This window comes from Longilinea arvoryzae (assembly GCF_001050235.1).
Lineage (GTDB): Bacteria > Chloroflexota > Anaerolineae > Anaerolineales > Anaerolineaceae > Longilinea > Longilinea arvoryzae.
In genome coordinates, this window is sequence record NZ_DF967972.1 from 3,835,695 (window position 1) to 3,951,037 (window position 115,343).

Here is a 115,343-nt window from a genome sequence, read left to right on the forward strand (position 1 = left end):
GCGAGCGGGATCTTTTCGCGCGCCCGGCTTTATGTTAAGTAAGTTAACTTAACCACTGAATTCCAACCGCGGGCGCGACAATGCCCGCGGTTTTTTTAATTAATCGACAGGAATGGATGCCATGAAAGTGAACTTCAAATTCAAGGGGATGAAGAAATTCTCCTGCATCTGGGCCAGCCAGTTTCTTTCCGTGTTTGGCAGCGGGCTCACCCGTTTTGGCGTCATCATCTGGGCCTACCAGCAAACCGGTTCGGCCACCTCCCTTTCGCTGCTCAGCTTCTTTGCCACCCTGCCCTATGTGCTCATCAGCCCACTGGCCGGCGCGTTGGTCGATCGCTGGGACCGGCGCCGGGTGTTGATTTTCTCCGACCTGGCCGCAGGCGCCGTCACGCTGGGCCTGCTGCTCCTGTTTTTGGGCGGGCATCTGCAAATCTGGCATCTGTATCTCTCCGAAGCCCTGCTCAGCCTGTTCGGCGCCTTTCAGGATCCGGCTTTCGAATCTTCGGTCACTCTTCTGGTGCCCACCGACCAGCTCACCCGCGCCAACGGCATGCTCTCGGTCGCCACCAACGGCTCGCGCATTTTCGCGCCGGTCATGGGCGGACTGCTCGTCAACTGGATCGGTCTGGGCGGTATCATGGGCATCGATCTGGCCACCTGCCTGGCCGCAACACTGGTGCTGGCTTTCCTGAGCATTCCACGCCCGGTCACGGCCCAATCAAACACGCCTGACAACAGGCAGCTCTGGCAAAACATGGCCTTCGGGTTTCGCTACATCCACCAACATTCCGGATTGCAGGGCATCCTGCTGATCTTCTGCGGCGTCAACCTGTTCGCCGCCCTGACCTATTTTGGGGTCATGCCGGCCATGATCCTTGCCCGCAGCGGCGGGAACGAACTGGCGCTCAGCACGGTGCAGGCCGTGCTGGGTGCGGGCGGCGTCGTTGGCGGCGTTCTCATCAGCCTGCACGGCGGCCCGAAGAACCGCGTCAACGGCTTCCTGTTCACGAATGGCATTTCGTTTCTGATGGGCGATTTTCTCTTCGCGGTCAGCCGCAGTATACCGGTGTGGGTGCTGGCTGCACTGGTCTCTTCGCTGTTCATCCCCTACATCGTAAGCTGCTATCAGGCTTTGTGGCAGTCGCTCGTGCCCGCCGACGTGCAGGGGCGGGTCTTTGCCGCCAAGAACATGGTCCAGGTGGGCAGCATGCCGCTGGCGTACCTGGTTGCCGGGCCGCTCGCCGATAATGTCTTCGAGCCGGCCATGCAGCCGGGGGGCAGCCTGGCCGGCATCTTTGGTCCATTGGTCGGCAGCGGGCCGGGCGCCGGCATGGGCCTGATGTTCCTGGGCACTTGCGTGATGGGCGTGACGATCAGCATTATCGGCTATCTGAGCCCGTCCATCCGCAACCTGGAGAAATCGGTCTAGCGATCTTGGGGCTTCGCGCGGCGGATAAGCTTCGGGGCAGCCCGCCGCCCATCCAGCAGGTGCCGAACGGTCAGGACGGGGTGGCGCAGCAGCATGCGCGGCCCGGCGTAGCGCATGACTTCGCGCACCTTCGCGCGCATATCGGCCCTGTAGCAGTGCACCGGGCAATTGGCACAGGTGGGCTTCTCAGCGCCAAAGACGCATTTTTCCAGGCGCTGATGGGTGTATTCCTGCAGGCTGACACAATCCGGGCACAGCCCATCCGGTGAGGCGTGTTGTTCGCGGCAGTAGAGTGCAATCATCTGATCGATCGTCACACGTTCGCGGCGCAGACGGTCGGGAAATTCTGACATGGCGACTCCAATGGTTCTACTTTTATTTGTCCTCATTCTACAGATTGATCAGCCCGCTTCTTTGCGATGGCGCAATGTATAATCAAAATCATCGTTGTGATTTTTGGAGGTATTTCATGCAGCTATCCCATCTTTTCGGCCAGACCCTGCGGGCTGCCCCCGCCGATACCGAAGTCGCCAGCCACCAGCTCCTGCTGCGGGCGGGTTTCATTCGCCAGCAGGCAACCGGCATCTTCAGCACGCTGCCGCTGGCGCGGCGCAGCCTGGCGCGCATCGAGGCCATCCTGCGCGAGGAAATCAACGCCATCGGCGGGCAGGAAATGAGCATGCCGGTGACGCAGTCCGCGGATATCTGGAAGGAAAGCGGGCGCTGGTATCAGATCGGTTCCGAAATGGGGCGCTTCAAGGACCGCAACGATCGCGACATGGTCCTGGCCATGACGCACGAGGAAGTGGTCGGCCAGTTGGTGCGCAGTGAGATCAAATCGTACCGCCAGTTGCCCGCGCTGGTCTATCACATCCAGACCAAGTTTCGGGACGATCCGCGCCCGCGCGCCGGATTGATCCGCGTGCGCGAATTCACCATGCTGGACAGCTATTCGCTCGACTCGTCCTGGGATGGGTTGGAACACCAATACCAGGCCCATTATACGGCTTACTTCAACATTTTCCGGCGCTGCGGTCTGCCCGTGGTGGCGGTCAAATCCGACACCGGCATGATGGGCGGCAAGGTGGCCCATGAATATATGTACCTGACCCCCATCGGCGAGGATACCCTGCTGTTTTGTGATTCGTGCGGCTATTCGGCCAACCGCCAGGTGGCGCGCTTCGCCCGCCCAACCGTTGCGTCCGAGGAACCCCTGGCGTTGGAAAAAGTGGCCACGCCCGGCGCCAGCAGCATCGAGGAATTGTGCGCTTATTTGAATATTCCTGCCAGCCGGACCGCCAAGGCCGTATTCTATACGGCTGAAATGAACGCGCCCGACGGCGGACCGGCCAGCCAGTTCGTGTTCGCGCTGGTGCGTGGGGATATGGAAGTGAACGAGACCAAGCTGGCCAACCTGATCGGCGCGCGCGACCTGCGGCCGGCGACCATCGATGAAATCAAGGTGACCGGCGCCGAAGCCGGTTATGCCTCGCCGGTCGGGCTGCGCGGCATCCTGGTGGTGGCGGACGAAATCATCCCGCGCTCCCCCAATCTGGTGGCCGGCGCCAATCAACCCGGCTATCACCTGCGCAACGTCAACTACGGGCGCGACTTCACCGCCAGCCGGGTGGGCGACATCGCGGCGGCCGGCGAGGGTTCGGCCTGCCCGGAATGCGGCGCCCCCATGCGTTCATCGCGCGGCGTGGAAGTGGGCAACATCTTCCAGCTCGGCACGCGCTATTCGGATGCCCTGGGCTGCAAGTTCGTGGCCGAGGACGGCAGCGAACAGTCCGTCATCATGGGCTCTTACGGCATCGGCGTCGGCCGTCTGCTGGCCTGCATCGCCGAGGAGCACCACGACGACAAGGGTCTGATCTGGCCCGCCAGCGTTGCGCCTTACCCGGTCCACCTGGTGGCGCTGGCCGGAAAGAACGCGGACATCGCCGAAAAAGCCGCCCACCTGGCCCGCGAACTGGCCGCGGCCGGGCTCGAACCGCTCTTCGACGACCGCAGCGAGAGCGCTGGGGTCAAATTCAACGACGCCGATCTGATCGGGCTGCCGCTGCGCCTGACGTTCGGCGAGCGCTCACTCAAAGCCGGCGGCGTGGAATTCAAACTGCGTTCCGGCGGCGAATCCTGGTTTGTACCGCTTGACCGGGTTGTCGCCGAGGTGGGCCGGGTCACCGCGGAGCAGCTCGAACCCTATCGGTTCGAAAGTCATCAAACGCAGTAATGGGTATAAAAGACGTCCAGCGGCGCTTCCAACCACAGCACGGAAAGCGGAAAACACCCCAACGCTTCGGATGGGGTGTTTTTCTGCTCGAAACAGCGCCGGAAACGGGCCGCAGAATCCAGGCGCAGGCTGCCGTCTCGATGCAGGAATTGGCCCCACAACGTCAGGTAGCGAGTCTCCAAATCGGGGCTGGGCCGGGCGCTGGCGAGGAACGCCGGCGGGAACAGGCGCCGGTAGGCCTCGAGATGATAAAGCCATGAACCGCCCACCACACTCTGGGCCTGCGGGAGGTTCGCCCGCACGTCTGCGAACAGCGCCTTGAGTTCGGCCTTGCGGACAGGCGCGCGTGCGCGTGACAGGGGTAGAAATTGGGGCTGCTCGGCGTCTCGAAAATGAAGCCGGATGCGGCCGCCGTCCCAGGGGTCGTAACTGAAACAGCCGAAAGCATGCTGCAGCGGCGTTTTGGGCCGGTAATGGTTCAGGTAGAAGCGGTACGTAAATCCAGCCCGATCCTGGGCCGCCGCCAACCCGCCCAGGAAATCCTGCCAGAGCGGGTGATCGCGGTAAAACTCGCGTCCCAGGCCGAAGGCCAGATAGCAATGAGTCCATTCGAAGAGCGCGTCTGGCAGCGGTTGCCCGACCAGCGCGGCCATTTTCTCGGCAAAAGCCAGGTTGAGCTCGAAGAACTCCTGCGACAGCATTGAAATCATTATAAATCGGATGAAGCAAACGCGATTACCTAAATGCGTTTCGGTAATCGCGTACCCATTGACTTGCGGTAAAATCAACCCATGAGCAAAAGCATTCCCCCTATCGTCCCCATGTCTTCTCCCGACCTGACGGATGCTGACCGCCAGGCGGTGATGGCCGTACTCGAAACCCCCAACCTGAGCATCGGCCCGAAAATTCAGGAATTCGAAGCCGCCTTCTGCCGCCTGATGGGCGCCAGACACGCCATGGGCGTCAATTCGGGCACCGCCGGGCTGCACCTGTGCGTGCGGGCTGCCAGCATCGGCGCGGGCGACCTGGTGCTGACCACGCCCTTCTCCTTCGTCGCCTCCACCAACGTACTGCTTTTCGAAAACGCCACACCCGTGTTCGTGGACGTCGATCCGCGCACCGGCAACCTGGACGTTCAGCAGGTCGCGGCGGCCCTGCACGACCTGTCGGCCGGCGGAGAGAGTGCCAGGCGCCGGCTGCCCCGCAAGGGCGCGCCCGACCGTGGCCGCTTGAACGGCATTTTGGGCGTGGACGTGTTCGGACAGCCCGCCGATTGGGATGTATTGCGCCGGCTGGCGACGGAATATCACCTGCCGCTGATCGAAGATTCGTGCGAAGCCCTCGGCGCGCAGTATAAGGGCCGCACCGCCGGCATGCTCGGCGATTATGGCGTCTTCGGCTTCTATCCCAACAAGCAGATCACCACTGGCGAGGGCGGCATGATCGTCACCAACGACGATGCCGCCGCCGCGCAAATGCGCGCCCTGCGTAACCAGGGCCGCGCCCCCGGCGACACCTGGTTGTCGCACACTTTCCTGGGTTACAACTACCGCATGGACGAACTCAGCGCCGCGCTGGGGATTTCGCAATTGCAACGCCTGGAAGAGTTGATGCACAAGCGCCAGCAGGTGGCGGATTGGTATGCCCGGGATTTGAAAGGCATTCCCGGCATCGAAGCGCCGCAGTACGCGTCCAGCACCACCCGGGCCAGTTGGTTCGTCTACGTCATTCGGGTCGCCTCCGGCGTCGATCGCCAGGCGCTGGCCGGGCGGCTGGCAGAACGCGGCATTCCCGTGCGGCCGTACTTCCTGCCCATTCACCTGCAGCCCTACATGGTCGAACGCTTCGGCTACCAGACCGGTGACTTCCCGGTCACCGAGGACCTGGGTGCACGCGGTCTGGCGCTGCCTTTCTCAGGCGTCATGACCGAAGAACAGGTCGGCCTGGTCTGCCAGGCGCTGCGGGCCTCGCTCTAGGTTCCTCATGAACAGCAGCCGGCCGGTCTCCACCGGTTCGATCTTTCCGCCGCCGCGCAAACGCGGTCTGATCACGCTATCCAGCGTGATCGTGGTGTGCGGGCTGGCCGGCACGGCCTGTCTGTTGTTTTCCATGCAGCAGCAGGTCGGCGCCCTGTTCGTCATCTTCCTGCTGCTGACGATTTTATTCTACGTCCCCATCCCGCTGGCCGCTTACCGCGCCTATGCGTTGACCAATGCCAGTTACACCCTCGAACGGGATGGCCTGCGCCTGCGCTGGGGCCTGCGCGCCGAGGATATTCCCCTGCCCGAGATCGAGTGGGTGCGACCGGCCGCCGAACTCGGCTTTCGCCTGCCGCTGCCCCTTCTGGCCTTTGCCGGAGGGCTGTTGGGTGCGCGCATCCTGCCCGAACTGGGCCTGGTGGAATTCGTGGCCTCCGAGGAAAAAAATCTATTGCTGGTCGCCACGCCGCGCAAGGTCTACGCCATCTCGCCGGCCGACCCGGGCGCCTTCGTGCATGCCTTCCAGCGCGCCATCGAACTGGGCAGTCTGGCGCCGCTGCCGGCCTATTCCTCTCAACCCGAGGCATTTCTGGCGCGCGTCTGGCGGGATGCCCCGGCCCGTCTGCTGCTTTTGACCGGCCTGGGGCTGACGCTGGGGCTGTTGGTGCTGGCCAGTCTGCTCATCCCCGGCCGCGCCCAAATCTCGCTCGGCTTCAACCCAGCCGGCCTGCCTCTGGAAGCCGGACCGGCCGCGCGCCTGCTGCTGCTGCCGGTGCTGGCCGCCTTTTGTTACGTCGCCGACCTGATTCTCGGCCTTTTCTTCTACCGCAACGATCCGCAGCGCCCGGTGGCTTACCTGCTTTGGGTCGCCGGCGTGCTCACGCCGCTGCTGCTGATCTTCGCCGTGATCGGCCTGGTGTAAAGATCTTTCCGGTAATTTTTCTTCCTCTGCCCGTAAAAACTGTACAATACAAATATGCCATTCTTCGCCACCTCTCTCCTGCAACTCGCACTCGGCGCTATTCTGGCCATCATCATCGCCTACCTGGCATATCGTTTTCACACCCTTAATCGCAGCGGTGGAATCGCGGCGGCCGTGCTCGGCGCAGTCGTCTTTGGACTGGGCGGGCTGGGCTGGGCGCTGCTCCTGCTGGGCTTTTTCATATCCTCCAGCGCTCTCACGCGCCTGTTTCGCAAACGCAAGCGCGCGCTGGATGAGAAGTTCAGCAAGGGCGGGCAGCGCGACGCCGGGCAGGTGCTGGCCAACGGCGGCGTCGCCGGCGCTTTCGTCCTGCTCCACGCCGTCTTCCCGCAGGCGGCCTGGCCGTGGGCGGCTTTCGCTGGCGCGATGGCGGCCGTCAACGCGGATACCTGGGCCACCGAACTGGGCGTCCTCAGCCGGGAAATCCCGGTGTTGATCACCACCCGCCGGCCGGTCGAACGCGGCACGTCCGGCGGCATCACCCGCGGGGGCACCCTGGCCGCCTTCGGCGGGGCATTCCTCATCGGGCTGCTGGCGGCGCTGGTCTGGCCGGGCGGCATGGACGGCGTGATTCCGTTTTTCACCCGCGCCGGATGGATCGGTCTGTTCGGCCTGCTCGGCAGCCTGGTCGATTCGATGCTGGGCGCCACCTACCAGGCCATCTACCACTGCCCGACCTGCAACAAGGAAACCGAACGCCACCCGCTGCACACGTGCGGTACGCCCACCACGCTCAAGCGCGGCCTGCCCTGGTTGAATAACGACTGGGTCAACACGGCCTGCGCTCTCAGCGGCGCGGTTCTGGGGCTGGTCGTGGCCCTGCTGCCGGGCAGTCCATTATTATTGGCTCAATCGACCTCAATGGGAGGTGATGTCATGCAAACGATTACGTTCTCCACGCCGGCTTTTGCCAACGGCCAGCCGATTCCGCAGGTCTACACCTGCGACGGGAAAAACATTTCCCCCGCGCTGCAGTGGAGCGGCGTTCCGGCAGAAGCGAAAAGTCTGGCGCTGATCGTCGAAGATCCGGATGCTCCGGTGGGAATTTTCACCCACTGGGTGCTCTATAACCTGGCGCCCAACCTGACCGGTCTCAACGAAGGCGTGCCGCGCCTGGCCACATTGACCAACCTGGGCAAGCAGGGCGTCAATGACTTCCGCAAGACGGCTTACGATGGTCCCTGTCCGCCGGCCGGCAAAGCCCATCGTTATTACTTTAGACTATACGCATTGGATTTGCAGCCCAATCTGGCGGACGGCCTGACCCGCCAGAAGCTGCTCGATCAACTGAAAGGGCACATCCTGGCCCAGGGCGAGTGGATGGGAACGTATCAGCGTTGATCCCCGTGCATCGCCGCCCGCGCTGGCCCGCTGAACGCGTTTACCTGCTCTACAGCGCCGCCACCGCGCTGTTGTTTGGCCTGATCTTCACCGCCAGCGCCATCTACCAGGTCACCCTGGCCCACCTGGATGCCCTGCAATTGGTGCTGGTGGGCACCGTGCTGGAATTTTCGATCTTCCTGTTCGAAATTCCCACCGGGGTGGTGGCGGACGTCAAATCGCGCCGTCTTTCGGTCATCATCGGCACCGTCCTGGTCGGCTGCGGATTCCTGCTGGAAGGTTCCTGGCCCAGCTTTCTGCCGATTCTCCTGGCCCAGGTGGTGTGGGGGTTGGGCGTCACCTTCACCAGCGGGGCGCTGCAGGCCTGGATCAGCGACGAGATCGGTGAGGAAAAAGCCGGCGCGGCCTTTCTGCGCGGTGCGCAGTTCGAACAAATCGGCGAATTGATCGGCATTTTTCCGGCGATTGCGCTCTCATTCTGGCGGGTCAACGTGCCCATTCTGGTCGGGGGCGGGCTGTTCATCCTCCTGGCTCTCCTGCTGGTGCGGGTCATGCCGGAGGAGGGCTTCCGTCCCACCCCACCCGATCAACGCACCACCTGGCAGCACATGGCATCGACCTTACGGGATGGCCTGAGCATGCTGCGCAGACGCCCGGTGCTGGTCACCATTCTGGGAATCGGCCTGTTCTACGGCCTGTATTCCGAAGGCTTCGACCGCCTGTGGACGCCGCTGTTGCTGGAACGCTTTACCTTCCCGGCCCAGGGCACCATCCCCGTGTTGGTCTGGTTTGGCCTGATCAACGCCGGTGCGCTGTTGATTTCCATGCTGGCCAACGCCTGGGCACAGCGGCGCATCGATCTGGCGCGATCCTCGCAACTGGTGCGAACCTTTGCCGCCAGCAGCGCCGCGCTGGTGGCCGGCCTGGCGATTTTCGCCGTCAGCCGCAACCTGGCCCTGACGATCGGCATGTTCTGGTCGGTGTCCATGCTGCGCCGTTTGAACTACCCGCTTTATACCGCCTGGGTCAACCAACGCCTCGAGCCGCAGGTGCGCGCCACGGTGATTTCGCTCAGCAGCCTGGTGGATGCCCTCGGTCAAATCGTCGCCGGGCCGCTGGTCGGCCTGCTGGCCCGCGAAACCAGCCTGCAGAACGGCATCCTCGCCTCAGCCGCATTGCTCTCCCCGGTGCTCCTGCTCTTCTTCCGTGCCAGAAAAGAAGAAAAACCACAGGATAGACAGGATATCCAGGATGGGAAATCGATCAATTGACTTGAAATTTCTTATATTATTTCCACAGTACAGAAGACTTACACCCATTGATCTATCAAGAAAATTCACAGGATAGACAGGACATTCAGGATGGTAAATTGATTCTATGAATTGAGATTATTTATATAATTTCCACATGAGACAAAACCTACATCCGCAACTTTATACGGAAGTTACCAGCAAAATCCTCGAAGCATGTTTCGAAGTTATCAATGAACTCGGGGCTGGTTTTTTAGAATCCGTATATGAGAAAGCATTGCTAATCGCCTTATCCCAAAAAGGATTGGATGCAAGATCTCAAGTGCCCATCATAGTCAATTTTCGCGGTCAAAATGTTGGCCAATTTTACGCAGATATCCTGGTTGAAGGGAAAATCATTGTCGAACTCAAGGCCATAAGTGCAATTACACCTGAACATAAGGCACAGGTGATCAATTACTTAAAATCTACTCAAATCGAGGTCGGATTACTTGTAAATTTTGGGAATCCAAAACTGGAATTTTATAGATTGCACCGTTGAGTATTTTTCGATTGCTTTCTTTATCCTGGATATCCTGTATATCCGGTTTTCTTCATTCTTCCAACGTCACCAGCCCCCGCCGAAGGGCATAACGCACCAGGTCGGTCTGGGTATGTAAATCCAGCTTATGCATCATATTGGCGCGGTGAATCTCGGCTGTGCGTGGGCTGATGGTCAGGCGGTTGGCGATTTCGGGATTGGAAAGCCCGTTGGCTGCCAGCACCAGCACCTCGCGCTCGCGCGCGGTCAGCGTCTCGTACGGATCCAGCGGCCCGGTGCGGCTGCGCCGCAGATAGGCCTCGATGCCGTGTTCCGAAAACGGCGCACTGAGGAAGCGCTGCCCGTTTACGACCGTGCGAATGGCCTGGGCCAGTTCGCCCGCAGTCGCGTCTTTGAGAACATATCCATAGGCTCCGCTGCGCAGCGCCTCGACCACATAGGCTTCGTTGCTGTGCATCGACAAAATGATGACGTGGGTTTGATCGTGCACGCGCCGCACCACCTCCATCCCGCTCATGCCCGGCATGACCAGATCCAGCACCAATACCCCGGGATGCAGCGCTTCAACCTGCTTTACAGCTTCCAGGCCATCCTTGGCTTCGCCGATCACTTCGAAATCCGGCTGCGCCTCCAAAAGAGACCGCAGCCCCTGCCGCACGACGATATGGTCATCCGCCAGTAAAATGGTGATGCTCATTTTCCACGCTCCTCCGCCAGTGGGAAGACAATGCTCAGGCTGGTGCCCTGCCCGGGCGCCGTTTCGATGTTCAGGCTACCGCCGAGCAACCCCACCCGTTCGCGCATGCCGATCAAACCGCTCGAATGCTGTTCATCGAGCACCTTTTCAAGCTCAAAACCCTGACCCTGGTCCTCGATTTTGATTTCCAACGCTTCCGCGCTGCGCCACAGCGTCACTTCGGCCTCATTCGTCTGTGCATGGCGGGCGATATTCGTCAAAGCCTCCTGGATGGTTCGGAAAGCCGCCGTCTCCACCTCAGGGTCATAGCGCTCGCCTTCCGGCAGCCGGTTCTGGAAGAGCACCTGTACGCGCGTCTGGCTCTCATAACGTTCGAACAACCACAACAGCGCCGGAACCAATCCAAAATCATCCAGCATTGCGGGACGCAAATCGAGCGAGAGTTCGCGCACCCGGCCGATCAACTCGTTGACCAGCCTACCCGCCTGCTGCAGGCGTTGAGTCCGGGCCGGTTCCGCCAACGTATCGCTGCCTTCCAGCAGCAATTTCAAGCCGGTCAGGTACTGGCCGATTTCATCGTGCAGTTCCAGCGCGATCTGGCGCCGTTCGGTCTCCTGGATGGCAACCAACTGGCGCGAGAGGACCTGCAGTTCAGCATTATTTTTCTCGAAAGCGGCCAGCATCTGATTGATGGTCATCGTCAGCTGAGAAAGCTCATCCCGCCGGGCCACGGTGACCCGTTTCGAGAGATCGCCGCTATCCGCGATGGTGGTGATCTCGTTCCCCAGTCGCTTCACGCGGTAGAGCACCAGACGGTCGAGCGAAAAGAAGAACGTTACGCCCAGCACGAAAGCCGCAAGGATCATGGCAATCATCAAGTAATTGGCCACGAACTCGCCCTCGCGGTGGGTCGTGCGGGGCAGTTCGATCTTAAGCAGGTAAACCGGCAGATCATTGGCGTCTTCCAACAGGGTATAGCCGGCGATCGTTTCGCTGTCGATCGGGCGGGAGTAAAAATCCGCGCCGTTTTGCAGATTCTGCAGCGCGGCTTGATCCGCATCCGGCAGCGGGGTTCGGATGGGCAGAAACTGGATGTTCAATTGCAGCACCTGGTTCAGGCGGTAAATCTGGTTTTCATTGAGCAGCTTGCCGATCACCACCACGCCGTTCACGGCGCGCCCGGAATCGTTTCCGACCACTCCGGCGGAAGCCAGCAGCAACGGACCCTGGCTGGTGGCGATCAGGCCCTGCCGGCCGGCGCGTGAATTGAGCACGCCCACCAATGGATCGCCCGGCGTCAGGCGGTTGACCAGCTCGATTGGAAATTCGATTTCCTTATCCAGGTCAGCATCGTATCCGCGGCTGAACAGGACCTGGCCTTTTTCGTCCACCAATCCCAGAATATTGAAGTCCTGCTCGGAAAAAGCCTGATTCCCCAGGCTGGCCACGCCATACCTGGCGGAACGCGTCTCGATGAACTGGTAAATCTCTTCGTTATGCGCCCAGGTGCGCGCCATGGCAACCAGCGAATCTTGTTCATTTTCGACCATCAGGAGCGCCCGCCTTACGGATTCGTTTGTTCCGCCAATTTCAACCGTATTAAAATGATTCATGAGGGTCGTCTGCATGGTCGCCAACAGGATGGCAAGCAACCCCAGAAAAGCCAATGCGATCATCACCAATGTAGTTCTACTCAGCGACACGTCACAATCCTTCAACAAGAAATCATCACCGGCGAATCGCCCCCATCTTTCCTTTTATTCTATACCCTGCGGGTGTTCACCGGTGGGTTGAATGGACGGTGGAAAACTTAAATAAGTACAATCCCGAATTGTAACCAGCGTGGAATGGCGCTATGCTCATCCTGAACTAGTGGAGGGAAACTCATGAGCCTGCAATTATTTCAGAAAATCCATCAATCACGGCGCGGGAAAGGCCAGGCAATGGTCGAATTTGCGCTGGTCTTCCCCATTTTCCTGTTGCTTGTTCTGGGCGTCATCGAACTGGGGCATTTGATCTTCATCTACAGTTCGGTGTACGTTTCAAGCCGTGAGGCGGCCCGTTACGGAGCCGCCGCCGGTTTTAGCGGCGCGGGGATGCCGTACTATCAGGATTGCACCGGCATGCGCGACGCAGCTCAGCGCGTCGGCGCTTACGGCGGGGTCACCAACGTCTCCCTGGCGCCGGGCAACATCGACGCCCCCAACACCACGGGGGTCGCCATCCAGATGATTAAGAATGGTTCAAACACCCCGGTCGATTACACGACCTGCCCGGACCTGGATGTCAAGGTGGGCGACCGCATCCGGGTGACCACCCAGGTGTATTACCAGCCCATCGTTCCCCTGGTCCCGTTCCCTTCGTTTGCCGTGAGTCACACCTCCACACGCACCATCCTGAAGAACGTCGACCTGGAAAAAGTCGACCCGGGTTCGCCACCCGTCGCGGATACGTACGGGGTCGATCTCAGCGTGGCGGATAATTCGCTGCTCGGGGCGCAGGGCACGCAGGTCACTTACGATCTGTCGATTCGGAACACCGGTTCCATCTTCGACACTTACACGCTGACCCTCTCCGGCAACTCCTGGACCACCACGCTCGATTCCCCCGTGTCTGTGGCTCCCGGTGCGACGCTCGTTCGCCAGGTGGTTGTCACCGTTCCGCCCAATGCTCCGCACGGCGCTTCCGACATGGTCCTCATCACCGCCACATCGATCGGTGATCCTGGCCTGCCGCCCGCATCCGATAATCAGGCCCTCATCACCTCCGCACCAACCTACGGCGTCAACCTGGCTACCCCAGATGATTCCAAGGGCGGGGTGGCCAATACCACCGTGACCTACGATTTGACCATCACCAATACCGGCAATATCGATGATACCTACACCCTGACGGCTTCCGGCAACCTGTGGCCCACCGCCGTGCCCAATTCCATCGCCGTTTCGGCGGGCGCCACGGTTTCGTTCACGGCCGTTGTATCGGTCCCTGGGGACTACGCCGGTGTCACCTCCGACACTGTCACGATTACGGCGGTATCGGACGGCGATCCCATCTCACCCGCGGTCTCCGATACGCAAACACTCACGACCCGCGCCCCGTATTATGGCGTGCAAGTCTCCACGTGGAACAGCAAGCTTTCCGGAAGGCCGGGCGATACGGTCACTTATACCATTCACGTTTATAATACCGGCAACGTCCCCGACACCTACGATATCACGCTTTCCGGAAGCACCTGGCCGACCAAGACGGACCTGTCTGTGGATGTGGCCGACGGGTCATCCAAAGATGTTCTGGTAACGGTCGGGATTCCATCCACCGCCACCCACGGTTCCACCGATACCGTTACCTTCACGGTCGTCTCGCGGGGCGCCCCCGATAAATCGACGGCCACGGCCAGCCTGACCCTGACCACGAAGGCGTTGGCCTTTAGCGTTAGCCTCTCAGCTGCGCCCGGCACCTACCAAATGGGTGCTCCGGGAACGACGGTGACCTATAACCTCTCGGTCAAGAACACCGGCACAGCGAATGACACCTATACGCTGATACTGAGTGGCAATGTCTGGCCCACCACGCTGAATGGCTCGGTATCCGTGGCTGCTGGCGCCACGGTCGTTCTGCCCGTCGTCGTCAGCATTCCGGCTACGGTCGCCAACGGCGCACGGGACCGGGTCACCGTGACTGCCATCTCCACGAATGATCCGCTTACCCCACCGGCTTCCGCCAGCATCACGCTGACCACGTCTGTCCCGCGCTACGGCGTTCGCCTGACGTTGACAGTTCCGGATGATTCACTCTCCGGCGCCCCGGGGGATCCGATCACCTACTACCTCACGATTCAAAATACCGGCAACGTCAAGGACACCTTCAACATCACCTTGTCCGGCAATAATTGGCCGACCTCCGTCGTTCCCACCTCGGTTACGCTGAACCCGAATGAAAGCATGACCAATATTGTGGTCACGGTCAACATTCCAGGCACTGCGCTGCACAACGAAACCGATGTCGTCACGGTAACCGCTTACTCCGGCGACGCCTTGGCGCCGCACGCCACAGCCAGCCTGACCCTCAGCACAACCGCCACGCGCATCTGCCCGTACGCCGGATCGCTGGGCCTGGGCAACAAGAGCATCAACCTGCTGCTGTATAACAACGGAACCGGCGCCGAGGACGTCTCCATCGAACAAATCATCGTCAACTGGTACATGAACACCGATACGCAGAGTCTCGACTACATCTCCTACCTCGGCCGGAAAATCATGGACACCGACGTCCCCGGTTCATTGCTCGATCCAACTTATCCATACATCACCAGCACCTTCCCGGCGCAAGGCGCCTGGATTGGCGACGCCACGACTCGCAATTTACCACAGGGCGCTTCCAACTACGGCTTGAACATTTATTTTGGGGTCAATATCGATACCACCAAGACCCATTCCATCGAGATTCGCTTCAGCAACGGTTGCTACATCAGCCGCTAATCCTCAGGACCTTAACATGCCTTATCGTCGTAAAACCATTGCATTCATTTTATTGACACTCCTGCTGGTCCTGACCGGACCAGCAGGCAATCTGCCGAACGTCGTCCAGGCCGCACCGCTGGCCAGCCTGCCCAGTGGCGATTCTTTCGGTTATGTGCCTTCCCCGGCCTCACCCGTCACCTTGCCGGAGGATGTCTGCTCCACGGGGACGGTCATTTTCGAGGGTGTCGACAGCGAATCTTTTTCCAGTTTCCTCGATCCAACCGGATTTAGCTTTCCCTTTTACGAAACGACCGCAACGAACCTGCGCGTCAGCGTCAATGGCCTGATCACCGTCACCGACCCCAACACAGACGTTCCGGAGCATTCACGGCTGCCGTCTGACGTCCTGCCCAATGGTCTGATCGCGCCTTATTGGACGAATTTGAACCTGGCTACCGGAAAAGTCTGCTACCGCTCTTTCCCTGAATACCTGGCGGTCGAATGGAACAACGTCGAGACCACCAATGGGATTCCACTGACCTTCCAGGCGCTGCTCTACCCCAACGGAAATATCATGTTCCAGTATTCCGATCCTTTACCCAGTGCTACCGATACGTCCATCGGCATCGAGGATGCCGATGGCATTTTCGGCATGCAGTTGCACTCCGACGAGACCGGATCGCTTCCCGACCAGGCTATCCTGATCAGCTACCCGACGGATAGCCACGCCGGGGCGCGCTTCATCCCTCCCTATTCGAGTGGCTTTCTGATTCAGCACGTGGCCACCCTTCAGATCACCCTCCAGAATATCATGGCGGTGGATTCAGCTTTTCGCCTGGACGTAAACGATTCGACCCCGGAGACTTGTAGTTGGGCGCTGCCTGCCGAATGGACGATGACCATCTACGATGGCGACGCCCCACTCTCGATCAACAACGGTTGCCCCGAAACGGCGATCCTCGCCTCCGGGGAGAAAAAGGTCCTGACGGCGCGCATCACCTCACCCGAGGCGCTGGACGTGGGCGATTACGAGCAGTTCAGCCTGACCGCGTTTCCGGCCGATCCCGCCGTTCTTCCATCCGGGTTCACGCCCCTGCTGGTGTCCATGAACCTCCAGGTGGCCGTCCCGGCCAACTTTGCCCAGGCCTACAAGGATCCCAGCCAGGCCATCAACCTGAACCGGACCTGGAAGGATCAGACCGCCACGACACAGGCCGGCAATTTGCTCTACTACGGCGCCAATCTTGCCATGGTGCGGACGACCGGCGGAAATTACTTCATCGTCTGGGAATATAAGACCGGCTATTCAAGGTTGAAGGGATCCTTCCTGGGACCCAATGGGCAGAATCTGGTCAGTGATTTCTTGATTACCACGCAGACGACCATGAATGACGAATATCCATCCTTGGTCGCATTGCCGGACGGTTCCACATCGGTCGTCTGGATTCGCGGGACCACGAAGCTGTACCTGCGCAGCTATTCGTCCAACGGCGCTGCCAGGATCAATGAAACGCCGTTAAAGGTCTCGACCTGCCCGCGGCTATCTTCTCCACAGGTTACGGCGCTTTCCAGTTCGAAATTGCTCGTGGTCTGGGAATGTGACCGGGCCAGCACGGATATCTACCTCAACATCGTCAGCATTGCCAACGATCAAGTCAGCGACCAGGTCGTGCAGCTCACCCAGAGCGGCACCGCTTACGAATATTACAATCCGCAGATTCTCGCGCTGGATAACGGAACCGCCATGGTCTCCTACATTCGCAAACAGAAGACCACCGGAAAGATCGATCCTTTCGTTTACCAGGTCGTCAATGACAGCGGCGCCACGATACAGGCCGAACCGACCCCACCTGCCTCGGCGGCCATCCCGGCCCAGAAAATCGAAAGGGATCTGGATCTCTTACGCCCCGGCACCGTACTGGCCGGTTGGACCAACGGAACCACCGGCACGGTTCAATACACGACCCTGCGCGGTTCCTATAACAATTGGGCGCAAGATCCCGTGGCAAATCTCCCGATCGATTTCCAGATCGGCGCTGAAAAACTCTCGATCACACATGACTCGGATGGGAATGGCATCCTGACCTGGCTGGAGGCCAAAAAGAACTCCACATTGAATTATGCGCTCGTCGGTCCGGACGATGCGGGGGTCTGTCAATTATTGACCCCGGCGATGATCTTCTTCAACGGACCAAATTCTGTTACACTGGATACGAGTGCAACCGGTCAGGGAAACACCTCATACGATCCCTTTTCTTCCATCTATATTCCTCTTGTCATGCGGTAATCGAACTGCCGTAAGGAGGCCGAATGCGAAAGCTCTTCTCGAACCACAACTCTCAAAAAGGTCAATCCCTGACGGAACTGGCCGTTAGCGTGGTAATTCTGCTGATCCTGGTTGCCGGCATGTTCGATGTGGGCCGCGCAATCTTCACGTATTTGAGCATGCGCGACGCCGCGCAGGAAGGGGCTTCTTATGCGGCTATCATCTTCCTGAAGGACAAGGATGATACCCGCACCGATGCCCAATTTCGTAGCGACGGCTGCACTGCGGTGCATGACCGGACGATGCTCAACGTGGAGGACTCGAATACTTCGGTTGTGACCTTGATCAACGGCATCGACTGCGCTTCCGCTTCGCTTCTGCATGATGCCTGCGCCGGACATGAGGCGCGGGTCACCGTTCAACTTCGTTTACCTGTGACCACACCGTTCATCGGCGCGTTCATTGGACAAGATATCACTCTGAGGGCCACTGCCACCGACACCATACTCCGCCCTTATTGTAAATAATTCGTTTGGGTGCACCACTAGGAGGGAAATATGAAAAGCACTCTAGAGTATCAACGAGGGCAGGTGATCATCCTGTTCGTCCTGGCGTTGGTCGGCCTGTTGGCCTTTGCCGGGCTGGCCGTCGATGGAGCCATGTTGTATTCCGACCGTCGGGCTTCGCAGAGCGCAGCCGACAGCGCTGCATTGGCCGGCGCAGGCGCGGGCGGAAACACCATGCAATTGCGGGAAATCTACTCAAAACCTGATTTTAACTGCAATAACCTGAATTACGCCGGAACAAAGATGAATCTCGTCGAGGATGATATCATCGATGCCGCGATTTCACGCGCCAGCGTCAACGGCTATATTATCGATAATGATATATCCGATAATATGGGCGTCAAAGTAACCTGTTCCGATACCAACACAGACAAGTACCTGGATGTAGAGGTCAGGATTACAGCGCAGATCCAGTCCAGCTTTCTGCACCTGGTCTTCAATCGGCCATTGATGAACACCGTCACTGCTATTGCGCGGATTCGCCCAATTGCACCGAAGGGCGGCGGCAATGGCATCATTGCACTCAATGAGACCCAGTGCAAACAGGGCGGCCAATATGTGGGCGGTATTTACCTGGACGGAACCACCATCGAAGTGGTTTCCGACGGGGGCGGCATGTCATCGAACACCTGCATCATCCGGAACGGCAATTCTGAAATTGTCGTTCTAAACAGCGATCCACCTGCCTATGCCCGAACCAGTTCAGATTGGACCAATGATGGTGTGTTTGTCGATGGAAATGGCGACCCGCTGACGATGGAGCAATCTTCCACCTATAATCTGCAGGTTACGATCGATCCACCCAAATGCACCGGCCTTCCCATCAATCCCGCAAAAATTGGCGGCATTTACCAGCCGGGTATTTATACGAATGGCATCAAACAGGATGGAACGCTGGCGCCAGGCCTATATTGCGTCGATCAACCCAGTAATGGAAAACTTGCTAACCTGCAGGGTAATGGCGTTACGATGTACTTCCGCACCGGGAACGTTGAATGGAACGGGGGATTCTCACACCTCACAGCTCCCGCAGAAGGTAGCGTCGCGCCAGCTGTGCCCGGATTGCTTTTCTACTTCGGCGACGGCGGTTTCACCATGTTAGGCAATGCCACGGCTGAATTGAGCGGAACGATTTATGCTCCTTACGGAACAATTGACCTGGGCGGTGCAGAAACCACCTACACATGGGAGACTGTCTTGATCGGCAACAATGTCAAGATCCACGGCAATCCGTTCGTGGCCGTGAAAGTGGATTATAAGAAAGTCCTGACCGATCCTTCTTATTTGGACCTCTTGAAATAATATTTCAATCGATCCAAAAAGGAATTTAGTTTTCCAAACACAACGCAGCCGGTTGCCCGGCTGCGTTGTGTTTCCCTGCCCAGGTGTTGAGAATTTCATTTTCGCCCTCCCCTTAATAATTCTTAAGGAAAATGGCCGTTAGCTTGCAAACCGATTGTAAAGTGTATTGCCTTTCAGAATGGTTAGAATCTATCGTGAGCAGGTTGTATTAAGCTTTCAATTTTAAAACTGTCATTTTCCCATCCTTTTTTAGATCGCATTCATCAGGCGAATCATTCCGCTCACCGGAAGTTTGTGATCTTTGCTCAGCATCGAGGAGGGCTTATCATGAAGGTCACGGCAAATTCCCAAAGGGGACAAATAATCATTCTCTTCGCCCTGGTGGCAGTCGGGCTGCTCGCTTTTGGCGGTCTGGCAATCGACAGCGCCATGGTCTATTCCGATCGCCGCTTCGATCAGAGTACGGCCGATGCCGCCGCGTTGGCCGGCGCCGGCGCAGCCGGAAACGTGATGCAGACGCGCGATATCTATTCCTTCAAGGATTTCGACTGCTCCGACTTCGACGTTGCCGGCGCGAAGATGAACGCGGTGAAACACGAAGCCATCGACGCAGCCATTAACCGCGCCGCTCAAAACTCGATCACGATCGACAACAACCTTTCGGACCAACATGGCGTGGAAGTGTACTGTCGCGATCTCGGCGAGGAATTCTACGAGAAGTACATTGAAGTGAAGGTCCAGGTGACCACGAATACCCAGACCAGTTTCTCGCAACTGGTCTCCAGCGCGCCGTTGGTTAATACGGTCACCAGCGTGGCGCGCGTTTACCCGCCCACGACCACCGGTTTTGGCAACGCCATCGTCTCATTGGATGACACGCCCTGCGCCTCTTATTCCGGCGGCGGCATCGATTTTCAAGGTAGTATCGACGTCACCATTGACGGCGGCGGCGTTTTCTCGAGTTCGTGCATTTCCGGCGGCGGTCACGTCAATGTCGGCGTGGACGATCCGGGCTTCACCTACATGGATACCTTCGACATCGCGGGCGGCGGCGTCATGAACCCGCTCCCGGCCACCAAATCCCAGGAAGAACTGCCGGCGATTAATATCGCCGATCCGGCGGATAAATGCGGATCGGGACCGTACGTATCGCAGACCGGCAGCGGGACGATCGGGCCGGGCAATTACAGCCGCATCAAGGTCGGAAATAGTGAGAGCCTGATTTTGCAGCCCGGGCTGTACTGCATGAAAGGCGATTTCGAGATCAGCGGTTCGGCGAACATCACCGGCCACAACGTGACCATTTACCTGCAGAAATACGGCTCCAATAGATATTCGAACTTCTCCGTCACCGGCACCGGCACGGTCATTCTGGAAGCGCCGCCAGACTTCGAAGATTATACGGTCGTGGCCAACGAAATTCAAGGTGTCTTGATCCGCTCGGCGGATAACAATACCGCAGGGGTCATCACCCTCGAAGGCGGCGGCGCCGGTCTGTTCGAAGGCACCATATACGGCCCGAACAACCTGATCAAGGTCGGCGGTACCAGTTCCACGAATACGATCCAGTACAACACGGAATTGATCGGCAAGAAGGTCTCCGTCTCGGGCAATACCACCATCAACCTCAACTATGACGATTATGATTTTTCCATTCGAGAATCCTGGCTGACGCTCGTTCGGTAAACATCTTCCTGGAATGTCGAAACAGCGCGGAGAAACAATCTCCGCGCTGTTTTTTTTATTGATCCATTTCCCTGTTTTTCAGGTCAGAATCATTAAAGAATCCTGACTTTTCATTATTTTCCTTTCGAATTGGATATTTGTCGGTTATTTGTCAATCGCATCCTGTATAGTTGGCAGGATTATGTGATGCATTCTGAAAAAGTTATAAAGCCAAAATTATTGAAAGAACTATTCATTCTCAGCCATCGATCTGAGTCATTGGGTCTTCAGGAGAACAAAAAGATGACATCATCGAACACGCAACGCGGTCAAATCATCGTTCTATTCGCCCTGGTTTTGGTTGGGCTGCTGGCCTTCGCCGGCCTGGCCATTGACGGCGCCATGGTCTACTCCGACCGGCGTGCGAACCAGAGTGCGGCGGACAGCGCTTCAATGGCCGGCGGCGGCGCTGGCGCCACGTATATGCAACTGCACGATATGAACGCCAGCCATGATTTCAATTGCTCGGATCTGAATATCATCGGCAAGAAGATGAATCTTGTCAAACACGAAATCATCGATGCCGTCATTTTCCGTGCAAGTACCAACGGTTTCACGATCGACACGGACATCACCGACGATAATGGCGTCAAAGTAACCTGCACATCCACGGATTTCGACAAATACCTGGATATCGAAGTGCGGATTACCTCGCAAACCAACACCAATTTTCTACACCTGGTGAGCAACCAGCCCTTGATGAATACGGTCACCGCAACAACCCGCATTCGCCCCACCCGGCCTTCAGGCGGCGGCTTTGCCATTGCCGCCACGGACCGGACGGACTGCGGGCAGAACAGCGGCGGGGTCTACTTTGACGGCAAAATCGATACCCACCTGGACGGCGGCGGGATTTATTCCGGCACCTGTATCACGATCAACGGCAAGGGCAGCGTGGCTGTCAGTAACAGCGAACCGGGTGTCTTTCGCACCGGCGGCACGCCCAATTTCATCGGAGACGACCCGATTAAGGATCCAAGCATGCAGCTCGATATCGACATTCCCGAACCGGACTGCGCTGCGCTGACCGATACGCACTCGCAGAAGAAACAAAGCGGCACCATTTCCCCGGGAGTTTACTCGAACGGGATCGATTCGCAGGGTGATCTCACCCTGAAACCCGGGCTTTACTGCATCGATGGCGCTCTGAAAATCAACGGGCAGAATAAACTCACCGGCTATGGCGTTTCCATTGTCATGCTCGGGTCCAACACGGTCACCATCAATGGCGGTGGAGAGGTCAACCTGTACGCTCCTTCGGCGGCCTATCCGGCCGCATCACCTGCTGTTTCCGGCGTGTTGTTTTACGCCGAGCAAGGCGACATCAAACTGGTCGGCAATGGCGTGGGCGCTTTTGCCGGCACCATTTACGCCCCCAAGGGTGAAATCGAAGTCGGTGGCACGGGCGATGTCAACCCCACCTATCACACCGAGATGATTGCCGATCATGTGAAGATCCACGGCAACGCGGCCGTGAATATCAATTATGACGGAAACAACGTCTATCTCCACAATCCGACTCTGGATTTGCTGCGGTAGGCCTTTCCCTCGTCTCATCGGGCTGCGGAGCAAGATTTGCTTCGCAGCTTTTTTATACTGTTAATCATTGGATTAATCGTTTCAATTCAGGATGAAAATCAGTGAAAAACATGCTTTTTTCTTCCAGCCACGGCTTGTGAACATGATTACAATTGATGATGCGGGTAGTTTCCTTTTTTTCTGGAATGGCGCCCGCAACTTGCTGCATTTATCTTCTCGAAAAGAGGACTGTTATGCCCGAAGAAGATCCCCGCATTGTTGAATTGCGCTCTATGCGCGAAAAGTCCCGCCAGGGCGGCGGCGCTGAACGCATCGCCAAGCAGCACGCCAAGCATAAGCTGACCGCTCGTGAACGTATCGATCTGCTGCTGGATCCCGGCACCTTCCACGAGACGGAGCCTTTCGTCACCATGCGCGATGACGAGACCAATCCTTCCGAGAAAACGCCCGGGGATGGTGTGGTGACCGGCTTTGGCAACGTGGAAGGCCGGTTGGTCTACGCCTACGCCCAGGACTTCACAGTCCAGGGCGGCGCTTTGGGTGAAATGCAAAGCCACAAGATCTGCCGGGTGATGGATCTGGCGGTCCAGTCCGGCGCTCCGATCATCGGAATGATCGACTCGGGCGGCGCGCGCATTCAGGAAGGCGTGCTCAGTCTGGGCGGCTACGCTGAAATCTTCAAGCGCAATGCCCAGTATTCCGGCATCGTCCCGCAAATCAGCCTGATTCTCGGCCCGTGCGCCGGCGGCGCAGCCTATTCACCTGCCCTGACCGACATGATCATCATGGTCGAGAAGCAGTCTTACATGTTCCTCACCGGCCCCGAAGTGATCAAATCCGTCACCGGCGAGATTGTGGATTTCGAGACGCTCGGCGGCGCCGAAACGCACCTTTCCATCAGCGGCCTGGCCACGTTGACTGCCGACAGTGAGAAAAACGCCATCGCCCTCACCCGGCGCGTTCTTTCCTACCTGCCCGCCAACAACGTCGACAATCCGCCTGCGGTCGCCAGCGACGACAGTCCCACCCGCATGGATGAGGAGCTCAACCATCTGGTGCCCATCGATCCCTATATGCCCTACAGTATGCACGAGGCCATCGAACATATCGTCGACAAGGGTTCTTTCCTCGAGCTGCAATCCACTTTTGCGCGCAACGCCATCGTTGGCCTGGCCCGCATGGGCGGCATGAGCGTGGGGATCATTTCGCAGGAACCCAGTGTGATGGCCGGCTCGATCGACCTGGATGCCGCCGATAAGATCACCCGGTTCGTGCGCTTCTGTGATTCGTTCAACATACCGCTGGTCACGTTTGTGGATTCACCCGGCTTCCTGCCCGGCGTGGATCAGGAACACCGCGGTATCATCCGCCACGGCGCCAAGGTCCTGTACGCGTATTCCGAAGCCAGCGTCCCCAAGATCAGCATTGTCACGCGCAAGGCCTACGGCGGCGCCTACGTGGTCATGAGCAGCAAATACCTTGGCACAGACATCAATTATGCCTGGCCCAGCGCTGAAATCGCCGTCATGGGTCCTGAAGGCGCGGCCAATATTCTTTACCGCAAGCAGATCGAAGCCGCTGCCGACCCGGCCGCGGAGCGCGCCCGTCTGACCGCGGAATACCGCGAGAAATTCCTCAATCCATACGCCTCCGCCTCCAAGGGTTACGTCGATGATGTGATCGAGCCGCGTGAAACGCGCGCCCGCGTGATTGCCGCCCTGTTGGCTCTGCGCGACAAGAGCGTTTCAGCGCTGGCACGTAAACACGGCAATATGCCGGTATAACCCACTCGGAAGAAGGCTGTATCTATGTCGAACATTGTAGCTGGTTTATTGATCACCCTGATCGGCATGGGATTGGTTTTCCTTTCTCTTGCCCTGCTTTGGGGTCTCATGATTTTGATGGTGAAGGTTGCCAACCGTTTCTTCCCGGATAAGGAAGAAGAAGGCGCCGGCGAAGATATCGATACCGGCGAAGAACCGCTGGAAGTCAGTGTGGACGAAGAACTGCGCGCCCAGGCTGCCGCGGCGGCAGTGGCCGTACGGCTTTCAATGGGACCGCACATCAACACCGGCGGTACTGCGGCCATGACCTTTTCACTCACTTCACAGGATAGCGCCCTCAATGCCCTGATTGCCGGCGCGCAAACACTCACCACAAGCTCCTGGCAGGCTATTCACCGCGCAAACCGCTTGAACCAGCGGTTGAATCTCTTTAGCCGGAAAGCAGGAAGGAATTAATCTCATGATTGTTCGCGTCAAAGTACAGAATAAGGAATACGAGGTCGAGATTTCCGACCTGAATGCTCGCCCGGTGCTCGCCACGGTCGAAGGTCAGACCTTCGAAGTCTGGCCGGAAGAGGCCGTTGCGGCCAGCACGCCTGCCCCGGCTGCCGCGCCCGTCGCTGCCCGCCCTGAGGTCGAAAAGCCCGCCCGCCCGGCCGCCGCGCCCGCCAATGGCGGTTCAAGCTCGGCCAATGCCGTGACGGCTCCCATCCCGGGCGTCATTGTGGCCATCGCCGTCAAGGAAGGCCAGAGTGTTGCTCAAGGTGAAGAACTGCTCACGCTGGAAGCGATGAAAATGAAAAACGCCATCCGCGCTGAACGCGCCGGTAAAATTGGCGCCATCAAAGTCTCCGTTGGCGACCACGTCCGCCACGGCCAGGTGCTGGTGGAATACAGCGCGTAACAGGGAGCCGCAATGGATTTTACCCAGGTTATTCAATTCCTTACGAAAGGGTTCACCGATTTCACCTGGGCGGATGGCGTGATGATCATCATCGGTTGTCTGTTGATCTATCTGGCCATCGCCAAGGAAATCGAACCTGTACTGTTGCTCCCCATCGGGATTGGTTGTGTATTTGCCAATCTGGGGATGTCCGCCTATCAGGAAGGGGGCTGGCTCAAGGTAATCTATGACGCCGGCATCAAGACTGAACTGTTCCCGCTGCTCATCTTCGTCGGCGTGGGCGCCATGATCGACTTCCGGCCGCTGCTGGCCATGCCCAAAATGGCCTTGTTGGGCGCAGCCGGTCAGTTCGGCATCTATGGCACGCTCCTGCTGGCCATCCTGCTCGGCTTCACCATCCCCCAGGCGGCTTCCATTGGCGTCATCGGCGCCATCGACGGCCCGACTGCCATTTTCGTTACCACCAAACTGGCCCCGGATATGCTCGGGCCCGTAGCTGTGGCCGCCTACTCTTACATGAGCCTGATCCCGATCATCCAGCCGCCGATCATGAGGCTGCTCACCACCAAGCGTGAACGGCAGATCAAAATGGAATATGCGCCCATCCCGGTCTCTAAGATGGCCGTCGTCCTCTTCCCGATTGTGGTGACCGTGGTGATCAGCCTGATCGCCCCGGATGCCGCTCCCCTGATCGCGTCCCTGATGCTGGGCAACCTGATCAAGGAAAGCGGTGTGATCGACCGCCTGAGCAAGTCGGTGCAGAACGAAATCATCAACGTTTCCACGCTGTTCCTCGGTCTGGCCATCGGCGCCACCATGACCTCCGAGAAATTCCTCTTCAACGCCGCAGCACCCGCGGGGCAGCAGATTCAATATCAGACCTTGATGATCCTGGGCCTTGGCCTGCTGGCCTTCGTCATCGATACGATTGCCGGACTGCTCTTCGGCAAATTGATGTGCGTGATGAGCGGCCACAAGATCAACCCGCTCATCGGCGCGTGCGGCATCAGCGCCTTCCCGATGGCCGGCCGTCTGGCCGCCAAAATGGCGCAGGATGAAGATTACACCAACTTCATCCTCATGCATGCCATGGGCTCGAATACGGCCGGTCAGCTCGGCAGCGTCATCGCTGGCGGCTTGCTGCTGGCCCTGGTAAGGGGTCTCGGCTTCGGCTAAACCACCCCCTGTCGAACCTTCAACAGACGGCGCTTCATACGGAGCGCCGTCTGTTTCGTTAATCGGTCAACGGGTTCAGCGACGCGGATGCGAAAAATGATTGTTAAAAAACGCAGTGTTCCGGTTTGCGCTACCGGAACACTGCGTAATTTATTAACATTTGTCTTACAATAATTTCTTACTGTTCAACGGCGGAATGGGCCGGGTCTTCTCAGGCTCATCCACATCCAATCGATAACCCACCCCACGCACGGTTTTGATATAACGCGGATGACGCGGGTCATCCTCCACGGCCTGACGCAGCCAGGAAACGTGAACGTCCAGGGTTCGCGTGTCTCCGGTGTAATTCGTATCCCACACCATGCTGAACAACCGCTCGCGTTCGATGACCACCCCGCGCTGCTCCATCAGAATTTTCAACAGCGTCACCAGACGCGGTGTGAGGCTGGACTGGCGTCCACCGCAGCGCACCCAGCGCTGGTCGACATCCAGGCTGATCGGCCCGGCGCGCATCACCGCCTTTTGCTCCGTTGGCAGGAGCGGCTTGATCCGGTTCAACAATTTTTGCAGCGTAAATGGCAAATTCAGAACTACATTGGCGTCGATCTTATCGATTGGCTCTGAATTTTGTTCCAAAATCAGCACAATCGGAACGCTCGGCGCTTCCTGGCGCAGCGACATGCAGATGCGTTTGCCGCTGGTGCGCATGGTTGCCGCATTGACGACCACCAGGTCGGGGCGGCTCTCCTGCAGGCGCGTCAGTGCGGCGCTTCCGCTGGCCACTGTTTCCACCTGAAAGCCTTTTTTGGTCAGCCCGGCGACAAAGGAGGGACCGTCGTTGCGTTTTCCTTCGATGAGTAGAATTTTAGCTGTCATGAACATCACCACCGGTTTTGCGCATTTTTGTAACTCCTGGTCACGGGACCCTGGAAAGTATAAACCAAAACTACCGGAAAAAGGGTTCGTTCCGGCGTGTCAGTTCTGAAAAATGCAATCAACAAAAACTGCTCCCTAAAGGAGTGACACCGCCGCCGATGTTAGGTCCCCTATTTATGCGTGGCAGAAGGCTGCGGAGTCAATAAGTAACCTGGTACCCGAGTTCCAGTATTATACCTTATAACTTAAGAAAAGATTTAGCGTTTATTCTCTTAATATTTGTTAATTATTAAATACGGGTTTCAGGCGCCGGCTTCCCGCGCGTGCGCGAGGGTTATTTCGGTTGCATCCCATTTCCCGCCGTGTTAGAATATTGATACGATTTACCTGTAGCCCGTCAAGGGAGGTTTTTTTCTATGCCTAGGATGGTTGAAGTAGTCATCGACTCCGTGCGCGTCAGTCTTACCAACCAACAGCGCATTGTCGTGCTGCGTGAACTGAATACCGACCGCTACCTGCCGATCTGGATCGGGCCGTATGAAGCTGAGGCGATCACGATCGCTTTACAGGAGATCGAGGTTGCCCGCCCGCAAACCCATGATTTATTGAAAAACATCCTGACAAATCTGGATGCCCAACTCGTTCGCGTCGAGGTGCTTTCCCTGCGCGAGGACGTATTCTACGGAAATTTAGTGGTCGAGGTGAACGGCCAGACCGTGAACATCGACTCACGGCCATCGGACGCGCTGGCTCTGGCCGTCCGCGCCCATGTGCCCATCCTGATTGCCCGCGAGGTGATGGACGCGGCCGGCGTCATTCCCGAGCAGGACATCGAACCCACCGAATCCAAACCCGCGCCGTCCGCACCGGCTGAGCCCGAATCCGAAGGGGAAGGCGAAGACCGCCTGTCGATTTTCGAAGATTTCCTCTCCAACATCAACATGGATGATCTTACCCAACCCTCCGATGATGAGGACGACGAGGAAAAACCGGACGAGGGGGGGCCTGAACCTGAAAAATAAGCTCACCTCCGCCGGGGCTCCACGCAAAGCCCCGGTGGTTTTTCAATCATCCAGGCCCTTTTTCTTCGAGTGATCGCAATAACGGAAACAACTCATGACTGATTTCCCTCCGCCCATGGACGAAGCCCCCTCCACCGATTACCAGGCGCAACCCCACAACCGCGAAGCCGAAGAGGCCGTCCTGGGTGCCGTTTTGATCAATTCGGAAGTCTATTACGACGTCGCCCAGCAGCTCCAGGCGGATGATTTTTACATTGTGCGCAACCGCTGGATCTGGGAGGCCTTTTCGCACCTGCACGACCAGCGCCTGCCCATCGATTATCTGACCGTCTGTAATGAGCTGGAAGAACGCACCCAGCTCGCCGAGGCCGGCGGACCGGCCTACATCACGACCCTGCTTAACCAGACCCCGACATCCCTGCACGCCGAGGCGTACGCGAAGATCGTCGCCGAGCAGGCGGTGCGCCGCCGCATGCTGGCCGCCGCCAATGAACTGGCCCGTCAGGCTTACAATCAGGAGCAAACCGTCGATACCATCATCGACGAAGCCGAAAAATCGATCTTCGGGTTGAGCGAACGCCGCGCCCGACGCGATGTCCAGCCCATCCAGCAGGTGCTCAGCGAGTACTACGACCGCGTCGACCAGCTTTCGCAGCGCGATGAAGAGATCTTCGGCGTGCCGACCGGCCTGGCGGATCTGGACAAGTTGCTCGGCGGTCTGCAAAAGTCGGACCTGCTGATCATCGCCGGACGCCCAGGCATGGGTAAAACCGGTTTCATGCTTTCGGTGGCCAAGAACGCCGCCCAGAAGCACAAGAAGCACGTGGCCATGTTCTCGCTCGAAATGTCCGCCGAACAGCTTGTTCAGCGCCTCATCGCACAGGAGACCGGCCTGGACACCCAAAAATTGCGCACCGGCAAGTTGAGCGACAACGAATGGCCGGTTTTCATTCACGCCATCGAAGTGCTTTCCGATACGAACATCTGGCTGGACGATACGCCTGGCCTGACCCCCATGCAGCTGCGCACCAAATGCCGGCGCCTGCACCTCGAGTACAACCTCGACCTGGTCATCGTGGACTACCTGCAATTGATGTCAGGCGATACGCGTAACGATAACCGCGTGCAGGAAGTTTCCTACATTTCACGCAACCTCAAGACATTGGCGCGCGAATTGAACGTCCCCGTGCTGGCGGCGGCGCAGCTCTCGCGCGCGGTCGAGCAGCGCGCCGACAAACGCCCCGTGCTTTCCGACCTGCGCGAATCCGGTTCGTTGGAACAGGACGCCGACATCGTCATGTTCATTCACCGGCCGGATGCGCTGGAAAAGGACAGCCCGCGCGCCAACATGGCCGAGATTATCGTGGCCAAACACCGCAATGGCCCCACGCACCCCGGCATCGAGCTGTTCTTCCGCTCGAACCTGGCGCGCTTCGAAAACGCCGCCACTGTGCCCGGCCCCAATGGCCCACCCCACCGCTAGAAGGGCTGAAGCATGCCATTCAACGGTTTCCCAGACGGCAAGACTCACCTGACGCGCATCCCGGCGGCCTTCTTCAGCGAGCTGCTGCCGCAGATCGATCACCTCGGCGAGCTGAAAGTGACCCTGTATATTTTCTGGCTGCTCGATCGGCAGGAAAGCAGCCCGCGCTACGCGAGTGTGGCCGAGATGCTCGCCGACGAGCGCTTCATGGCTTCATTGGGCGCCACGCCGGAAGAGGCCCAAAACGCCCTGCTGGACGCGCTGGAACAGGCCGTGCAGCGCGGAACCCTGTTGTGCGTGGAAATGGAGGGCGGTAAACCGGAAGAACGCCTGTACTTCCTCAATACACCGCGCGGCCGGGCTGCAGTTCGGGCGCTGCGTGCCGGACAATGGGCGCCGCCCTCGGGCGCGCGCCCACTGGCGGTCTTGGCGGATGAACGCCCCAACATTTTCCGCCTGTATGAAGAGAACCTCGGCCCGCTGACTCCGCTGATTGCGGAGGAACTCCAGGCCGCCGAAAAGGAATTCCGCGCAGATTGGATCGAAGATGCCATTCGGATCGCAGTGAAGCGCAACGCGCGCAACTGGCGTTACGTCGAAGCCATTTTGCGATCCTGGCAGGAGAAGGGACGCGATGAAGAAGATCGGAGAGAATCTGAAAAAGATAGCCGCCGCTACATCGAAGGAGAGTTCGGTGACTTCATCAAGCATTGAAGAAATCCTGCGCCAGAGCCAGCCCGGCGACCCCAATTGCAAAATCTGCGGGGGCCTGGGTTATGTGCGCAGAGACTTGCCCATCACCGATCCCGATTTCGGCAAGATGCAAATCTGCGTTTGCCGCCAGAAGAACGTCGAACTGGCCGCGCGTGAACGCCTCTTCCGTCTGAGCAACCTGGAAGCCTTCGACCGCATGACCTTCGACACCTTCAAGCCGCAGGGCCGCATGGGTCTGGCCGACCAGCATATCCGCTCGCTCGAATACGCGCTCAATCAATCCGCCAGCTTTGCCAAAACCCTCTCCGGCTGGCTTTTTTTGGCCGGGGGCTACGGCTGCGGCAAAACCCACCTGGCCGCTGCCATTGCCAACTATGTCGTCAGCCTGGGCGTGCCAACCCTGTTCCTCACCGTGCCTGACCTGCTGGATTGGCTGCGTTTCTCCTATGATTCGCCCGATGCCAATTTCGAGGAACGCTTCGAGGAGATACGCAACATTCGCCTGCTGGTGCTGGACGACCTGGGTACGCAGAATACGACCGCCTGGGCGCAGGAAAAGCTCTACCAGATCATCAACTACCGCTATGTCAACAAACTGCCGCTGGTCGTCACCACCAACCAGAACATGGATGAAATCGACGGCCGCATTCGTTCGCGCCTGCTGGATGCCGACATGGTCACGACTGTGCGCATCTACGCCCCTGATTATCGCACCGCCCTGCAGGATTCCTCCGAACCCCAGGTCTCGTCCCTGCCCCTGTTGAGCGACCGTACCTTTGGCAATTTCAGCCTGCGCGAATACGAGCGCCATGACCCCGAAAGTCAGCGCAGCCTCGAAAACGCCTTCCATGCCGCCCAACAGTTCGCCGAAAACCCGCGCGGCTGGCTGGTGCTGATGGGCGACTACGGCTGCGGCAAGACCCACCTGGCCGCCGCCATCGGCAATTACCGCAAGGCGTTGGGCGAAGAACCCATCTTCGTGGTCGTTCCCGACCTGCTCGATCACCTGCGGGCGGCATTCAGCCCTTCCAGCACAGTATCCTACGACCGGCGCTTCGAAGAGGTCAAGAACGCGCAATTGCTCATCCTGGATGACCTGGGAACCCAGAGCGCCAGTCCCTGGGCGCGCGAGAAACTCTACCAGTTGTTCAATTACCGCTACATGGCCCGCCTGCCAACCGTCATTACCACCTCATCCAAAATGGAAGACCTCGATCCGCGCATTCGCAGCCGCATGCTCGACAGCCGCCTGTGTGATATTTACGCCATTCTGCTGCCGGCTTACCGGACCAGTCCGGTCGAGAAACCGCGCCGCGCTGCTCGCCGCACGACGACCCATTAAACCGCCTGCGCGGCCCAATGTTTTGACAAGCCTGCCGATTTATGTTAAAATTTATCGCGTAAGGTGAATAATTACCGGGAGACCGGTCGCAGGTTGAAGTCGTACAGATTCACACGGGCTCGAAAGCCTTTGGATTGTCCTAAAACCCCGGCTGGTTTCTACAGCAGGGGTTTTTTGTTTGCAAACCTTACCAAAATGAGAACCGTTTCACAGCCTGGCTGTGCTGTATTTTGAACTTTAGAAATTGTATAAGGTAGAAGAACGAATTATGAAACAACGCACATTACGCGTGATTCCCCTGGGGGGCTTAGGGGAAGTTGGCCGCAATATGATGGCCTACGAATATGACGACGAAATCCTCGTCGTGGACACCGGAATCATGTTTCCCGAGAATGACATGCTCGGCATCGATTACATCATTCCGGATATGACCTATCTCAAACAAAACCGCGCCAAAGTGGTGGGCATCGCCATCACCCACGGCCATGAAGACCACATTGGCGCCATCCACCACGTCCTGGAGGAAATCCAGGCACCCATTTACGCCACACCGCTGACCATCGGCCTGTTGGAAGCCAAATTGGCCCGCCACGGCATGGCTTCCAAGGCTGACCTGCACACGGTGCGGGCCGGCGAAAGCGTGCAAATCGGCCCCTTCAAGGTCGAATTCTTTCACGTCTGTCATTCCATCCCGGATGGGGTTGGTTTTGGCATCGAAACGCCCGCCGGCCTGATCGTGCACTCCGGAGACTATAAATTCGATCATACGCCGGTGGATAACTGGCCGAGCGATTACGCCAAACTGGCCGATTTCAGCCAACGCGGCGTCCTGGCCTTGTTCGCCGACTCGACCAATGCCGACCGCCCGGGGTGGACGCCTTCCGAACGGGTCATCGACGGCGCCTTCGACCAGGTTTTCAGCCAGGCCACGGGGCGCATCATCATCGCCAGCTTCGCTTCGCTGGTATCGCGCATGCAGCAGGTGGCCAACGCCGCCCAACGCTACAACCGCAAGGTGGCCTTCGTGGGCACCAGCATGTTGGATAACATGCGCATCAGCCGCAAGCTGGGTTACCTCGATATTCCCGATGATTTGATGGTCAGCATCGAGCAGGCGCGCAGCCTACCCGCCCGGGATGTGGTGATCATGTGCACCGGGTCGCAGGGCGAGCCCTCCTCGATCCTGGGCCGGCTTTCCACCGGCACCAACCGCCTCTTCGATATCGTAACCGGCGATACCGTCGTGCTTTCATCGCGCCCGATTCCAGGCAACGAAGAGAATGTCTACCGCACCATCAACCGGCTCTTCCAACGCGGCGCCAACGTGATCTATGAGAATATTGCCCCGGTGCATGTCTCCGGGCACGCCAGCCAGGAAGAGATGAAACTGCTCATGCACCTGGTCCGCCCGAAATACTTCGTGCCCATCCACGGTGAAATCCGTCACCTCAAGCAGCACGCCATCCTCGCGGAAACGGTCGGCATCCCGGCTGAGAACATCGCAATTCTCGAAAACGGCCAGGTGCTCGAATTTGTGGACGGCGAGATGCACATGGGCGAACGCGTACCCACCTCCTACGTCTTCGTGGATGGCACCGGCGTCGGAGATGTCAGCGCCGAAGTGATGCGCGAACGCGAAGCGCTTTCACGGGACGGCATCGTGCTGGTCAACCTGCGCCTGGCGCGCGACAACAACCGCCTGCTCAGCGAGCCTGAGATCTTGAGCAAAGGTTTTGTCATCGCCCAGGATTCGGATGAGATTTTCAACTCCGCGCGCCGCAAGGTGACCGAAACCGTGTCCCGCGCCAACGGCAACCTGCAAAAGGATGTGGAAGAATCGGTTGGCGACTACCTCTACAGTGAAACCCACCGCCGCCCGATGATCTTCGTCACTGTCTCGCGTTTCTAGCTCAAGCTTTTCGAAACGGAAAGGAGTTGCTCCATAAATTGGAACAACTCCTTTTTTGTGTATTTCCATGGAAAAGTAGAAATCTCGATCGTGGCGATTTCACTTTTCTTAACTTGTTTTAACCGGCGCGCGAAAGACTTATAATCATTCTAAACGGACCATCCCGGCCGTGGTCAATTTCGATAGGGATAATTCATGAATTACCCCTACAGAAATTGTCTTTGATCTTACCTTTTTGAAGCCGTCTTCTCCACGATGAAAAAGATATCTTCTGGCCTGATTTTCTGCCTGCTCGCCGCGCTCCTCACCGGCTGCGCCTCGCCCACACCTGATCTGGCCGCGACGGTGCAAAAAGCCGTCATCGAGACTTATGTGGCCCTCACGTTTGCACCGACCGCCACGGTTCTGGCCACGCCGACGCCCTTCGCCACCCCAGGCTCAACGATCACCCCGACCGAGACGGCTACGGATACGGGCGTCCCCACCGAAACCCTGTTCCCTACCGAGACCCTCATTCCGATTGATACTCTGACGCCTCAACCCGGTGCGACCCGCACGCTTGGACCTCTGGACGGCACCGTCTGGCAGATCGACCTGCACATGCACACCACCTGCTCGGATGGCGATAACACCTACGAAGAGATGGTGCAGGGAGCGTTGGATTTGGGACTGGATTTGATTGCCATCACCGATCATATCGTCTGCCCGGATGTCACTCAGGCCTGCCTGAATGAAACCCGATTGGTCTGCATCCCCGGCCAGGAAGTCTCTTCGGATCAGCACATCGTCGGCCTGGGCGTAACCCAGTATATTTCCCCCGGCCAACCCTATGCCGATATCGTGACCGCCATCCACAATCAGGGCGGGCTGGCCATAGCCGCCCATCCGTATACGCGCCCCTGGGTGTTCGATGAAGCCACGCTGTACGGCATTGGATTCGACGCGATGGAGTGTTGGATGTCGAATGCCGAAGATAACCAGCATCAGATCGAACTCGGCGCGCAAAATAACATCGCCTGCACCTACGACAGCGACGCGCACGAAGTCCTGGATTTGGGCACCCGCTACATGGACTGTTCCGTCCCAATTTACAATCTGAGCGACCTGAACTCCGCCCTGCACAGCAATCTGTGCGCACCGCGCCAGCAATGAAGCCACCCGAGTACGGATTTATTCCCGTTTGATCACGATCGTGGTGAAGTCATCCTGATGCGGTTTCTCGCCGCTGTGCGCCTGGACCGCATTCCACAGGCGCTCGCAAATCACATTCCCTCTTTCGCGCCGGCTGGAGATCAGGCTTTGCTTTACCGCGGCCAGGCCGAATTCCTGACCGTCTGGATTCAAAGCCTCGGTCAGGCCGTCGCTATACAGCAGGGCCAGACCGCCCTCCGGAAGTTGAACCATCTGCTGGTCGATCTGGATTTCCTCGAAGATGCCTAAAGATTGCCCGTTTTGAACCGGCAACGCGATGAATTCGCCCCCGGGATCCAGGACGATCGGCGGGAAATGCCCGGCGCGGGAATATTCCAAAAGGCCGCTTTGAAAATTGAGGACGCAGTACAGCAGAGTCACGAACATGCCGCCCGCGTTCATGTTTCGCAGGTAGCGGTTGACGTTCCGCAGAATGGCATGTTGGTTTTGGTTCTTTCCCGTCTCGGCGCGCACCAGGCTGAAGGTCAGCGCCATAAAGAGCGCCGCCGGCAGCCCCTTATCCGACACATCCCCGATGACGACGCACAGACGGTGATTGTCCAGGGGAATGAAATCATAGAAGTCCCCGCAAACCGTGCGTGCCGGAATCATCAGGGCGCCGAAATCATAACCGGGCGCGGACGGCAGCCTGGCCGGCAGGATGCTTTGCTGCGTCTGACGCGCGATTTCGACCTCATCTTCCAGTAATTTCAGCAAGCGTTGGGTTTCATTGAACAGACGCGCGTTTTCCAGCGAAATACTCATGCTGTTGGTCAACGCGGTCAACAGGTCGATATCCGACTGGCTGAAGGCGTTTTCGATATCCAGATTTTGCAGGCTGACGATCCCGCGCACCTCTTCGCTGACCAGCATGGGTACTCCGAGCCAGGTTTTCGGCATTTCGGTGCCGGGAACGACGTGCATTTTTCCGGCATCGACCAGCGCCTGCAAATCGCCGTAATTGAGGATCAGCGGCTTATGGGTGCGCGCGATGGCTGAACGTGAGCTGTCGATGGGCTGCCAGCCCGGGATTTCGAGGTGTTGTCCGCGTTCGATGGCATAGTGGTGATGAATGCGACCGGTTTGAGCGTCGTACTGCGAAATCATCACCACCTGGGCGTTGAAAGTGTCCCGCAGGATGTCACCCACCATGTTGTAGATGCTTTCCATGTCGCACTGGCAGGACAGGCCTTCCTGGACGCTGTTGATCAACGCCAGTTCGGCCGAGCGGCGTTTGACCACCTGGGCGTACATGCGCACGGCCAGCTTCCAATCATCCAGGCTTTCTGCTTCCATGAATTGATGAATGGTATCCTGGATTGGCGCGCGATCGGTGTGGATCTTCGATGGGTCTGGCGAGGTTGTTTTCTTGCGAGGCATGGCGTTTCTCCTCTCGATCACAACCGTAATCTTTCAGGGTCAGTTCCCGAAGGTCACTTCAGCGGTCATTCCCCAGCGAATTCCAGCCGGCGGAGCATCGATGCGGATGCGCACTTTGTACTGCACATCCCCTGATTTCTCATAATACACCCTTCCGACCGAAATTACTTCACCCGTTAATGGCACATCCGGCAGGGCATCCAATCGAATGTCGGCCGCCTGACCCTCTTTGATCTCCACCACCTTCAACTCCGTCAGGTCCGTCGTTTCGATTTCCCAGGCGCTGGTATCGGCCAGATAGGCCACCGGCTGCCCGGCTGAGAGCCACACGCCCGGGAGCATGCCGTCCGCCCAATCCATCAGCGTGCCCGCGAACGGGGCCGTCAGATCCATGTTCGCCAGCGCCTTTTGGGCGGCATCGACTTGAGCCTGAGCGGCGGCGAGACGTTTTTCAGCCTGCGCGAGCAGATCCGGGTCCGGTTGGCCATCCTTGACGTTCTCCAGAGTCCGTTGCGCTTTTGCCAGCGTTTCCTGGGCCAGGGTCAGGCCGCTTTCGGCGGCTTTTTGCCGGTTCAACAACCCGTCGCGCTCATAGAGCGCCTTCTGGTAGTCCTCTTTGGCGTTGTCATAGGTCGTCTGGGCGGACTTGCGGGTCGAGTTTTCGACATCCAGGTCCTTGTACTTGTCCAGATCTTTTTGAGCCTCATCGAGATCCGTTTTCGCCTGCTGGTAGGACTCTTCTTTATCATCCAACTGGTTACGGTAATCGCGGGTGTGGGTATCGTCGTATGCCTTTTGCGCTTCCGTCAAATGGCTCTGCGCGTCAGCCGCGCCCTGTTCGGCCTGCGCCTGCGCCAGGCCGGCGTCTTGATCCAGGTTGTCCTTTTGCTGCCGGGCAACTTCGAGTTCCAGTTCGGCGTTCTTCAAGGCGGCATCCGCCTGTTCGCGGTCGGTCAGGCTCGCCAGCACGGTCCCGGCATCGACTTTCGCGCCTGCCTCGACCGGTTGATCGCCCAGCCTGCCGCCAACGGGAAACGCCAGCGTGGCGGATTGATGGGGCACCACCCGCCCCTCCGCGATCAGGCCGGCGCCGACGGTCACGGTTGGCACCGGCGTGGCTTCAGCTCCCGCCGCGTTGAATGAAATTCCGGAGCAGGCGGTCAGGCACGCCACCCCAATCATAGAAAGAAGCAGTGCCATGATTTTGATCATCCGAAGTGCTTTCATCGTTCACCTACCTGGATGCGTTATTCATACGCCAAGATTTGCCGGATCGTCAACCGCGAGGCCGTCCGCGCCGGCATCAAAGAAGCAAGGATGGTGAAGATCACCATCAGTCCCAACCATAGGCTGATGCCCGTAAGGGTGTAGGTAACCGGAATTGGGCTGCCAAAAATCGCCTCACCGATCGCGCTCGCCAGGCCGTTGCTGACCGGGATTGCCGCCGCAAGGCTGGCCACCCAACTGAGCAAGCCCACCAGCATGCCTTCCACAATGACCATGCGTTGAATTTCGAAATCAGAGGCGCCGATGGCCCGCATGACCCCAATTTCGCGCGTGCGTTCCATGACATTCAGGCTCATCGTTCCCGAAAGGCCGATCGTCCCAACCACTGCCATCAGAATGGCCAGAAAGAGCAAGAAACCGGTCAGGGCGTTCAAGCCGGTGGCCGAATTCTTCAGAATGGATTTTCCGGCCCTCGCCTCGGATACCTGGTAGCCTCGATCGGTAAAAGCGGTTTCCAGTTTTGCCGCCAGGTCGTTCTGCTCATCCAGCGTCAGGCCGCTCCTTCGAGCCACGATCCGAAAATCCGTCGACTGGTTCCAGGTATGGGTGGCCTTTGCCAGCGGGCTGTAATTGGTAAAAGCGACCAGGCCTGTATTTTTTCCGGCAAACTGGAAAAAGCCCACCACCTGCCAGCGTATCTCCTGGCCGCCAATTTTGATCTTGATCGTGTCGCCGACCTGAACGTCCGGATACAGGTCCATGAACACCTCGTTGAGCACGATGGCATTCGCATCCTGTGGATTCAACCAGCGCCCGCGGACCAGAATCGGTTCCAACAATGCAGAGTCTTCCGGCGGGCCTTGCATCAGAATGGTCTCGCCGGGCTGATCGTCCGCTGTGACCATTTGCCCGATTGACGCCGCCCAGCCTTCGATGGATGCCACATCCGGAGATTCGCGGGCAATCTGTTCGATCTCGGTCAGGTCATACGGCTGGCTGAACGAAAGGTTTACATCGGCCATGAAGTAATGCCCAAGGCGTTCGATGTAATTCTCGATGCTGGCCCGCATATTGAAAGTCGCCACGAACATGGCGCCGCCCAACGCCAGGGTGATCAGCGTCAGGATCAGGCGCAGGCGCTTGCGGAAAACATTGCGCAGCGAGATCGAAATCGGCCGCGAGAGATGCAGGCGCTTCACCCACGCCGGTCGCCGGACCGGATTTTTGACCTCATCGCTTTCACTGCCGCTGAGCGCCTGTTGAACGGTGAGGTTCGAACCGTGCAGAATGGGGATCAGGGCCGCCGCCTGGGGGACGATCAGGGCGATCAGCGCCTGGCCCAGCACGGCCTGCGGCACCCAGCGAAAGCCGCGCGAGATGTAATTCAACTGCGGCGCCAGCCCGTCCAGTTCGCGGAAAGCCACGGCATTGGTCAGCGGGATGGCGATGAGGAAGCCAAAGGCGCTGAACAGCAGCACCAGGCCCAGGTACATGAAGATGATTTGCCCGCGCGTCGCTCCGTAACTCTTGAAAATTCCAATCTGTTCGATTTGCTGGTTGAGCAGCGCCGATAGCGTGTTGATGATCAGGAAAGCGCTCAGGAAAATAACCAGCAAACCCAACAGGAACAGGATGGCGGTCATGGCATTGACGTACAGCAGGTTGGGATGCTCCGTGGACAGGCGCACCGCTTTACTGATGGTCGGAACCCCGTTTCGACGGCAATCTTCCAGAACCGTGTTAGCCGCCACCTCGATGGCTTTCAGGTCCGATCCGTCCACGGTCGTCAACTGCAGGGTGGTCAACTGCTCGGGCAGTCTAAACAACGGAAGCGTATCCAGGGTGACATATCCCTGAATGGGCGCCAGAAAAAAGCCTGCTCCGCCGCGGTCGGCGCCCAGCGTCTGATCCTGCACGATGCCCACCAGCTTTGCCTCACGTATATCCCCGCTCGAGAGCTGAATCCGCACCTCGTCGCCGATTTTATAGGGGGTTTCATCCGCGCGGTTGACCTCGAGGACAATTTCCCGTTCCTTCGGCGGCCAGGTCCCTTCCACCAGTTTGACCTGATTGATGCTTCTTTTGGAAAAATCCCTGGCAGCCAGGATTTTGATCGGCTTCGATTGATTCGAACCGGTTTGGATGCGCAGGGTTTTGATGGCCACCCCTTCGGCCTGGCGAATTTGGGGCAGCCGCCCGAGATGGTCGATGAAATCCGGATCGAAACTCACACCCTCGATTTGAATATTCGCCGGGTTGACCGCCGCGTAGCCTTCCTTCATATCGTCGGGCATGGCCACCATAAGGACCAAGATCATGCCGACCGCAATCAGGCCGACCGCAATGGATGCCACCACCATGATCGATCGGGCGCGGTTGCCTGCGAAATCGCTCAGGATTTTCCGGGTTCGCGGTCTCACGGCTGAGTCGTCTCCTCGCCCGGGTTCGGCAAAATCTCACCATCCGACATGTGGATGATCCGGTCCATATGCTGCGCCAGGTCAGCATCGTGCGTGACCATGAGGATCGTCTTGCCCTGCGCGATCAACTCCTCGAAAAGCTGAATGATATCCTCGGCGGAACGCGAATCCAGGTTGCCGGTGGGTTCGTCCGCCACCAGAATCGGCGCATCGTTGGCCAATGCGCGCGCCACGGCCGCGCTCTGCTGCTGCCCATTCGATACCATGCCCGGGAATTTTTCCGCCTCCTTCTCCAGGCCGACCCGCGCCAATAATCCCAACGCACGGTCTTCCCGTTCGGAGGGTGTGTACAGGTGACAGAAATCCATCGGCAGCATCACATTTTCCAGCAGCGTCAGGGTGGGGAGCAACTGGAAGAATTGGAAGACGATCCCCAACATCCGCCCGCGCCATTCGGCCAGTTTGCCCTCGGCCAGCGCGTTCAACGCCTGCCCGGCCACCCACACTTCCCCGCTCGAGGGACGGTCGATGCCCGTGATCATATTCACCAGGGTCGATTTTCCGCATCCCGAGCGCCCCACCACCCCGATGAACTTGCCCTTTTCGAGTTCCAGGTTCACCTGTTTGAGCGCGTGCACCTCTCCGGAAGCCATTTTGAACACCTTGTTCAGGTCGCGCACCTCAATCAACGGGCGCCGATCGTCCCAGGTGAACTCCTGCTGGCGGAATGGGAATTTAGTCTCCATCCGTCAACGCTCCATCTCGAAGCCGGACCACGCGGTCGGCCACATGCGCGATGCCCCGGTCGTGGGTCACCATCACAATCGTCTTGCCCTGGCGGATCAACTGCTGAAATATGTCAAAAATGACCTGCGCCGTGACCGAATCCAGCCTTCCGGTGGGCTCATCCGCCACAATCAACGCCGGATCGTTGGCCAGTGCGCGCGCGATGGCGACCCGCTGTTGCTGCCCGCCGGAAATCTGGGACGGCAGCTTATTGGCATGGTCCTGCAGCTCCACCGCGCGCAGCAGATCGGCCGCGCGTTGCTGGCTCAGCCGCGGCCGGTACAGGCCGCACAGGTCCATGGGCAGCATCACGTTCTCGAGCAGCGAAAGCTTGGGAAGCAGATGAAAGGATTGGTAGATCACGCCGATGTTCTTTCCGCGCCAGCGCGAACGCTGATCTTCCGGGATCGTATGCACGCAAACGCCATCCACCCAGACCTCGCCGGATGTCAGGTGATCGGTGCCGGTAATCATGTTGACCAGCGTGGTTTTGCCCGCGCCGGATTTCCCGGTGATGGCCAGGAATTCCCCGAGCTTCACCTGTAACGAAACCTGGCTCAGGGCGCGAAAAGGCCCGGCTGGCGTTGGATAATCCTTGCACACGTTCGTGAGCTGGATCAATGCGGATGACGGTGGAGTTGTGGACATGTGAAACCAGATGCGCGTAGAAATTCGATGAAAACAAAAGACCCCGTTATGCATTAAAAATTCTACAACAAGAGTGTAAGAAATAGATCATCATTCCAAAACTTCATACCTGAAGATATTGACGTGGGAGAATATCTTCCTTATAGTGTAGAAATCAACGAGTCAAAACCGATCGAGGTATGCATGGCTTTCGAAGAAGTCAATTCCACCCTCCTCACCTCACAATTGCTGATGAATGATAGCGACGAGCGCTTTTTCGAGCAATTCAAACTGGGAACCACCCGGTATTACACGCTGCTTCACCTGGAACAGTCTCCCGGCCTGACCCTGAGCGAACTCAGCCAGCGCCTGATCTGCACCAAGGGCAACATGACGCGCATTCTCAAAAGCATGCAGGCGGACGGCCTGCTGGAACGCTATAACGATCCCAGGGACGGACGCGCCATTCGCCATACCCTCACACCGCGCGGGATGGCGCTGCTGGTCAGAGTCAGGGCCGCCTATCGGAACTTCCTGGACCAGCGCTACGCGGGCCTGGAACTCTACGAAATCGACTCGCTTCAGCGCATCCTCTCGCGCTTCAACCGGCGTTTGGAAGCATCTCTGCGCCCAACGGAATGAGATTCAAGCGTCTGGCTGTGGGAGAGGAAGAATATTAATTGATGTATAAACTAATTTATTGTTTAGTCTGTTGAATATAATATACACATCAACCAATTTGCTCGAAATCATCTTAATCCGGCGCGGAGAGGATTCTTTACGGCAGCCGCGGCTTCCATGATTTGAACGCCCAGCCGGAGGCCCAGCACATGTCCGATCAATTCTTCGACTATCCTTATTTGAACGCCGAGGATGTTTTCTCTCCGCCGGCCTGGGCCAAGGATACGGTGGGATATCAGATCTTTCCGGAGCGGTATGCCCGCGGCGGCAGCCCAGGCTGGTAAAACGGCGAGGACGGCGGCATCGATAGGTTTGCCGGCGCGCCCAGCATTTATTACGGTTCCGAATTGGGTCTGACCGGCGATGACGACCACAACCGGGCCCCCTATCCCTGGAGTGACTCTCAAAACCGGGTTCTGCACGACCTGGTTAGCCGGTTGATTCACCTCCGATCCAGGGATTCCGTAATGAGATCCGCAGACCTGATCTGGCCGCTGGTCGATCCCGCGATCAATACACTGGTCTTCCGTAAAGTGTCAACCGGCAAACGGCTTTAGGTGTTCATAAATGTGAATGCCCAGGCTCAGGCCGTGCCGTTTCCGGCAGAGATCCGGCATCACCGCCTGATCGATTTATTGCGGGAGGACGAAATCGTTATCCGATTCCATCCTCCTGCTGCCATACGGGTGCGCCATGCTGTCGAGACAACCGTCCTGAGAGATCAGAAAAGGCCGGCCATCAACAGCGCGTCATAAGTAAAGCCCAGGGCGATCCCGCCCAACCAGAGGACGCCAACGACCAGGGCTACCACCCGCCAGCGGGCAATGGTCAGAGCGCCGGCGATGGCGCCCAGGGACGTCCCCGAACCGCACAGCAGGAAAGCCAGCGCAGCGCCCTGACTCATGCCGCCCTGGATCAACCCCTGCACCAATGGCAGCGAAGCTTCGCTGTTGATGTACAGCGGCAGGCCCAACGTTGCGGCTAGCGGGACGCTGTATACCTTACCGGCCCCGAATACCAACCCGATCCATTCCGAAGGCACCAGGCCGTTCAAGAAAAAACCGATGAAGGCAAAGCCGAAAAACATTGGCAGCAGCCTGCGGGCCGTGAGCGCGGATTCTTTGCATAATGCGCTGATTTGAAACCGCTGACCGAAGGATTGGATCCGCTCGGCCAGGCCAAGAGGATTACTGCTACTACCTCCCGAACATTCGCAGCCCACCTGCGGCGTGGTTCGAAAGGCAGCCTCATGCGCGCCGCAATCGCAAGTTCCCGCCAGGACCGGGACCGCCGCTGGTACAGCCAGAGCCGGCTCACCGCAGCAGGCCGGTGCTGCGCGAAGCGAGAGAACCGGTTTGACCGTGCGGCCGCAGCCGCAAGTATCCGCCGGCAGGGAGGGCTCGGTTTTGGGCGGATCGTTTTTCACCAGCCCGGCCAGGCGCGACTGGCCGTGGAACCAACCCCGGTTTTCCAATCCAGCGGCGATGCCCCCGGCCACCAACCCCAACAGGATCGAGGCAACGAAATAGGTCACTGCGAAAGGCCAGCCGAACAACCCCGCGCTGTAGATCAATTCTCCCGGCGAGCTCAGCGGTGAAGCCACCATGAACGCCACGATCGGAGCCCACGGCATCATCCCGGCCATCATGCCCAGGAGGATGGCCGTGGTGCCGCACGAACACAGCGGCGTACCGACTGCGGCTGCGGTGGCAGCCACCACCCCCGCCTGCCGGTAGCGCAATAGAAATGCGGAAACTTTTTCGGGTTTCAAATAGGCTTTGAACGCCGCCGCCAGAAAGATACTGGCGAGTAGAAAGGGCCAGTTGTGCAGGAAGCTCAGGCCCACCTGCGAGATTGATTTTAAGAAAGCCTGAAGAATAATTTGCATCCGAATTCTCCTGATGTTGTGTGATTACACAAGATAGACGGAGCGGACGCAAAAAGGACGCAAGAACGGTCTTAGAAATCGAGCTCTTCTCCGTCGCAGCAGCAGCAATGCGAACGGTAGCAGCACAGCACCCCGCGCACATCGAACTCGAAGTGGCAGCAGCTTAGCAAGGCATCCAATACCATCTGGCGAGCGCGCTGGACGCGCGATTTGGCGCCCGAGAAGGAAATACCGAGCCGCTCGGCCGCCTGCTTCTGGCTCAGGCCTTCATATTCGGTCAGAATCAGAGCCTGGCGGTACAGTTCGGGCAAACCTTCGACCAGCTCGCGCAGCGCAGGCGCCAGTTCGGCGGCGGCGTCGGGTTCTTCGGGTTCATCCGCGATCAGTTCGTTTTCGATCCCTGAGCCTTCGAGTGGCACCACCCGGCGCCGGGCGCGATAATAATCGGTGATGCTGTTGCGGGCGATCTGGAAGATCCAGCTCTCCAGACGGTCCATATCACGGACGCCATCCAGATGGGTATGAATACGCAAGAAGACTTCCTGCAGGATGTCATCGGCAACCGTTTCATCCGGCACCCGGCTGAGGATGAAACGGTGCAGCCGGTCATGCATTTGTGTCCAGAGAGATTCCAGGTTCGAACTTTGCATGATTCCCGATTCCTGATCCCAGAATTGATGACGAACCCAAAGGAAGGCTCTGCTTATGCAGGGACGTTAACAATCTTATCATTTTTCTTGCTACAATCGTATCAAACGACAAGTGGAGCTGAAAGCATGATCCCAATCCGCGATCAAACCCCGACCCGCAATTTTCCTCTGATCAATTATGCTTTGATCCTGCTTAATGTCATTGTCTTTTTATTCTTCCTGATGGCCGGCGTAAACCAAAACGCGTTGGTGGAAAAGTATGCCCTGATCCCGGCTAATTTTACGGCTCATACCAGCCTGGCCAGTTTCAGAAATATTTTCACCAGCATGTTCATGCACGCCGGTTGGGCGCACATTATCGGCAATATGCTTTACCTGTGGATCTTCGGCGATAACGTCGAGGATCGCATGGGCCATTTCAAGTATCTGGTCTTCTATCTGCTGGGCGGCCTGGTGGCGTCGCTGGCTCACGTCTATACCAATCCAATCTCCCAGATCCCTACGGTTGGCGCCAGCGGCGCCATTGCGGCCGTGCTGGGCGCCTACCTGGTGCTCTACCCGCGCAGCCGGATCCTGACCTTCATTCCACTGGGTTTCTTCTTACAATTGAGGCCGGTGCCGGCCAGTATCGTGCTGGGATTCTGGTTCGTCCTTCAGCTCTTCGAAGGCTTCCTCAGCCTGGGTGGGCCCGACGTGGGCGGTGTGGCCGTGTGGGCGCACGTCGGCGGATTTATTTTTGGCGTGGTAATTGCCTTCCTCTTCGCCAGACGCCACGAACCCAGCAGCCCCGTCGCCTGGTAAGCGCAGCTCGCTGATCGAATCGGCCGCCGGACCTATTCGACGGCAATGCGCCATAAATACAGCGAGGCCACGGACCCATAAGGAGAATAGCGCCGCCGGTAGCCATCGAATTGCGCCCGATCGAGCGAATCCTGCCCGTACAGAATTCGCATGCCGCGCCGGATGCCCAGATCACCCCAACTGACCACGTCCGGGCGCTGCATGGAAAAGATCATCAACATTTCTGCGGTCCAGACCCCGATGCCAGGCAGGGAAGATAAACGCTGGATCACTTGCCCATCCTCCAAAGCCGGCAGCGCGCTCAGATCCACCTCGCCCTGCTCGATCGTGCGGGCGGACTCCCGAATATATCCGGCTTTGCGCATCGACATGCCGCAGCCTTGAATTTCTTCGACCGGTAAGGTCGCCAGGTGCCCCGGCGTGATCGGCGCGCAGCGCTCTGCCACCCTGCCCCACACCGTGGCGGCTGCTTTGGCTGAAATCTGCTGGGCGACAATGGCGCTCACCAGCGCTTCGAACAGATCCGGGATGACGCCGCGCTCGATCCTGCCGATTCGATCGATGGCCCGCCCCAGTTCGGAATCCCGCGCCTTCAGATAATCGATCGCCTCGCCGTTGTAGCGGAAATAATCCATCTCAGGTCTGTTGCTCCCGCCAGGCCCGGATTGCCGCGGCGTGAATCGGATAGTGGCTGTAGGTGTCCAGGCGTAAACGCCGCCGGAAGCGCGTGTCGCTGGCAAACGGCTCTTCCGGGACGCCGTTCAAATACACCACCAGGCGCTGGTGAGTGTCCAATGCCTGGCGGCGCACCTCTGCCAGGGTCAGTTTCTGCTTCAGCTCTGTCATCCGGGCGTTGAAGGCATCGATGCCGCCGTACACGACCGAATAACGCGGCGGACGGATGCCCTGCAGGATCTGCGGGAGATGCTGCAACGATTCCTCCTCCCACCAGGCCACATGCGCGATGAGATCCCTCACCGACCAATGCTCCATCACGCCCGGCTGCAGCATTTGATCGTCGCTCAAACCGGTGTAAGAGTCGTTGAAGGCTGCCCAGGCGGCTTCCAGTTTTGCCAGCACCTGTTGTCTTTTCATGTATCCCTCCTTTCCCGAACCTTTACTCGACATCGACCCATAAAAGCTCGTGTCTGACGGGCCCCGGCTCGACAGGCTCATTATACAAAATAGTCCTTGAAAGAACAAAGTGCTGCCCATAACCGGGCAGCACTTTGTAGATTGTGAAAGGGTATTTTTTATTCGGCCAGGGCCTGTTTGACGACGGAACCGTCGACCGTTTCGGTCTTCAGCAACTGGCGGGTCAACCATTCCAGCGCCGAATGGTGTTCCTGCAGCAGATTCTGCGCGCGTTCGTACTGCTGGGTGATGATGCGCTGGACTTCCTCGTCGATCATCTTCAACGTTTCGGGACTGGCGGTGGCGGTGGTATCTTCGCTCGCCAGGAACTGGTACTGCTGCGTGGCGTAGCGGACCGCGCCCAGCTTATCGCTCATGCCGAATTCGGTCACCATGCGCCGTGCCAGCTCGGAGGCGCGTTTGATGTCGTCGCTGGCGCCGGTGCTGATCATGTTGAACACCACCTGTTCGGCCGCGCGCCCGCCCAGCATGACCGCGATTCGATCTTCCAGTTCAGCGCGGGTCATCAGGTAGCGGTCCTCGGTCGGCATCTGCATGGTGTAGCCCAGCGCGCCGCGGCCGCGCGGGACAATGCTCACTTTGGCCACCGGATCGCCGTGCGGCACCAGTTCGGCCACCAGTGCGTGTCCGCTCTCGTGATAGGCGACGGTGGTGCGTTCCTGTTCGTTCATCACGCGCGATTTCTTTTCCAGACCGGCCACCACACGTTCGATGGAGGCTTCGAAGTCGGCCATGGTCACACCGTCCGCGTTCCGGCGAGCTGCCAGCAGGGCTGCTTCGTTCATGACATTGGCCAGATCGGCGCCGGTGAATCCGGGAGTGATCCGCGCCGCCCGTTCGAGATCGAACTCCGGAGCCAGCTGGATATCCTCACTGTGGATGCGCAGAATCTGCAGCCGTCCTGTCAGGTCAGGGGCCGAGACGGTTACCTGGCGGTCGAAACGCCCGGCGCGCAGCAGCGCGGGATCGAGAATTTCGGGCCGGTTGGTGGCAGCCATGATGATGACCGGTTTACCTTCTTCCGAACGAAAACCGTCGATCTCGGAAAGCAACTGGTTGAGGGTTTGTTCGCGTTCGTCGTTGCCGCCAAAGCGCGCGGCGCCGCCGCGGGATTGACCGATGGCGTCGATTTCATCGATGAAGATGATCGAAGGCGCCGCCTTGCGAGCCTGTTCGAACAGGTCGCGGACACGGGCCGCGCCAACGCCCACAAACATCTCGACGAATTCAGAACCGCTGGTTTCGAAGAAGGGCACCTGCGCCTCGCCCGCGGTAGCCTTGGCCAGCAGCGTCTTTCCCGTTCCGGGAGGGCCAATCAGCAGCACACCCTTCGGGATGCGCCCGCCCAACCTGGCGAACGACTCAGGCTGCTTGAGGAACTGGATGATCTCTTTCAGTTCCTCGATGGCTTCATCAGCGCCGCCCACATCCTTGTAAGTCACGCCGATCTCTTCGGGCTTGACCTCGGTTGCCTTGCTCTTGCCGACGCCCATCACGCCACCCATGCCGCCCATGCCAAAGCCGCTTTTCGAGAGGCGGCGGTAACCAAAATACCAGATTCCGCCGATCAAAACCAGCGGCAGAACATAAGCGATCAGGAAATTACCAACCGGGCTGGCCGGCTCGGCGACACTGTATTTCACTCCGGCCTGATCCAGGTCCTGGATCAGGGCTGGATCCCCGGTGGGGATGGCGGTCGTGGTGAAATTTACCGGTTTGGCCTGCGCTGAGGTGTCGTTTGGATTCTTCATCGTTCCCACGATCCGGTCCGTGCCCAGCGTCAACTCAATAACGTCGCCGGCTTTGATCTTCGCCTTGAGTTCGCTATATGGAATCTCGATTTCGCGGATCATCAACGGCGTGAGGATAAACTGCTGGAATAACCACATGCCGATCAAGGCAACGAAAAGGTAACTCAGGCCAAAATTTAATTGGCGCTTTCGAATTTCGTTATTGGAATCTGAATCCTTATCGGATTTGCCTTTATCGGGTTCAGGAATTTGTTTTTTCATCTTTCACACCTTTTAATCATCAATGAGTGTAGAATACACCTCATTTTTCAGAAGCGGATCTGGCAGTTTCGCCTTCGGCCTCGTGAATTTGGTCGATCAGGCGGGTCATTTCAGCGACAGCCATTGCGCTCATCCGTTTTACCGCCAGCAGCCGCTGGCGATCCTGCGGGCTTTCATCTTCCAATTGATTCAATCCCTGTATGGACAGGTCATATAAACGTTCAAATTCCGCCTGCCGGGCCAACAACATGCTTTCTGTGGCGTTAGGATGGATCCGGTAGAAGTCGCCGCGCGCGCCAATTTGTGCGACTTTTTCGATCAGGCCCATCTGCCTCAATTGGCGGGCGATGGTGCTGACGCTGCCCTTGCTCATTTGGAGCGTTTCACCGATCTCTTTGGCCGATTGAACAGGCGGAACGCAAATCAACAACCAGCCCAGCAGTCTGCCGGCCATCCGGGGTAGATGCTGGGTTTCGAAAAAGGTTTCGGCCTTTTCAACGAATTCTCTTTTCGGGTTGTCATCATTCAATTCGGTATGCTCCTTTCTGTTTTCACCAGAGGTTGCATTCGTTTGTTTATTTCTATATGTTTCGTACGTACTGAACTAATTTTAACGAGGAACCATTAATCCCTTAATAGAGTCTTGTTAATTTTTTATTTGAAAACCCGCAATGGGACGATTTATATACAAATTTAAGATATTCATGCTATTGTTTAGTATATTCGTAGCGATATAGACGTAAAGGAGAAAAAATGGAAATCGATCCCGTCTGTGGTATGCAAGTCGACCCCAAAACGGCCGCTGGCAAGTCCGAATACCAGGGCAAAACCTATTACTTCTGCTCACCCGGCTGCAAGAAGTCCTTTGACAAGGAACCTGAAAAGTACCTGGCCAAACCGGGCAGCGGGCACAGGATGCACTGAGTACGCGCCTGCGCCAGGGAGAGTTCCACCCTGGTTGGAACCAGCGTATATTAACGAAAGGCCAGTGGGGGAACCATTCCCTCCTGGCCTTTTTGGCACAAGTCGCAAAAGAGATGAGCGATCGTATGGATTGACCTGGCAGGTCGAAAGGTGGGAAGATGAACGATCATCATCAGCATCCTTCAGCACACGCTGAGCCTGAAAAAACCGAAAGGGTCGACGCGCATCACGGCATGCCCGAAAGGCCAGAACCACAGCCCGCGGCGTATGAGCAGGAACACGTCGGCATGGATCACAGCCAGCACAACAGGCACCCGGATATCGAAGCCGGAAATGCCGGGCATGCCATTCCCCTTGCGGCCGGTCAAAACATCGGGCACGCCGACCATGGCGAGGCGCACGCCGATCACACGGGTCACGAGCAGATGTTCCGGCGCCGCTTCTGGGTTTCGCTGGTCCTCTCGCTCCCGGTCATCCTGTACAGCAGCGGCCTGCAGATGATGCTGGGTTTATCGCTGCCGGCATTTCCCGGCAGCCGCTGGTTGGCGCCTGTCTTCGGCCTGATTGTATTCATTTATGGCGGCCTGCCTTTCCTGCAATTGGCTGTGCCGGAAATCAAAAATCGCCAACCCGGCATGATGACGCTGATCTCGCTGGCCATCTCGGTCGCCTTCCTGTACAGCGCCGCCACGCTCTTCCTGCCCGGCCAGATGGACTTCTTCTGGGAACTGGTCACATTGATCGATATTATGCTGCTCGGGCACTGGATCGAGATGCGCAGCGTACGCCAGGCCTCTGGCGCATTGAATGCGCTGGCCAAATTGATGCCGGATACCGCCGAACTCATTCGAGCAGACGGCAGCACCGAAACCGTGGCGGCCAGCCAGCTCCGCAACGGCGAGCGAATTCTGATCCGGCCTGGCGCGGGCATCCCGGCGGATGGTGAAGTGCTCGAGGGTGAGTCATCCGTCAACGAAGCCATGATCACCGGTGAATCCAGACCCATCAACAAAGCACCCGGTGCCCGAGTCATTGGCGGCGCCATCAATGGCGAGGGCAGCCTGCGCGTGCAGGTCACCGCCACCGGCAACCAGACCGCGCTGGCTGGCATTATGCGTCTGGTGGAGCAAGCCCAACAATCCAGGAGTCGCACACAAATACTGGCCGACAAGGCTGCCGGCTGGTTATTCTATATCGCCATCGGCGTGGCAGTCCTGACTGCGATTGCCTGGACGATCGCGACCGGTTTCAACATTACTGTGATCGAACGCGTAGCCACGGTGCTGGTCATCGCATGCCCGCATGCACTCGGGCTGGCCATTCCGCTGGTGGTCGCCATCACCACCAGCATCGGCGCCGCCAACGGCATCCTGGTGCGCGACCGTCTGGCGCTCGAAAAGATGCGTTTGGTGGATACCGTATTGTTCGATAAAACCGGCACGCTAACCGAAGGTCGCTTTGGTGTGGTCGCCATTGCGGTGACCGGCAACTTGAATGAGGAGGAAGCCCTGGCGCTGGCCGCTGCGGTGGAAGGCGATTCGGAGCACACCATCGCGCGCGCCATTCGTGAGAGCGCCGTTGCACGCAACCTCACGCTGCCGACCGTGAACATGTTCGAAGCCATCCCCGGTCGCGGCGCCATGGCGCACAGCGAAAGCGGACGGCTGTACGTCGGCGGGCCGCGCCTGTTGGAAATGCTGCAACTGCGCCTGCCCGAACGCCTGGAACCATTCGAGTTGCAGGCCAGCGGGAAAGGCCACAGCGTGGTGCATCTGCTGCGTTCCGCTCATGACGGCAGCCATCCGGAGGCAGTCGCCTCGTTTGCCATGGCGGATGTGGTTCGCCCGGAGAGCCGCGCGGCGGTAAGGAAGCTGCATGAAATGGGGGTGCATGTCGCCATGCTTACCGGCGACAGCGCGGCAGTCGCCAAAGCCGTGGCTGAAGAATTGGGCATCGACACCTACTTCGCCGAAGTACTCCCCCAAAATAAAGACGCCAAGGTGAATGAACTGCAGAGCCAGGGGAAAACCGTGGCCATGGTCGGCGACGGCGTGAACGATGCGCCAGCACTCACCCGCGCGGACGTGGGCATCGCCATTGGCAGCGGCACCGATGTGGCCGTAGAATCGGCCGGTATCATCCTGGTGCGCAGCAATCCGCTGGATATCGTGAAAATCATTACCCTCAGCCGGGCCAGTTATCGAAAGATGATCCAGAACCTGGTCTGGGCGGCCGGTTACAACGTCGTGGCATTGCCGCTGGCAGCGGGTGTACTGGCACCCGTCGGGATACTGCTTTCACCGGCGATCGGCGCCATTTTGATGTCGGTGAGCACCGTGATTGTTGCCATCAACGCCCAACTGCTGCGGAAAGCAAATTTAACCTAGCTCTGGTATTCGGCCCGGCAGAGAGTCTGTCAGGGGCTGCAGGCGCCGGTCCGCTGAAATGGACGGCTTCGGCGGATTGCAGAGTCTCAACCACCGCTTGCAATGCTGAAAGTCAGGGTCATGGTCGTGCCCTGGTCTTTTCCGGCCGATTCGGCAGAGATCGTCCCGCCCTGGGCAGTCACCAGCGCCTTGCAGATGGCCAAACCAAGGCCCATCTTGCCGGAACTGCCGCCGCGGGATTTGTCAGCGCGGTAGAAGCGGTCGAAGACATACGGCAGATCTTCCGCATCGATCCCGGCGCCGCTGTCGCGAACGCTGATCTGAATGTGATCGGCCTGCAATTCAGCCCCCAGACGGATCTCGCCGCCCTGAGGGGTGTATCGCAGGGCATTTTCGACCAGATTTTTTAGCACCTGAAGCATCCGGCCTTCATCGATCCGGATCACGGGCAGTTCCTGAGCGCAATCCAGCTTTATTTCGACGCCCTGGCGGGCCGCAATGGGCTGGTAGGCCAGGTAGACTCTTTCCAATAAATCGGGCAGTTGCACCGGGGCGAGTTGAATTTCCAGCCCACCGGCTTCCACCTGGGATAGCGTGGTCAGATCGCCCACCAACCGGCGCAGATGCTCGATCTCAGTCTTGATGATCTCGATGCGCTTCGGCGTCAGAGTCACCTCGCCGCCTTCCAGCATCTCGATATAACCGGAGATGATCTGCAGCGGCGTACTCAGATCGTGGGTGATGTCCGCGGTCATGCGTTTGCGCTGCTGATCGGCCTTGAACAGATCTGCGCTCATCGTATTGAACGTCGTCGTGAGCTGCCCCAGCTCATCCTGTGAAGTCACCGGGACCTGCTGCTGCAAATCTCCGCTCGAAAGGGCCTGCGAGGCCTGGGTCAATCGGCGGATCGGTTTGATCAGGCGCCTGGAAAGGAAGAAGCCCATCCCAACCGCGACCAGCACGCCCGCCAGCGCTGCCAGCCCAATGGCAAGGGTGGTGCGCTGAAGGAAGAGCTCTTCTTCCGAATTGAGCTTGAACTGGAATTTAGTGTCCGGCAGGATCCAGGCCACCGTCTTCCCATCCACTTCCACCGCCACCGCATTCTGAACTTTATCGGCCGGCACGATCTGGCCCACATCGTACCCCAGAGTTGGAAGCAGAGCCCGGTACTGAGTGTCCACCAGGCCGTGCAGTCCGCGGATATCGTGGCTCTGGTTGGGCTGTTGCTGTTGGGGCGGGTTGCCCGGCTGCTGAGCGGAGTTAGGCGCCCCGCCTGGATTGAATTGAGTATAGTATTCAATAAAGTCGTCCAGCGAGCCGTTGGCGGCGTAATACGTCTGCACGGCTTCCTTCAAACTGGCGGTCTGCTGTTCGACCACCAGGTTCATCAGGGATTGCCCCGAGGTCAATCGGATGAGCGCCGAGACGACCAGCACGGTGATCAACGCCACGACCAGGTAGGAAAAGATCAATTTCCCCTGCAGTGATCGCTTCATTCAGCCGCCTCCAGAAAGCGGTAACCGATCCCAAAAACAGTCTCGATATACCGGGGTTGGTCCAGGTCGTCATCCAGCTTCAGGCGCAGGTTGCGAATGTGGATCTTCAGGGTGGATTCGGAGCCGGCGTACCCGTTTTCCATCAACCCAATCGCCAGATCCGCGCGCCGGATGACCTTGCCTCGAGCCTGCATCAGCATGGCCAAGACTTGAAATTCCAGGGGCGTCAAATCGATGGTCTGGCCCCTTTTCTTGACTTCATGCTTGTCGAAATCCAGTGAAATGTCACCCACAATCAATTCGGGTTTGCATTCCTCACGCGTTCCCACCCGGCGCAGGACCGCGCGCATGCGCACCAGCAATTCGCGCAGCCGGAAGGGTTTGGTGATATAGTCATCCGCCCCCAGATCGAAACCGTGGATGATATCGGCTTCCTGCTGGCGGGCGGTGATCATGATGACCGGGATACCCGACTCGCGTCGCAACTGGCTGATGAACTGATAGCCGTCCATGGTTGGCATCATGATGTCCAGCAAAATCAAATCCGGTTCGCGCTGGTGCACTACATCCAACGCCTCGCGCCCGTTGGACGCGGTCAGCACCTCGAAATCCTGCCCGCTCAGGAAGTCGCTGATCATCACCTGCACATTTTTCGTGTCGTCCACCACCAGAATTTTTCTTGACATAAGGATATTATAGCCAGCCTTTCGTTTTCTTTTCTTCCCAAATGCGAAACGGATGGGCGCCCAACCCATCCCATTTCGTTGTTATGGAGGAGAAAAGAAGATTGCTTTCCATCACCGCCGCCGTTCCCAAACCGCCTTAGTCGCCCGAGTCGTCTCCGTTGTAATACATCGCGACCGGTTCGCCGGCGTTCAACCAGCCCTCATGCGCCACATCGTCGTAATAAACAGTCAGATCGGCGGTATCGCGCAGGAAATTGACCTTGCCCACGACCACGCGCTTGATCTTCAACCCGGTGCGTTGTTCCAGGTCCGCCTTGAGCTCAGGGAAACGGTCGGGTTGGATCCATTCGATCTTCTCGTAAACGATGCGCTTCGAAGCCTCGAAGTGAAAACCCCATTCCTTTTCGAGAACGTACATGATTCCCAGGATCGCCATATTGGCCACCACGAGCTGCGGCCATAGCTTATTGCTGGAACTGGCCGAGTTCATCACCGGCAGGGCGACGATCACGAAGAGGTAAGTCATCTCACGCACCGGGATGGGATCGGTGCGGTAACGCAGGATCGAAAAAATGGCAAATAACCCAAAGCCCACACCCACGCCAATTTCGATGCTGGTCATAAAACTCAATACAAAAAAGATCATGGTGTTGAAGGCCAGAAAAGTAAAAACGTAGCGCTTGTTGTGGGTCGATGGATAATAGATGAATCGCACCAACAGAATCGCGACCAAAAGATTGAAGCCGAAGCCCAAGATAAATCGCATAAAATCAGTCATGCTGAACTCCAATGGAATTTCGTTCCAGCCAGAGCAACCTGGCTTTCAAACTATTCTTTTTAACCTGATCGTTGAGTAAGGCCGTCCCGATGCAGTACTTGCTGAAACCCTGTGGGTGAACCCGGAGGGCGCGCATCTGCGCCAGGAAGGACGACGGGCAGGAACGCCGGTCTTGTTTGACTTCCGCCACCGCGATCCCGTCCAGGTGGGCAATGCGCCGGGCCGTATAGAAGGCCAGGTCCACGTCGATGGTTACGCGTTCGCAGGTGGATTTGTTCACCAGGGTAACCCGGGTGAAGGTATTCCACAACTTGGATTCCAGTGTTCCAGAGTCATAGGGAAACACCTCCTTCAACCAACGCTGCGCGTCGGTATCGAACCAGACCGCCGGCCGCTCGGTCGGCATCCGGCTCTTGATGACGCGGTCCTTGCGCGTCCGGTGTTTGACCTCCAGAAAAGACTGGCCTGAATCGAGGTACTCGCGGCTGCGAACCTTGAACCGGTCCGCACGTTCGTTGGCATGCAGGTTGTAAAGCGCGAAATCGGGGGTGTCGAAATACAGCGTTCGATAATGGTTCAGGCGTCCTCCGTCCACTTCCAGGGCGCGATATTCCGTTTGCAGGGCAACCAGTGCCTTCAGCAACTGTTGGACGGGCATCACGAATTTGGTGTCGATGCGGTCGAGCAGCGCCACCGATTCCATTTCCTGCAGGCTGATGGGCTCGAAACCGGCCGCCAGAGTCTCCAACGAGCCAGTGAACTCGCCATCGCCAGCCTGAACAGACGGTAAAATCCAGGGTTTCAGATGGGTTTGTTCCTGTGTTGGATAAAGCATCCATGTATTTTGTTTCATTCCAATCCTCCACCGGCCGCATGGGCGTATCGGTTAGCCTGAATATAGCGTACCTTCACAAACGAGTGGTTTATTTTTTGTATATGCCGCAAAAACACGTCGCGCCTGAGAAAGGTAATTCGAATCGCGGCGGGCCTGTTTGCCCGCCGCGATCTGGATTGAGTCTTCCCGGTTATGGCTTCATGCCGCCCCCGGATCCGATCTGGGTAACTACGCTCGAGATGGTGAAATCGGTGTACGAGATCCCTGGCGTATAGGTTCCATCCTGAATCAGGCCGCCATTTTGCGTGCCCGAATCGCTGCCGCCGAGGGAAACGGCATAATTGGCACCCTGCGCGAGCTGCGGCGATGAGAATGCGATCGATTGGTACTCCTTGGCAGACGCGAAGGTAAAGATCTCCGCCCCCGCGCTATCTTGAACGTGAACCAGCGTTCCGGCTTGCTGCTTGGAATTGAAATTGATCAGCACCGAGTTCTGGCTGGAAGTGGCGCTCGGGGCCATGGCCATGCCCGCGCTGCCCGCGGCGATCAGGAAACCGCCGGTCATATTGAAGGTGCCGTTGTAATCCAGGGCGCCGTTCATGTTTTCGACCGGGCCGCTCACCAGCAAAGTGCCGCCGCTCATTTCGATCGAGCCGTTGACATCCACGCCATCTCCGTACGCATTGACCACAATCCAACCGCCGTGAATGTACAGGGTGGCATTGCTGCCGCCGCTGAACGTATCCTGGCCGCGGCCACCGCCCTGGCGACCGCCAGGCCCGCCAGCCGGCTTCTGCTGCCCGCCCGGCAGTGTACCCTGGGTCTGGCCTGTGGTCTGCGCCTGCGTGCCTGAGCCATCATTCCCGCCCGAGCCGTTGATGCCGTCATCGCTGGAGTTAACCTGAATGCTCCCGGCGTTGATGGTGATGATGGTGCTTTCCAATCCTTCGTACGATTGGTTGATCTGGATGCTGCCGTTGTTGATCGTCAAAGCCGCATCGGCGTGCATGCCGTCGTCGCCGGTCGAGATATCGAACGTGCAGTCATTGACGGTGATGCTGCCATTCGAGTGCAGGGCGTCGTCCGCGGCGTCGATTTTGAAGGTTCCGCCGTCGACCACCACGCTGGCCACGCCCTTGATCGCCTTGGCCGACAGGGTCGCATCGATCTTTGCCTGGCTGCCACCGGCAGTGGTCAGGTTAAATTCACCCCCTGAGATCATGACGTCCGTCTGAGCCGTGATGGCATCCCCACCCGCGCTGATATCGAAGACCCCGGCTGCGATCGTGATGTACCCCCGGGTCGTGTCTTCCTCATTATCCGATTTCAACCCATCGCCCCCGGCGTTGACCGTGATGGTGCCATTTTCCACATCCACATAATCCTTGCCGCGGATGCCGTCATCCGTCGCGGTTACCGTGATCGTTCCGCCGGCAATGATCAATCCATCCTTGCTAGTGATGCCGTCGTTGGAGTTCCCGTTCACGACCAGGGAACCGCTTCCGGATAGGCTCAGATCCGCCATGCTGAACAGGGCCGCATTGGGTTCATCCTCCCCGGAACTGGCGTCCCCGTACGTCAGGGCATCGTCGAGCGTGTTGGTCGTGCCATCGGCCAGGATGATGACCACTTTCCTGGCGTTCTTCACGTAAATCGGCGCGCTGGTCGAGCTGTGCAGATCGACGCCGTTCAATATGAGTTGAACCAGGGTCTCGTCCTGGGTATCCACGATGATCTGGCCGTCGGTCAGGGTTCCGCTCAGGCTGTACGTCCCCGCGGATCCAATGATCGCGGTGCTGCCGGTGATGTTTACATCCGTGGCATCCGCGCTGATCGAGTCGCCGTTCAGGGTGATCGGAATGACCACCGCAGGATCCCACGTATAATCCGAGGCCTCTTCGTGCAGTTGGCTGTTCTCAGCCTGGGCCTCTTCCACCGATTGCGCGCTGGCGACGACGACGCTGCTTTCGTTTACAACCGTGCTCGAACTCAAGCTCGTGTCTGCCTGCGTCAACCCGGTACTGTCACCTGCCGAACAGGCCGCCAGGGATAACGCTAAAAAGATTGTGATCCAGATCCATGCAAATTTTTTCATCCGTTCTCTCCTCATACGCGATTCAAGACCGGTTCCGGTCCGAATTTTGGTTTGGTTTTTCTGATTTTAGGGTCTTCCTTCGGCAAACAGGTTTAGATTTTGTATAGACTGCCGGTCCCGGTGAGTCCTGCATCCGCTGCGTCTTATTCAAGTCCTCCCTGAAAGCCGAATTCGAACCCGTGCTATAATTTATTAAAATTAGTTAATAACCAAACTCGGAGTATCTATGAAGCTACGCCCCATCCATGTACTCGCCCTTCTGGTGCTGGTCTCATCCCTGCTGTCCGCTCCCCGCCAATCCGCCCAGGCTGATCTACAGGTAACCGGCGGCGTCATGATCCATTCCGTCCTCCCGGACAAGGTTTGCGTCGGAGATCAGTTGACCCTCCACGGCGCGGCCGGCATCACCCTCATGGAAGATCTGCCCGATTCGCTTGCCTGGCTGCCAGTCACCCGGGTCGACATCCATGCCCAACTGGGCCAGGTCACCCCGCAACAAATCATCCAGGAAAACGACTTTTATTATTTCCAATTTACCTACACGGCCACAAAACCCGGCCAGGAAACCCTCACCCTGACGCTGAACGACGATCTGGCTTCCACCCAGGAAACTTTTCAGGTGGAAGACCACTGTGACTACGACGCCTATCTGACCGAAGTGGCGCTATTTACGGCCGATATGGAGGGCGAACATTTCCAGAGCCTATCCCATATCACAGGATCCGGCACCCTGAAACGCGATCGCCAGGGTTCGCAGATTTACCAGGGCGATGGGACCTGGCATCTGGAGGAAATCACGCTCAGCAAGCCATCCGAATGCGTCCAATATTCGGTCCCGCCGTTGATCATGAGCGGCCCGTTCGAACTGGACGGACGCCTGGCCGATGAAGGCGACACCATCGATGTACTCCTCAGTTTCCTGCCCAGGCAGGGTGACCCGATCCGGCACGGCGATGCGATTTGCATCGACGCGGACGGCAACGTCGGTACCGCCTGGGGTTTGATCACCGAAGGCGACCCCGCCCTGGCTTCGAAGATCAATGCCACCTTCCCGGCCGGCGGCGGCAGTCAGGCCGTCGAAATGACCGGCGCCGGATTGGAAATGGTCCAATCGGTCGGCGATCTGGATTACACCGCCACCCTCACCCTTCTTCCGCACTGAGCCAGGATTACCATGATTTCATATCTTCACAAGATTTATCGTACCGCAGTCATTCTCAGCCTTGCCCTGGGAATCGTATCCTGCCAGGGCGCCAGCCAGGCCACCGCGGTCAGCCCGTCCCAAACGGGAACGACCTTCCAGCGCCCAACCGGTGTCGCAACCGGGGATATGGATTTAGCCAATCCGGGGCAGGGCTTGGAAACCCTGCAGAGCTATCGGCAGAAGCTGGAGGTGACCCTGACAGGCTCCAAACAGGGTTCCGCGTATGAAACCAGCCAGTCGATCGACCGCTCCGTGCTGGGCGCGGATGAATCCGTGCAGGTCAACCAGGCCGGCCCGGACGGCGCGGCCCTGCAATTCGCCGAAGCGTATCTGAGCGGATACCACTACTCTCAGGACGACGCCGGCGCCGCCTGCCGGGCGGAAGCCAATTCAGAAGATGAAATCCCGAGCGCTGACCCGGCTTCACGCCTGCCGGCCGCTTATGGGCTCAAAAGGGTCGGGCAGGAGACCGTCAACGGCCTGAACGCGACCCACTACACCTTCGACGAACGCTCGCTGGTCGATTCCGAGGGCGTCTTGAAGAAAGCCGCCGGCGAGGTCTGGTGGGCGGAAGAGATTAACGCCGTCGTGAAATACCAGTTGAGCGCCGAAATCGCCTCATCCGGGTTCACCGGGACGCGCAGCTGGACCTACGAATTGGATCAGGTGAACCAGGTCCAGTCGCTGGCCCTACCGGCTGCCTGCCAGCCCGTGCTGGCCGACCTGCCCGTGCCGTCCGGGGCAACCGATCTTCTCACACAACCCGGATTTCTGCGGTATACCGCCGCTGTCACCCGCGCGCAGGCTGTGGCATTCTATGCCGAACAGCTTCCCGCGTTGGGCTGGCAGTCCCTGCCCGGTTCGACCCCCGAAACGGCCGATCTGACCTCTGCGGTCACCGTGCTTTCGTATTCCCGGGACGATCCGGCAGGCGGGCGCATTCTGGTGCTGCGCCTGGAGGATGGCAGCGGCAAGTTGCAGGTCATCGCTCAAACCGTCCTGACGAAACAGCCCATCCGGCTGGAGACCAGCACCCAAACCGTGAACCCATCCAACGAAAATCCGCAACCGACCGAATCCGCCGTGGTCGAGGCACAGCTCCCGGCCGATCTGCCCTCCTACCCCAACGCAACGGTTCTGATGCAAAATGAAAACATCCTGGCGCTCGAAACCCAGGATTCGACTTCGGATGTAATCGATTTCTACCTGCGCGAACTGAATAAAACCGGCTGGCAAAAGGATCAGCAAATCGAGAACGCCGGTTTGACGATGCTGACCTTCGTGCGGGAGGAAGAGACCCTGTTAATCAACCTCATTTCATCAAACACCGGCGCCACCCAAATCACCATCACGGCCATGCCGGGATAAAAGAAGGGTATTCTTTGCCGGGTTGGCCTATGGATTCGCAATTATTAGCTATACGCAATCATTGATCGGCTAACCAGACCTAACCCGGCGTTGTTCCTTGGGCTTATTTCCGCGCCTTATTCTTGCGGGTCCTGTACCACACCAACCCTGCCACGACCAGGATGGCCGTCATCGCCCACAGTACCATCCGCACGCCGGCCGAAGCCTGCTCAATGGCCTGGGCGTACAGGTAGCCGACGCTCACCAGGGCAGCCGATTTGAGCAGTTCGCCCAACACCAGCATCCCGGCCCAGCGCCGCACCGGCACCCGGCTCAAACCGGTCGCCACCAGGGTTGGAATGGGCAGCCCGACCGAAAGCTTTGCCAAAAAAAGCAAACGCGGCGCGTTGCGCTGAATTCCCAGCCGCAACTGGTCGATCGTTTGAGGTTTGATGCCCAGCCGGGGGGCAACTCGCAGCAACCATTGCATCTTGCTGAACCGTCCCAATAGATACCAGCCCATGTCCGCCGTCAGGTTGCCGACCACGACCGAAAAATACGCCGGCACCGGCAGCAGGATGCCGTTCGAAGAAGCTGCGCCGCCCAACAGGGTGGCAAACGGACCTTCCGCCATCACCAGCAAACCCAAAATACAGTAAGGCAACAACCCGAATGAGGAAAGTTGCAGAATTTCAAACGCCATTTGGGTTACCTCCCATCTGGTTCGATGATTTGCATTTCCAATCCGACCGGGACTGCCCAAAAGGAAAGATCGATCGGGGCAACCTGCAGAGTGCCTGCCCCGGGCAGGAGCGGCTTTGCGTGTCTGCCTGCTTTTCGAACCGTTCCGGGGTATCGTCGACAAAACGAAGGTTTCTCATAAGTCGAGTGTAGACAGTTGAGAACCGGAATTGGTTTAAAGTTGGTTTAGATTCTTCGAGGATCGAAAGCCGGAGCGGCAATTTTGAGGATTTTTCGCCATAAACACTTGCTTTTTATACAAAATTTAAACCCGTTGCAGAGGCTTTCTCCATAAAATACGGCATATAGGGTTCATCCGGAGGACATATCCCGGCCAGGCCGGACCTCCAATCGCATTCGAGATTCAGAAAGAACTTCCACTATGCATTCCCCAAAAAGAAAAATCTTCCAGATTGTCAGCGCCGTTCTCATTTTATTGGGACTTATTGCTTATTTATTAGCCGATCGATACTTGATCCAGCATGTCGAAATTGCAAACGTCAGCGCGTACTCTGAGACCATTTCCGAAACGCTGCCGGCGCTGGCCGGTAGCACGGCCACAGCCGGGGCCGCCGCGCAAAGCGCAACCAACGCCGCCGTCAGCTCCGATGATTGGAACTATGTCAGCGATTCGGTTTCGATTTCGATTAAAGAAGTAACCACCGGCAGCGGTCAGGATAAGGTGACCTATTACGTGGCGGATGTCACCCTTTCAGACGCGACCGATCTGGCCAGCGCTTTTGCAAACAACCAGTTCGGCCGCAACATCACCGAATATACTTCGGTCATCGCTGCTGAGAACAACGCCATCTTTGCAGTAAACGGTGATTATTACGGTTTTCGCACGGATGGCATTCAAATTCGCAACGGCGTCATCTACCGCGATGAACCCGCTCGCACCGGCCTGGCGTTCTATCTTGACGGTAGCATGAAGATCTATGATGAGACCCAGACCAGCGCGGAAGAACTGCTGGCCGCCGGGGTCTGGAATACGCTTTCCTTTGGGCCGGCCCTGCTCGAAAATTCTCAGATCGCCGCCAACCTGGGCAATGTCGAGATCGACACCAACTTCGGCAATCACTCCATCCAGGGCAGCAATCCGCGCACCGGGGTGGGCATGATTTCAGCCAATCATTTCGTCTTTGTGGTGGTGGACGGGCGCAGCCCAGGTTACAGCCGGGGTGTAACCCTGGCCGAATTTGCCGGGATCTTCCAATCCCTGGGCTGCACGGATGCCTACAACATCGACGGCGGCGGCTCTTCGACGATGTACTTCATGGGCCGGGTGGTCAACAATCCGCTTGGCAAGAATAAAGAGCGCGGCACAAGCGATATCCTCTTTATCGGGTCGTAAAGTATCAATCAAAGACTTTACGCAGCAATCCGAGAACCCGGGCCGAGAAATCTGTCTGGCGCCTGGCCCGGGTTCGCCAGTTTTCTGAGAGCGGAAACTCGGCGCAGTGGGCCAACTGCGGGCCAAAATTCCAACGGCCGCTCTCATCCCGTTGTCGCCAAAGCTTGTTCAGGGCCGGCATGGCCACCTCGCGCCAGCTCGAAAAGCCGCTCAACAGGTCCATCGAACGAAACCAGATGCTCGCCTGCTCTTGCTGCCAGTCGTTTAGGCAGACACCCATGTAATAGATGCCGTCGGGTCTATTCCAGATCCAGTTCGTAACTTCCGCATCCAGGTCCGCCGGCAGCGGCCGCGCCGCGAGCATCCACAGCGCATACTGGCTGCGCAGAAAACCCTTTGGCACCTTAACCCCCGAAAGGGTTGGATAAGCCGTTTCTTCATCGGTTTGGGAGTAGCGCCCCGATGCGAAAGCCCGCCGGGCGACGTCGAACCAGTACCGCCAATGCCTTTCCATCTCCGGATGGCCGGAGTCGAGTCGCGCCAGCCAGCCACCCGTCATCAGTTGAATGCCAAGCGGAACGCGGTCGTTCTTCTCGGGCGGATCGGAAATCGTTATCTCCCCATTCATGACCTGCAAAATATATGCTTCAGCGCGCTGCAGGACTTCGTCGTGAATGTCCAGCCCCAGCGCCAGAGCGCGATGGAGGGCTTCTTCGCTGGTGCGAAAAACAGGGTTGATGCGCGAATCCTGGGTGTGGAAGCGTCCCCAACTACCATCCTCGAGTTGAGTGGCCTCCACCTGCCGAACCCAGCCAGATTGCCTTGCCGCCGCCCGCAGACGTTGCATCTCTGGGGCGGTTTCATCCAGGCGGAGAACATCCCTTTGTAAACGGTAAGCGGCCACAGCATCCGGCCGGGCAGCCAACAACATTTCAGTGGATTGATAAAGATCCTTCAATGAAAATTCAGTGGGGCAGCAGTGACTCATCCTTCATCCTTCAGGTTTTTTTAAATTCTTTCAGGAATTATTCAAGGCGCCTCGCAAGAAGAAAAGGGTGGGACGAAAACAAAACCTGCCCATCCTCAGAACGATTAAAAAATCGATCACAGGAACAGGATTCCCAAAACTGGATCTATATCAATTGTTCTGCCAGGCCTTCCGCCCAGGCGCGAATTTTATCCCAATTGCGGGCATCGCTGGCTGGCATGTTGTGGAGGGGGCTGGCTGGCAGGAGGGTGAGCAGGTTGTCCGGGAAACGAAACCGCGCCGGATCCATTTTCCCGCCGAAAAGTTCCCGCGCAAGGGGATTGAACCAGGGCATATTCGCCAACTCCTGATCGAACTGCTTGCGCGTCTCAATCCAATCTTTTTCGTTGTCTTCGGTGGGGCCCAATGCAAAGAAAGCCGTCTTGTGGGTCGCAAGGGCTGTTTGATGACGGGCCAGAAACTTGCGCGCGTCGCCGTGAAAGTGACCGATATACATCGGCGCGCCCAGAACGACCGCGCTATAGGGTTCGATGGTCTGGACTTTTGCCGCGCGCTGCAACTCGACGTTCAGTCCCTTCTCGCGTAACGTCTTCGCAACGGCTTCGGCCACTTCCTGGGTCGAACCATATTTGCTCGCATAGGTCACCAGAATTTTGTCGTTCATTTTTCGTTTCCTTATTCCATCCATCTTCTTCTAAAAGTATACAACACGAGTCTACAACTCGCTCCGCATCCATAGGAAAATGCTTGCCGCCGAACAGATGAGCAGTAAGAACGGCGCGATCCCGTGGATGCGCAGGACAAACACTGGCGCCGGTTTCGCCAGGCTGAGAAGCGCGCCGGTGACGAACAACGCCAGCGCGCATAACCCCGCGACCACCATCAGGGTCAACCCGGCCAGAGGCGCCTGTTCTTTGAACAGCCGGGCGAACTGCAGCCCGGCCGTAACGACAGCGCTCAAAGCGATCAGCTTATGCAGGTTGAAAAGCAGGGCATTGAATGACCGGCCGGACCGGCTCAGCCAGAATCCGAAGGCCAGCGTGAGCCCGAACAAAATCGCCGGAGTCAAGAAACGAGTTAACGTTTGCATCGCCAATTCCCTCCTGTGAGCTTCTCGATCGAATCAACGCGCCCCTTGCCGCGCCCGGTCATGCGCGTAAGCGACCAGGACGGACAGTGGCAGCAAAAGCAGGATCAACACCACGCCAAAAGCCATGAATCTTTGCAGGAAATCATTGAAGAAATACCCCACCGTGAACTGGTTCACCAGCCAGACCATCAGCAGCGCCAACGGCCAGGGCCAAATTTTCGCCGCAAAAGCGATGAACTTGCCGGGCGCGCCGGTATCCAGCGGCTTATGGATTGCCAGGCCGCACAGGCCGCCCACCAGGCCGATCAAGGGTGGAAAAAAACCACCCCCACACACCAGCAGTGCGCCGCACAATCCCATCAAAATCCAACTGCCGGATTTCCGCCGCAGAAACGCCGCCGACCAGACCAGGATGACCAATCCAAGGATCAAGGCCGCAATCCCGGTGACCAGAAAAGTCGGCAGCAGGGTAAGGGCCGGTTCGCAACGGTTCCAGGCCTGCTCGGGAATACACGGCGTTCCCATCGATGCGATCATCAGGCTCTCAGGGCGGGCGCCGCCCTGTAGAATTTCGAAATATCCATGCTCGATCCCGGCCAATCCGGCGGCAATGCCCAACCAGGCCGCGACTTTTCCTGTCGCCTCTCTCATCATCCCTGCCTCCTTCTTTTGTTTCAAAAACCAGAATTCTCACATCTTGATCATAGGTCAAAAGGGCCGATTTGAGGATGATCTTTTGTGCAGGTTTTGTGACGATTCGCGCAGTTAATGATAATATCGAGCATATGGTTCAACAATTATTCTCTCATGAACCGATCACGGTCTCGGTGAGCGTCCTGTCGCAGATGTTTCTTTACCTCAGCGCATTGAAGGTGGACATCGACGAATTTCTGCACTCGATCGGCGTCGAACCGGCCAGCGTTAAATCTCCGGATGCGCGCATCCCCATCGAGGTCTACCTGCATATCCAGGATCAGGCCGCGTTGTACACCCATGACCCCTGTTTTGGCCTGCACATGGGAGAATACGCCGAGGCGGGAAGCTGGTCCATCCTGGGCTACCTGATGATGAATTGCCGCACGCTCGGCGAGGCATTCGAAAAATCAGGGCGTTATTCACGCATCATTGGCAACCTGATCGATGCCAGAGCCGAGCCGGGTTTCAACCGGATGCGGTTTATCTTTTTCTCCCCGCCGCACGCCCCCCACATGACCCGCCACTGTTACGAAGCCACCTTTGCCAGTTGCGTGCGCATCCTGCGCAGCCTGTCCGGCCTCGATCTCAACCCGCTTCAGGTTACCTTCATCTACCCGCAGCCCGACTCCACCGCGGAATACGATCGCATCTTTGGTTGCCCGGTGTTGTTCAACCAGAAACACAATTCGGTGACCATCGATCCGGCCATTGCCCGGATCCCGGTTAAGATGGCCAATCCTGCCCTGTTGCAATATTTCGAGACCTACGCTCAGGACTTTCTGGCTGAAATGGATTGCAAGACCGCTACCACCCGCGCCGTGACCAGGATCATATTGTCGCGGCTGGACGACCGGTCACTGTCGATCGAGAAAGTGGCCCGCGAAATGGCAGTCAGCGTCCGAACGCTCCAAATCCGGCTCGAAGAAGAAGGCGTCGTGTTTAGCGATCTGCTCAAAGACATCCGCGAACGACTGGCAAAGAAATATCTGCGCGAGAATTACACCGTGGAACAAATCACCTATCTGCTCGGCTTTTCTGCTCCCAGCGTCTTTCGCAAAGCCTTCAAGAAATGGTCAGGCGTCACCCCGCGGGAATATCGCGAAAACACCTATCCGACGATTTACCAGTAGCTTCAATGGGATGGAAACGTAAACAGCAGAGGTAAATTTCCTCTGCTGTTCGCGTTTACATCCGATCGCTGTTACTTACCCAGATCTTCGAGCATTTGCTGGTATTGCTCGCGGGTAACCTCACCCCGGGCATACCGCTCCTGCAAGATCTCCTTGGCGGTTGATTTCGACGAAGAAGTCGCTGAACTTGAGCCCCGGCTCAGCCGGCGGATCCCATACACAATCAACAGGATGATACCCACCAGCAGGGCCAGCCAAATGACAGCGCCCAGGATCATTCCGATCCAACCAAAACCACCATACCAACCGTGCATCATTTGAAACCTCTCTTTCGAATTCCATCCAGGTCTGGATGGACCCTTTAGAGAATAATATAGCAGGAAATTGTGAAGAATTTATAAACAAATCGTATAGAATTTGTAAAGATGCATCATCCTCGAAGATCCAATTCGAAAGGCGTCAGGCAAATTTACCGGTATACGCCTGGAAGGCTCGCTGCCGGGCGAAATCGTGTTCGACGATCGGGGTTGGATAATCCTGCCCCAGAATCACATGGAACTCTTGCTGACCGGTGTTGGACATCTTCCAGGGGGTGTGGATATACTCTGATGGAACATCCGCCAGTTCAGGCAACCAGCGGCGCACGTAATGACCGTCCGGATCGAATTTCCTGCCCTGCAATACCGGATTGAAGATGCGGAAATAAGGCGCAGCGTCTGTTCCGGTTCCGGCAACCCACTGCCAGCCGCCGTTATTCGCCGCCGGATCGCCATCGATCAAATTCTGTATAAACCAACGCTCCCCGGCCTGCCAGTGAATCAGTAGGTGCTTGACGAGAAACGAAGCACAGATCATGCGAGCGCGGTTGTGCATCCAACCCGTTGCAGCCAACTGGCGCATGCCCGCATCCACCACCGGGTAACCCGTCAGGCCGCTCTGCCAGGCCTGCAGATCCCGCATATCATCCCGCCAGGAGATGCTGTGCGATCCCGTCCTGAAAGCATTCCCGAGCACATTCGGAAAATGATACAGGATAGATTGGAAGAAATCGCGCCAGATCAATTCATTCAACCACGCTTCGCAACCCGCGCGCGAAGCGGTATCCGGCGCAACTCCGGCAGCCTGCCGCACCGCCGCGGCTGCCTGACGCGCCGACAGCATGCCAAAACGCAAATACGGCGAAAGCGCGGATGTGCTGTTCCGATCGAGCCGGTCGCGTCCGACAGCGTAATCGTAAATCGGAGCATCCAGGAACTTCGCCAGACGGCGCCTGGCCTCGCGTTCACCCGCCGGAAAACCGTCTGGCGCCGGCCAATCGGGTAAATCGAGCGAATTGATGTCTGGAACCAATGGCAGTGTGATTGGAGCCGGTAATATGCAATCGTTGGCCGGCAGCGCCTTCCAGGCGCGGCTATAGGGTGTAAACAGGGTATACGGCCTTCCATCGGCCCGCAGGACGGCCGATACCGGCTGAATATTCAAACCCGCAACCAATTGCAGCTTCAGTTGCCGGGCAACGGCCGCATCCCGCCGGCGGGCATAGGGTGAGACATCCTGCTCGGCAAAGATACTCTCGATCGGAACTTCCCGGCCCAGGCGTTCGAGTTCGACCACAGGATCGCCGCTGCGGACGATCAACCTGGATCCCAAACGGCGTAAATCGGCGTCCAATTCGCGCAGCCCGGCGAAGAGAAACGCCTGGCGTTTTTCCGCCGGATTCGCCAGCAAGCGTTCATCCAGGATGAAAACCGGCAGCACCCCGGCGCCATCCCTGATTGCAGCACTCAGCGCCGGGTTATCTTCCAGCCGCAGATCGCGCCGGATCCACCAGATGTTCATTTACTGCCGTTCGCCCCTGGCCAGGGATAAGATCTCATCCCGGCTGGCGAAAGTGCGCACCAGCTTGCCGTCCTGCATCTGTAATATGCGGTCCACATATTGGCACATGCGCAGATCGTGAGTGACCATTATGCCGGCGCGGCCCTGTTCGTGGATCAGGCCAGCGAATGTCTCGACCACCTGGAATGCGCGTTCCGTATCCAGGTTGGCAGTGGGTTCATCCGCCAGGACCAGGCTTGGATTATGGATTAATGCGCGGGCAATCGCCACACGCTGCTGCTGTCCGCCCGACATCTGCCCCGGCAGGTTGTGCAGGCGCTCGCCCAGACCCAGGCGGGCCAACAGCTCACGAGCCCGCAGCCGGCCAGTCTTATCAAGCTGGTTATTCAGGCGCAGCATCAATTCCACATTTTCCAGCGCGCTCAGGTAGGGTACCAGGTTATTGGCCTGGAATGTGAAACCGATCTTCTTTCGGCGCATGGACACGCGATCCACCTCACCCATGGCAGCCAGGTTCTGCCCGTCCAGCAAGATTTGACCGGAAGTAGGTTGCAACAGCGCAGCCAACATGGAGAGCATGGTCGTTTTTCCCGAGCCGCTTGGGCCCACCAGGGCAACGAATTCGCCGGCTGAAACCTGTAAGGAGACGTCGTTGACAGCCTGAATGGTCCCCGAGTCGCTGGTATAGGTTTTGATCACCGATTTGGTTTCAAGAGCATAAACTGTCATAGTCGCATCCATCAAGAAGATAATCCCAGCGCCTTGAGCGGTTCGATGCGCACGGCGTGACGAATGGAAACCAGCCCACCCAGCGGCCCGATCAGCAGCAAAGCAATCACAGCCAGCGCGGATGTCGTGCCATTGAAGACGATCGGTATGGTGGGCGGGAAGGAGAGAGAGAACAGGAATGTCAGCAGCCCGCCAATCGCCACCCCGGCAATCGTGACCACGGCAATCTGGATCACAGACGCAGCCGCCACGATTGGATTGGTTGTGCCGATCGCTTTGAGCACACCAATCTGGGATACTTTTTGCAAAATCTGAATCTGGAAGAAACCGCCGATGACCAGAATGCCAATGAACAGGGTGAATCCCCCCTGGGTATTGAGCGTGCTCTGCTGGGCTGAATAACCCGGCAAGGCCTGGATGGCTTGTTGAATTGTGGCAATCTCAATGTTATCCACCTGGGATGCCAAGCGGGCGCTCACGGTTTCAATTTGAGCTGGATCTTTCAACTTAACCAGGATGACATTGGCAACCGGGTTCGAACTGTTGACCTCGGCCTCGGATTTCGGACGGATTCGATCCCAGGTATAGAAGGGAACAAATATGGAGGGTTGCAGGGAAAATTGCTGGCCGTCGGCGATTCCAACCACCCGCAAATCGTAAAATTCATCCTGGGTGCCCTGCGTCACCCGCAGCGTCAATGTGTCGCCGACGCCGAGTTTGCTGCGCAGGGCTGTATTGCGATCCAGGATGACTTCTTGAGCCAGATCGGTGCTGAGTTGGCGGCCTGACGCAACCTGCGGCTCGCCCGGCCTGCCAGGTTCCACACCCAGAAGCGCCACCTTCAACTGAGGTACATTCGCCGTCAATACCACATTGGTGCTGGCTGTGCCCAGCATTCCGGCGTCCGCAACGCCATCTACGCGCCGTACAGCCGCCAGGCGGTTACGCCCCAAACGGCTGGCCTGAATGAGCGTATCCGACCTGGCCTGATAAACGATCAACTGGGCATCTATTTTGGAGATATATTCACGGTTTCCGTTACCCAGGCCCTCCCCAAGCGCTGCAATGAACAACACCAGCAATGTGATCAGGGCAATTACCAGGCTGACCAACAAAAAACGTCCGCGGTTGCGCCAAATTTCCTTGATCGCGAGGAAACTTGATATGGATAAAATCTGTCGCATGGTCTTTTTCCTGTCAGTCTAGGGGAGAAAATGAACGGCGGCGGTCATGCCCCAGCGCATTCGCGGATCACTTTGCTCCAATCGGATCGTCGCGGTATATGTGATATCACCGCGCTTTTCTTCAAAGCGAGCATTGATCTGGGTCACTTCGCCCTGCAAAGGAATGTCGGGTAACGCATCCAGCACGACTTCCACCTTTTGGCCGACACTGACCTTCGGGATTTCCATCTCTGTCAAATTGTCTGTTTCGATGTTCCAACCGGAAAAATCCACGATTTGCAAGATTGACGTCCCGGCGGCGACCCGCTGCCCGCTCTGCACTGCCAGGTCGACCACACGGCCAGTGATCGCCGCTTTTAGCACATGGGCATCGATAAATTCCTGAGCGCCGTCCACGGCAGCGGAGGCTGTTTTTACTCTCGCCTGGGCTGCAGACAGTTGATCCGGGTCGACACCCTGGCCATCCTTAATTTTCTGGTAGGCCTCTTCGTTTAATTTTTCGGTAGCTACCGCAGCATCCAGCAAAGCTCTGTTCTCATCCGAGCTGTTCGCATCGAAACTTGCCTGAGCCTGATCGACCCCGTCCTGGGCCCTCAACCAGCTCAATTGGGATTGCGCCAGATTGAGATCCGCCGAAGCCTGCAGGGCATCCAATGCCTGCTGAGCGGACAAAGCTTCCTGCTCGGCGCGCGCTAGTGCTAATTTCGCATCCGATGTTACCATCAGACGCGCCAGAACCTGCCCGGCTTGAACTTGTTCGCCGTCCTTGATCAAAACATCGATCACCTGGCCCGAAAGGCTAAAGGATTGTTCCATCGAGTTGATTGGAATCAACCGGCCTTCAGCGATCAATCCTTGCGGTTCAGGCGTCTGTGTCTCCGCCGTTGTTGTATTGGAATTGACGTTGCAGGCCGTGAGGCTCAGGACCGCCGTAAAAATAATCATGAATAAAAACGATTTCTTCATCTGATTCTCTCCAGGTAATTAAATCAAGATTGGACGCCTGGCCCAAGTGGGCCATCGAAGGGTTTGTTCCAGCCGGTTGATAATACGCCGCTCAATAACAGATCCAGGGCCGGGTGGTCGGCAATGTGATCATAGTAATAAGGCAAAACGATTTTGCCATCTCGGTTGATAATAAAGGTGCCTGACATTTGCATGGCATCCTGCCCGGCTGGCGGCGGTTCGACGATATATCCTTTCTTGCGCGAACGGGATACCGCCGACCAGACTTTTGGGTTCAGAAACGTCTGGAAAAGATCGCCGCGTTCCAGGCCATAAGCCCGGAAGGCCTTTCTTTCCGGATCCGCCAGGCAGGTCAATCCTGGAGCATACTGGCGGGCGAATTCGGCGCTTGTTTCAGGTGTTCCCTGCAAGATGACCACGATCCCCAGACCTGCCCGAGAAATCTGCTCCGTTCCGGAGACCAATTCTTCGAGCATTTCCTTACATTGGGTGCAACCAAAATGTCGCGTGAAAGCCAGCAGCAGGGGACGTTCCTTCCACAGGCTGGAGAGGGTAACGGCTTCTCCGACGGTATTTAGAAGCGTTACGTCCGGAGCATTATGGTTGAAATCGAAATGTTGTTTTTTAGGCATGTTATTTTCCCTTCCAGGAACGAGAATGCTTAATTCCCGTCCAGATAATTGCGCAACCAGCCGGTAATTCGCATACCCGACTCGCCCATTTCGGATTCGATCGCCTCCCGATAGGCATCCAGGTAGGGTTTCAACCGTCGGATGGAAATCTGCCGGCCGGTCAGCAGTTGGCCGACCCACGCGAGGTCGTTTTCCATCCAGGCCGGATCGCCCAACTCAAGCGCTGCTGCCAGGCCCTCCGCAAAGAAAGCATTGACTGTGGCCATGTATTCGCTGGCCAGGCTTTTTTCTTGCAAGCCTGCCATCAAGCGCATTTCGATTTGCGGCCATTTGGCTCGGAAGCGCGCGGCAATTTCCAGGTCGGTTTCAGATACGAAAGTCGACTCGGGATAATGCACCGGATCAGCCAACAATTCCTCCACCCTTTCCACGCAGTTTTCGAGTGTGTCGCCGAGGTAAAAACCCGGGATTTTCTCGCGTAACCCCGGAATGCGTTTGAAAATCAATCCGCCGTACGCCATGGGGATTTTAGCCTGTTGAAACAAAACAGACGCGGATCGCAGGGCTGCCGCAGTGGTGAGTTGTTGGGCTGCCAGCACAACCAGGTCCGGGCGAATGGATGCTGCGGTTTGCTGCATCTGATCCAGCGGAATATTGGCACCCAATGAGATGACATTCAATCCCCGCCGGCGCAGGAGCAGGGTTAACAACCGGATCGGGAAGCTGTGCCACTCACCTGCCGGACAGCCGACCAACACGGTTTGCTGTCGGGTCGGGTTGGGGGTGGTGCTGACTAATGTATCGATGCGGCGAATCGCTAGCCCCGTGGCGAAATGTTCCTGCTGTACCGTTGCCTGACCTTGATGCCACCAATCGCCCATCTGCCGAACGCCTTTCTGTAAGATCTCAAAACATACCGTCTCCACCGACGCAATCCCAAATGCCTGATTGACGGTGTTTTCCGCTTTAGAGTCGTCGAAAACCAGGCAGGCGTTCAGCCATTCCGTGCGCAGCGTGTCCAGGTGATCTTCTTCGGCAGGTGGCGCTGGTTCGCGGACCTCAATCGTCGGCAGGTACCCCTGGAGTGGGTCATGGCCGGCTGCGGAAAGCTCCTTCCACAATTCAACTGCTCGACTGATGCTCAAGCCTTCTATTTGGCGCGCGTGAAGCCATTTGAGAGTCGCCACATCATATTCGGAATACAGCCGATGGCCGCCGGCAGTTCGCTGTGGTTTGGGTAATCCATAACGCCGCTCCCAGACGCGGATCACATCCGGCTGCAGCCCGGTTTCCTTCATGACAGCGCTCAGGTTATAGATCGCAATTCGGCTGATGGGTTCCATAACGTTTCTTTGAAGCGTTCTTTCTATCCTATTTGACGTTTTGGTGAAAAATCTGGCTTTACATTGTCGATTTCCTTTTTATTATAAGGAAAAATCCATATTTTGTCAATATAGTATTTAGACAATATATTGACAAAAGGTCCGATTTTTGTTATCCTTGATTTGTACAGGCAGAACGATCACCTTTCGATCCAAGAATGAGAATTACGAAACGAGGAAAGCAATGCCCAAAGTTGACCTGAATGCTCCGGCCCCCGATTTCATCCTTCGAGATTTTCGCAACCAGGAAGTTCGTCTGTCGGATTTCAAAGGACGCTCGAACCTGCTGCTGGTGTTCAACCGCGGTTTTACCTGACCCTTCTGCCAACGGCATATGGCGCAGTTGCGTCAAGACTATGACAAGTTTGTCCAGAGGAATACACAGATCGTGGTAATCGGTCCGGAAGATGCCAACGCCTTTGCTGCCTACTGGCGCGACAATCATTTACCGTTCATCGGTTTACCCGATCCGCGGGCCAGCGTGCTCAAAAGGTACGGTCAGGAAGTCAACCTCTTCAAATTGGGACGTATGCCGGCCCAGGTAATCATGGATCGGGAAGGAATTGCCCGATTCGTTCACTACGGCCATTCGATGTCCGATATTCCGGAAAATGAAGAATTATTCGTATTGCTGGATGGTTTGAATACCATGGAAGGAACAAATCCATGAACCTGCTGACGATCTTTAAAATGATCGCCGCGCTGGGGACTGCCGCCACAGGCTTTCTGGCGTTGGTCAGGCCAACTGCCATCTATGGATTTACAGGTCTCATTGCTGAAGGGCCGCGCGGCATATCCGAGATTCGCGCCATTTTCGGCGCCCTTTTTATCGCTCTCGGGATTGCGCCATTCCTGTTCGGGGCGACCGCCTACCGGGTCCTGGGCCTTGGCTATCTGACCATCGCTCTGGTGCGGCTGGTTTCGATCTTTATCGATCGTTCCACCTCCTCATCGAACCTGATCAGCCTGGCGATCGAGATCGTTTTCGGGATCATTCTCATTCTGAGGTAAGAAGATGAGCGTTCGAATACTCACCGACAGCACCTGTGATCTACCAGCCGAGATCATTTCCCAATTGGGCATTACCGTTATTCCACTCTATATCCACGTGAATAACCAGGATCTTGCGGATGGAATCGATATCTCACGTGAAGCCTTTTATCAGAAGCTGCCTCATTTTTCTCAGCATCCCTCAACGGCCGTTCCCTCTCCGGCCAAATTCCATGCCATCTACGATGCGCTGGCCGAGGAAGGCGCCAGCGAAATTCTGTCCATCCACATCTCCGAAACGCTCAGCGCGGCTGTGAATGTGGCTCGCACGGCCGCTGCCGAGACCACATCCGTACCGGTCACTGTATTCGATTCACGCCAGCTCAGCCTGGGCACGGGCTTTCTGGTGCAAACCGCCGCTCAGATGGCGTTGGCCGGCAAATCCGTAAGCGAGATTCTGCCCGTACTGGAAGATCAAATCCAGCGCACGCATGTCTGGGCTGCCCTGGATACCCTCCACTTCCTGCGGCGCAGCGGTAGGATGAACGGCGTCATTTCCACCATCGGTGACCTCCTGCAGATCAAGCCCATTCTAAAAATGTATGCCGGGGTTTCAGGGGTGGAACGCGTTCGCACCCACCGGGTTGCACAGGCTCGCTTGCTGGAAATGCTGGTTATACTCAGTCCCTTCGAAAGAATAGGCTTCCTGCATTCAGGCACCCTCGAACAGGCGTTGGAATTACGCGATAAAGTGCGGCACCTGCTGCCGGAGAAGGAAACCTTGTTTGAGATGATCAATCCGGTGTTGGGTGTCCATATCGGTCCCGGGGTGGTCGGCTTCGCCTGCGTTTCGAAAGAATAATGGAGTAAAACGTCATGTCCATCTCCTTCCTGGAAATCTACGCCATCGGTCTGGCAGTTACGCTGGGGTTGATGACCCTGCTCTGGTTGGTCAGCCTGCGCCTGAATAACGCCAGCATCGTGGATATCTTTTGGGGAAGCGGTTTCGTCATTGCTGGCTGGCTGTTCTTTGCACTCACACCGGCGGGATATTTAGCGCGTAAATTGTTGATCGCCGGCCTGGTAACGATTTGGGGGCTGCGGCTGTCGATCCACATCCTGCTGCGCAATTGGGGAAAACCCGAGGATTTTCGCTATCAAAAATGGCGCAGAGAGGCTGGCGGCCGGTGGTGGTGGCAAAGTTATTTTCGGGTATTCTTGCTTCAGGGTATCTTATTGTGGATGATTTCCGCGCCTCTTTTAGCAGCCCAATATTTTCCACAGCCTTCCCCAATGGGTCCCCTAGATTTTCTGGGCGTCATTTTTTGGGCGGTGGGTTTCTTTTTCGAAGCCATGGGGGATCTTCAGTTGGCGCGTTTCAGAGCCAATCCTGAAAATAAAGGCAAGATTCTCTCCAGCGGCGTGTGGCGATACACCCGCCATCCCAATTACTTCGGCGATTCGGCCCAATGGTGGGGTTACTACCTGATCGCAGCCGCAGCAGGCGGCGGATGGTCCATTTTTAGTCCCGTTTTGATGACGCTCTTCCTGCTGCGCGTCTCGGGCGTAACGCTGCTTGAAAAAACGTTAATCGACCGGCCGGGGTATCTGGAATATATCCAGTCGACCAGCGCATTCATCCCCTGGTTCCCACGAAAAAAGTAAACCCGGTTTGTTCGGATTTACAAAGATCCGCCGGCAGAGGCGGATTTTTGTTTCCTCAGACAATGCTCCCCGATGGTTGATGTTTATCCTCTCCGGGCCAATGTTCTTGACAGAAACAATCGTCCGGAATACGATTCAGCCAGTTAATAGTTAGCCACCTAAATATTTTGGACAGGTTGAAATGAAAATCGGAGATTTGCATAAATTACTGGCCCGGGTCTACCGCATCCATCGCAAGTGTTCCTACACGCGCCTGGCGCAATTGGATGTCACCCCCGGCCAACCGCGCCTGTTGGATTATTTGATCCAGCATGACGGCTGCATCCAGAAGGACATCTCGACCGACTGCGATCTCGAACCGGCCACGGTGACGAACATCCTGATCGGCATGGAAAAGTCCGACCTCATCCGGCGGGAATGCGATCCGAATGACCGTCGTTCGATGCATGTTTATCTGACCGAAAAAGGAATGCAAACCCACAAACAGGTGGAAGCCGTGTTTGCGCAGCTCGAGGGAGAATGTTTCGAGGGCTTTTCGAAAGACGAAAAAAAGCTTTCCATGCAGTTGATGCAGCGCATGTATGAAAATCTAAAAAAAGCCGATGGAACGAGCCTAGATGCTAAATCTGATCAATAAGTACCTCAAGGGCCCCGCCCGATTTTTCGCGGTCCTGGCGCCGCTGACGATGCTGGTGGAAGTGTTCATGGATTTGCAGCAGCCGACGCTGATGTCGGATATCATCGACGTCGGGGTCGCCAATGGAGACATGGCTTACATCCTGCGCATCGGGCTGAAGATGGTCGCGTTTGCCGTCATCGGCTTTATCGGCGGCGCCTCCTGTTCGCTCTTCGCCTGCAAAGCGGGCGTCAGTATGAGCGGTGAACTGCGCCAGGCGTTGTTCGAGAAGATCCAAAGCCTGTCCTTTTCGGAAATCGATCATTTCAAAACCTCCTCGTTGATCACCCGGATGACCAATGATGTCATTCAGGTTCAAAACATGCTGCTGATGATGCTGCGCATCATGGTTCGATCGCCCCTGCTCTGTCTGGGCGGCATCGTCATGTCCTACTTGCTGAGCCCCCAGCTTTCACTCATTTTTTGCGTCATTCTGCCCATCCTGATCGTCAGCATCTATTTCGTGCTTCTAAAATCGATCCCGGTGTTTACACAGGTGCAAATCCGCCTGGATCGGGTGAACACGGTCATGCGAGAAAATCTCCTGGGAATCCGGGTCGTAAAATCCCTGGCCCTGGAGCCCAAACAATTTGAGCGGTTCACTGGGGTGAATGATGCCCTGACCGAAAAGAGCATCCAGGCCCAGAACATGACCTTTCTCCTGATGCCTGTCGTGACGCTTTTGATGAACGCGAGCACCGTTTTCATCCTGTGGGCCGGCGGAAATATGGTCATCCTGCACAATTTCGAAGTGGGCAAGATCATGGCCTTTGTCAATTACATGGTGCAAATCACCAATTCTCTGATGATGACCATCGGCCTGGTGATCAATATTTCCCGCGCGCAGGCCTCCGCCGAGCGGATCGACGAGGTGTTCGCCACCCAACCCACCATCCGCGAAGACCCCAGACCCCAGGCGCCCGGGAATTACGACATCGAGTTCAGGAACGTAAGCTTTCGCTACGGCCAGAGCGGTGAACCCGTCCTCAAGAACCTGAGTTTTACCGTTCGCCAGGGCGAGACCCTGGGCATCATCGGCGCCACCGGGTCCGGGAAGAGTTCGCTGGTCAACCTGATCCCCAGGCTGTACGATGTCAACACGGGGCAGGTTCTGCTCGGGAACGTGGATATTCGTAAGGTCGGTCTTGAAGAACTGCGCCGGAATATCGGCATCGTGATGCAGGAAAGCATCCTCTTCTGGGGGACCATCCAGAGCAATCTGTGTTACGGGGATGAGAATGCATCGGAGAACGATTTAATACGAGCCAGCGCAGACGCCCAGGCGCTCGATTTCATTCAGGCGCTTCCGCAGGCGTTCGAGAGTCCGGTGGAACAGCGCGGCCGGAATTTCTCGGGCGGCCAGAAGCAGCGCCTCTCGATTGCGCGCACCCTGCTCAAAAAACCCAAAATCCTCATCCTGGATGATGCCAGCAGCGCGCTGGACTTGAAAACCGAATCGAAATTACGCGCTGCCCTGATCGCCCGGGCACGGGGCAGCACCCTGATCGTCATTGCCCAGCGCATCTCGGCCGTCATGGAAGCCGACCAGATTCTGGTGCTCGATCATGGTGAAATTTCGGCTGTCGGCAACCACAGCGAATTACTCCAGACCAGCGAGATTTATCGCAGCATCGCCGTTTCACAACTGGGGGAGGAGGTCGTCACCTATGGCAGTCGCTAATTTACCCGGGAACATCATCGGCCGGCCGCCAGGCCCACCACCCAACGAACGATTCTTCAGGCAAAAGGCCAAACCCCGGAATACTCGCCGGGCCGTCCAAAGGCTGCTGAATTACCTGGCGAAGAAGAAACTCGCCCTCGGACTGGTGTTTGTATGCGCCGCGGTCAGCACACTCATCGCCATCCTGGGCACACGCCTGAACGGCTATACCGTCGATCATTTCATCAAAACCGGGGATATCCGCGGACTGGGTTCGATTTGCCTGGTGATGTTGGCCATCTACGGGGTGAATGTCTTTTCGACCTACGCACAAAACATCTTGATGATCTCCACGGCTCAAAAAACGGCCGCCGACATCCGGCGCGACCTGTTTGCCAACCTGCAACAGCTGCCGCTGCGCTACTTCGACACCCATTCGAGCGGCGATTTGATGAGCCGCCTGACCAACGACGTGGATAACATCAACCTGGTGCTATCCCAGGGCGTCGTCCAGCTTTTTTCCGGCATCGTCATGATCGTTGGCATGCTGATCGCCATGCTGCTGCTCAGCCCTTTGCTCACCCTCATCGCCCTGGCCACGACGCCGCTGATGTTTATCGGCACCCGGTTCATCGCCGGAAAGACCCAGCCGTATTTTACGGCCCAGCAGCAGGAACTTGGGCAGATGAACGGCTTCATCGAGGAAACCCTGTCCGGCCAAAAGGTGGTCAAACTCTTTTCGCACGAGAAGAAGGCCCAGCAGGAATTTTCCGAGATCAATCAGCGCTTGACCCAGAGCGCTGCGATGGCGCAGGGCTTATCCGGCGTGATGGGGCCAATCAACAATGTGACCAATAACCTGACCTATCTGGTGATCGCTGTTTGCGGTGGAATCTTCATCGTCAAGGGCATGAACATGACAGCCGGCATCGTTTTTTCCTTTTTGCTGTACATGCGCAATTTCACCCGGCCCATCAACGAAATTTTGAACCTCCTGAATACCGTCCAGGCTGCCCTGGCCGGCGCCGAACGGGTTTTCGAAGTGATCGACGAAGAAAAGGAACACGATCGTCCCGATGCGCAGGCAATCTCGCATATCACTGGGAATATTTCCATCGACCACGTCGGTTTCTCCTACATTTCGGACAAACCGGTTCTGAAGGACGCCGTCCTCAGCGCCATGAAAGGCCAAACTGTGGCCATCGTCGGCCCGACCGGCGCCGGCAAGACCACCATCATCAATCTGCTGACCCAATTCTACGATTTCGACTCCGGCCGGATCTGGATCGACGGGATGGAAATTCACCGGATTACTTTGCGCAGCCTGCGTGAGAACATCTCCGTGGTCCTCCAGGACCCATTCCTGTTCTCCGAAACCGTCCGCGAAAATATCCGCTACGGGCGGCTGGATGCCACCGACGATGAAGTCGAAGAGGCCGCCAAAAAAGCCCAGGCGCACGAGTTCATTCTGCAGCTCCCGCAGGGCTACGACACCATCCTGACCGATAACGGCGGAAACCTGTCAGAAGGGCAGCGCCAACTGTTGAGCATCGCCCGCGCCATCCTCGCCCAATCCTCCGTGCTGATCCTCGACGAGGCCACCTCCTCCATCGACACCCGCACCGAGGTCCTGATCCAGAACGCCCTGTTGACGCTCATGCAAGGGAAAACCTGTTTCGTTATCGCCCATCGCCTTTCGACAATCAAGAACGCCGATAAGATCGTGGTGATCGATGACGGCCGGGTGGTCGAAACCGGTACACATTCCGAACTCATCGCCCGAAACGGTTTCTACGCCGGCCTGTACAACAGCCAGTTTACAACCGGGATGGCTCTGTGAACGTCGGGCCTGCTTGGATGGTAGGATTGCCCGCCGGACTGGCTGTTCATCTGCGCGAATCAAAATATAATTGCTTAGCTTCTACCGGATCTTCTGACCATCTGCACTTCACTCCATAGCAATGAAAGGATCGTACCCGTGCTTCAAGAACGCGTCAACCAATATTTCGAGAATAAGGAAAGCACGTTTGTCGACGCCATCTCCAGATTGATCGCCGTCAAAAGCGTTCAGGAGAAACCTTTACCCGGCATGCCATTCGGCAAAGGACCGGCGGATGCCCTGGCTCTGGCCCTGAATATGGCCAATGAATTGGGCTTTTCGACCGCCAATTTCGACAATTACGTCGGCACCGTCAATCTCAGCGACCGGGAAACCCGCCTGGGGATGCTGTGCCATCTGGACGTGGTCGGCGAGGGCATCGGTTGGAGCACCCCACCGTACGAGGCGGTCCTCAAGGATGGCATGCTCTACGGCCGCGGCTCGAGCGACAATAAGGGCCCGGCCGTGGCGGCCCTGTTTGCATTGAAAGCCGTGAAAGACCTGGGTATTCCGCTCCAGTACAATGCCCGCCTGATCCTGGGCACGGATGAAGAAACCGCATCCTCGGATATCGTTTATTATTTCGAACGCCAGCCCGCGCCGCGGTTTGTCTTCTCACCCGACGGGGCCTTCCCGGTCACGAATACCGAGAAGGGCGGCTTGAAAACGACCTTTACAAAGAATTGGAGCGTTTCCGAAGCGCTCCCCCGCGTCACCGCAGTCAAAGGCGGCGCCATCATCAATGTCATTCCGCAGCAGGCCGAAGCCTGGGTGGAAGGGATGAGCGTCGCCGAACTCCAACCCATCTGCGAAGGGGTTGCGAAGACAACCGGGGCAGAATTCAACATCACCCGGGAAAACGGTTCGGTCAGGATCCTCGCCGTCGGCAAGGGCGGACACGCCGCCATGCCAGAGAAGAGCAACAACGCTCTGACCGCCCTGCTGACCCTGTTGTCGGCGCTGCCGCTGGCCGAGAGTGAAAGCGCGCAGGCCATTCGCGAACTGAACCGGCTCTTCCCGCACGGCGATTATTACGGCAAGGCCATCGGTATTGCCCAATCGGACGAGATCTCCGGACCGCTGACCCTGTCGTTCGATATTTACGAACAGACCCTGACGGGTTTCTCGGGCCGCTTCGACAGCCGCACCCCGCTGTGCGCCACGCGTGAAAACTCGTTGGACGTGGTTGCCCAACGCTTTGCCGGGCTGGGGATCGCCCTCGAAAGCAAGGTCACCGCGCCGCACCACACGTCCTGCGACTCACCCTTCATTCAGACTTTGCTAAAGACCTACGAACAGTACACCGGGCGCAAGGGATTCTGCGAATCGACCGGCGGCGGCACCTACGTTCACCACATCGATGGCGGCGTTGCCTTTGGCGCCATGATGCCCGGCTTCGAGTCCAAGATGCACGGCGCCGATGAGCACGCCAGCATCGCCGACCTGGTCACCGCATCCAAGGTCTTTACCCAGGTGATCGCCGACGTGTGCGGTTAGGAATCTGCCCGGGCTGGATTCGGGGGACCGGGATCCGGCGGCGAAGGGTTGGCAGTAAATTCACGAAAAATAAAGCCCAAAAAAGATAAAAGCGCCCGAAAGCGCTTTTATCTTTTTTGCCAATCCAGGTTCACTTACTTCTGCACGAAGGGAATGAACACCTTATTGTCATTGGCAGCCTGCTGCAAAATCGTACAGGTCCCGCTCGAGACCAACAGTGTACCGTTGATCGGATTTTTCAAGACGAAATAGAAGAACTTGTCCGGGTCTTCCGGATTGGACGGCAGAATTTCGACGCTGACCTTCTGCGTGAGGCTCTGACCGGCCAGGAAAGTCAATTTAGCTGACCATCTGACGTAATCCACGCCGTCGACCGCCGAAGCCGCGTAGGTATAGTATTCCACGCTGGCGGATTTTCCGGCTCCAAGCGCCTTGTCGATGCTCACGGTAAAGGTACAGTACGTCTTGGGTGTGGCGGACGTGGGACGGATGACCTGAACGCTGTCCACCGCGAATGCCACGTCTGCGAGGCTGATGGTGCCAATGAAATTGGAATCCAGGGCATCGGCTCCGGCCAGTGTGATGTTGATCGAGGTGGGTGTGAAATTGTAACCCTGCAAACCGGGGGACACAAAATAATTCCCGTTCTGCAGCCCTGAGAAGCTGTAATAACCATTTTCATCAGTCACCGTGTTGAGTTCGTTTGGCAGATCTCCCTGCAGCAGGACAGATACGCCCGGTAAGCCGTCTCCAACCGCGGTGTCCTTGGTGATCCGGCCGCTGATCGTATAGGTGGCGGGTGGGATGACGGCATTCCCCAGCCAGGGATCGAAGGCCACCCGGTCGCTGACCCGGCTGCCGAGTCCGGGGATGTTCAGCGTTGGATGGTAGGGCCCACTTGCGTCGCCCCAATAATTGGACGTGGCGTCGAAGGCCGGCGCCGCGCAATCCGGCAGCGCGGGAGAATAACCATTCAGGTTGTTATTCTCGATCCCATTTTGGGTGGTTTTGGTGCCGAACAGGTCGTTGTTGTGCGCTTTGACGCACAGGTGACCGGTCTTTCCGGCGCCGCTGGGGTTGCCCTGAATGTGAATCGTATTCAGGTAGAAGGTCGAATGCGAGATCCCCGCCGATATATCGCCGTTATCCAACGCGGTGAGGCTGATGCCGGTGGTGTTTTGAGTGAAGGTGCAATGGTCGACCGTGGTCAGGTTATTCAGATTGACCCCGCCATCGAAATAAATATGCAAACCCTTCGTGGCATACCGGACGACCGCATTGTGGAAGGCATTGGAAGCTGCAAGCTGCACTTCGCCCCAATCTCCGATGGTCGGGCGAGTAATGCCATCCCGATTCGTATCCCCGTCTGCCGAATCATCCTTGATGGAGGTGAAGATAACCGGTTGGGTATCCGTGGACAACAGATTCAAAGTCCCCTTGACCACCATCATCAACCTGGTGGCAAATTTGAATACGGTTCCGGCCGGCACAGCGACCGCCGCATTCGCCGCATTTGTGGCACCGACGGTGACATTATCCTGGGGTTTATACGAAAATCCATCATCACTGACCGTCAGCGGGAAGTTCCCGACGATGGCGTAAGGAACGCCTTCAATACGGACGAGTTCGCCGGCGTTGTTCCACGTGCCGGCCATGCCAATCGCGGGGAAGAGGTTGGGCGATGCGGCCAGATAGGCCTGCGGGGCGGCGGGAGCTGCGAGGGGCTGGTCGCCGGGTTTCAGGCTTTCCAGGACGGCCTGGGTGCCTGGTGCATCCAGCCCGCCGATGGCTAGATCTTCCACCGGGTTGGTCTCATTACCCGAGGATGCCAATCCATCGGCCGCCAATCCGTTTCCAAGGGCGGACCGACCGTTGATCTGGTTGGCGCCGGTGAAGGAGGGATAGGAAGTGCCCCCCAGGAAGATCGGGTAGTAGGCAATGTTGGTAAAGGTGTTGTTCTCCAGCACCGGGTTTATGATGCCCGTGGATTTATCGTGCGCGACGGTCAAAACGCCGTAGTTGCTATCGTGAATATTGTTATTCCGCAGGGTGGCGTTGATATTGCCCTTGCCCGGGTAAATAACCGTACTGGAAACCTGGCGCCAACCGACCACGAGGACGATGGCCGAATGGCAGTTGGTAAACTCGGTGGTTTCGATCAGGGTCGCGATTTGGGTGTTCTCCGGCCCATCGTAATACACCCCCAATCCGGCGGTCGAGTAATAAACCTTTAAATCGTGGATGTGGTTATTCTTGCCGGGATAATCGTTCAGCCAGACCGTCTTCCAGGCCGAGCGCGAGATGGACTGGGGTTGCGGGGCTGCATCGATGTTGCCGCCGTAAGCATCGTCCAGATAGGATGTAAAAATGATCTCCTTGCTGGGCGAACTTTGCAAATTAAGATAACCATCCGCGTAGATGTATTTATCCGCCATGAATTTCACGATCAGGCTCTCGGGCAACGTGATGGTTGGCGTGTAATACACGCCATTTTCCTGGATGAGCGTTTCCTTCACCACATAGGGCATGTCCTGATTGAAGGTATTGTCGTGCACCTTCGACCAGGTCGCATCGCGGCACCAGGTGCCGCCCACCGCAATTGCCGGATGGGTGTTGGACCAGAAGAGGTTATCGGTGTACGTCGGGTTCGAAGACCCCTGCAAGTACAGCGGGAATTGGCTGTGCAGGCTGAAATTATTTTGAGTCAAAGTTGGATCGGCCGTACCGCAGTGCAGCGCAACGCTGGTATCCGTCAGGGTGTGGATTCCATAATCGTTGGATACGAAGATGTTGTTTGCCACATTCGACAGGATGTCGTAATCGGATCCGATTTTGAAAGTCAAACCGTTTGTATTCAGCTGGAAGGTGTTGTTCGTGATTCCCAAATTAAAATCGTCGGGAGACGGGTTTGTAGCAGACTGATGAATGACCAGACCGTCTTTCGCGTATTGAACGGTCGCATACGAGAAAGGCCCGGAGGCCGGGTTGGCCAGATAAATGCCGCCCCAATCTCCGCGCGCCGGGGCCGGATTGGGCGTGGGCGCGCCGTTCGTATCACCGCCCACCGAATCATCCCGGTAGGACGTGAAGTAATTTTGCGCGCTCGGACCGGTCGTCATGTTCAGCGAACCATAGAAGTGCAGTTCTTTTGAAACATCGAATTTAAAGACCACCCCACCGTCCATGGTGGTCGGGGTATTCCAGTCGAAATTTGTAGTTAAAGAGACAACATACGGGACCAATTGCCCGTTCAAGGGCGCGTCCGGCCCGGCCATGATCCGGGGCAGCCGGATACGGAACAACGGATCGCTGCTGACCGCGCCAAAGTAGCCGCCCAGCGCGATGGCTGTGTGGGCGTTATTGACAAATTGGTTGCTGGGTTCGAAATATTCGAGGGTGGCCGAACCATTCAGGAAAATGGGGAAAGTGGTATTGCCGATGAACTGGTTGTTGCTCAGGGTCGGCCGCGAAAGGCCGGTTACCTTCGGGGTGCTGTTCAGGGTATCCCTGGCGAAAGTACCCAAACCGTACGAATTGTATTGGAAGACATTATTGCTGATGAGGCTGGTAATGTCGTTCGTCGCCTGGATATCCAGATACAGGCCGAAATTGTTATATTCAAAGACCGAGTTCCCAATGGCGGCATCGAATGGAGCGGACACGGCTGTATTCTTGTTTTCCACGTGCAAGGCTTTATCGCCGTAGCGGAAAACCGTGTTGAGGATTTCACTATCCGGATGGCGGATTAAGAATTCTCCCCAATCTCCCGGCGTTGGCGAAATGCCAACCCCGCCATCCGTTGCCCCTCCAAAAAAGCCGTCATAATACGAAGTAAATATGATCGGGGCCTCCGGGGTGCTTTGTAATTGCACCTGTGAGGCTGCATACAAGTACGAACGATTATTCCGTTCGAAGTTATTGACAAAGAATTTGACGATCGTCCCGGCCGGGAAGGTAAATACTCCGGTGGTATCAACGCCTCCGGCAATGTCTTTGTTTCCAAACCACACCTGCCCGATCACGAGATAGGGAAGCGGCGAAAGGCCCTGCCCGTCGACGGACGAAAATTCGACGGATGAACGCCACTTGCCCATAATGCCAATGGCCGGATGAAGGTTATCGATAAATGTATTATTGACATATGTTGGCTGGACGGTATTTTCCAGTAAAATCGGCACACCGGGGTTCGTATCCGTCTTGACAGTCGGAACGATGCCCTGCTTTTCGAATGTGCAATCTTGAATGGTCGGTTGAATGCGCGAATTCGGGTTATTGGAAACGGCGCTAAAGTGCAAACCGTTTTGATTTCCAAGAAATGAATCCTTGACGATTACCGGTAAGCGGGGATTATTCTGGGTTGTGGTCGTTTCATACCACAGGCCGTTGACGGCATAGCGGAAATTAATCCATTGGAAGAGATAGTTTGGATCGGTCGGTGCGCGTTGGTCGCGAAAATCAACGCCTAACCAATCGCCGGCCAGGGGTTCGGTATCGAGATCATCCCCGTTCGTATCTCCACCGATGCTGTCATCCCGATAAGAGGTAAAGGTGATGGGGTCCGCCTCGGTGGATTGGAAAACAACCCCGGAAGAATTGGTGGCATAGATCGTCAATCCGGGCACCGGGTCGGTGGTCTTTGCCAGGTTGTAGCGGGTGAAGCTCTTGATTACAGCACCGGCCGGAATGGTCAGAGTCGCCGACCCGGAGACTTCCATCGGTGCCACGATGACGAACGGCATGCCGTCCACGATGGTCAACGCGCCGCTGCCGTTGAAAACACCCCCCAGACCGATGCCCAGTTTATCCGCGGGATCGATATAACCGCTGATCGTATTGCTGTCGTAGGTTGGGAAGGAGGTGCCATAAAGATAAATCGGCAGAATCGAATTATTGTTGAAGTCGTTATTCGCAAGCGTCGGATTGACCTGGCCATTTCCGTTCGTGCGCCGGGTGCAAAAGCCGTATTTATTCTCGGTAAAGGTATTTCCGCTGACCAATCCGGTGATCGAACCGTTGTTTTGGAGCGACAGGGTAAGTCCGCAGGTATTCTCTACGAAAATGTTATCCGAGATCACCGGCTGGTATGTGACCGCCCCGGCGTTGTGAATGTTCAATCCATCCTTGCCGTACCGAACATTCAGATATTGAACGGCCGGGTCCAGGGTATCCCAGGCAGCCAGTTGAACCGAATCCCAGTCACCCGGGGCCGGCAACGTCTGCTGAATATCGCCATTGGTGTCCCCACCCGCGGAATCGTCGCGGCCGGAGGTAAAAACAACGCGTTCAGCATCGAGAGGCGGAAGCTGACTAAAAGTAAAGCGTAAATCCCCGCTCACCTTCAGGCCTGTTAAATTGGTCGCGGTTGCCGGGTCATAAGGAACCCAGAATTTGACGATCGTCCCGCCCTGGATGGTGAGCGTGGCGCCAGCCAGAACTTCGATGTCATTCATTACATAATAAACATTGCCCGCAGTCCAGATCGTATTCGCTGCAATGTTGCTGTTCACAATCACCACTGGCCATGGAGCATCCTGGTGCTGGCTGGAAGCCTGAACAGGCCATGCGCTCTGTAGGGATAAAAATAAAACAAGGACAAGAATAACCGGCAGGAATGGACGATGGGTGGTCTTATTCATTTGACTCAATCCTTTTATATGGAAAAACGAGCAAAAAATACTTGCCTCTGAATAGTATATATTGCGGCACCGGGTTGTCAACTTATCAACACCTTTCGATTTTATAAGGCTTCCCGGTGGCATCCCAGGCGCCAATGACCCCGGATTGGATGTTATTATCCGCCGATCCGGCTGGCGTCAGAGGCCGGTTCCGTGAAGGTGCAACAATTGTTGCATTTCAAATTGATTTGAGCTATACTCAAATGCAACAATTGTTTCAACCGAGGTTGCTATGAACTGGCTCCTATTCTCATCCCAACTTCCCACTCATCCATCCAGCCTGCGCGTGAACGTCTGGCGAAAGCTGCGCGCGGTCGGCGCGTTGGGCCTGCAAAACGGCGTCTGGCTGCTGCCAGACCGGCCCGATCAAACCCAATTCCTCGCGGTTTTATTGGAGTGGATCCAGAAGCAAGGCGCCAGCGGGCAAATATTCCGTGTAGCGCCGCTCGACGCGGCCGTCGAACAGGACATCTTGTCCCGGTTCCGCACCGAACGGGAAGAAGAATATATCGAATTTCTCGAACGCTGCCAGGAATTTCTGGCGGAAATCGAAAAGGAATCCGGAAAGCAAAAATATACCTTCGCCGAGTTGGAAGAAAACGAACAGGATCTCCAACGCCTGGAGGGTTGGTTCGAAAAAATCGTGAAACGGGATTTTACAGGTGGCGAGGTGGCGGGGCAATCCGCTGTTGCACTGGAAAAATGTCGAGCGTCCTTCGAGGTCTTTTCCAACGAAGTGTACGACCGCCAGGCCTCCGTACCCGGGCAGAACTTGAATTTGACGGAAAAATAGTCACAAAAAAAATGATCGAACATCCCCTGACAAATGACTTCCCCTGGCACACGGCCAGCGTGGATGAAACAATCGCGCGTTTGCAAACCAACCAGACCAACGGCCTGACCGATCCGGAAGCCGGCCGGCGTCTCACTCAAGCCGGTCCCAACACCCTGGCCGTTGAAAGGCCGGAGTCCTTCTGGCATGAATTCTTCGAGGAGCTGCACGAACCGATGGTGCTTATGCTGCTGGTCACCGGCGTGCTGTATGCCATCTGGGGGGAGGTTTCCGAGGCCATTACCATCTTCGTGATCATTTTGACGTTGAACACCGTGGAAGTAACCAACGAGCAGCGCTCGAAAAGAGCCATTGCCAGCCTGCGCAAATTGGCCGAACCGACGGCTTCGGTCCGTCGTGGAGGGCATTTTACAGAACTACCCGTCGATCAAATCGTCCCGGGCGATGTCATCCTGCTTCAGGACGGGCGCCGGGTTCCCGCAGATGCGCACCTGGTGGAGGTGTACAGCCTCTCGGTTGACGAATCCGCGCTGACCGGCGAGTCTCTACCGGTGGAAAAAAGCGCGGCCTTCATCGCCAATCCTGAAACGCCTCTGGCCGATCGCCAGAACATGGTCTATTCGTCCACGCTGGTCAGCCGCGGAAAAGGATGGGCCGTGGTCGTCGCCACCGGCATGAGCACCGAGATCGGCCGCATCGCCGGCATGGCCCGTGAGGTCCGCGAACCGCGCACGCCCCTTCAGAATATGATGGAGGAGTTGAGCAAGATCCTGGTCTGGTTCGCGTTGGGATTCAGCATCCTGGTGCCGCTGGTGGGGATACTGCTGGCTCACCAGCCCCCGAAACAGATGCTGCTGACTGGCCTGTCCCTGGCATTCGCCACCATCCCGGAAGAAATGCCCATCATCATCACCATGGTGCTCTCCCTGGGCGCCTTCCGCCTGTCGAAGAAGCACGCCATTGCCAGACGCCTGAATGCCGTGGAATCGCTGGGATCGGTGACGGTCATTGCCACCGACAAGACCGGCACGTTGACCGAAAACCGCATGGCAGTCACGCGCTTCGAACCCGCCGGAGCAAAAGAACGCCTGCTGGAAATCGGCGTATTCTGCAATGACGCTGTCCCGGATGGGATGGATTTCAGGGGCGACGCGGTGGATACGGCCCTGCTGCGCGCGGCCCAAACCGCGGGCATGGACGTCAGCGCCAGCCGTAAGGCGCGCCCGATCGTGGCTGAATTCCCCTTCGACAACAACCGCAAATGCATGTCGACCGTCACGCGCAAGGATGATCATGCCTGGGTGGCGGTAAAAGGCGCTCCCGAATCGATCCTCCCACAGTGCATCCTGAAGCTGGATGGGAAAAAGGTCGTATCCTTCGATACCGCGGCGAAACAGGCTGTTTTGGATTGCGTGGATGGAATGGCAGCCGATGGTCTGAGGGTCCTGGCCCTGGCAGAACGCACTTTGGACGCCGAAAATCTGGACTTGGAAATCGTAGAAAGCGGATTGGCATTCATTGGCCTGGTTGGGCTGCAGGATCCGCCCCGCCCGGAAGTACGTCAGGCCATTGCCACCTGCCGGCGGGCCGGAGTGCGCGCCATCATGATCACCGGCGATCACCCGCTGACCGCCCGGGCCATCGCCCGCCAGGTTGGCCTGGATGGCGATTTCGGCGTGGTCACCGGTCCGGAGTTGGATCAGCTTTCGGACCGGGAATTGAAAGAAACCGTCCGGCGCGTTTCGATCTTCGCGCGCGCCACTCCTGAACATAAGTTGCGTATCGTGCAGGCCCTGCAGGCCCTGGGCGAACGGGTGGCCGTTACCGGCGACGGGGTCAACGATGCTCCAGCTCTGGCAGCGGCGGATATCGGCGTAGCCATGGGCGAAACCGGCACCGACGTGGCCCGTGAAGCCGGCGATCTGGTACTGGCGGATGACAATTTCACCACCATCCTGCACGCCGTCGAAGAGGGCCGACTGATCTTCGAAAACCTGAAAAAAGGCGTGCGCTATTACCTGGCCTGCAAAGTGGCGCTGATCATGATCAATCTGCTGCCAACGCTGCTGCTGGTACCCGTCCCCTTTGCTCCTGTGCAAATCATCCTGATGGAACTCTTTATGGATCTGATGGCGGCGGCCTCTTTCGTGGTCGAAGGGCCCGAATCGGATCTGCTGGAGCGCAAACCGCGCGACCCAAAAGCCAAATTCATGGATGGGGCTATGATCGGCGGAATTCTCACCTCGGCCCTGGGTCTGTTTATCGCAATCACCACGGTTTATCTGGTCACCTGGTACAACACGCACGATATCGCCGTTTCACAAACCACGGCTTTCTTTGGCTGGTTGATCGGGCATGTTCTGTTGGCTTTCAACCTGCGGTCTGAGCGCCAGCCTGTTTTCCAGGCGGGTCTGAGCAGCAACCGGATGATGTTGGCCTGGGCTGGAGCCGTTGCAGTGTTCCTGCTGCTGGTCTCGGTAATTCCGGGCGCCCGGCAACTCATGAAAGCGGCTCCACTGACCGGTTCGCAATGGTCGATGATTCTGATTGCGACCTTTATCGGCACCTTCTGGATGGAGGTCAAAAAGAGAATCACATTTAAAAAATGACCTGCAATTTCAGGAGGATCCATTCGTCAGAGTTACCCGCTCTCTCCCCGACCGGCGTCCGGCAGTCGAAGCCTTCGATCCGTTCAAGACCATTGGGACGATCTGGGAGGGTTCGAACGAGTCGGGTTTGCCGGTTTGATCCTGCTGGTCGCCCGAAAAAACTGCATCGAACGGGCGATCAGGAACACTCTATTTTCTCTCCTCCGGGCCGGTTGACATTTACCGAAGGTCGCATCAGATAAAACGAAACCAGAAACACACAACCGAAATTCTAGAAGGCATCCATGTCCGAAACGATTGAATATTCCAAATCAGCTCCATCCCTCAAAAGCCTGCCCCGCAATGTATGGGCGGTCGGTTTTACCAGTCTCCTTATGGATATTTCCAGCGAGATGGTGCTCAATATCCTGCCGTTATTTCTTTCCAATGTCCTGGGTGTGCAAACCAGCATCATCGGTCTGATCGATGGCGTCGCTGAAGCCACAGCCAGCATCCTGAAGCTGTTTTCAGGCTGGCTTTCGGATAAACTCGGTGAGCGTAAATGGCTGGCGGTCGTCGGATACGGCCTTTCGGCCATCACCAAACCCTTTTTCTACATTGCCAGCAGTTGGGGATTGATCGCCGGAGTCCGCTGGGCGGACCGGGTGGGCAAGGGCATTCGTACCGCGCCGCGCGATGCGTTGGTGGCGGATTCGACTCCCAAAGAAATGCGCGGCCTGGCCTTTGGCTTCAACCGCGCCATGGATAAGGGCGGAGCTTTTCTGGGTCTGCTGATTGCGGCGTTGGTGGTCTGGATGACGCAATCCACCACGGTGGAATTATCCAAAACCACCTTTCAAAAAATTGTTCTGATCAGCCTGGTTCCGGCCTTCCTGGCGGTACTGGCGCTGGCCTTTGGCGCGAAAGATGTCGAAATCAACGGGAAACGGGCTGCGCCCAAGTTCTCCTTCCGCAGTCTCGGAAAACCTTTCCAGATCTTCCTGGTGATCGTCAGCGTCTTTACCCTGGGCAACTCGGCTGATTCTTTTCTGGTCCTGCGCGCTCAAAACCTGGGCATCTCGGTCACCGGCATCCTGATCATGCTGGCCTGTTACAATCTGGTGATTACCGTGGTGGCCACCCCGGCCGGCTCACTCTCCGACCGGATCGGCCGCCGCCGCCTGATCATCGGCGGTTGGCTGGTCTATGCAGCCATCTACTTCGGCTTTGCCATTGCGCACAACGCCTGGCAGGTCTGGCTGCTGTATATGGCCTATGGGTTGTATTTCGGTCTGGCGTTTGGAACGGCGAACGCCATGGTCGCAGACCTCGTTCCGGAGAACCTGCGCGGCACCGCTTACGGCACCTACAACGCTGTGATCGGTTTGCTGGCCTTCCCGGCTTCCTTCATCGCCGGTATTCTCTGGCAGGGCATCGGCGCCTGGAACGGATTTGGACCGTCCGCGCCGTTCTTCTTCGGCGGGACTCTGGCCCTGATGGCAGCTCTGTTGATGGCTTTCTGGATGCCGAAGCCCGATCTGAAGAACTCGCTATAATGAAATGAAGCGCCTCGAATTCATACCCAAGCGCACGGTTTGATTCCGGGTGAAGTGAGAGGGGTCTAAATCATGTCCTTTAAATCCCATTCTGCGTCGCAGCAGCCTCTTCTTCGGACCAAAATTTCGGTTCCCAAAATCCCGCCTGAATTTGTCCACCGGCCACGCCTGACCGAGCGGATCGACCGCGGCGTCCTGGGACCGCTGACGTTGTTATCCGCGCCGGCCGGTTTTGGGAAAACCAATCTGCTGATCGAATGGGCGGAACACACCCGCTTACCGGTCGCCTGGTTGACCCTCGACAGCGACGACAATGATCCCAATCGCTTCTTCCGCTATTTCATCAGCGCATTGCAGACCCGACAGCCCGGTTTGGGGGAAGAGACCCTGGATTTCATCCTTTCCACCCGCGGCGGTGGTTTGGAAGTCGGACTGACCCTTCTCATCAATGAAATTTCTGCGCTTTCGAATGAGATCGTTCTGGTTCTGGATGACATCCAGGTGCTGGAAAACCCGATCATTCTCCGGACCCTGGATTTTTACCTCAAACATTCTCCCTACAACCTGCATTTGATCCTGGCCAGCCGGTGTGAGCCGGACCTGGACCTGGCTTTTTTACGCGCAAAAGGTCGAGTCATCGAATTGAACGCCGATGACCTGCGCTTTAGCGCCGCTGAGGTCGGGTTGTTCTTCGAAGGGGCGATGGGATTGCAGTTGCCTCCCGAAACCATCCGGATGCTGGAGGAGCGCACCGACGGATGGATCACCGGTTTACAAATGGCGGCCATCAGCCTGCGTCATCGGGCTGATCCGAACACCCTGCTGGCCAATTTGCAGGGGGATGCCCATTTCCTGGTCGATTTTCTGGCTGAGGAGGTCCTGGACCGTCAACCGGAGGAAATTCGCCAGTTCTTGCTGCGCACCTCCATCCTGGATCTGCTGACCGGCTCTCTCTGTGAGGCAGTTGCCATGCCGGAAGCCCAACCCGGTTTTGGCACGGTCATGTTAAGTCGTCTGGAACATGCCAACCTTTTCATCACCGCGCTGGACGAAAAGCGCGAATGGTTCCGGTATCATCCCTTGTTCGCTGATTTCCTGCGCCACATTCAGGCCGAGATCAACCCGGCAGAAATATCCGTGTTGCAAAAACGGGCATCTGAATGGTTCGAGCGGAATGGCAATCTGACTGAGGCCATTCGATTTTTACTGGCATCCAAAGATCTGCAAGGCACCGCAGACCTCATCGAAGGGAATATCCAGTCCATGGTGAAGACCGGGGATATTTCTTCCCTGACTCACTGGATTGGCCAACTGCCGAAGGATATCATTCGCAGCCGTCCGGGACTTAGCATCGTTTACGCCTGGGGGTTGATGTCTGCTTATCGATTGGATGAGGCCAGATACTGGATCGATGATCTCCAACAGGGCCTACCGCTGATCGAGAACCAGGCTGGACCCAAAAATGAAGAACGCCAGGCCACTTCCGGCGCGGATGATACCGGCCCGTGGAATTTTCACGGCGGCTTGGCTATCTGCGAGTCTTTCCTGGCGGTATTGCAGGGCGATACTGAAAAAGCGACCGAGTATTCCAGACTGGCTGCAAATTTTCTGGATGCAGAAAATCCATTCATCCACAGCCTTTTTGCCTTGGAGGACAGTCTGTATTTCATTCTGTCCGGGGATACCCCAAAAGCCATCGATGCCCTGCGTGATACCATACGCATCGCCCTGCAAGCCAACAATCTGCTGGTATCGATCATTGCCACCTGCGAATTGGCCGACATGCAGGCCTTGCAGGGCCATTTAACCCAGGCCTGGGCGACCTTACAAAAAGTACGCTATATGGCCGTTGATCCGGATGGAAAACCTCTTTCGCTGGCCAGTCTGGCGGATACCGGCTTTGGAGAAATTTTGCTCGAGCGCGGTTCGCTGGATGAAGCTCAGGTATTTTTGGAAAGCAAAGGCCAGACTCCACAATCCTTGCGCTGGCTCAGCAACCTGGACGGCCTGATTTCGCTGGCTCACCTTCGCCAGTTGCAGGGGAATTTCTCGGGAGCACAGGATCTGATCACGCAGGCCTCTCAATTGGCCCTGGGGACCGAATCCAGCGAGTGGGATGATATTCTGGTTTCAGCCGTTGCAGTCCGCCTGGCATTACAACGGGCTGATCTGCCGGCAGCGGTTCAATTGTGGAACCGGTCCGGTTTTTCGGATTTCAATCAGAAAATTCATCTGGAGAATTATCCCTACCATGTATATGAGTATCTACTGCTCACCCAGGTCAGATTGTTGATGGCGATGGGCCGAAATCGGCGCGATAAAGCCTGTTTACAGCAGACGTTGGAATTGATGAACTCCATCCAGCCGGATGCGGAATGCTTCCAGCGGGTGACCTCCCAAATCGAAATCCTGGTTCTGCAGGCAATTGCCTGGGACGCGCTTGGAGATCAACCACGAGCCGTTAAGAACCTCTTACAAGCCCTGACGCTCGGTGAACCGGAAGGTTACCGGCGCGTCTTCCTGGATGGCGGACAACCGGTGGCTAACCTTTTGACCTCTTGCCGTTGTGTTGCGATCGAAACCGGCAGTCTTCTCCCGACCGCCGGTTACATCGACAGCCTGCTGGCAGTATTCACAAACGCGGCCAGGCCGGCTCAGACGCCTCCATCGAGTGAGATCATTCCGGCGCCATCTTCATCCACCCTGGAAGAACCACAGACGGCTTTTCTTTCTCCGCGAGAGACCGAGGTACTGATTTTGGTTTCCGAAGGGAAATCCAACCGGGAAATATCGGCCCAACTCTACCTGGCGCTGAATACCGTCAAACGCCACGCCTATAATATCTATGCGAAGCTCGATGTGAATAACCGCACCCAGGCGGTCTCCAGGGCCCGGCAATTGGGCCTGATCCCCTGAGAACCCTCACAACCGGAATTCACAACATTATCGCGGTAGCATTCCGCCCCACCCGTTCAACCGGCAGGTCATTGCCTTGGGAGGGCGTTTTTGAATTCCGTTCAAATCGCTGGTGCTCAACCCGGTTCCGGCTAAATGACACTTAAATGACACTTTGGATGCATGACGGCGGGCTCCCCGCCGGGTAAAGTATTGTTAATTGCAGCTTCGATGATTTCCCCCGGGTCATTCGATCCTGGAGGCGACCTGTCAGTGCAGGAAAATTTCGATTTCGAAAGGCCGATCTGGCATGCGTGGTCTGATTAGCGACCGGTTTTTGCGCAAGTTTGGCGGATCGCTCAAGCCAAAGCACGTGGGCAAAATTCTCAAAATCGAAGGCTTGAAGCCGGAGATTGTTCTGGAAAAGGTCGATCGATCAGGCCAGGAGGAGGAAGTCAGCGTAGAAGACAAGCCAACGGGTGATCCGAATTCCCCAAAAACCGGGGGGAATTCAGGAGAGTCTATTTCCACCCGATCTACGCGAAACACTGACCTGGCTGATCCGAACCCCCCACAAGGAATAAAGGAGTAAGATCGATCCCTCCGGTTCAATTCAATCCAACCAAACAGGAAAAACAGACATCCAAAGCCCGATGATTAGCGACCGGGCTTTTCGAGCAAGGATAAAGGACAGGTGGTTTATGGCAGCAAACGCACAACTTCCGAAGACACTCCAGGAGGTGTTGATCAGAGCATCAACGGCTTCAGGCCCCCAACTGGTACAAATGGTACAAAATCCATGGGTCCGAAAAGCGGTCTTCCATGAAGTCGAGAAAATGCTGATGACCGGGTTGAGAGAATCGCGTTCAGATCCCGACAAACTTCCCGGAATCGAAGACGATCGCACAGCCATGAGCCTCGCGATCATGGGTTCACTGGAACGGGCTTTGGCGGAAAAACGGATCTCCGAAGGCTATTTGCGGACCATCCTCCAGATCCTGGTCAAGACCCTCTTCATGGAAGGTGGAGATACCGCAAAGGTCGAGCAGTTCAGGGCAACCTACGGAATGCGCTCGCCGAGTTTCCTGTTATTGAGCCCGAGCAAGGCCTGCAATTTACACTGCACGGGTTGTTACGCCGATTCGACCGAACAGCCCAAAACGCTGGCCTGGAGCATCGTCGACCGCATGGTGGACGAGGCCAGGGACCTGTGGGGCGATCGCTTCTTCGTGATCAGCGGCGGTGAGCCCTTCGCCTACCGTTCCGAAGGCAAGGACCTCATCGACCTCATCGAAAAACACCCCGATTGCTTCTTCATGGCTTACACCAACTCCACTTTGATCACCGATCCGATCAGCCAACGGCTTTCCAAAGCGGGGAATCTGCTGCTGTGCATTTCGGTGGAGGGCTGGAGAGAACGCACCGACGAACGCCGGGGGAAGGGTGTATTCGACAAAGTATTGGAATCGATGAGCCGGTTGCGGCGTGACGGCGTTCCGTTTGGCGTTTCGCTGACCGGCACACGCTACAATGCCGAAGAAATCCTCTCGGAGGAGTTCATCGATTTCTTCATCCAGCAAGGCGCATTGTTCGCCTGGCTCTTCCAATACATGCCGATTGGCCGGGCATTTACCCTGGATCTGATGGTCACCCCCCAGCAGCGCGCCTGGATGTGGCACCGTTCCTGGGAGATCATCCGCGAGCGCCGTTTCTTCATCGCGGACTTCTGGAACCACGGCACCGCTTGCGACGGCTGTCTCTCGGCCGGTGGGCACGGTGCGGGCGGGTATTTCTACGTCGATTGGAATGGGGCTATGACACCCTGCGTCTTCATGCCGTATTCTCCGGTCAACATCCAGGATATCTACGCGCGCGGTGGCAACCTCAACGACGTCTGGCAGGAACCTTTCTTCCGCTCCGTGCGCCAGTGGCAGTTGGATTATAAGAAGGAGACCCGCAACGGGCTGGCGCCTTGCCCCAATCGAGACCATCATGCTGAACTCGAGGCCTTGATTCGCAAATATGAACCCGAGCCGACCGACGCCAATGCAGCCGAAACGCTGACCGACCCGGCCTACACCAATGGACTGGTGGCCTACAACCGCGAATTCGAAGACATCACCAACGGCATCTGGCAAAATTACTACATTCACAGAGCCGTCCCGTCGAACAACAAGATGGCCGATTTACCCGATCTGCCCGCGGCCGGGGGCAAAGACGGTGAAGACCAAATTGAGGAAAACGAACCGGTTGCCGCCGGTTAGGACAGTTTGAACGACCAGACAAAATCGCAGCGCGCCATGGTGAGAAGGACAAACCACATGGCGCGCTGTGGTCTGGAAGGATGGAGGTTCGCTCAGGTCAGGCCTGTTCATCGAATAAGCTCAAAAAAACCATCTCGCCCGGCGGGGCTGTGCAGACTTTCCAGGTCTGGCAAACAGGTTCAACCCCTGTTGAGATGACTGATCGCCCCGTGATCGTCTAGGGTTGAACATACCCGGTTCGTTGATCGAACCCAATCGACGATATCTTTGATTTACATAGATTATTATTATCAATTAGTGCGCTATAATCTTTGAAAGCGGTTTATCGAAACCTTATGAATCAGCTCGAAAAAGGCGTGGGGGAAAATCGATTACCGGCTGTCGAGTATTTTCTTATGGACGGTCATTTGACTTACTTGTGTAATTTTACATACCAAGGCCTTCATTGAGATAGCCATCCCAGTTGACCTGACTTTAGGTTTGGTCGCAATGCATTCCCATACCGATGACATCCTTTGCGCCAACCAGGAAACGGCGCCCGCGCCAGACAAGAATGCCAACCCCAGCCAAATGGGTTGAAAGATCCATCCAGACAGATCAAATAGCCGAAACTCAAAGGGTAAATTGTATCGAAGGGCACATTGGGAGGAACGATGCTTGAAAAACGAGAATACTACCGTTTGCCGTGGTCGATGAACGACAACCCCATCGCGTGGATCGAAGTCACCGATATTTGCAATATCCATTGCGAGGGTTGTTACCGCCAGTACATGACCGGACATAAACCCCTTGAACAGCTCAAGGATGAGGTGGAATTCTTCATCAAGTGGCGCAATCCGGATAATTTCTCGATCGCCGGCGGTGAACCGCTGCTCCACCCGCAGATCACCGATCTGGTAGCCTACATCGCTCACAAAGGCGTCAAGCCGATCATCCTGTCGAATGGCCTGGCGCTCGAGCCCAAACTGCTGCATGATCTGAAAAAGGCCGGGCTGGCCGGTTTCACCATGCATGTCGACAGCCATCAAAATCGCCCCGGCTGGAAAAACAAGACCGAAAAAGATCACAACGCACTCCGCCAGCACATTGCCGACATGGTGGCCGCCGAAGGTGGCCTGTTCCTGATCTTCAACTCGACGGTCTATCCGGAAACGTATTCCGAAATCCCGGATATCATCCGCTGGGGACAGGCGAATATTCGGATAGTCCAGGGGTTGGTGTTTATCACCTACCGTACCGCCACGACTGAGGATAACATTGCCACCGACCTGAAGGATCAACAGGTGGATTTGAAGAAACTGAGTTACACGCGCGCATCCTTCCACGAGCACTTCATCACAGCCCCGGAAGTTCACCAGATCATCCAGGATAACTTCCCGGAATATGAAGCCTCCGGATACCTGGGCGGCAGTATCCGGCACGACAGTTATAAATGGCTGATGGGCGCGATGATCGGCAGCCCCCATCGCATGTACGGATCGGTGGGCAAACGGACAATGGAATTTGCCCAGGTCGGCCACCACCTGCAAAAAGGGCGCTATCTGGCTTATCTCACCTCCAGCCGGATCGGCTCCAAAATCTTCTGGCTTTCGGGCTGGGACAGGATGGTCCGTCGCGCAAGGTACCAGCGCTGGATGGATGTGTTGCATAATCCCTCGCATCTGTTCGATGGCGTTTTTGTCCAGAGCATCGGCATCATTCAGGCCCCCGACATCCAACCCGATGGCCGCGCCGATATGTGCGACAGTTGTCCCGATATCACCATCTACGACGGCAAGTTTGTCAACTCCTGCCGGATGGATGAATATCGATTGTTCGGCGGTTTCGTCTCGGTACTGGGGAAGGGAAAGAACAAAGCGGAAATTGAGCCATGAAAACCAATCTCGGCTTGGCCAAAACCGTCCGCAGCCTGGTGAAAATTCTGTGCGGCAGGCCGAACATGCCGCCGTCGCTGGCGGACAACGAATTGTTGAAGGTGATCTATCAACGGCGCAGCATCCGCTCCTTTTCACAGCAGCCGATTCCCGCGGATGTATTTGCCGCCATCCTCGAAGCCGGCCGCCTGGCGCCTTCGACGGTCAATTTGCAATCCTGGACCTTTGCCGTATTCGATAACGACCACTGGCGACTGACCTTCGGACATTCGATCCCTTTTCATGGCGATCGGGCCGTCATCGTCATCAGCGATACGCACCGCCACCACCAGGTGATCGAAGATTTTCCATTCCGTCCGCTGACGGAATACACCACCGGGGTGATCAATGCTTCGCTGGCGGCCATGAATATGAACATCGCCGCCGAAGCACTGGGCGTTTCTTCGGTGATGCTGTCCGAGACCGGGCGCAGCGGAATTCTGGATGCAAAATACCTCAAGGAAACGCTGAACCTGCCAGACGGCGCCGTGCCGTTGATGACGATCGTCTTTGGTTATGCCCGGGGTGCCTATCCGCCCATGCCGCCCAGGCTTCCCATGGATCAAATCCTGCTCGACGGCGCGTACCGAGCTCCGGACCCCGAGACCATGCAAAACTGGCTCGACCAGATGATCGCCGGTTATCAGGCCAGCCATCCGGGGAAAACCCTCCAGGACCAATTGGATGTCTATCGGAGTAAGATCAGCCAGGCCGAGACTGACCTGAACGATATGGTTTTTTACAATCGAAAACCGGATTGAACGATCATTCTTTTGAAACCACAGGTCATTTGTAATCAAAAAATCACCTGAGAAAATTCCTTCCCCGGGTGATTTTTGTAATCCATTCATAAAATAAGAATTTCAACCCGGGAGTCCGGGAGTATACTGTTAGCCGAAAATCAAAGGTCTGTTCGATATAGATTCTTGACCTGAAGTTCGGCATGCGATTGGTGTTTTAACAGTAGAGTATCCATAATACTTTGGAGATGCTTGGATGAATATCCTGATCTTTAATTGTGGCAGCTCGTCGCAGGGGTTTAAAGTTTATCAAACCTCCGGTCATGATCAACCGGTCGTGCTCGTCTCTGGAAAGGCCAAGAATGTCGCCACCCAAACCCGGGCAGACGCGTTCATCGAGTGGAAATCCAAAATTAGCGCCGGTTCGCAAAAAACCGATCTGTCCAGCCATCGCCAGGCTGCGGGGAAGATCATTGCTATCCTGAAAGAACTGCAGGTCAGCGTGGATGCCATCGGCCACCGCTTCGTACACGGGGGCACCTTCTTCGACAAAACCGTTCAAATCGACCCACCGGTCCTGCAGAAGTTGCAGCAGTGCCTGCCCTTTGCGCCGATTCATAATCCGAATTCCTACAGCGTCATCGAAGTCTGCCTGGAGCAATTTCCGGACGTTCCGCAGTTTGCCGTCTTCGACACGGCTTTCCATGCCAGGATGCCGGAAGTCTCCAAACAATACGCCATCCCGCGGGATCTGGTTGAAAAGTATGGCTACTATAAGTACGGCTTTCACGGCCTCTCCTACCAATACGTTTCTTCCAGGATGCTCGAATTGATGGGAAAGCCTCTCGAGGAGTTGAAATTGATCCTGTGCCACCTGGGCACCGGCGGTTCGAGCGTGGTGGCGATGAAAAACGGCCTGCCCCTGGACACCTCGATGGGTTATTCACCGCTGGCCGGGTTGGTCATGTCCACCCGCAGCGGGGATATCGATCCCGAAATAGTGCTCGAGATGATCCGCAATGGATCGTCTCCGGATGAGGTCAGTCAGATCCTCAACAACCGGTCCGGTCTGATCGGCCTGTCCGGGTTTTCATCCAGCCTTCCGGAAATCATCGAGGCGAGCGAAAAGGGCAACGCCGACTGCCAGTTGGCGTACGACGTATACGCCCACCGTCTGGAAACCTACCTGGGCGCGTATACCTGGCTGCTCGACGGCGCGGATGCCATCGTGTTCACGGACGACGTGGGCTTGAAGTCCTGGAAGCTGCGCGCCAAGGTCTGCGGCGGGGTGCAAAACCTGGGCGTCGAAATCGATGCCGCGAAGAACGTAAATGCCCCGCTCGACAGGGCTTCGCGGGTCAGCAGCGCCCGTTCGAAGACGCAAATTTGGGTCATGCCGACGGACGAAGAAAGCGTGATATTGCAGGAAATCCTGGCCCAATTTTGCCTCGCGTAGCAGGCGTAAAGCCATGACGCTATCCCGTTTTGGATAGCGTCATGGTACTGGTAAGGGCAATTCATGAATTGCCCTTACCGGTACCAGGAGACTCTCATGGGGCGGAAGGTACACACCCCGATTCCACCCAGTACAGGCAAGGGGAACGGCAGGCGACGGATTCAATTCGAATTCTCTTTAGCCGGCTTGGGGGCTATGCCATTTTGATCCTTATACTAAATGACTATAAATTACAATTTGTGTAATAATCAATAGTATCCAATCCATAACAAACAGACGGCGACCGGGGGACAACGAGTCGCAATGGTCTCATCGAAATCCTTCAGCCATCGATGCGGAGGTACCCCATATGGTCACGATCACGCATCCATCGCTTCCCGCTTTCGAGTACATCCAGCCCAAAACGTTGGCCGAGGCCAGCCGGTTTCTATCCGAACATGCGGACGAGGCGCGCCCCTTTTTGGGCGGGACGGATCTCTTCGTTCGCATGCGCGATGGCGTCCTGTCGCCGCGCTTTTTGGTGGACGTCAAGAACCTGGACGGGACGAATGAACTGCGTTTCGATCCTCAAACCGGGCTGACCATTGGCGCGGCCGTCAGCATGAACCGGGTGATCGCCTCGCCCGACGTGCAGGGCATCTATCCCCTGCTGGCCGAAGCCTGCCGCTCGGTGGCCGGCTATCAACTGCGCACACGGGCGACCATCGTCGGCAACCTGTGCAACGCCTCACCGGCCGGAGATACCCTTGGCGCCTGCCTCGCGCTTGACGGTTTTCTGCACATCCACGGAACGGCCGGACCGCGCCGCGAAATGCTTTCCGATTTCTTTGTGGGGCCCGGAAAAACCACACTCAAACCCGGCGACATCGTCACCGCGGTCGGTTTCCCCCTGCCGCCCAGGGGCTGCGCCGGGGTTTATCTCAAACTGGGCCGCAACCGGTTGAGCGATCTGTCCATCGTGGGCGTGACCGTGTTGGGCAGCCCGGATCCCGGCCTGCCGTCCGGCGCCCATTTCCGCATCGTATTGGCATCGGTCGCGCCGGTGCCGCTGGTCGCCGTGGAAGCCGAAACTTATCTACTCGGGCAGCCGATCACACCTGAGACCCTCCATCGGGCCGCGCATTTAGCCAGTGAAGCTACAAAGCCCATCGACGATATCCGCAGCAGCGCCCGTTACCGCAAGCTGATGGTCGCCAGTCTGACCGAAAAAGCGCTCACCGCGGTGTGGAAGAAAATCCTTCAATAAATTGTGAAATTCTGGGAGGAATCCATGGCAATCCACCCGGTCCACCTTACCGTCAACGGCCATCTCGAGCAGGTCAACGTGCCTTCCAATATGACGCTTTTGGTTCTGCTGCGTGAAGTGTTGGCCTTGACCGGCACAAAAAACGGCTGCTCAGCCGGAGAATGCGGCGCCTGCACAGTTTTGCTGAACGGCGAGCCAGTGAACAGTTGCATGGTTCTGGCCGTCGAATGCGACGGCGCCGAAGTGACCACCGTCGAAGGGCTGGCAAATGATCGCCAGCTCGACCCCGTCCAGGAAGCCATCATTCAGGCCGGCGGCGTGCAGTGTGGTTTCTGCACGCCCGGAGTCCTGATCAGTTCGCGCGCGCTGCTCAACCGCAATCCGGAGCCGAGCGAAGAGGAAATCAAAGAAGCCCTGGTCGGCAATCTGTGCCGGTGTACGGGTTATTTCCGCATCATCGAAGCCGTCAAGCAAGCCGCCAAAGGGTAGGGTGGGCTGGTAGGGTTGGTAGAGTGGGTAGGGTGGGCTTTAGCCCACGAGACCCACCGAAGAATTGAAGAGGTGCTGCATGGGAAAAAACTTCGCTCGAAAATCAATCGATCCCGTAGGCGAGAGCAAACCGCGCATCGACGCGCGTGAAAAAGTTACCGGCGAGGGGCTCTACGCCGACGATATCCAGTTTGGCAACAAGTTATTGCATGCGCGCATCAAACGTAGCTCCTATCCGCACGCGCTGATCAAGAAAGTGGATATCTCCAAAGCGCTCGCCCTGCCGGGGGTGAAAGCCATCGTCACGGGCGACGATTTCGAGGGATACATCGGCCTTTACCTCAAGGACCGGCACATCTTCTGCCGCGACCGGGTGCGCTACGTCGGCGATCCGGTGGCGGGCGTGGCCGCGACAACCGAAGCCATTGCCGAGCAGGCAGTGGCCCTGATCGATGTGGAATATGAACCCCTGGTGCCCGTGTTCGACCCCGAATTCGGCGCCAGCCCGCAGGCTCCTTTACTCCATCCAGATCTGGGCCAGTACGCCGTGGCCAGTTTCATCCTGCCCGAAGCGGGCACGAATATCTCGAACCACTTCAAGATTCGCAAAGGGGATGTCGCCTCCGCCTGGGGAAAATGCAAAGCGGTCATCGAACGCCATTACCGCATTCCGCATATCCAGCATGTGCCCATCGAACCCCACGTAGCCATCGCGAAAGTCGACGAAGATGGTGAAATCACCCTGTGGGACAGCTCGCAATCCCCCTTCGCCCAGCGCGACCTCATCGCCGAGGCGCTGGGCGTCAGCCAGAGCAACATGCGTGTGATCGCGCCGCTGGTCGGCGGCGGCTTCGGCGGCAAAGCCGGTGTGAGCATGGAATCGCTGGCGGTGGCCATCGCCACCAAAGTCAACGGCTACCCGGTCAAGCTGCTGTTGACCCGCGAAGAGGAATTCTATACCGCCTTCGTGCGTCAGGGGATGGTGGCGCACCTCAAGATGGGCTGCGACGAAAGCGGCAAGCTCCTGGCTATGGAGAACACCTTCTACTGGGATGGCGGGGCTTACACGGAATACGGCGTAAACATCACCCGCGCGGCCGGTTACAGTTGCACCGGTCCCTATGAAGTGCCCAATGTCAGGGCAGACAGCTATTGCGTTTATACGAACCATCCGGTCGGCGGCCCGATGCGCGGTTTCGGCATGCCCGAGATGCACGCCGGTCTGGAACAGTGCATCGATGACTTGGCGCGGCAAATCGGCATGGACGCGGTCGAATTTCGACGCAGGAATTGTTTGAAAGCCAACAGCATCCTGCCCACCGGCGGAAGAATGCACCCCACCGGCCTTTCAGAATGTCTCGAAAAGGCCGCTGAAGCCATCGATTGGGGCGAAAAGTCCCCACCCAGCGCGCCCAACAAACGCCGCGGCAAGGGTCTGGCGCTGATGTGGAAGGCCCCGGCCATGCCCGGTAACGCCGGATCGAGCGCATGGATCAAGTTGGCTGAAGATGGCGTGCTGACCGTGGGCATCGGCGCGCAAGACCTCGGCCAGGGCGCCTTCACGGTGATTGCTCAAATGGCCGCGGCTGCCTTCGGCGTGCCCTACGAAAGCGTGCGCCTGGCGACGCCGGTGGACACGCGCTACAGTCCATACGAATGGCAAACCGTCGCCAGCCGCATCACCTGGAGCACCGGCAACGCCATCATTAAAGCCGCCCAGGATGCGCGTCATCAGGTACTGGAGCTGATTGCGAAAGCCTGGGATGAATCCCCGGATGATCTGGATATCGTCAACGGCATGGTGGTCTCATATAAAAGTGAGCGCGAGATACCGGTCAAGAATTTTGCCGTACAGGGGCTCCCCAAGGAAGGCGGCAAAGGCTGGATGGGTGGGCCCATCATCGGGCACGGTAATTTCATTCCCAGCGATGTCACCGGCCTGGATCCGGAAACCGGCCAGGGCGAGCACGCCGTCGTCCACTACACCACCGGCGCCCAGGCCATCGACCTGGAAGTGGACCTGGATACCGGGCGGATCGAAATTCTCAAAGGCGTGGCGGCTTTCGACGTCGGCAAGGCCATCAACCCCGAACTGGTGAAGGCGCAGATGGAAGGCGGTCTGGTGCAGGGCATGAGTTCAGCTTTATTCGAATGTCTGAAGCTGAAGGATGGTTACGTACAGAATCCCAGTTTCGTGGATTACCGCATCGCCACCGCCGCGGATATTCCGAAGATCGTCCAATCCATCCTGGTCGAAGTCCCGCAGGATGACGGCCCCTGGGGTGCGCGCGGCATTGGCGAACATTCGATGGTGGCCACCGTCCCGGCGATTGCCAACGCCATCTACAATGCCATCGGCCTGCGCTTCGACGGGCCGCCCTTTACCGCGGAGAAAATCTACCTGGCCATGCTGGATGCCGGCATCGTGAAAGGATCAAAATGATTATCCAGGCAATGATCAAACCAAGCGAATACCACGATTCGGTCAGCCTGATGCTGGTGGCCAGCGAGCTCTCCGGCCTGGAAGGCGTGCTGGACGCGGCCGTGGTCATGGCGACCGAAGCCAACAAAGCCATCTTGGCGGGCGCCGGGCTGCTCACCCCCGAGATCCGATCCGCCAACGCCAACGACCTGGTCATATCGGTCAAAGCCGGGGATGCCGGCCGCGCCGCGCAGGCCCTGGAGAAGGCCGAAGAGCTGCTGAAAAAGAAGGCTGCGCCGGAGACAGGCGGTTCGTTCAAGCCCAAAACACTGCGCAGCGCGCTGTCGCTGCAGCCGGACGCCAACCTGGCCGTGATTTCGGTGGCGGGGCGTTATGCCGCCGACGAAGCCTGGGAAGCCCTGCTGCACGGCCTGCACGTGCTGCTCTTCAGCGACAACGTCTCGCTGGAGGATGAAATCGCCCTCAAGGAATACGCCTGCGACCAGGGCCTGCTCCTGATGGGCCCCGGCGCCGGGACGGCCATCCTCAACGGGGTGGCGCTGGGCTTTGCCAACGTCCTGCCGCACGGCCCGGTGGGCATCGTCTCGGCGGCCGGCACCGGCCTGCAGGAGGTCAGTTCGCTGCTCGCCCGGCGCGGCGTGGGCCTCAGCCAGGGCATCGGCACCGGCGGGCGCGACCTCAAGCAGGAAGTCGGCGGGCGGATGTTCCTGCAGGCACTGCGCGCGTTGCAGGCGGATCCGGCCACGCAAGTGCTCGTCCTGATCTCCAAGCCGCCGGCTGAGGACATTGCCCGCCGCATTCTCCAGCAGGCCGCCGCGTGTGAGAAACCGACCGTGGTTTGCTTCCTGGGCGGCGATTTGAAATCCATGCCGCTGGTGGCCAATGTCATCCCGGCTCGCACCCTGCAGGAATGCAGCCTGCTGGCGGTGCAGGCCCTGCGGCCGGAAACCGGCGATATTCAGCCCCAGCTCGAGGAAGAGAAAATCCGACTGGCACGGCAGGCCCGCGAAATCAAAGGCCGGCTGGCCGCCTCGCAGCGCTACCTGCGCGGGCTATATTCCGGCGGAACGTTGTGCTACGAAGCTCAGGTGATCTGGAAAGACCTGCTGCACGAACCGGTCTCTTCGAACGCCCCCCTGCCAGGCGGTTTGACGATGCCGGATTCGACCCGGAGCAGCGGCCACTGCGCCGTCGACCTGGGCGAGGAAGAGTTCACCGTCGGGCGTCCGCACCCCATGATCGACAACAGCCTGCGCATTCGCCGCCTGCTGCAGGAAGCACGCGATCCGCAAACCGCCGTTATCCTGCTGGATGTAGTGCTGGGCTACGGTGCGCACCCCGACCCGGCCGGTGAGCTGGCCCCGGCCATTCGCCAGGCGCGCGAACTGGCCAGGACTGGCGCTCGCGAACTGGCGGTGGTGGCGTCCGTCACCGGCACGCAGGGCGATCCGCAGGGCCTGGGCCGGACGATTGCCACGCTCGAAGCCAGCGGCGCATTCGTCTGCGACTGCAACGCCGCCGCGGCTTATCTCGCCGGGTCGATCGTTTCCGGCTGAGCGGAGAATAAGACTATGCGCAAGGTCAACGACCTCTTTGGAAAAGAACTGATCGTCCTCAACGTCGGACTGACCTCCATGGCCGGTTCGGTCAAAGACCAGGGCGTCAAGGTGATCGACCTGGACTGGCGACCACCGCAGGAGGGCATCCCCCACCTGCGCCGCACCCGCAGCGGCGTGGATATCGACGCCGCCAACCGGGAATGCATCGAGCGCATCCAGCGCGGGCAAGCCGCGCTGCGCGGCATGGGCATCGCCCGCGACGTCATCCCAGGCATGCACGACCGCATGCTGTTGCACGCCGGGCCGCCGGTCACCTGGGAGCGCATGTGCGGCCCGCAGCGCGGCGCGGTGATGGGCGCGTTGATCTACGAAGGGTTGGCCGGTGATGAAGCCGACGCAGCCCGCCTGGCCGCATCAGGGGAGATCGAGTTCTCCCCCTGCCACCACCATCACGCCGTCGGGCCGATGGCCGGCGTCGTTTCGCCCTCCATGCCGGTCTTCATTCTCGAGAACAAGACCTTCGGCAACCGGGCTTTCTGCACACAAAACGAAGGCCTGGGCAAGGTGCTGCGCTACGGCGGCCTGGGGCCCGAAGTGACCGCCCGCCTGAAGTGGATGGAAACCGACCTCTACCCGGTGCTCGACCGCGCCCTGCAGACCCTGCCGGACGGCATCGATATCAAGAGCCTGATCGCGCAGGCGCTGCACATGGGCGACGAATGCCACAACCGCAACCGCGCCGCCACGTCGCTGTTCCTGCGCGCCATCGGACCGGCGCTGGCGCGCACGAACCGCGACAACGAAACGCTGGCCCGGGTGATCGAGTTCATCGACCGCAACGATCACTTTTTCCTGAACCTGAGCATGCCCACCGGCAAGGCCCTGCTCGAACCGGCCGAAGGCGTGGCCGGCAGCACCCTCGTCACCACCATGGCGCGCAACGGCACCGATTTCGGCATTCGCCTGGCCGCGGCTCCGCAGCGCTGGTTCACCGCGCCGGCCGGGGTGGTTCAGGGACTTTACTTTCCACAGTACAACGAGAAAGATGCCAACCCGGATATCGGCGACAGCACCATCACCGAAACCGCCGGTTACGGCGGCATGGCCATGGCTGCCGCTCCGGCCATCGTCCAGTTCGTCGGTGGCAGCCCACAGCTTGCCACCCAGACCACGCTCGAAATGTATGAAATCACCGCCGGAGAACACAAGGGCTTCACCATCCCGGCTTTGAATTTCCGCGGCACGCCGCTGGGCATCGACGTGCGTAAGGTTATGGAGACTGGCATTCTGCCGCAGATCAACACCGGCATTGCTCACAAGGATCCCGGCATCGGCATGGTCGGCGCGGGCATTCTGCGCGCGCCCGAGAAATGCTTCCGGGATGCCTTCGACTATTTAATGACCCTTTAAAACGACCTGGTTCTTCCGAATCCACCCAGGTTTCATCCTACCCGAAAGGAGAAATGATATGAAATTCCTGGATTTGACCATCCCGCTGGGGATTGCCACACCTCCCTGGCCAACTTACGAACCCCTGCAGATCAAGTATTTCAAGCGCCTGGCGCCCAACGGCGCCAACGGGCAGGTCATCACCCATTCCAACCATCTCGGCACACACCTGGACGGCGAGATTCACTTCCACACCCCCGGCAAGGACATCGCCTCGCTGGAGATGGATTACCTGGTGCATGAAGCCGCAGTCGTCGATTTGAGCGACGCCTGCGGCGATTACGACGTCTACACCAGCCGGATGGTCGAGGAGCGCGTCGAGGTGCGCGAGGGGGATATCCTCATCATCCACACCGGCTACCACCACTTCGGTTGGGACATGCCCACCGCCGACGAAGTGCGCTATATGGTCATGCACCCCGGCCCGGACCGCGAGTTCGCCGAATGGGCCAAACGTAAAAAGCTGCGCTGGATCGGCGTGGACTGCGGATCGGCCGATCACCCGATGAACACCATCATCCGGGATTGGATGCCGCGCCAGGCCCGTCAGGCGGACCGCGTGTTCCGCAAGAAATACGGCAAACCGCTGGCCGAATTCTTCGATGACAGCAAGTACCAGCTCATGCACCTGGAGATGTTCCCCTACGGCATCGTCCACGCCGAGTGCATCGGCGGGGATATCGACCTGATCGTCAACCGGCGCGTGCCCGTCGGCTTCTTCCCCTGGCGCTTCGTGGACGGCGAATCCTGCATCGGACGCTGCGTGGCCATCCTGGAAGACGATGAATACGCAGACCTGATGGCGAAGAAGGCCGGCATGCCGAAGACCAAGTTCGGCGACGCGATGGACGGCGCGCACATCGAACGCATCAACCGCATCAGCCAGGAGAACCTGGATCTGAAAGGGGAGTAAACCCTATGCCCATCGACATGGAACTCGAAGCCGTCTTGCGACCAGAACAATTACCCATGGCGCCTTACCCACCCAAGGTGATCACCCTGGCGAACGGCAGAAGAATGGTCGTGCGCCAGGCCAAACGCGAGGACGTGCCGGCCATATTGCATTCTGTGCGTCCGTGCCTGTCCATCGAGCGCGATTATTACGATATCGTCAGCGCGCGTCTCTACGGCGAGCTGCTGGCCTGGTACCGCTACCGGGTGAAGAGCGAGTTCTGCCTGTTGGGACAGGTGGACGGCTACCTGGTGGGCATCGTCAACAGCCGCATGGTGGATGAAAAGGTCGGCATGAGCTACCACACCCTGGCCATCGACCGCGGTTTGCGCATCGGCTCGCACCTGTTCGCCGCCAAGATGGAGCATCACATCGAATACCTCGGCCAGGAAGAGGTGCTCATCGTGGCCGAGAGCCCGATCGGCTTCCGGCGCTGGATGATCGAATACCCGCTCGAAAAGACGAACATTCCGCACGAACTGGGCGGCGGCGATTCCTACCGCCTGACGCGCCAGATCTACTATGCCGCCAAACCCCGCCTGGTGGTCGGCGACCGGCCCGTGCCGCCGGATTTGCTGGCCGAAGCCGAGGCGGAGATCAAGTTTGCCGACGACGACACCATCCGCGAGCGCATTTCCGGCTTGAAAGGCAGGTGACACCATGCGAGACGTTGCGATTATTGGCGCCGGCATGATTCCCTTCGGGCGGCGCGACGAAGACAGCCTGATGGATATGCTGGCCTACGCCTCCCTGAAGGCCCTCGACGACGCCGGGCTGGGGGACAAGTCCGTTGACGCGGTTTACGTCGCCAACATGGGCGCCGGCATCCTCCAGCACCAGACCTCGATTGCCAGTTCGCTGGTCGACCGCCTCAGCCTGCTGCCGGCCGCCGCGGATGTGGTCGAAAACGGCCCGGCTTCCGGCGCGTCCGCCATCAAGAATGGACTGCTGGCGGTCGCATCCGGGTATTATGACTACGTGCTGGTGGTGGGCGGCGAGAAGATGCGCGAGGTCACCGGCTGGCGCGCCACCGATTTCGTCGCCACCATGACCCACCCGCAGGCCGAATATCCCTACGGCATCACCCTGCCCGGCATGGCCGGCATGTTCACCCGCCTGTACATGGAAAAGTACGGCGTCACCCGCGAACACCTGCTGGCGGTCACATTGAAGAACCAGGCAATGGGTGCGCTGAACCCATACGCCCACGTCGAGATGACTCTCGACCGCGAGGGCATCTTCGACAGCCCGCACGCCGTGGTCAACAACCCGGTCGCCGCCGACCCGCTGCACCTGTACGACCTGTGCCCGGTCAGCGACGGCGCTGCTGCCGTGGTGCTGTGTCCGTTGGAATTGGCCAAAAAGCACGCCAAAGCGCCGGTGCTGATCGCCGGTTTCGGCCAGGCCACCGACACCCACACCCTGCAGGAGCGCGGAGACCCGACCGACCTTAAAGCCGTGACGCTGGCCGCCCAGCAGGCCTTCGAAATGGCAAAGATGAAACCGGCGGATATCGACGTGGCCGAACTGCACGACGCCTTCACCATCCTGGAAATCGCCGAGAGCGAGCACGTCGGCTTCTTCAAGAAGGGCGAGGGCGGCAAGGCCGCCGCCGCGGGCAAGACGCGCCTGGGCGGGCAGCTTCCCATCAATATGTCCGGCGGCCTCAAGGCGCGCGGCCACCCGGTCGGCGCCACCGGCGTGGCCCAGGTGGTGGATATCGTCTATCAACTGCGCCACGAGCTGCCCGAGAACCGCCAGGTGAAGAACGCCAAAACCGGCTTCACCATCAACTTCGGCGGCTTTGGCAACAACGTCGTCTCGTTCGTGTTGAAGAGGGTGGAACCATGAAAAAGACACCTCAAAGCGAGATTCCCATCACGGCGTATCGCTGCAAGAAGTGCGGCCGCATCCACTACCCCTTCCACGACCGCTGCCTGGATTGCAAAGGCCGCGAATTCGAGCCGCTGCATCCCCAGGGGAACGCCCGCCTGCTCACCTATACGGCCATCTACAACCTGCCGTGGGGCTTCGACCAGCGCTTTCTGCTCATCGGCGTGGCCGAGTTCGAGAACAAGGTCAAAGCCATGGGCCAGATCAAGGCCGAGTCGATCGACGTCCTGAAGTTGGGCATGAAAGTGCGGCCCAGTTGGGAACCGGTGCGCCAGCAGGCCGGAGAAGATGTGTATGGATTGAAGTTCGAACCGATCGAATAGATTATCGCTTCACCAATCCTCCGATAATAAAAAGGGGCTTCTTTGGACGGCGTTTGTCCATCAGAAGCCTCTTTTTGTGTTCTCAAAATGTAACAAAATCCGGGCAGTCTACTTTGTATCCGTCTTCCACAGAATCTTGGCGTCCACCGCCACGGCCTGATCCGGCTGGACGATGACCGGGTTGAGATCCATCTGCAGGATATCCTCGCGGTATTGTTCGCCCAGTTGCGAGACTTTCAACAGCAGTTCGATAAAGCCCTCGCGGTCGGCCTGGATACCGCGGAAACCCTCCAGCATCTTGTGCCCCTTCAGCTCGCGCAGCATTTCATCCGCGTCCTGGCGGGTGATGGGCAGGCGGCGGAAGGTGACATCCTGGTAGAGCTCGGCGGTGATCCCGCCCAGGCCGCACATGATCGATAGGCCGAAGGTGCCATCCTGGATCAGACCGACGATCATCTCGACGCCCTTGCCCACCATTTCCTCGATCAGGATGTCGCCGGATGCGAAGCGGCTGCGCATGTCGGCCACGGCGGCGTCCAGTTCGGCGCAATCCTTAATGCCGAGCAGCACGCCCTTCTGTTCCGTCTTGTGCAGGATCTCAGCCGAGCAAATCTTCACCACCAGCGGGTAGGCAAGGGGAACCGAATCCAGCTTCTGGCCAGCCTTCAACAGGATGGATTTTGGCACCCGGATGCCCAGTTCGTTGAGCGCTGTCTTGACCTCGTTCTCGGCGGCCGGAACGCCGGCCTTCAAGGGCAGCTTTGCCACCGGTCGCGCGGGTTGGGCAACGGCTTCTTTTGGATAGGTTTCGATCTTCCGCAGGAACTCGCCGCGTCTGGCGAGGGTGTCGATGGCCTGCACGCCGCGCCAGATGGAAGAATACGCCGGAACGCCGGCTTCGTTGAAGCGCCGCATGGCCTTGACGACCACATCCGAACCGATCGGGATGACGATGATGGGCTTCTTGCCCTTCCTGGCCCAGTGAATGATGATATCCGTCAGGCGCTCATCGACCGCCGGCGGCTGGTAGCCCAGCGTGCACAGGATGACGTCCACGCCCGGGTCATCCTGCAGCGCCGCAAACGACACATCCGCCATTTCGTTGTTCAGGCTGGCGGTCAGGTCGATGGGATTGCGAAACGCGGCGTATGGCAGCGCCACGCTGGCCACCTTCTTCTTCGTCTCTTCGCTCAATACAGCCAGCTTCGCGCCGATGCCGCGGTTGGTGGATTCGATGAAATCCGAAGCCACGATCCCCCAGCCGCCGCCGTTGGTCAGCACCGCCACCCGGCGATCCTGGATGGGTTTTGCATATGCCAGGACGTGAGCCGCGTCCAGCAGGTCGGGCGTGTCGAAGACGCGGATCACTCCAGCCTGGCGCAGCACGCCATCCGTGACCCGGTCGGAACCAGCCAGCGACCCCGTGTGAAGCTGTACGGCGCGCGCGCCGGCTTCAGAACGGCCGGCCTTCAACAGGACGACCGGTTTGTGCGGGATGATCCGGCGGCAGCGCTCGATGAAGCCCTGCGCGTCGGCAAAGCTTTCCAGGTACAGTGCAATGACGGCGGTCTCCGGGTCATCGGCAAAGTAATCCATGAATTCATTTTCGTTGACGTCCACCCGGTTGCCGAAACCCACGAAGGCGGAGATGCACGCCCCGCCCGTCAACCCAACCGCATCCAGTTCGCCCATGGCCGCTGATCCGCTCTGGGAGAGGACCGCAATGTTCCCCCGGATGGGACGGCGCATGTGTTCGATGGGCAGGAAATTCGTATCCAGGCCGCTTGACGGGACCTGAACGCCCAGCGTGTTCGGCCCCAGCAGGCGCGTTTGGCTGTTGCGCACCATCTTCACTAATTGTTCTTCGAGCGCGCGGCCGGCCTCGCCGGTTTCGCCGAAACCTCCGGCGACGGCAATGATGGCCTTCACCCCCATCTGGATACATTCCCGGGCAGCGCTCACGGAAGGCCCGGCCGGCAAAGCCAGCACGGCCAGGTCGGGAACTTCGGGTAGATTCAAGACCGAAGGATAAAGCGGCAGCCCGCAGGCAGTGGAGCCTTTGGGATTGACCCCGTATACGCGAAATTTACCGTTGATGACCTGTTTGAGGATAATGTTGCCGACTTTGCCCTCGGTCGCCGACGCGCCAATGACGACGACGGATTCGGGCTTTAACATGGCTTCGAGATTGTTTCCCATAGCTTCTCCACTTGAGGTGATCGTGTTAATCAATCGGTACCGGATCGTTGCAGGATGAGGTATCGATGAAGCGGGCGTCATCCTTGATCCGATTATAAAGGATTTGGGAAGTCCGGTGAAATCATTCGGCCGTATCAGGCCATTCATCACGCGATTCTCATTAAAAATAGCGCCGGTGAACCTGATCCGGCGCCGTTTGATTCGCGATACAACCGATCGGTTTACGGCTTTTTGGGTCGCAAGAGGAACAACCGATAGATGCTGAAGAGCAGGATCACCGCGGCCAGAATGGCACCCGCAAACGGCAGATCGACGCGCAGGACCAGGCCCAATTCAGCCAGGAGCAAACCCATTGCGGTGCTGATGCCCAGGTAACGCAGACGCTGCCGGTAAAACAATCCTGCCAGGGGGAACTCGTCAGCGCGGGAACCTTTGGCGAGCGGTTCGCTCAACTCCCAGTGAAACAGGGCGGCCGCCGCCCCGGCAATCCCCAACGCGGGAGAAATTCCAATGAACAACCCGCCGGCAGCCAGGGCAATATACGCCAGAAGCAGGGCCGCCGGGCACCAGCTCCAGCCGAACCGGCGCGACAGTCCATCCAATATCGCAATCGGTAAGATGGACAGCGCATAGACCCAGTTCCGCGCTGTTGCGGCGCCGACCGCCAGCAGCGCCAGCGCCGCGACGAGTGAGAGCCAAAAGGGCAGATTGCGTTCCGGTTTCTTCATGGCCGGTGTTCCCGATATCGCATGCGAATAAACGGCCGGTCGACCGGCCAATCCATGACCTGTACGCCCAGCCGACGAATTTTCCAAAACAGCGCGGCCCGTTCCAGTCGGGCGGCGCGAACCGCGTAGGGCGTAACCTCGCTGCGCCGCCGCTCCAGCGCCGAAAACCGGACCGGATCCGGGGCCAGCACAACCACCTGGTAGCCTTCCGAACGCATGCGCGTCAACGATTCCAGATCTTTGGCCTGCAGGGGACTGATCAGAACCATCAGCGAACGGCTCGGAAACATGCGAATTGGCATATAACGAAGTGTGTTGAAGGTTTCGTCGCCATCGCCCGTGCAGGCCGCCAGTTGGTCCAGAATCCGGTTCAGATGGACCTTGCCCGTCCCCGGGTAGACGTAACGCATGCTGCCCCCAAAGATGAGCAGGGAGACGCGGTTGCCGGCCCGGATGTACGCGCGAGCCAGTGCGGCGGTCGCCTCGACGGAATATTCGAACAGGCTTTTGGATCCGATCTTCAGGTTGGAAATCGCCCGGGCATCCAGGAGCAGGCCGATATCCGCCATTTCCTCGCGCTCGAACTCCTTCGAGAACAACTTGCCCGGGTGACGCGCCACCCGCTGCCAATCGATCCAGCGCAGGGAATCACCCGGGGAATATTCGCGCACGCCCCAAAAATCCACACCCGTTCCCGGCTGGCGCGAGAAATTGGAGCCTGGGGCGTGCAGGGTATGCTGCGCATGCAGCGGCAGTTGCACGATCGAGGATTCGGCAGGCAGAACCACCACCTGCGCCGCAGCCGGCAGTTGGACGGTTTTTTCGAACAATCCGAACGGGTCGCTCGCCACAACCTCGACGGCTTGCCAGGAATACCGCCCGCGCGAAGCCTGAAAGGTATAACCCAGCTCCAACGACTGTCCGCCGGGCAAATACACGCAGCGATCGATGATCCCGTTGACCAGGGTCATCTTCTCCTGCATCGGTTCCACGA

The 115,343-nt window shown here is 57.7% G+C and carries 96 protein-coding genes (1 of these 96 only partly in view); 58 read left to right on the forward strand and 38 right to left on the reverse strand.

Annotated elements, in window-relative coordinates:
- The first annotated feature begins 121 nt into the window (after nt 1–121).
- Entirely contained in the window at nt 122–1,429 is a 1,308-nt protein-coding gene (locus LARV_RS17225) for an MFS transporter (RefSeq protein WP_172797911.1), read from the forward strand.
- Here the strand turns inward: LARV_RS17225 and LARV_RS17230 are convergent.
- On the reverse strand, nt 1,426–1,782 hold the full coding sequence (locus LARV_RS17230) for a nitrous oxide-stimulated promoter family protein (protein WP_075074805.1): 357 nt from the start codon (nt 1,780–1,782) through the stop codon (nt 1,426–1,428). The genes LARV_RS17225 and LARV_RS17230 overlap by 4 nt on opposite strands.
- A gap of 116 nt (nt 1,783–1,898) precedes the next feature.
- Here LARV_RS17230 and LARV_RS17235 point away from each other — a divergent pair, with 116 nt between their 5' ends.
- Nucleotides 1,899–3,662 (forward strand): proline--tRNA ligase, encoded by a 1,764-nt coding sequence (locus LARV_RS17235; RefSeq protein ID WP_075074806.1) that lies wholly within the window; start codon nt 1,899–1,901, stop codon nt 3,660–3,662.
- Here the strand turns inward: LARV_RS17235 and LARV_RS17240 are convergent.
- Nucleotides 3,650–4,372: a hypothetical protein gene (locus LARV_RS17240; RefSeq protein WP_083522663.1), complete on the reverse strand. Its 723-nt coding sequence runs from the start codon at nt 4,370–4,372 to the stop codon at nt 3,650–3,652. The genes LARV_RS17235 and LARV_RS17240 overlap by 13 nt on opposite strands.
- Nucleotides 4,373–4,453: 81 nt before the next feature.
- Between LARV_RS17240 and LARV_RS17245 the strand changes: the two genes are divergently transcribed.
- The 5 genes from LARV_RS17245 to LARV_RS17265 all read left to right on the forward strand — a co-directional run bounded on the left by LARV_RS17245 (nt 4,454) and on the right by LARV_RS17265 (nt 9,755).
- Complete coding sequence (locus LARV_RS17245; RefSeq protein WP_075074807.1) at nt 4,454–5,638, forward strand: DegT/DnrJ/EryC1/StrS family aminotransferase; 1,185 nt, start codon at nt 4,454–4,456, stop codon at nt 5,636–5,638.
- 7 nt (nt 5,639–5,645) lie between these two features.
- Nucleotides 5,646–6,563 carry a PH domain-containing protein gene (locus LARV_RS17250; RefSeq protein WP_075074808.1) on the forward strand — a complete coding sequence of 306 codons (918 nt, stop codon included), beginning with the start codon at nt 5,646–5,648 and terminating at the stop codon, nt 6,561–6,563.
- Between the two features lie 54 nt (nt 6,564–6,617).
- Nucleotides 6,618–7,964, forward strand: a complete 1,347-nt coding sequence (locus tag LARV_RS17255) for a YbhB/YbcL family Raf kinase inhibitor-like protein (RefSeq protein WP_075074809.1) — start codon at nt 6,618–6,620, stop codon at nt 7,962–7,964.
- 5 nt (nt 7,965–7,969) lie between these two features.
- Nucleotides 7,970–9,235 carry an MFS transporter gene (locus LARV_RS17260; protein ID WP_236710031.1) on the forward strand — a complete coding sequence of 422 codons (1,266 nt, stop codon included), beginning with the start codon at nt 7,970–7,972 and terminating at the stop codon, nt 9,233–9,235.
- 136 nt (nt 9,236–9,371) lie between these two features.
- Nucleotides 9,372–9,755 (forward strand): GxxExxY protein, encoded by a 384-nt coding sequence (locus LARV_RS17265; RefSeq protein ID WP_075074811.1) that lies wholly within the window; start codon nt 9,372–9,374, stop codon nt 9,753–9,755.
- Between the two features lie 52 nt (nt 9,756–9,807).
- Here LARV_RS17265 and LARV_RS17270 read toward each other — a convergent pair whose 3' ends face one another.
- Together LARV_RS17270 and LARV_RS17275 are read right to left on the reverse strand one after the other, a co-directional pair.
- Entirely contained in the window at nt 9,808–10,452 is a 645-nt protein-coding gene (locus LARV_RS17270; RefSeq protein ID WP_075074812.1) for a response regulator, read from the reverse strand.
- Nucleotides 10,449–12,155, reverse strand: a complete 1,707-nt coding sequence (locus tag LARV_RS17275; RefSeq protein ID WP_152031837.1) for a sensor histidine kinase — start codon at nt 12,153–12,155, stop codon at nt 10,449–10,451. The genes LARV_RS17270 and LARV_RS17275 overlap by 4 nt, the downstream gene beginning before the upstream one ends.
- Before the next feature lie 183 nt (nt 12,156–12,338).
- Here LARV_RS17275 and LARV_RS17280 point away from each other — a divergent pair, with 183 nt between their 5' ends.
- From LARV_RS17280 to LARV_RS17305, 6 genes are all read left to right on the forward strand, one after another.
- Complete coding sequence (locus LARV_RS17280; RefSeq protein WP_075074814.1) at nt 12,339–14,930, forward strand: FixG Ig-like domain-containing protein; 2,592 nt, start codon at nt 12,339–12,341, stop codon at nt 14,928–14,930.
- A 16-nt stretch (nt 14,931–14,946) separates the two neighbouring features.
- Nucleotides 14,947–17,199, forward strand: coding sequence for a hypothetical protein (locus LARV_RS17285; RefSeq protein WP_075074815.1), 2,253 nt, complete (start codon nt 14,947–14,949; stop codon nt 17,197–17,199).
- 23 nt (nt 17,200–17,222) lie between these two features.
- Nucleotides 17,223–17,705, forward strand: coding sequence for a TadE family protein (locus tag LARV_RS17290; RefSeq protein WP_075074816.1), 483 nt, complete (start codon nt 17,223–17,225; stop codon nt 17,703–17,705).
- Between the two features lie 30 nt (nt 17,706–17,735).
- Nucleotides 17,736–19,046, forward strand: coding sequence for a pilus assembly protein TadG-related protein (locus LARV_RS17295; RefSeq protein ID WP_075074817.1), 1,311 nt, complete (start codon nt 17,736–17,738; stop codon nt 19,044–19,046).
- A 327-nt stretch (nt 19,047–19,373) separates the two neighbouring features.
- Nucleotides 19,374–20,732: a pilus assembly protein TadG-related protein gene (locus tag LARV_RS17300; protein WP_075074818.1), complete on the forward strand. Its 1,359-nt coding sequence runs from the start codon at nt 19,374–19,376 to the stop codon at nt 20,730–20,732.
- A 282-nt stretch (nt 20,733–21,014) separates the two neighbouring features.
- On the forward strand, nt 21,015–22,310 hold the full coding sequence (locus LARV_RS17305) for a pilus assembly protein TadG-related protein (RefSeq protein WP_075074819.1): 1,296 nt from the start codon (nt 21,015–21,017) through the stop codon (nt 22,308–22,310).
- 64 nt (nt 22,311–22,374) lie between these two features.
- On the opposite strand, the gene LARV_RS20435 is transcribed toward LARV_RS17305, so the two are convergent.
- Nucleotides 22,375–22,518 carry a hypothetical protein gene (locus tag LARV_RS20435; protein ID WP_172797912.1) on the reverse strand — a complete coding sequence of 48 codons (144 nt, stop codon included), beginning with the start codon at nt 22,516–22,518 and terminating at the stop codon, nt 22,375–22,377.
- A 25-nt stretch (nt 22,519–22,543) separates the two neighbouring features.
- On the opposite strand from LARV_RS20435, the gene LARV_RS17310 reads away from it, so the two are divergent.
- Genes LARV_RS17310 through LARV_RS17325 form a run of 4 tightly spaced genes read left to right on the forward strand, consistent with a single transcriptional unit; the run spans nt 22,544 to nt 26,174 of the window.
- Complete coding sequence (locus LARV_RS17310) at nt 22,544–24,094, forward strand: acyl-CoA carboxylase subunit beta (RefSeq protein ID WP_075074820.1); 1,551 nt, start codon at nt 22,544–22,546, stop codon at nt 24,092–24,094.
- 24 nt (nt 24,095–24,118) lie between these two features.
- Nucleotides 24,119–24,550: an OadG family protein gene (locus LARV_RS17315; RefSeq protein ID WP_075074821.1), complete on the forward strand. Its 432-nt coding sequence runs from the start codon at nt 24,119–24,121 to the stop codon at nt 24,548–24,550.
- A gap of 4 nt (nt 24,551–24,554) precedes the next feature.
- The gene (locus LARV_RS17320; RefSeq protein WP_075074822.1) at nt 24,555–24,998 is read left to right on the forward strand and encodes a biotin/lipoyl-containing protein; all 444 of its coding nucleotides are present in this window, start codon (nt 24,555–24,557) and stop codon (nt 24,996–24,998) included.
- Between the two features lie 12 nt (nt 24,999–25,010).
- A complete protein-coding gene (locus tag LARV_RS17325; protein ID WP_075074823.1) occupies nt 25,011–26,174 on the forward strand; it encodes a sodium ion-translocating decarboxylase subunit beta in 1,164 nt (387 codons plus the stop codon).
- A gap of 165 nt (nt 26,175–26,339) precedes the next feature.
- On the opposite strand, the gene LARV_RS17330 is transcribed toward LARV_RS17325, so the two are convergent.
- Nucleotides 26,340–27,050, reverse strand: coding sequence for a response regulator transcription factor (locus LARV_RS17330; RefSeq protein WP_172797913.1), 711 nt, complete (start codon nt 27,048–27,050; stop codon nt 26,340–26,342).
- Nucleotides 27,051–27,466: 416 nt separating this feature from the next.
- On the opposite strand from LARV_RS17330, the gene LARV_RS17335 reads away from it, so the two are divergent.
- From LARV_RS17335 to LARV_RS17360, 6 genes are all read left to right on the forward strand, one after another.
- Nucleotides 27,467–28,072: a bifunctional nuclease family protein gene (locus LARV_RS17335; protein ID WP_083522666.1), complete on the forward strand. Its 606-nt coding sequence runs from the start codon at nt 27,467–27,469 to the stop codon at nt 28,070–28,072.
- Nucleotides 28,073–28,166: 94 nt separating this feature from the next.
- Nucleotides 28,167–29,555 carry a replicative DNA helicase gene (gene dnaB / locus LARV_RS17340; RefSeq protein WP_083522667.1) on the forward strand — a complete coding sequence of 463 codons (1,389 nt, stop codon included), beginning with the start codon at nt 28,167–28,169 and terminating at the stop codon, nt 29,553–29,555.
- 12 nt (nt 29,556–29,567) lie between these two features.
- The gene (locus LARV_RS17345; RefSeq protein WP_075074826.1) at nt 29,568–30,269 is read left to right on the forward strand and encodes a DnaD domain-containing protein; all 702 of its coding nucleotides are present in this window, start codon (nt 29,568–29,570) and stop codon (nt 30,267–30,269) included.
- Entirely contained in the window at nt 30,250–31,611 is a 1,362-nt protein-coding gene (locus LARV_RS17350; RefSeq protein ID WP_172797914.1) for an ATP-binding protein, read from the forward strand. Before LARV_RS17345 ends, LARV_RS17350 begins: the two co-directional genes overlap by 20 nt.
- A 268-nt stretch (nt 31,612–31,879) precedes the next feature.
- Nucleotides 31,880–33,520, forward strand: a complete 1,641-nt coding sequence (locus LARV_RS17355) for a ribonuclease J (RefSeq protein WP_075074827.1) — start codon at nt 31,880–31,882, stop codon at nt 33,518–33,520.
- Nucleotides 33,521–33,775: 255 nt separating this feature from the next.
- Nucleotides 33,776–34,672, forward strand: coding sequence for a PHP domain-containing protein (locus tag LARV_RS17360; protein WP_075074828.1), 897 nt, complete (start codon nt 33,776–33,778; stop codon nt 34,670–34,672).
- 18 nt (nt 34,673–34,690) lie between these two features.
- On the opposite strand, the gene LARV_RS17365 is transcribed toward LARV_RS17360, so the two are convergent.
- Genes LARV_RS17365 through LARV_RS17385 form a run of 5 tightly spaced genes read right to left on the reverse strand, consistent with a single transcriptional unit; the run spans nt 34,691 to nt 41,172 of the window.
- Nucleotides 34,691–36,091: a PP2C family protein-serine/threonine phosphatase gene (locus tag LARV_RS17365; protein ID WP_075074829.1), complete on the reverse strand. Its 1,401-nt coding sequence runs from the start codon at nt 36,089–36,091 to the stop codon at nt 34,691–34,693.
- Nucleotides 36,092–36,130: 39 nt separating this feature from the next.
- Nucleotides 36,131–37,291, reverse strand: coding sequence for an HlyD family secretion protein (locus LARV_RS17370; RefSeq protein ID WP_172797915.1), 1,161 nt, complete (start codon nt 37,289–37,291; stop codon nt 36,131–36,133).
- Between the two features lie 47 nt (nt 37,292–37,338).
- A complete protein-coding gene (locus LARV_RS17375; protein ID WP_075074831.1) occupies nt 37,339–39,738 on the reverse strand; it encodes an ABC transporter permease in 2,400 nt (799 codons plus the stop codon).
- A complete protein-coding gene (locus tag LARV_RS17380) occupies nt 39,735–40,484 on the reverse strand; it encodes an ABC transporter ATP-binding protein (protein WP_075074832.1) in 750 nt (249 codons plus the stop codon). The genes LARV_RS17375 and LARV_RS17380 overlap by 4 nt, the downstream gene beginning before the upstream one ends.
- On the reverse strand, nt 40,474–41,172 hold the full coding sequence (locus LARV_RS17385) for an ABC transporter ATP-binding protein (RefSeq protein WP_075074833.1): 699 nt from the start codon (nt 41,170–41,172) through the stop codon (nt 40,474–40,476). Before LARV_RS17385 ends, LARV_RS17380 begins: the two co-directional genes overlap by 11 nt.
- A gap of 183 nt (nt 41,173–41,355) precedes the next feature.
- Here LARV_RS17385 and LARV_RS17390 point away from each other — a divergent pair, with 183 nt between their 5' ends.
- Both LARV_RS17390 and LARV_RS20835 read left to right on the forward strand, forming a co-directional pair.
- Entirely contained in the window at nt 41,356–41,793 is a 438-nt protein-coding gene (locus LARV_RS17390; protein WP_075074834.1) for a MarR family winged helix-turn-helix transcriptional regulator, read from the forward strand.
- A 188-nt stretch (nt 41,794–41,981) separates the two neighbouring features.
- The gene (locus LARV_RS20835) at nt 41,982–42,116 is read left to right on the forward strand and encodes a hypothetical protein (protein WP_269084966.1); all 135 of its coding nucleotides are present in this window, start codon (nt 41,982–41,984) and stop codon (nt 42,114–42,116) included.
- Nucleotides 42,117–42,553: 437 nt separating this feature from the next.
- On the opposite strand, the gene LARV_RS17395 is transcribed toward LARV_RS20835, so the two are convergent.
- Both LARV_RS17395 and sigZ read right to left on the reverse strand, forming a co-directional pair.
- Entirely contained in the window at nt 42,554–43,720 is a 1,167-nt protein-coding gene (locus tag LARV_RS17395) for a permease (protein WP_075074835.1), read from the reverse strand.
- A gap of 71 nt (nt 43,721–43,791) precedes the next feature.
- Nucleotides 43,792–44,370, reverse strand: coding sequence for an RNA polymerase sigma factor SigZ (sigZ, locus tag LARV_RS17400; RefSeq protein ID WP_075074836.1), 579 nt, complete (start codon nt 44,368–44,370; stop codon nt 43,792–43,794).
- Nucleotides 44,371–44,496: 126 nt separating this feature from the next.
- On the opposite strand from sigZ, the gene LARV_RS17405 reads away from it, so the two are divergent.
- Nucleotides 44,497–45,171 (forward strand): rhomboid family intramembrane serine protease, encoded by a 675-nt coding sequence (locus tag LARV_RS17405; RefSeq protein WP_075074837.1) that lies wholly within the window; start codon nt 44,497–44,499, stop codon nt 45,169–45,171.
- Nucleotides 45,172–45,203: 32 nt separating this feature from the next.
- On the opposite strand, the gene LARV_RS17410 is transcribed toward LARV_RS17405, so the two are convergent.
- From LARV_RS17410 to LARV_RS17425, 4 genes are all read right to left on the reverse strand, one after another.
- Nucleotides 45,204–45,806, reverse strand: a complete 603-nt coding sequence (locus LARV_RS17410; RefSeq protein ID WP_075074838.1) for a DNA-3-methyladenine glycosylase family protein — start codon at nt 45,804–45,806, stop codon at nt 45,204–45,206.
- Nucleotide 45,807: 1 nt separating this feature from the next.
- Nucleotides 45,808–46,266 (reverse strand): DinB family protein, encoded by a 459-nt coding sequence (locus tag LARV_RS17415; protein ID WP_075074839.1) that lies wholly within the window; start codon nt 46,264–46,266, stop codon nt 45,808–45,810.
- 158 nt (nt 46,267–46,424) lie between these two features.
- Complete coding sequence (gene ftsH, locus LARV_RS17420; protein WP_083522670.1) at nt 46,425–48,338, reverse strand: ATP-dependent zinc metalloprotease FtsH; 1,914 nt, start codon at nt 48,336–48,338, stop codon at nt 46,425–46,427.
- Between the two features lie 40 nt (nt 48,339–48,378).
- A complete protein-coding gene (locus LARV_RS17425) occupies nt 48,379–48,867 on the reverse strand; it encodes a GbsR/MarR family transcriptional regulator (RefSeq protein ID WP_075074840.1) in 489 nt (162 codons plus the stop codon).
- A gap of 224 nt (nt 48,868–49,091) precedes the next feature.
- On the opposite strand from LARV_RS17425, the gene LARV_RS17430 reads away from it, so the two are divergent.
- Both LARV_RS17430 and LARV_RS17435 read left to right on the forward strand, forming a co-directional pair.
- A complete protein-coding gene (locus LARV_RS17430; RefSeq protein ID WP_075074841.1) occupies nt 49,092–49,262 on the forward strand; it encodes a YHS domain-containing protein in 171 nt (56 codons plus the stop codon).
- Between the two features lie 158 nt (nt 49,263–49,420).
- Entirely contained in the window at nt 49,421–51,649 is a 2,229-nt protein-coding gene (locus tag LARV_RS17435; RefSeq protein WP_075074842.1) for a heavy metal translocating P-type ATPase, read from the forward strand.
- Nucleotides 51,650–51,735: 86 nt separating this feature from the next.
- Here the strand turns inward: LARV_RS17435 and LARV_RS17440 are convergent, their stop codons facing one another.
- The 5 genes from LARV_RS17440 to LARV_RS17460 form a co-directional block, all read right to left on the reverse strand.
- Nucleotides 51,736–53,145 (reverse strand): ATP-binding protein, encoded by a 1,410-nt coding sequence (locus tag LARV_RS17440; protein ID WP_075074843.1) that lies wholly within the window; start codon nt 53,143–53,145, stop codon nt 51,736–51,738.
- A complete protein-coding gene (locus LARV_RS17445; RefSeq protein ID WP_075075290.1) occupies nt 53,142–53,831 on the reverse strand; it encodes a response regulator transcription factor in 690 nt (229 codons plus the stop codon). The genes LARV_RS17440 and LARV_RS17445 overlap by 4 nt, the downstream gene beginning before the upstream one ends.
- Before the next feature lie 136 nt (nt 53,832–53,967).
- A complete protein-coding gene (locus tag LARV_RS17450; protein WP_075074844.1) occupies nt 53,968–54,609 on the reverse strand; it encodes a DUF4956 domain-containing protein in 642 nt (213 codons plus the stop codon).
- The gene (locus LARV_RS17455; protein WP_083522671.1) at nt 54,602–55,462 is read right to left on the reverse strand and encodes a polyphosphate polymerase domain-containing protein; all 861 of its coding nucleotides are present in this window, start codon (nt 55,460–55,462) and stop codon (nt 54,602–54,604) included. The genes LARV_RS17450 and LARV_RS17455 overlap by 8 nt, the downstream gene beginning before the upstream one ends.
- A gap of 172 nt (nt 55,463–55,634) precedes the next feature.
- On the reverse strand, nt 55,635–57,539 hold the full coding sequence (locus LARV_RS17460; RefSeq protein WP_075074845.1) for a carbohydrate-binding domain-containing protein: 1,905 nt from the start codon (nt 57,537–57,539) through the stop codon (nt 55,635–55,637).
- 226 nt (nt 57,540–57,765) lie between these two features.
- Between LARV_RS17460 and LARV_RS17465 the strand changes: the two genes are divergently transcribed.
- Both LARV_RS17465 and LARV_RS17470 read left to right on the forward strand, forming a co-directional pair.
- Entirely contained in the window at nt 57,766–58,701 is a 936-nt protein-coding gene (locus LARV_RS17465) for a hypothetical protein (protein ID WP_075074846.1), read from the forward strand.
- Between the two features lie 12 nt (nt 58,702–58,713).
- On the forward strand, nt 58,714–60,111 hold the full coding sequence (locus LARV_RS17470) for a hypothetical protein (protein ID WP_075074847.1): 1,398 nt from the start codon (nt 58,714–58,716) through the stop codon (nt 60,109–60,111).
- 103 nt (nt 60,112–60,214) lie between these two features.
- Here LARV_RS17470 and LARV_RS17475 read toward each other — a convergent pair whose 3' ends face one another.
- Nucleotides 60,215–60,793: a DedA family protein gene (locus LARV_RS17475; RefSeq protein WP_075074848.1), complete on the reverse strand. Its 579-nt coding sequence runs from the start codon at nt 60,791–60,793 to the stop codon at nt 60,215–60,217.
- A gap of 420 nt (nt 60,794–61,213) precedes the next feature.
- Here LARV_RS17475 and LARV_RS17480 point away from each other — a divergent pair, with 420 nt between their 5' ends.
- Nucleotides 61,214–62,185, forward strand: a complete 972-nt coding sequence (locus LARV_RS17480) for a phosphodiester glycosidase family protein (protein ID WP_075074849.1) — start codon at nt 61,214–61,216, stop codon at nt 62,183–62,185.
- A gap of 4 nt (nt 62,186–62,189) precedes the next feature.
- On the opposite strand, the gene LARV_RS17485 is transcribed toward LARV_RS17480, so the two are convergent.
- The 4 genes from LARV_RS17485 to LARV_RS17500 all read right to left on the reverse strand — a co-directional run bounded on the left by LARV_RS17485 (nt 62,190) and on the right by LARV_RS17500 (nt 64,914).
- The gene (locus LARV_RS17485; protein ID WP_075074850.1) at nt 62,190–63,173 is read right to left on the reverse strand and encodes a hypothetical protein; all 984 of its coding nucleotides are present in this window, start codon (nt 63,171–63,173) and stop codon (nt 62,190–62,192) included.
- A 145-nt stretch (nt 63,174–63,318) separates the two neighbouring features.
- On the reverse strand, nt 63,319–63,837 hold the full coding sequence (locus tag LARV_RS17490) for a flavodoxin domain-containing protein (protein WP_083522672.1): 519 nt from the start codon (nt 63,835–63,837) through the stop codon (nt 63,319–63,321).
- Nucleotides 63,838–63,888: 51 nt separating this feature from the next.
- On the reverse strand, nt 63,889–64,263 hold the full coding sequence (locus LARV_RS17495; protein WP_075074852.1) for a hypothetical protein: 375 nt from the start codon (nt 64,261–64,263) through the stop codon (nt 63,889–63,891).
- 33 nt (nt 64,264–64,296) lie between these two features.
- Nucleotides 64,297–64,914, reverse strand: a complete 618-nt coding sequence (locus LARV_RS17500) for a hypothetical protein (RefSeq protein WP_152031839.1) — start codon at nt 64,912–64,914, stop codon at nt 64,297–64,299.
- 134 nt (nt 64,915–65,048) lie between these two features.
- On the opposite strand from LARV_RS17500, the gene LARV_RS17505 reads away from it, so the two are divergent.
- The gene (locus LARV_RS17505) at nt 65,049–66,089 is read left to right on the forward strand and encodes an AraC family transcriptional regulator (protein WP_075074854.1); all 1,041 of its coding nucleotides are present in this window, start codon (nt 65,049–65,051) and stop codon (nt 66,087–66,089) included.
- A 71-nt stretch (nt 66,090–66,160) separates the two neighbouring features.
- Here LARV_RS17505 and LARV_RS17510 read toward each other — a convergent pair whose 3' ends face one another.
- From LARV_RS17510 to LARV_RS17540, 7 genes are all read right to left on the reverse strand, one after another.
- Entirely contained in the window at nt 66,161–66,406 is a 246-nt protein-coding gene (locus LARV_RS17510) for an SHOCT domain-containing protein (protein ID WP_075074855.1), read from the reverse strand.
- A gap of 142 nt (nt 66,407–66,548) precedes the next feature.
- Complete coding sequence (locus LARV_RS17515; RefSeq protein ID WP_075074856.1) at nt 66,549–67,928, reverse strand: cryptochrome/photolyase family protein; 1,380 nt, start codon at nt 67,926–67,928, stop codon at nt 66,549–66,551.
- The gene (locus LARV_RS17520) at nt 67,929–68,657 is read right to left on the reverse strand and encodes an ABC transporter ATP-binding protein (protein ID WP_075074857.1); all 729 of its coding nucleotides are present in this window, start codon (nt 68,655–68,657) and stop codon (nt 67,929–67,931) included.
- A gap of 11 nt (nt 68,658–68,668) precedes the next feature.
- Nucleotides 68,669–69,841, reverse strand: coding sequence for an ABC transporter permease (locus tag LARV_RS17525; protein WP_075074858.1), 1,173 nt, complete (start codon nt 69,839–69,841; stop codon nt 68,669–68,671).
- A gap of 18 nt (nt 69,842–69,859) precedes the next feature.
- Complete coding sequence (locus LARV_RS17530; protein ID WP_075074859.1) at nt 69,860–70,807, reverse strand: HlyD family secretion protein; 948 nt, start codon at nt 70,805–70,807, stop codon at nt 69,860–69,862.
- Between the two features lie 23 nt (nt 70,808–70,830).
- Entirely contained in the window at nt 70,831–71,439 is a 609-nt protein-coding gene (locus tag LARV_RS17535; protein ID WP_075074860.1) for a peroxiredoxin-like family protein, read from the reverse strand.
- 29 nt (nt 71,440–71,468) lie between these two features.
- The gene (locus tag LARV_RS17540; RefSeq protein WP_075074861.1) at nt 71,469–72,782 is read right to left on the reverse strand and encodes a MerR family transcriptional regulator; all 1,314 of its coding nucleotides are present in this window, start codon (nt 72,780–72,782) and stop codon (nt 71,469–71,471) included.
- Between the two features lie 223 nt (nt 72,783–73,005).
- On the opposite strand from LARV_RS17540, the gene LARV_RS17545 reads away from it, so the two are divergent.
- The 8 genes from LARV_RS17545 to LARV_RS17580 all read left to right on the forward strand — a co-directional run bounded on the left by LARV_RS17545 (nt 73,006) and on the right by LARV_RS17580 (nt 81,188).
- Nucleotides 73,006–73,491, forward strand: a complete 486-nt coding sequence (locus LARV_RS17545; RefSeq protein WP_083522674.1) for a peroxiredoxin family protein — start codon at nt 73,006–73,008, stop codon at nt 73,489–73,491.
- On the forward strand, nt 73,488–73,832 hold the full coding sequence (locus LARV_RS17550) for a DUF4345 family protein (protein WP_075074863.1): 345 nt from the start codon (nt 73,488–73,490) through the stop codon (nt 73,830–73,832). The genes LARV_RS17545 and LARV_RS17550 overlap by 4 nt, the downstream gene beginning before the upstream one ends.
- Before the next feature lie 4 nt (nt 73,833–73,836).
- Complete coding sequence (locus LARV_RS17555) at nt 73,837–74,673, forward strand: DegV family protein (RefSeq protein ID WP_075074864.1); 837 nt, start codon at nt 73,837–73,839, stop codon at nt 74,671–74,673.
- A gap of 14 nt (nt 74,674–74,687) precedes the next feature.
- Nucleotides 74,688–75,476: a DUF1295 domain-containing protein gene (locus LARV_RS17560; RefSeq protein WP_075074865.1), complete on the forward strand. Its 789-nt coding sequence runs from the start codon at nt 74,688–74,690 to the stop codon at nt 75,474–75,476.
- Between the two features lie 181 nt (nt 75,477–75,657).
- Nucleotides 75,658–76,113, forward strand: coding sequence for a MarR family winged helix-turn-helix transcriptional regulator (locus LARV_RS17565; RefSeq protein ID WP_075074866.1), 456 nt, complete (start codon nt 75,658–75,660; stop codon nt 76,111–76,113).
- A complete protein-coding gene (locus LARV_RS17570; protein ID WP_075074867.1) occupies nt 76,094–77,833 on the forward strand; it encodes an ABC transporter ATP-binding protein in 1,740 nt (579 codons plus the stop codon). Before LARV_RS17565 ends, LARV_RS17570 begins: the two co-directional genes overlap by 20 nt.
- The gene (locus LARV_RS17575) at nt 77,820–79,652 is read left to right on the forward strand and encodes an ABC transporter ATP-binding protein (RefSeq protein WP_075074868.1); all 1,833 of its coding nucleotides are present in this window, start codon (nt 77,820–77,822) and stop codon (nt 79,650–79,652) included. Before LARV_RS17570 ends, LARV_RS17575 begins: the two co-directional genes overlap by 14 nt.
- 138 nt (nt 79,653–79,790) lie before the next feature.
- Nucleotides 79,791–81,188, forward strand: coding sequence for a Sapep family Mn(2+)-dependent dipeptidase (locus tag LARV_RS17580; RefSeq protein WP_075074869.1), 1,398 nt, complete (start codon nt 79,791–79,793; stop codon nt 81,186–81,188).
- Between the two features lie 134 nt (nt 81,189–81,322).
- Here the strand turns inward: LARV_RS17580 and LARV_RS17585 are convergent, their stop codons facing one another.
- Nucleotides 81,323–86,824 carry a carboxypeptidase regulatory-like domain-containing protein gene (locus LARV_RS17585; RefSeq protein ID WP_075074870.1) on the reverse strand — a complete coding sequence of 1,834 codons (5,502 nt, stop codon included), beginning with the start codon at nt 86,822–86,824 and terminating at the stop codon, nt 81,323–81,325.
- A 271-nt stretch (nt 86,825–87,095) separates the two neighbouring features.
- Between LARV_RS17585 and LARV_RS20255 the strand changes: the two genes are divergently transcribed.
- From LARV_RS20255 to LARV_RS17680, 18 genes are all read left to right on the forward strand, one after another.
- Nucleotides 87,096–87,656: a Chromate resistance protein ChrB gene (locus tag LARV_RS20255; RefSeq protein ID WP_075074871.1), complete on the forward strand. Its 561-nt coding sequence runs from the start codon at nt 87,096–87,098 to the stop codon at nt 87,654–87,656.
- 11 nt (nt 87,657–87,667) lie between these two features.
- Nucleotides 87,668–90,265 carry a cation-translocating P-type ATPase gene (locus LARV_RS17595; RefSeq protein WP_172797917.1) on the forward strand — a complete coding sequence of 866 codons (2,598 nt, stop codon included), beginning with the start codon at nt 87,668–87,670 and terminating at the stop codon, nt 90,263–90,265.
- 284 nt (nt 90,266–90,549) lie between these two features.
- Entirely contained in the window at nt 90,550–91,800 is a 1,251-nt protein-coding gene (locus LARV_RS17600) for an MFS transporter (RefSeq protein WP_075074872.1), read from the forward strand.
- A 72-nt stretch (nt 91,801–91,872) separates the two neighbouring features.
- Nucleotides 91,873–94,716: a LuxR C-terminal-related transcriptional regulator gene (locus LARV_RS17605; protein WP_075074873.1), complete on the forward strand. Its 2,844-nt coding sequence runs from the start codon at nt 91,873–91,875 to the stop codon at nt 94,714–94,716.
- Nucleotides 94,717–95,005: 289 nt separating this feature from the next.
- On the forward strand, nt 95,006–95,287 hold the full coding sequence (locus LARV_RS17610; RefSeq protein ID WP_075074874.1) for a hypothetical protein: 282 nt from the start codon (nt 95,006–95,008) through the stop codon (nt 95,285–95,287).
- Between the two features lie 109 nt (nt 95,288–95,396).
- Nucleotides 95,397–96,959 (forward strand): radical SAM protein, encoded by a 1,563-nt coding sequence (locus tag LARV_RS17615; RefSeq protein ID WP_236710006.1) that lies wholly within the window; start codon nt 95,397–95,399, stop codon nt 96,957–96,959.
- Between the two features lie 653 nt (nt 96,960–97,612).
- Nucleotides 97,613–98,833: a radical SAM protein gene (locus LARV_RS17620; protein ID WP_075074876.1), complete on the forward strand. Its 1,221-nt coding sequence runs from the start codon at nt 97,613–97,615 to the stop codon at nt 98,831–98,833.
- Nucleotides 98,830–99,633, forward strand: coding sequence for a nitroreductase family protein (locus tag LARV_RS17625; RefSeq protein ID WP_075074877.1), 804 nt, complete (start codon nt 98,830–98,832; stop codon nt 99,631–99,633). The genes LARV_RS17620 and LARV_RS17625 overlap by 4 nt, the downstream gene beginning before the upstream one ends.
- A 235-nt stretch (nt 99,634–99,868) precedes the next feature.
- Entirely contained in the window at nt 99,869–101,068 is a 1,200-nt protein-coding gene (locus LARV_RS17630) for an acetate/propionate family kinase (protein ID WP_075074878.1), read from the forward strand.
- A 349-nt stretch (nt 101,069–101,417) separates the two neighbouring features.
- Nucleotides 101,418–102,314, forward strand: a complete 897-nt coding sequence (locus LARV_RS17640; RefSeq protein ID WP_075074880.1) for an FAD binding domain-containing protein — start codon at nt 101,418–101,420, stop codon at nt 102,312–102,314.
- Between the two features lie 24 nt (nt 102,315–102,338).
- Nucleotides 102,339–102,803 (forward strand): (2Fe-2S)-binding protein, encoded by a 465-nt coding sequence (locus tag LARV_RS17645; protein ID WP_075075293.1) that lies wholly within the window; start codon nt 102,339–102,341, stop codon nt 102,801–102,803.
- 79 nt (nt 102,804–102,882) lie between these two features.
- A complete protein-coding gene (locus LARV_RS17650; RefSeq protein ID WP_075074881.1) occupies nt 102,883–105,246 on the forward strand; it encodes a xanthine dehydrogenase family protein molybdopterin-binding subunit in 2,364 nt (787 codons plus the stop codon).
- A gap of 11 nt (nt 105,247–105,257) precedes the next feature.
- Nucleotides 105,258–106,802, forward strand: coding sequence for an acyl-CoA synthetase FdrA (fdrA, locus tag LARV_RS17655; protein ID WP_201785937.1), 1,545 nt, complete (start codon nt 105,258–105,260; stop codon nt 106,800–106,802).
- A 15-nt stretch (nt 106,803–106,817) separates the two neighbouring features.
- On the forward strand, nt 106,818–108,215 hold the full coding sequence (locus tag LARV_RS17660; protein WP_075074883.1) for a YlbE family protein: 1,398 nt from the start codon (nt 106,818–106,820) through the stop codon (nt 108,213–108,215).
- A gap of 58 nt (nt 108,216–108,273) precedes the next feature.
- On the forward strand, nt 108,274–109,167 hold the full coding sequence (locus LARV_RS17665; protein WP_075074884.1) for a cyclase family protein: 894 nt from the start codon (nt 108,274–108,276) through the stop codon (nt 109,165–109,167).
- 5 nt (nt 109,168–109,172) lie between these two features.
- The gene (locus tag LARV_RS17670; protein ID WP_201785938.1) at nt 109,173–109,862 is read left to right on the forward strand and encodes a hypothetical protein; all 690 of its coding nucleotides are present in this window, start codon (nt 109,173–109,175) and stop codon (nt 109,860–109,862) included.
- A 4-nt stretch (nt 109,863–109,866) separates the two neighbouring features.
- Complete coding sequence (locus LARV_RS17675) at nt 109,867–111,057, forward strand: thiolase C-terminal domain-containing protein (protein WP_075074885.1); 1,191 nt, start codon at nt 109,867–109,869, stop codon at nt 111,055–111,057.
- The gene (locus tag LARV_RS17680; protein WP_075074886.1) at nt 111,054–111,422 is read left to right on the forward strand and encodes a Zn-ribbon domain-containing OB-fold protein; all 369 of its coding nucleotides are present in this window, start codon (nt 111,054–111,056) and stop codon (nt 111,420–111,422) included. Before LARV_RS17675 ends, LARV_RS17680 begins: the two co-directional genes overlap by 4 nt.
- 108 nt (nt 111,423–111,530) lie before the next feature.
- On the opposite strand, the gene LARV_RS17685 is transcribed toward LARV_RS17680, so the two are convergent.
- The 3 genes from LARV_RS17685 to LARV_RS17695 form a co-directional block, all read right to left on the reverse strand.
- Nucleotides 111,531–113,621 (reverse strand): acetate--CoA ligase family protein, encoded by a 2,091-nt coding sequence (locus LARV_RS17685; RefSeq protein WP_075074887.1) that lies wholly within the window; start codon nt 113,619–113,621, stop codon nt 111,531–111,533.
- A gap of 221 nt (nt 113,622–113,842) precedes the next feature.
- Complete coding sequence (locus LARV_RS17690) at nt 113,843–114,349, reverse strand: hypothetical protein (protein WP_075074888.1); 507 nt, start codon at nt 114,347–114,349, stop codon at nt 113,843–113,845.
- Nucleotides 114,346–115,343, reverse strand: the 3' portion of a protein-coding gene (locus tag LARV_RS17695) for a DUF58 domain-containing protein (protein WP_075074889.1). It continues 256 nt past the right edge of the window; only the last 998 of its 1,254 coding nucleotides appear in the window; the start codon falls outside the window, past its right edge — the gene reads right to left on this strand; the stop codon is at nt 114,346–114,348. The genes LARV_RS17690 and LARV_RS17695 overlap by 4 nt, the downstream gene beginning before the upstream one ends.

Bases quoted from the DNA above. Each gene is read 5' to 3' on its own strand.
- LARV_RS17225 (WP_172797911.1), top strand. From the start codon at position 122: ATGAAAGTGAACTTCAAATTCAAGGGGATGAAGAAATTCTCCTGCATC.
- LARV_RS17230 (WP_075074805.1), bottom strand. From the start codon at position 1,782: ATGTCAGAATTTCCCGACCGTCTGCGCCGCGAACGTGTGACGATCGAT.
- LARV_RS17235 (WP_075074806.1), top strand. From the start codon at position 1,899: ATGCAGCTATCCCATCTTTTCGGCCAGACCCTGCGGGCTGCCCCCGCC.
- LARV_RS17240 (WP_083522663.1), bottom strand. From the start codon at position 4,372: ATGATTTCAATGCTGTCGCAGGAGTTCTTCGAGCTCAACCTGGCTTTT.
- LARV_RS17245 (WP_075074807.1), top strand. From the start codon at position 4,454: ATGAGCAAAAGCATTCCCCCTATCGTCCCCATGTCTTCTCCCGACCTG.
- LARV_RS17250 (WP_075074808.1), top strand. From the start codon at position 5,646: ATGAACAGCAGCCGGCCGGTCTCCACCGGTTCGATCTTTCCGCCGCCG.
- LARV_RS17255 (WP_075074809.1), top strand. From the start codon at position 6,618: ATGCCATTCTTCGCCACCTCTCTCCTGCAACTCGCACTCGGCGCTATT.
- LARV_RS17265 (WP_075074811.1), top strand. From the start codon at position 9,372: ATGAGACAAAACCTACATCCGCAACTTTATACGGAAGTTACCAGCAAA.
- LARV_RS17270 (WP_075074812.1), bottom strand. From the start codon at position 10,452: ATGAGCATCACCATTTTACTGGCGGATGACCATATCGTCGTGCGGCAG.
- LARV_RS17280 (WP_075074814.1), top strand. From the start codon at position 12,339: ATGAGCCTGCAATTATTTCAGAAAATCCATCAATCACGGCGCGGGAAA.
- LARV_RS17285 (WP_075074815.1), top strand. From the start codon at position 14,947: ATGCCTTATCGTCGTAAAACCATTGCATTCATTTTATTGACACTCCTG.
- LARV_RS17290 (WP_075074816.1), top strand. From the start codon at position 17,223: ATGCGAAAGCTCTTCTCGAACCACAACTCTCAAAAAGGTCAATCCCTG.
- LARV_RS17295 (WP_075074817.1), top strand. From the start codon at position 17,736: ATGAAAAGCACTCTAGAGTATCAACGAGGGCAGGTGATCATCCTGTTC.
- LARV_RS17300 (WP_075074818.1), top strand. From the start codon at position 19,374: ATGAAGGTCACGGCAAATTCCCAAAGGGGACAAATAATCATTCTCTTC.
- LARV_RS17305 (WP_075074819.1), top strand. From the start codon at position 21,015: ATGACATCATCGAACACGCAACGCGGTCAAATCATCGTTCTATTCGCC.
- LARV_RS20435 (WP_172797912.1), bottom strand. From the start codon at position 22,518: ATGCAGCAAGTTGCGGGCGCCATTCCAGAAAAAAAGGAAACTACCCGC.
- LARV_RS17310 (WP_075074820.1), top strand. From the start codon at position 22,544: ATGCCCGAAGAAGATCCCCGCATTGTTGAATTGCGCTCTATGCGCGAA.
- LARV_RS17315 (WP_075074821.1), top strand. From the start codon at position 24,119: ATGTCGAACATTGTAGCTGGTTTATTGATCACCCTGATCGGCATGGGA.
- LARV_RS17320 (WP_075074822.1), top strand. From the start codon at position 24,555: ATGATTGTTCGCGTCAAAGTACAGAATAAGGAATACGAGGTCGAGATT.
- LARV_RS17325 (WP_075074823.1), top strand. From the start codon at position 25,011: ATGGATTTTACCCAGGTTATTCAATTCCTTACGAAAGGGTTCACCGAT.
- LARV_RS17330 (WP_172797913.1), bottom strand. From the start codon at position 27,050: ATGACAGCTAAAATTCTACTCATCGAAGGAAAACGCAACGACGGTCCC.
- LARV_RS17335 (WP_083522666.1), top strand. From the start codon at position 27,467: ATGCCTAGGATGGTTGAAGTAGTCATCGACTCCGTGCGCGTCAGTCTT.
- dnaB (WP_083522667.1), top strand. From the start codon at position 28,167: ATGACTGATTTCCCTCCGCCCATGGACGAAGCCCCCTCCACCGATTAC.
- LARV_RS17345 (WP_075074826.1), top strand. From the start codon at position 29,568: ATGCCATTCAACGGTTTCCCAGACGGCAAGACTCACCTGACGCGCATC.
- LARV_RS17355 (WP_075074827.1), top strand. From the start codon at position 31,880: ATGAAACAACGCACATTACGCGTGATTCCCCTGGGGGGCTTAGGGGAA.
- LARV_RS17360 (WP_075074828.1), top strand. From the start codon at position 33,776: ATGAAAAAGATATCTTCTGGCCTGATTTTCTGCCTGCTCGCCGCGCTC.
- LARV_RS17365 (WP_075074829.1), bottom strand. From the start codon at position 36,091: ATGCCTCGCAAGAAAACAACCTCGCCAGACCCATCGAAGATCCACACC.
- LARV_RS17370 (WP_172797915.1), bottom strand. From the start codon at position 37,291: ATGGCACTGCTTCTTTCTATGATTGGGGTGGCGTGCCTGACCGCCTGC.
- LARV_RS17380 (WP_075074832.1), bottom strand. From the start codon at position 40,484: ATGGAGACTAAATTCCCATTCCGCCAGCAGGAGTTCACCTGGGACGAT.
- LARV_RS17385 (WP_075074833.1), bottom strand. From the start codon at position 41,172: ATGTCCACAACTCCACCGTCATCCGCATTGATCCAGCTCACGAACGTG.
- LARV_RS17390 (WP_075074834.1), top strand. From the start codon at position 41,356: ATGGCTTTCGAAGAAGTCAATTCCACCCTCCTCACCTCACAATTGCTG.
- LARV_RS20835 (WP_269084966.1), top strand. From the start codon at position 41,982: ATGTCCGATCAATTCTTCGACTATCCTTATTTGAACGCCGAGGATGTT.
- LARV_RS17395 (WP_075074835.1), bottom strand. From the start codon at position 43,720: ATGCAAATTATTCTTCAGGCTTTCTTAAAATCAATCTCGCAGGTGGGC.
- sigZ (WP_075074836.1), bottom strand. From the start codon at position 44,370: ATGCAAAGTTCGAACCTGGAATCTCTCTGGACACAAATGCATGACCGG.
- LARV_RS17405 (WP_075074837.1), top strand. From the start codon at position 44,497: ATGATCCCAATCCGCGATCAAACCCCGACCCGCAATTTTCCTCTGATC.
- LARV_RS17410 (WP_075074838.1), bottom strand. From the start codon at position 45,806: ATGGATTATTTCCGCTACAACGGCGAGGCGATCGATTATCTGAAGGCG.
- LARV_RS17415 (WP_075074839.1), bottom strand. From the start codon at position 46,266: ATGAAAAGACAACAGGTGCTGGCAAAACTGGAAGCCGCCTGGGCAGCC.
- ftsH (WP_083522670.1), bottom strand. From the start codon at position 48,338: ATGAAAAAACAAATTCCTGAACCCGATAAAGGCAAATCCGATAAGGAT.
- LARV_RS17430 (WP_075074841.1), top strand. From the start codon at position 49,092: ATGGAAATCGATCCCGTCTGTGGTATGCAAGTCGACCCCAAAACGGCC.
- LARV_RS17435 (WP_075074842.1), top strand. From the start codon at position 49,421: ATGAACGATCATCATCAGCATCCTTCAGCACACGCTGAGCCTGAAAAA.
- LARV_RS17440 (WP_075074843.1), bottom strand. From the start codon at position 53,145: ATGAAGCGATCACTGCAGGGGAAATTGATCTTTTCCTACCTGGTCGTG.
- LARV_RS17445 (WP_075075290.1), bottom strand. From the start codon at position 53,831: ATGTCAAGAAAAATTCTGGTGGTGGACGACACGAAAAATGTGCAGGTG.
- LARV_RS17450 (WP_075074844.1), bottom strand. From the start codon at position 54,609: ATGACTGATTTTATGCGATTTATCTTGGGCTTCGGCTTCAATCTTTTG.
- LARV_RS17455 (WP_083522671.1), bottom strand. From the start codon at position 55,462: ATGAAACAAAATACATGGATGCTTTATCCAACACAGGAACAAACCCAT.
- LARV_RS17460 (WP_075074845.1), bottom strand. From the start codon at position 57,539: ATGAAAAAATTTGCATGGATCTGGATCACAATCTTTTTAGCGTTATCC.
- LARV_RS17465 (WP_075074846.1), top strand. From the start codon at position 57,766: ATGAAGCTACGCCCCATCCATGTACTCGCCCTTCTGGTGCTGGTCTCA.
- LARV_RS17470 (WP_075074847.1), top strand. From the start codon at position 58,714: ATGATTTCATATCTTCACAAGATTTATCGTACCGCAGTCATTCTCAGC.
- LARV_RS17475 (WP_075074848.1), bottom strand. From the start codon at position 60,793: ATGGCGTTTGAAATTCTGCAACTTTCCTCATTCGGGTTGTTGCCTTAC.
- LARV_RS17480 (WP_075074849.1), top strand. From the start codon at position 61,214: ATGCATTCCCCAAAAAGAAAAATCTTCCAGATTGTCAGCGCCGTTCTC.
- LARV_RS17485 (WP_075074850.1), bottom strand. From the start codon at position 63,173: ATGAGTCACTGCTGCCCCACTGAATTTTCATTGAAGGATCTTTATCAA.
- LARV_RS17490 (WP_083522672.1), bottom strand. From the start codon at position 63,837: ATGAACGACAAAATTCTGGTGACCTATGCGAGCAAATATGGTTCGACC.
- LARV_RS17495 (WP_075074852.1), bottom strand. From the start codon at position 64,263: ATGCAAACGTTAACTCGTTTCTTGACTCCGGCGATTTTGTTCGGGCTC.
- LARV_RS17500 (WP_152031839.1), bottom strand. From the start codon at position 64,914: ATGAGAGAGGCGACAGGAAAAGTCGCGGCCTGGTTGGGCATTGCCGCC.
- LARV_RS17505 (WP_075074854.1), top strand. From the start codon at position 65,049: ATGGTTCAACAATTATTCTCTCATGAACCGATCACGGTCTCGGTGAGC.
- LARV_RS17510 (WP_075074855.1), bottom strand. From the start codon at position 66,406: ATGATGCACGGTTGGTATGGTGGTTTTGGTTGGATCGGAATGATCCTG.
- LARV_RS17515 (WP_075074856.1), bottom strand. From the start codon at position 67,928: ATGAACATCTGGTGGATCCGGCGCGATCTGCGGCTGGAAGATAACCCG.
- LARV_RS17520 (WP_075074857.1), bottom strand. From the start codon at position 68,657: ATGACAGTTTATGCTCTTGAAACCAAATCGGTGATCAAAACCTATACC.
- LARV_RS17525 (WP_075074858.1), bottom strand. From the start codon at position 69,841: ATGCGACAGATTTTATCCATATCAAGTTTCCTCGCGATCAAGGAAATT.
- LARV_RS17530 (WP_075074859.1), bottom strand. From the start codon at position 70,807: ATGAAGAAATCGTTTTTATTCATGATTATTTTTACGGCGGTCCTGAGC.
- LARV_RS17535 (WP_075074860.1), bottom strand. From the start codon at position 71,439: ATGCCTAAAAAACAACATTTCGATTTCAACCATAATGCTCCGGACGTA.
- LARV_RS17540 (WP_075074861.1), bottom strand. From the start codon at position 72,782: ATGGAACCCATCAGCCGAATTGCGATCTATAACCTGAGCGCTGTCATG.
- LARV_RS17550 (WP_075074863.1), top strand. From the start codon at position 73,488: ATGAACCTGCTGACGATCTTTAAAATGATCGCCGCGCTGGGGACTGCC.
- LARV_RS17555 (WP_075074864.1), top strand. From the start codon at position 73,837: ATGAGCGTTCGAATACTCACCGACAGCACCTGTGATCTACCAGCCGAG.
- LARV_RS17560 (WP_075074865.1), top strand. From the start codon at position 74,688: ATGTCCATCTCCTTCCTGGAAATCTACGCCATCGGTCTGGCAGTTACG.
- LARV_RS17565 (WP_075074866.1), top strand. From the start codon at position 75,658: ATGAAAATCGGAGATTTGCATAAATTACTGGCCCGGGTCTACCGCATC.
- LARV_RS17570 (WP_075074867.1), top strand. From the start codon at position 76,094: ATGCTAAATCTGATCAATAAGTACCTCAAGGGCCCCGCCCGATTTTTC.
- LARV_RS17575 (WP_075074868.1), top strand. From the start codon at position 77,820: ATGGCAGTCGCTAATTTACCCGGGAACATCATCGGCCGGCCGCCAGGC.
- LARV_RS17585 (WP_075074870.1), bottom strand. From the start codon at position 86,824: ATGAATAAGACCACCCATCGTCCATTCCTGCCGGTTATTCTTGTCCTT.
- LARV_RS20255 (WP_075074871.1), top strand. From the start codon at position 87,096: ATGAACTGGCTCCTATTCTCATCCCAACTTCCCACTCATCCATCCAGC.
- LARV_RS17595 (WP_172797917.1), top strand. From the start codon at position 87,668: ATGATCGAACATCCCCTGACAAATGACTTCCCCTGGCACACGGCCAGC.
- LARV_RS17600 (WP_075074872.1), top strand. From the start codon at position 90,550: ATGTCCGAAACGATTGAATATTCCAAATCAGCTCCATCCCTCAAAAGC.
- LARV_RS17605 (WP_075074873.1), top strand. From the start codon at position 91,873: ATGTCCTTTAAATCCCATTCTGCGTCGCAGCAGCCTCTTCTTCGGACC.
- LARV_RS17610 (WP_075074874.1), top strand. From the start codon at position 95,006: ATGCGTGGTCTGATTAGCGACCGGTTTTTGCGCAAGTTTGGCGGATCG.
- LARV_RS17615 (WP_236710006.1), top strand. From the start codon at position 95,397: ATGGCAGCAAACGCACAACTTCCGAAGACACTCCAGGAGGTGTTGATC.
- LARV_RS17620 (WP_075074876.1), top strand. From the start codon at position 97,613: ATGCTTGAAAAACGAGAATACTACCGTTTGCCGTGGTCGATGAACGAC.
- LARV_RS17625 (WP_075074877.1), top strand. From the start codon at position 98,830: ATGAAAACCAATCTCGGCTTGGCCAAAACCGTCCGCAGCCTGGTGAAA.
- LARV_RS17630 (WP_075074878.1), top strand. From the start codon at position 99,869: ATGAATATCCTGATCTTTAATTGTGGCAGCTCGTCGCAGGGGTTTAAA.
- LARV_RS17640 (WP_075074880.1), top strand. From the start codon at position 101,418: ATGGTCACGATCACGCATCCATCGCTTCCCGCTTTCGAGTACATCCAG.
- LARV_RS17645 (WP_075075293.1), top strand. From the start codon at position 102,339: ATGGCAATCCACCCGGTCCACCTTACCGTCAACGGCCATCTCGAGCAG.
- LARV_RS17650 (WP_075074881.1), top strand. From the start codon at position 102,883: ATGGGAAAAAACTTCGCTCGAAAATCAATCGATCCCGTAGGCGAGAGC.
- fdrA (WP_201785937.1), top strand. From the start codon at position 105,258: ATGATCAAACCAAGCGAATACCACGATTCGGTCAGCCTGATGCTGGTG.
- LARV_RS17660 (WP_075074883.1), top strand. From the start codon at position 106,818: ATGCGCAAGGTCAACGACCTCTTTGGAAAAGAACTGATCGTCCTCAAC.
- LARV_RS17665 (WP_075074884.1), top strand. From the start codon at position 108,274: ATGAAATTCCTGGATTTGACCATCCCGCTGGGGATTGCCACACCTCCC.
- LARV_RS17670 (WP_201785938.1), top strand. From the start codon at position 109,173: ATGCCCATCGACATGGAACTCGAAGCCGTCTTGCGACCAGAACAATTA.
- LARV_RS17675 (WP_075074885.1), top strand. From the start codon at position 109,867: ATGCGAGACGTTGCGATTATTGGCGCCGGCATGATTCCCTTCGGGCGG.
- LARV_RS17680 (WP_075074886.1), top strand. From the start codon at position 111,054: ATGAAAAAGACACCTCAAAGCGAGATTCCCATCACGGCGTATCGCTGC.
- LARV_RS17685 (WP_075074887.1), bottom strand. From the start codon at position 113,621: ATGGGAAACAATCTCGAAGCCATGTTAAAGCCCGAATCCGTCGTCGTC.
- LARV_RS17690 (WP_075074888.1), bottom strand. From the start codon at position 114,349: ATGAAGAAACCGGAACGCAATCTGCCCTTTTGGCTCTCACTCGTCGCG.